At 72.7% G+C, this 115,343-nt stretch carries 54 protein-coding genes and 2 pseudogenes (1 of these 56 cut by a window edge); 28 read left to right on the top strand and 28 right to left on the bottom strand.

Annotated features, from left to right (window positions below):
- Positions 1–24: 24 nt before the first annotated feature.
- The 6 genes from OG286_RS06470 to OG286_RS06445 all read right to left on the bottom strand — a co-directional run bounded on the left by OG286_RS06470 (position 25) and on the right by OG286_RS06445 (position 8,169).
- A complete protein-coding gene (locus tag OG286_RS06470) occupies positions 25–2,235 on the bottom strand; it encodes an MMPL family transporter (protein WP_405362750.1) in 2,211 nt (736 codons plus the stop codon).
- A 112-nt stretch (positions 2,236–2,347) separates the two neighbouring features.
- Positions 2,348–2,926: a sigma-70 family RNA polymerase sigma factor gene (locus OG286_RS06465; RefSeq protein ID WP_396322410.1), complete on the bottom strand. Its 579-nt coding sequence runs from the start codon at positions 2,924–2,926 to the stop codon at positions 2,348–2,350.
- An 807-nt stretch (positions 2,927–3,733) separates the two neighbouring features.
- Complete coding sequence (locus OG286_RS06460) at positions 3,734–5,023, bottom strand: MFS transporter (RefSeq protein WP_405364867.1); 1,290 nt, start codon at positions 5,021–5,023, stop codon at positions 3,734–3,736.
- Entirely contained in the window at positions 5,020–5,625 is a 606-nt protein-coding gene (locus tag OG286_RS06455) for an ArsR/SmtB family transcription factor (RefSeq protein WP_405362754.1), read from the bottom strand. Before OG286_RS06455 ends, OG286_RS06460 begins: the two co-directional genes overlap by 4 nt.
- 177 nt (positions 5,626–5,802) lie before the next feature.
- On the bottom strand, positions 5,803–7,314 hold the full coding sequence (locus OG286_RS06450; protein WP_405362756.1) for a serine hydrolase domain-containing protein: 1,512 nt from the start codon (positions 7,312–7,314) through the stop codon (positions 5,803–5,805).
- Between the two features lie 57 nt (positions 7,315–7,371).
- Entirely contained in the window at positions 7,372–8,169 is a 798-nt protein-coding gene (locus tag OG286_RS06445) for a hypothetical protein (protein WP_405362758.1), read from the bottom strand.
- A 116-nt stretch (positions 8,170–8,285) separates the two neighbouring features.
- On the opposite strand from OG286_RS06445, the gene OG286_RS06440 reads away from it, so the two are divergent.
- Positions 8,286–8,969 carry a TetR/AcrR family transcriptional regulator gene (locus OG286_RS06440; RefSeq protein ID WP_405364865.1) on the top strand — a complete coding sequence of 228 codons (684 nt, stop codon included), beginning with the start codon at positions 8,286–8,288 and terminating at the stop codon, positions 8,967–8,969.
- On the opposite strand, the gene OG286_RS06435 is transcribed toward OG286_RS06440, so the two are convergent.
- Together OG286_RS06435 and OG286_RS06430 are read right to left on the bottom strand one after the other, a co-directional pair.
- Positions 8,966–9,349 (bottom strand): MerR family transcriptional regulator, encoded by a 384-nt coding sequence (locus OG286_RS06435; RefSeq protein WP_396322405.1) that lies wholly within the window; start codon positions 9,347–9,349, stop codon positions 8,966–8,968. The two genes, OG286_RS06440 and OG286_RS06435, sit on opposite strands and share 4 nt — an antisense overlap.
- 24 nt (positions 9,350–9,373) lie before the next feature.
- The gene (locus tag OG286_RS06430; RefSeq protein WP_396322404.1) at positions 9,374–10,393 is read right to left on the bottom strand and encodes an MDR family NADP-dependent oxidoreductase; all 1,020 of its coding nucleotides are present in this window, start codon (positions 10,391–10,393) and stop codon (positions 9,374–9,376) included.
- 246 nt (positions 10,394–10,639) lie between these two features.
- On the opposite strand from OG286_RS06430, the gene OG286_RS06425 reads away from it, so the two are divergent.
- Positions 10,640–11,383, top strand: coding sequence for a PIG-L deacetylase family protein (locus OG286_RS06425; RefSeq protein ID WP_396322403.1), 744 nt, complete (start codon positions 10,640–10,642; stop codon positions 11,381–11,383).
- On the opposite strand, the gene OG286_RS06420 is transcribed toward OG286_RS06425, so the two are convergent.
- From OG286_RS06420 to OG286_RS06400, 5 genes are all read right to left on the bottom strand, one after another.
- Entirely contained in the window at positions 11,380–12,081 is a 702-nt protein-coding gene (locus tag OG286_RS06420) for a DedA family protein (protein ID WP_396322402.1), read from the bottom strand. The genes OG286_RS06425 and OG286_RS06420 overlap by 4 nt on opposite strands.
- Before the next feature lie 49 nt (positions 12,082–12,130).
- A complete protein-coding gene (locus OG286_RS06415) occupies positions 12,131–12,325 on the bottom strand; it encodes a DUF1918 domain-containing protein (protein ID WP_360625484.1) in 195 nt (64 codons plus the stop codon).
- Between the two features lie 169 nt (positions 12,326–12,494).
- Positions 12,495–13,184 (bottom strand): TetR/AcrR family transcriptional regulator, encoded by a 690-nt coding sequence (locus OG286_RS06410; protein ID WP_396322401.1) that lies wholly within the window; start codon positions 13,182–13,184, stop codon positions 12,495–12,497.
- Positions 13,185–13,300: 116 nt separating this feature from the next.
- Positions 13,301–13,507 (bottom strand): acyl-CoA carboxylase subunit epsilon, encoded by a 207-nt coding sequence (locus OG286_RS06405; protein ID WP_396322400.1) that lies wholly within the window; start codon positions 13,505–13,507, stop codon positions 13,301–13,303.
- A gap of 74 nt (positions 13,508–13,581) precedes the next feature.
- Positions 13,582–15,183, bottom strand: coding sequence for an acyl-CoA carboxylase subunit beta (locus OG286_RS06400; RefSeq protein ID WP_405360214.1), 1,602 nt, complete (start codon positions 15,181–15,183; stop codon positions 13,582–13,584).
- An 859-nt stretch (positions 15,184–16,042) separates the two neighbouring features.
- Here OG286_RS06400 and OG286_RS06395 point away from each other — a divergent pair.
- From OG286_RS06395 to OG286_RS06325, 15 genes are all read left to right on the top strand, one after another.
- Positions 16,043–40,555 carry an SDR family NAD(P)-dependent oxidoreductase gene (locus OG286_RS06395; protein ID WP_405364863.1) on the top strand — a complete coding sequence of 8,171 codons (24,513 nt, stop codon included), beginning with the start codon at positions 16,043–16,045 and terminating at the stop codon, positions 40,553–40,555.
- A gap of 2 nt (positions 40,556–40,557) precedes the next feature.
- On the top strand, positions 40,558–54,450 hold the full coding sequence (locus OG286_RS06390; RefSeq protein ID WP_405364861.1) for an SDR family NAD(P)-dependent oxidoreductase: 13,893 nt from the start codon (positions 40,558–40,560) through the stop codon (positions 54,448–54,450).
- Positions 54,447–62,939 carry an SDR family NAD(P)-dependent oxidoreductase gene (locus tag OG286_RS06385; RefSeq protein ID WP_405364859.1) on the top strand — a complete coding sequence of 2,831 codons (8,493 nt, stop codon included), beginning with the start codon at positions 54,447–54,449 and terminating at the stop codon, positions 62,937–62,939. The genes OG286_RS06390 and OG286_RS06385 overlap by 4 nt, the downstream gene beginning before the upstream one ends.
- Positions 62,932–72,432: an SDR family NAD(P)-dependent oxidoreductase gene (locus OG286_RS06380; protein WP_405364857.1), complete on the top strand. Its 9,501-nt coding sequence runs from the start codon at positions 62,932–62,934 to the stop codon at positions 72,430–72,432. The genes OG286_RS06385 and OG286_RS06380 overlap by 8 nt, the downstream gene beginning before the upstream one ends.
- A 1-nt stretch (position 72,433) precedes the next feature.
- A complete protein-coding gene (locus OG286_RS06375; protein ID WP_405364855.1) occupies positions 72,434–81,865 on the top strand; it encodes an SDR family NAD(P)-dependent oxidoreductase in 9,432 nt (3,143 codons plus the stop codon).
- A gap of 101 nt (positions 81,866–81,966) precedes the next feature.
- On the top strand, positions 81,967–83,322 hold the full coding sequence (locus OG286_RS06370) for a PfaD family polyunsaturated fatty acid/polyketide biosynthesis protein (protein WP_405362773.1): 1,356 nt from the start codon (positions 81,967–81,969) through the stop codon (positions 83,320–83,322).
- Positions 83,323–83,686: 364 nt separating this feature from the next.
- Positions 83,687–84,787, top strand: coding sequence for an ACP S-malonyltransferase (gene fabD, locus OG286_RS06365; protein ID WP_405362775.1), 1,101 nt, complete (start codon positions 83,687–83,689; stop codon positions 84,785–84,787).
- Between the two features lie 54 nt (positions 84,788–84,841).
- A complete protein-coding gene (locus OG286_RS06360) occupies positions 84,842–86,101 on the top strand; it encodes a hydroxymethylglutaryl-CoA synthase family protein (RefSeq protein ID WP_396323112.1) in 1,260 nt (419 codons plus the stop codon).
- Positions 86,089–86,871 (top strand): enoyl-CoA hydratase/isomerase, encoded by a 783-nt coding sequence (locus OG286_RS06355; protein WP_396323111.1) that lies wholly within the window; start codon positions 86,089–86,091, stop codon positions 86,869–86,871. The genes OG286_RS06360 and OG286_RS06355 overlap by 13 nt, the downstream gene beginning before the upstream one ends.
- Positions 86,872–86,874: 3 nt before the next feature.
- A complete protein-coding gene (locus OG286_RS06350) occupies positions 86,875–87,618 on the top strand; it encodes a polyketide synthase (protein ID WP_396323110.1) in 744 nt (247 codons plus the stop codon).
- 14 nt (positions 87,619–87,632) lie between these two features.
- On the top strand, positions 87,633–87,878 hold the full coding sequence (locus OG286_RS06345; protein ID WP_396323109.1) for an acyl carrier protein: 246 nt from the start codon (positions 87,633–87,635) through the stop codon (positions 87,876–87,878).
- Positions 87,859–89,115, top strand: coding sequence for a beta-ketoacyl synthase N-terminal-like domain-containing protein (locus tag OG286_RS06340; RefSeq protein WP_396323108.1), 1,257 nt, complete (start codon positions 87,859–87,861; stop codon positions 89,113–89,115). Before OG286_RS06345 ends, OG286_RS06340 begins: the two co-directional genes overlap by 20 nt.
- A 64-nt stretch (positions 89,116–89,179) precedes the next feature.
- A complete protein-coding gene (locus tag OG286_RS06335; protein ID WP_396323107.1) occupies positions 89,180–90,145 on the top strand; it encodes an acyltransferase domain-containing protein in 966 nt (321 codons plus the stop codon).
- A gap of 49 nt (positions 90,146–90,194) precedes the next feature.
- On the top strand, positions 90,195–91,103 hold the full coding sequence (locus OG286_RS06330) for an SDR family NAD(P)-dependent oxidoreductase (protein ID WP_396323106.1): 909 nt from the start codon (positions 90,195–90,197) through the stop codon (positions 91,101–91,103).
- Between the two features lie 96 nt (positions 91,104–91,199).
- Complete coding sequence (locus OG286_RS06325; protein ID WP_396323105.1) at positions 91,200–92,468, top strand: acyltransferase family protein; 1,269 nt, start codon at positions 91,200–91,202, stop codon at positions 92,466–92,468.
- A 117-nt stretch (positions 92,469–92,585) separates the two neighbouring features.
- Here the strand turns inward: OG286_RS06325 and OG286_RS06320 are convergent, their stop codons facing one another.
- The 6 genes from OG286_RS06320 to OG286_RS06295 all read right to left on the bottom strand — a co-directional run bounded on the left by OG286_RS06320 (position 92,586) and on the right by OG286_RS06295 (position 96,315).
- Positions 92,586–93,260, bottom strand: a complete 675-nt coding sequence (locus OG286_RS06320; protein WP_405362781.1) for a 4'-phosphopantetheinyl transferase — start codon at positions 93,258–93,260, stop codon at positions 92,586–92,588.
- 461 nt (positions 93,261–93,721) lie between these two features.
- A complete protein-coding gene (locus tag OG286_RS06315; protein WP_396323103.1) occupies positions 93,722–94,309 on the bottom strand; it encodes a class I SAM-dependent methyltransferase in 588 nt (195 codons plus the stop codon).
- Between the two features lie 35 nt (positions 94,310–94,344).
- Positions 94,345–94,590: a hypothetical protein gene (locus tag OG286_RS06310; protein ID WP_396323102.1), complete on the bottom strand. Its 246-nt coding sequence runs from the start codon at positions 94,588–94,590 to the stop codon at positions 94,345–94,347.
- A gap of 1 nt (position 94,591) precedes the next feature.
- Complete coding sequence (locus OG286_RS06305; protein WP_396323101.1) at positions 94,592–95,077, bottom strand: NUDIX domain-containing protein; 486 nt, start codon at positions 95,075–95,077, stop codon at positions 94,592–94,594.
- Between the two features lie 33 nt (positions 95,078–95,110).
- Entirely contained in the window at positions 95,111–95,998 is an 888-nt protein-coding gene (locus OG286_RS06300; protein ID WP_405362784.1) for a phosphotransferase family protein, read from the bottom strand.
- Positions 95,995–96,315 (bottom strand): NUDIX domain-containing protein, encoded by a 321-nt coding sequence (locus OG286_RS06295; RefSeq protein ID WP_405364853.1) that lies wholly within the window; start codon positions 96,313–96,315, stop codon positions 95,995–95,997. Before OG286_RS06295 ends, OG286_RS06300 begins: the two co-directional genes overlap by 4 nt.
- A gap of 63 nt (positions 96,316–96,378) precedes the next feature.
- On the opposite strand from OG286_RS06295, the gene OG286_RS06290 reads away from it, so the two are divergent.
- From OG286_RS06290 to OG286_RS06270, 5 genes are all read left to right on the top strand, one after another.
- Positions 96,379–97,986, top strand: a complete 1,608-nt coding sequence (locus OG286_RS06290; protein ID WP_405364851.1) for a site-specific integrase — start codon at positions 96,379–96,381, stop codon at positions 97,984–97,986.
- 158 nt (positions 97,987–98,144) lie between these two features.
- Entirely contained in the window at positions 98,145–99,845 is a 1,701-nt protein-coding gene (locus tag OG286_RS06285; RefSeq protein WP_405364849.1) for a hypothetical protein, read from the top strand.
- Complete coding sequence (locus tag OG286_RS06280; RefSeq protein WP_405364847.1) at positions 99,842–101,980, top strand: integrase; 2,139 nt, start codon at positions 99,842–99,844, stop codon at positions 101,978–101,980. The genes OG286_RS06285 and OG286_RS06280 overlap by 4 nt, the downstream gene beginning before the upstream one ends.
- Positions 101,980–102,420: a hypothetical protein gene (locus tag OG286_RS06275; RefSeq protein ID WP_405364845.1), complete on the top strand. Its 441-nt coding sequence runs from the start codon at positions 101,980–101,982 to the stop codon at positions 102,418–102,420. The genes OG286_RS06280 and OG286_RS06275 overlap by 1 nt, the downstream gene beginning before the upstream one ends.
- Before the next feature lie 401 nt (positions 102,421–102,821).
- On the top strand, positions 102,822–103,739 hold the full coding sequence (locus OG286_RS06270) for a serine/threonine-protein kinase (RefSeq protein ID WP_405364843.1): 918 nt from the start codon (positions 102,822–102,824) through the stop codon (positions 103,737–103,739).
- 176 nt (positions 103,740–103,915) lie between these two features.
- Here the strand turns inward: OG286_RS06270 and OG286_RS06265 are convergent, their stop codons facing one another.
- The 3 genes and pseudogenes from OG286_RS06265 to OG286_RS06255 form a co-directional block, all read right to left on the bottom strand.
- The gene (locus OG286_RS06265) at positions 103,916–105,013 is read right to left on the bottom strand and encodes a serine/threonine-protein kinase (RefSeq protein ID WP_405364841.1); all 1,098 of its coding nucleotides are present in this window, start codon (positions 105,011–105,013) and stop codon (positions 103,916–103,918) included.
- A 456-nt stretch (positions 105,014–105,469) separates the two neighbouring features.
- A pseudogene (locus OG286_RS06260) lies at positions 105,470–105,862 on the bottom strand (peptidylprolyl isomerase); the annotation flags it as partial.
- A gap of 222 nt (positions 105,863–106,084) precedes the next feature.
- On the bottom strand, positions 106,085–107,401 hold the full coding sequence (locus OG286_RS06255; RefSeq protein ID WP_405364839.1) for a helix-turn-helix transcriptional regulator: 1,317 nt from the start codon (positions 107,399–107,401) through the stop codon (positions 106,085–106,087).
- Between the two features lie 156 nt (positions 107,402–107,557).
- Between OG286_RS06255 and OG286_RS06250 the strand changes: the two genes are divergently transcribed.
- From OG286_RS06250 to OG286_RS06235, 4 genes are read left to right on the top strand one after another with little or no spacing between them, the layout of a single operon-like run.
- Positions 107,558–108,550: a Gfo/Idh/MocA family protein gene (locus OG286_RS06250; RefSeq protein WP_405364837.1), complete on the top strand. Its 993-nt coding sequence runs from the start codon at positions 107,558–107,560 to the stop codon at positions 108,548–108,550.
- Positions 108,547–109,800: a DegT/DnrJ/EryC1/StrS family aminotransferase gene (locus OG286_RS06245; protein WP_405364835.1), complete on the top strand. Its 1,254-nt coding sequence runs from the start codon at positions 108,547–108,549 to the stop codon at positions 109,798–109,800. The genes OG286_RS06250 and OG286_RS06245 overlap by 4 nt, the downstream gene beginning before the upstream one ends.
- Entirely contained in the window at positions 109,797–110,237 is a 441-nt protein-coding gene (locus OG286_RS06240) for an NUDIX domain-containing protein (protein WP_405364833.1), read from the top strand. The genes OG286_RS06245 and OG286_RS06240 overlap by 4 nt, the downstream gene beginning before the upstream one ends.
- A 56-nt stretch (positions 110,238–110,293) precedes the next feature.
- Positions 110,294–110,707, top strand: a complete 414-nt coding sequence (locus OG286_RS06235) for an NUDIX hydrolase (protein WP_405364831.1) — start codon at positions 110,294–110,296, stop codon at positions 110,705–110,707.
- Positions 110,708–110,739: 32 nt separating this feature from the next.
- Here the strand turns inward: OG286_RS06235 and OG286_RS06230 are convergent, their stop codons facing one another.
- From OG286_RS06230 to OG286_RS06215, 4 genes are all read right to left on the bottom strand, one after another.
- Positions 110,740–111,534 carry a hypothetical protein gene (locus tag OG286_RS06230; RefSeq protein WP_405364829.1) on the bottom strand — a complete coding sequence of 265 codons (795 nt, stop codon included), beginning with the start codon at positions 111,532–111,534 and terminating at the stop codon, positions 110,740–110,742.
- A gap of 91 nt (positions 111,535–111,625) precedes the next feature.
- The gene (locus OG286_RS06225) at positions 111,626–111,799 is read right to left on the bottom strand and encodes a hypothetical protein (protein ID WP_405364827.1); all 174 of its coding nucleotides are present in this window, start codon (positions 111,797–111,799) and stop codon (positions 111,626–111,628) included.
- Complete coding sequence (locus OG286_RS06220; protein WP_396323098.1) at positions 111,796–113,172, bottom strand: NUDIX domain-containing protein; 1,377 nt, start codon at positions 113,170–113,172, stop codon at positions 111,796–111,798. The genes OG286_RS06225 and OG286_RS06220 overlap by 4 nt, the downstream gene beginning before the upstream one ends.
- 170 nt (positions 113,173–113,342) lie before the next feature.
- Positions 113,343–113,999, bottom strand: a complete 657-nt coding sequence (locus tag OG286_RS06215) for a hypothetical protein (protein ID WP_396323097.1) — start codon at positions 113,997–113,999, stop codon at positions 113,343–113,345.
- Between the two features lie 44 nt (positions 114,000–114,043).
- On the opposite strand from OG286_RS06215, the gene OG286_RS06210 reads away from it, so the two are divergent.
- A complete protein-coding gene (locus OG286_RS06210) occupies positions 114,044–114,175 on the top strand; it encodes a hypothetical protein (protein WP_405362787.1) in 132 nt (43 codons plus the stop codon).
- A gap of 361 nt (positions 114,176–114,536) precedes the next feature.
- Here OG286_RS06210 and OG286_RS06205 read toward each other — a convergent pair whose 3' ends face one another.
- The gene (locus tag OG286_RS06205; RefSeq protein WP_405363939.1) at positions 114,537–114,890 is read right to left on the bottom strand and encodes a hypothetical protein; all 354 of its coding nucleotides are present in this window, start codon (positions 114,888–114,890) and stop codon (positions 114,537–114,539) included.
- Between the two features lie 13 nt (positions 114,891–114,903).
- A pseudogene (locus OG286_RS06200) lies at positions 114,904–115,071 on the bottom strand (lantibiotic dehydratase); the annotation flags it as partial.
- A 127-nt stretch (positions 115,072–115,198) separates the two neighbouring features.
- On the opposite strand from OG286_RS06200, the gene OG286_RS06195 reads away from it, so the two are divergent.
- A protein-coding gene (locus tag OG286_RS06195; protein WP_396323124.1) for a hypothetical protein crosses the window boundary here: on the top strand, positions 115,199–115,343 show its 5' portion. The gene runs 119 nt beyond the window's last position; only the first 145 of its 264 coding nucleotides appear in the window; its start codon is at positions 115,199–115,201; the stop codon falls past the right edge of the window.

The raw sequence follows: 115,343 nt of genomic DNA, 5'->3' as shown, positions 1-115,343 counted from the left end.
TCTCGGCTGCGGTCCTGATCCGCGTCAGTCGTGGGAGAACCGGAGGGTCGGCAGGATCCTGCCGAGCCAGGCCGGGGTCCACCATGCGGCACGGCCGGTCAGCCGGAGCAGGACGGGCAGCAGGACCAGCCGGACGAAGGCGGCGTCGAGCAGGACGGCCAGGCCCAGGACGATGCCCATCTCCTTCGGGGGCAGTGGGCCGGAGAGGGCGAAGGTGAAGAACACGGCGACCATGACGGCGGCGGCCGCGAAGACGACCCGGCCGGAGTGGGTCAGCGAGGCGACCATGGCCGTGCGGGGGTCGCCGCTGCGCTCGTAGTGTTCCTTGGCCGAGGCGAGGAGGAAGACGGTGTAGTCCATCGCGATCGCGAAGATCATGGCGAAGAAGAAGACCGGTGCCCACCCGTCGAGGAAGCCCTGCGGGGCGAAACCGATCAGTCCGGCCCCGTGCCCGTCCTGGAAGACGAGACGGGCGGCGCCGAAGGCGGCCGTGGTGGCGAGCAGGTTGGTGACGGTGCCGATCAGTGCGACCAGTGGCGCTTGCAGGGCGAGCAGGAGCAGGACGAATCCGAGCGCCAGGATGACTCCGACGACCAGGGGGGTCTTGGCGTTCAGGACGTCCTGCAGGTCGAGGTTCTCGACCGCGGCGCCGCCGACCAGCGTCTGCTGGGGCAGGTGCCCGCGCAGTTCGGCGACGGTCGTCCTCAGGGTGGGGTCCGCGGGGTCGACGGCCGGGACGGCCCGGATGAGCGCGAGGTCGGAACGGTCGGCCGCGTTCGTCGCCGGCATCATGCCCGCGATCCCCGGGGTGCTCCTGAGGACCGCGGTGACGGTCTCGGCCTGGGACAGGGGCGTCACGATCTGAAGGGCGCCGGGAGCGCCGGCACCGAACGCCTCCTGAACGGCGACGTAACCCGTCCGCGCAGAGGAGTCCGCGGGGATGACGGTGACGGACGGCATGGCGGTCCGGAGCCCGATCACGGGCACGGCGAGTGCCAGCAGGGCGACGAGAGCCGGGACGCCGTACCGCAGCGGGTGTGCCCACAGACGTTCGGCCCAGCCGGCGAAGCGAGGTGAGCCGGCCGGGTCCGCGGGACGGGTGAAAGGCAGGGGCGCCGCGTTGACCCGGAGGCCGAGGCTTCCGAGGACCGCCGGCAACAGCGTCAGGGTCGCCGCCAGGACGAACGCGACCGCGATCATGATGCCCAGCGCCATGGACCGGAACGCGGGTGACGGGACGAGCAGGACCGCGGACAGGCTGACCAGGACGGTGGCGCCGGACAGCGCGACGGCCTTGCCGGCGGTGTCCATGGTCTCGCCGACGGCGTGCCGGGCGGCGCCGTGCCGGGCGAGCGCCCCACGGAACCGCACGACGATGAACAGGGCGTAGTCGATACCCAGGGCGAGGGCGAACATCATCGCGAAGTTCATCGCCCAGATGGACGTCGGTGTCAGGTGGTTGAGCAGCACCAGCGCGCCCGCTGAGGCCGCCAGTCCGGCCATGGTCAGCAGCAGTGGGAGCCCGGCGGCGACCAGCGAGCCGAAGGCCAGTACCAGGATGGCGAGGGTCACCGGCCACGACAGCATCTCCGAGCGCATCATCGCGTCGTGGTTGGCGGCGTTGAAGTCGCTCCACAGGACGGAGGCGCCCGTGGCGCTCACCCGGACGCCACCTCCGGACAGTGCCCCGAGCGGACCCTTGAGGTCGTCCGCCGCACGGACCATGGCGTTGGTGTCGGCCTTCGCGCCGGCCAGCACGACCGCGGTGCGCCCGTCGGGGCTGATCGTGGCGCCGGGTTGGGGTGGCACCACCGCGCTGATGCGCGGGTCGGCCCTCAGCAGTGCCATCGCCCGATCGACGACCTGCTGAACGGCGGGATCGGCCACCGGACGGTCTGCGGCGACGACGACCTGGAGAGCCGAGGAGGTGTTGCCGTCGAAGTGCCGCTCGGCGAGCTCACGAACGCGAACCGACTCCGAACCGTTGGCCTGCCAGCCCGCGCCGGCCAGCGCGGACGTCACCTGCGGGGCGAAGGCGCCGAGCCCGGCGACCACGACGAGCCAGAGCGCGGCGACCAGCCGCAGGCGGCCGGCAGCCCAGAGACCGAGACGGCCCAGGAGGCCCAGCGGTCCGCTCCGTTCGGGGTGAAGGCGCTCACGCCCGCCCTTCGTTGGGCGAGGAGGGTGGTGCACCGGGCCGCGGTGCTGCGCGTGCGGGTGGTCGGTCGTCGTCATGCGGGGCCTCCGTGGGGGCAGCCGAAAGCGGGTGTGGGCAGGCGTGGTTCTCGTCGCGGCGGCGCGCGTTCCCGATGTCCGTCGGCGAGCCGTGCGCATTGCGTCGGGTCGGCTATGCGACCGGCTGGTGCTCTCGCAGGGTCGTCCGTAGCGAGCGGAGCGCGTAGTGGCAGCGGGACTTGACGGTGCCGGGAGGCACGCCGAGGATCTCGGCGGCGGCGTTGATGGAGCGGTTCTCGAAGTAGACGTGCGTGACCACGGCGCGGTGCTGATCGCTCAGGGACGCCAGCGCCGAGCGGACCGACCAGGTCGTCAGGAGCAGGTCGATCTCGTTCGCGGCCGCGCTCTCGTCGACGAGCGTGTCGAAGTCGTCGAAGCCGACCTCGACGGGCCGGTACCGGCGCGAGCGCAGGTGATCGATGAGCAGGTTCCGGGCCACCCGGTAGAGCCATGGCAGCGCGCTCTGGTGATCGGCCGACAGCACCTCGGGATGGTGCAACGCGCGGAGGAAGGTCTCCTGCGTGAGGTCCTCGGCCAGCTGCGGATCCCCGAAGGTGCGCTTGGCGAGGTAGGAGAGGACCGCGGTGCGGTGCATGGCGCTCAGTCGGCGAAACGCGACCTCGGGCATCCGGGCCCGGACGGCCGGGGAGCCGTTCACCCGCGTGGGTCTGCTGTGGGTGAGCGTTCTCATGAAGGTCCTCGCGCGTCGATCAGGGAGCTGTGCCGGTCGTGCCGACGATCGAGGTTTGCATGGTGGAGAAGAGGGGAACATCCGCCGGCCAGGCGCGATTGGGCAGCCAGTCGGCCGGCAGGTGGGGGCACGTCCGGGGCGGCCCGGCTCGACATCGGCTACACCGGCAGCACCCGGCGACTCCCCCGGACAAGCCGTCTGACCTGTGCTTCTGTGCCGACTGGCGGATATCTGGAGTATCCGCGCACTCAGGCCGGGTCGGGCGCGGCGCCGGACTCCGGGCCTGCGGATGGATCACGCGCGGGCCGAAGCGGTGGGGGAGGGGGCCGAGGCAGGCCGAGGCCGGGACGTGTCAGGCAGGTCGCGCGGACGAGGTAAGGGGGGACAGCCAGAGCACGGCGGCGCTGAGCGGGACGGCTGCGGCGGCCAGCCACATGGCGGGAAGGACGCCCAGGACGGAGGCGGCCGCGCCGCCGGCGAGGGCGCCGAGGGGGGATGGTTCCGTAGGTCGGGAAGGAGCCGTTGGCGCTGATCCGGCCGAGTACATGGGTGGGGGCGCGGCGCTGCTGGAAGGTGGCGCGGGTGACATTGCCGGCGACCATGCCGGCCGAGACGGCGAATCCGCCGCCGACGTAGCAGGTGACTCCTGTACCCGGGGTGGTCAGCGGGATGAGCGGGGCCGGCATCGGTATCCGGAACAGGAAGACCATCATGGCGCGCGCGGTCTCGATCGCGGCTCCCGGCCGGTGGCGAACAGCCGCTCGGCGCCGAGGGGGTCGGCGAGCCGGCGAGGCGCCGGTGCGCAGGTCAGGCCGGGGTCGAGGTGCTGCGGGCGGAGGTGCCGGCGGTGCTGCGCGTGCGGGCGGCGGGGAAGTCCCGGGTGCGGCCGACGGGGGAGAACAGCAGGATCAGGGCGGCAAGCGGGACACCGGCGGTGGCGATCCACATCGCGGGGCGCAGGCCGAGCGTCGTGCCGAGGACACCGGCGAGCACCGCGCCGAGCGGGATGGTGCCGTAGTTGAGGACGGCGGCGCTGGCGGAGAGGCGGCCGAGCAGCTCGGGCGGGCAGTAACTCTGCTGGAAGCCCGACTTGAGCACGTTGCCCGCCACCACTCCGGCGGAGACGCTGAACCCGCCCGTGACGTAGAGCAGCACGCCCACCCCGTCGGTGGTGAGCGGGATCAGCAGGGCGAGGCCGGGCAGGCCCAGCTCGAAGAGGAGCATCGCGCGGGCGGTGCCGATCCGGGCGGCGACCCGGCGGGCGGCGAACGCCCCGGCGATGCCGCCGCTGGCCCCGGCCGCGATCAGCCCGCCGACCGTTCCGGAGGCGAGCCCGACCTCGCGGATCAGGAAGGCGACCTGGATCGACTGGTACCCCATCAGCGCCAGGTTGGAGGCGGCGCCGAACAGCGTCAGCGTGCGCAGCCAGCGGTCACCGGCGACCAGGCGCAGGCCTTCGCCGACCTCGCGTCGCAGCGCCCGTTCCTTGCGGGGGGCGGGGGTCTCGCGGTGGCGGATCCGGCTCAGGCAGACGAGCGAGACCAGGAAGGTGGCGGCGTTGGCGAACATGCCGTTCACCGCGCCCGCGAACTGGGCGATCAGGCCGCCGGAGCCGAGCCCGGCGAGCTGGGCGGCGGACGCGCTGCCGTGCAGCTTGGCGTTGCCCTCGGGCTGGTCGGCGGGGTCGAGCAGGCCGGGTAGGTAGGCGGTGTAGGCGGTCTGGAACAAGACGGCGGCCGTGCCCGTCAGCAGGGAGACGGCCAGCAGCAGGCCGATGCTCAGGTGGCCGAGCCGGTCGGCGAGCGGGACGGCGGCGAACAGCAGCAGTGAGGCCGCGGCGGTGGCCAGCATGATCGGCCGGCGCGGTAAGCGGTCCACCCAGACGCCGGCGGGCAGGCCGATCACCAGCCAGGGCGCCCAGGCGGCGGCGTTCAGCAGGCCGATCTCGAAGGTCGAGGCGTGCAGGTCGGAGACGGCGATCAGCGGCAGCGCCACGCCGGTGACGGAGGCGCCGAACTTCCCCGCGGTCTCGCCGCTCCAGAGCAGGCGGAAGTCCCGGTGGCGGCGGAGCAGCCCGCCGCGCGCGGCGGGGCTCACTCGGCACCCCCGGCGCGGCGCGGGAAGGACTGGAGCTGCACCACGATCGGCAGCGCGTCCGGGTCGGGTTCTGCGTCCGGCCCGGGGGTGTGGCGGGCGATGACGGCCTCGAACTCCTCGTTCAGTGCCTTGAGTTGGCTGGGCGTCAGGCGCAAGTGGCTCCAGTCCGAGACGGTGCCGACGTCCCGCCACTCGTCCTCCCACTCCTGGTCGATGTAGGCGGTGACCCGGTTGAAGGAGTTCTGCACCACCTGGTGCACGTAGAGCGTGAGCGCGCCGTGGCTGGCGGGGTCGTCGCGGAAGTCCGTGGTGTCGAGCCGGTTGGCCACGGGCACCCGGCGCCACCAGCGTTCGCGCTTGGTGCCGCGGCCGGTGTCCTCCTCGATGAAGCCGTGGTCGGCGAGGTGGCGCAGGTGCCAGCTGACGGTGCCGGTGTTCTCGCCGAGCCGCTCGGCGAGCCGGGTCGCGGTGGACGGGCCGTCCAGGTTGAGCAGTTCGAAGATCTGCATCCGCAACGGGTGGGCCAGGCCGCGCAGGCTCGTGGCGTCGAGCCGGCGCTGCGGCGTAGCGGGCGGGATCGGCTGTTCCGGGTGCTCGGTCATGGGGTCATCGTAGGTTGCAGAGGATTCTCTGCATAGAGGTCTCTGCAGAGAATCCTCTGCAATGTGGGCGGGCGGTGCTCTGAGATCATTCCGGCGGCCACGGCGGCCGGCCGTCCCGGGGCGCGGCCCGGAGGTGCGGTGGATCGGCTCCGGCCGCGCCTCCGGACGGCAGGCGCCTCAGGCGGACTTGGCCGTCGCCCGGACGCCGAAGTGGACGTACCGGCTGCCGTCGGCGAGGGCGTAGAACACCACGGGGATCCACGCGTCCTTCTCGTTGCGGCGGCCGGCGAACACCGTCTTCGCCGGCGTGTGCGAGACCGGCGTCAGGTGCCAGACCAGCGGGTCGAAGGTGCCCGCCAGGCCGTCCGCGCCCTCGTACCTCAGCCGCAGCGTGCCCGGGCCGCCGTCGCCGGCGGCGATGGTCATGAGGAAGCCCTCGCGCTTGTAGCCGCCGAGGAACGGCTCCGTGTCCACGGCCGGGGGTTCGGCGGCCGGCGCGAACCCGGGCATGGTGACCCCGGCGAGTTCGGCGCAGAGCTCACGGCAGAGCGCCTCGAAGACCTTGGGCGCGGCGCCGCCGCCGTTGGTCAGCAGGGCGATGGCGAGGCCCTTCTCCGGGATGGCGCGCAGGTAGGCGAGCTGGCCGAACGTGGAGCCGTCGTGGCCGAAGCCGCGCGCGCCGTCCCACTCGAACAGGCCCCAGCCCAGGCCCCAGTGGGCGCCGAGGAACCACTGGTCGGGCATCTCGACCTCGCGGGTCAGCATCGCGTCGACCACGGCGGCCGGCAGCACCCGGGTGCCGTCCGGTGCGGCACCACCGTCCACGAAGACCCGGGCGAACCGGGCCACGTCGGCGGCGGTCGCGCTGATTCCGCCGTACGGACCGGCGGAGCGCGGCAGCATGTTCCAGAGCGGGGTGGGGACGGGGGGCTCGCCCGGCTCGCCCATGTGCCCCATGGCGGCGCGGAAGCGCAGCACCTCCTCGGGCAGGGTCATGGTGTGCTCCAGCCCGAGCGGGGCGAGGAGAAGCTCCTTGAGCGCCTCGTCCCACGTCCGGCCGGTGACCACCTCGACGATCCGGCCGAGGACGTTGTAGGCGGTGCTGGAGTACGACATGGTGACGCCGGGCGGGTTGGTCAGGCCGACGGTCCGCGCGCTCTCGACGTAGCGGGCCAGGCAGTCGTCGCCCCGGCCGGTGTCGTTGACGTGGTCGCCCTCGATGCCGCTGGTGTGGTTGAGCAGCTGGCGCGGCGTGATCGTCCGGCCGGCCACGGCGTCGGCGACCGCGAAGTCCGGCAGGACGTCCGCGACCGGCGCGTCGAGGTCCAGCTTCCCGGCGTCGGCGAGCAGGACCACCATGGCGGCGGTGTAGCCCTTGCTGACGGAGCCGATCTGGAACACGGAGTCCGGGGTCACCGCGACGCCGGTGCCGGTGTGCAGGATGCCGGCGGCCACCTCGTGGATCTCGCCGTCGGCGAGCACGGCCAGGGCGGCGCCGGGGATGTGGTGGGCGGCGAGGAGCTCGCCGAGCCGGGCCTGCCAGCGGGCGGTGTCGAACGCCGGGGCGCCGTCGCATGCACCCAGCGCCCGGTTGACCGTACGGGCCACGTCGCGGTCGGTCTGTTCCAGGATCCTGGCCACCTCCTGGTCGACCAGTTTCGACACTTCCCGGCGCAGGTTCTCCGGCATGCTCTCTCCCTCGTGGTCATGGTGGAACGGCGGGGCGGGGCGGGCGGCGCCTTCCGGCTAGCCGGCGCTGCTGGTCCGCCGTCCGACAAGCCCGGTCAGCGAGGCGACCGTCGTGCGCGGCGGCTGCACGAGGTCGCGGTCCGGTCGGAGGACGGTGCGGAACGCGGCCCAGACGAGTGCGCCGAGGGCGAAGCCGTAGGCGGAGACCAGCCCGTGCCCGTTCTCCTGGGCGAACCACATGGCCAGGCCGAGCACCGGCACGCCGAGCGCGAGCAGCCGGGTCTTGCGGACGGCCTTGCCGCGGCCGGCGCCCTCGTCGTCGGAGCCCTTCCCGGCATCCCGGCCGGAGGTCTCGTCGGCGCCGCCGCGCAGCAGCAGGGCAGCGGCCAGCGTCGCGCCCAGGAAGTACGTGGCGCCGGAGCTGCCGGCGAAGTTGCGGGGGTCGGTGCTGTGGGAGGTCTGGCCCCACAGCTTGTCGATCTGCTCCGGCAGCAGGATGCCCGCGGCGAACAGGCCGAGCGTCAGCGGCGCACCCCAGAACCAGTCGGCGAAGGCCGCGACGGCCGCGAGCGTGGCAATGTTCCAGGCGGCCCCGCCGAAGCCGCCGTTCTGCATGAAGACCGAGGTGACCACGCGCCACCAGCCGGACTTCGCCGGGTCCGCGTCGAGTGCGCCCATCGCCCCCGACCAGCAGAGCTGGAGCGCCACCCCGGCGAGCGCGATCCCGGTCAGGCCGACGGCCGCCCAGGGGATCCGCCGCCGGCTCAGTGTGCTCTGGCCGACCAGGGCCAGACCGCCGTTGAACATCAGCACCATCAGTGCCGCCGTGGTCACGTTGAACAGCAGGACGTCCATCGTCACCACCCCCCTCCGAGCCGTGTGCGATTTTGCTGATCATGACATTAGCGCGACCCGGGAAATTTTCAAACATTGTTTGAAAGCCGGCCGGCGCAGCTCGCTAGACTGCGGCCGTGAAGCTGACTGCAGACCGGATCATCGACGCGGGGATGGCGGTGTTCGCCCAGACCGGCTACCACGGCTTCTCCGTGCGCCAGGTCGCGGACCGGCTCGACGTGCACGCCGGCAGCCTCTACTACCACGTGCCCAGCAAGGCCGCGCTGCTCCAGCTGATGGCCGACCGGGTGGTCCGGCAGGCGTACGAGGCCGGCACCGCCGCTCTGGCCGGACTGCCCGCGCAGGCGGGCTGGCCGGCGCGGGTCACGGCGCAGGCCGTCGCCCTGCGGCAGAGCATCCGGCAGCACCCCGGCGGGGCGATCATGCTCGCCGGCAGCCCGAAGACCCTCAGCTCCGGCGCGCTCTCGCTGATGGAACGGCTGCTCGCCACCCTCGCCGAGGCCGGTGTGCCCCCGGAGCACTGCGGCACCGCCGCCGACACCGTGCTCAGTCACGTCACCGGCTACGTGCTCCAGGAGCAGAGCGAGCCACCCGCCGTGCCGGTCACCGCCGAGGACGTCGCCGCGCTCCACCGGAGCTTCCCCCGGACGGTGGCCGCCGCGGCCGCGCACGGGCCGGACGAGAAGTTCACCCGCGGCCTGGACCTGCTCTGCGCCGGCATCGGGACGCTGATCCGGCCGCCGTCCGGGGGAGCGCCGACCGAAGGAGCGCCGTCCGGAGGACCGGACGGGAGGAGCTAGGCGGCGCCCCCGGTGGCGGCGTGCCGGGCCAGGCTGTCGCGCAGGGAGGTCAGCCGGGCGATCTCGGCGTCCAGCGTGGCCAGGCGGTGCTCGACCACCGGGGCGAAGGTCTCCGGCCCGGCATCGCCGGTGGAGGCGCAGCTGCGCGGCGGGTCCTCGGTGAGCAGGTCGAGCCGGTGGGCCCGGCTGCGGAGGTCCTCGACGGTCAAGCCGAGCGCGAGCAGCTCGCGGATCGCCCGCACCCGGGCCACCTCGGCCGGCCCGTACTCGCGCTGGCCGGTGGCCGTGCGGACCGGCGGCGGCAGCAGCCCGCGCTGCTCGTAGAAGCGCAGCGCCCGAGGCGTGGTTCCCGCCGCTGCCGCCGCGTCGCCGATCCGCATCCGCGCCCCCCGCTGCCGTTCCCGCTACACCTCGACGATCGTGGCTCCGAAGGTACGGCCTTCGATCAGCCGGGACAACGCCCCGGGGGCCCGGTCGAGGCCCGACACGGCCGTCCACGGGAAGGTGATCTCCCCGGCGCGCAGCCACGCGCCGAACCGCTGCCGCCACTCCGTCTCCAGATCGGGATGGTCCTGGCCGCGGAACCCGCGCACGGTGACGCCCTGGTTGAGCAGCCGGAAGGTGTCGACCACCGCCGGGGAGCTGCCGCCGCGCCGGCCCGGCGCCATCTGCCCGGCCAGCGCCCCGACCAGGGCGAACCGCGCACCCGGCCGGGCCGCGCCGACGGCGGCGGTCAGCTGCTCCCCGCCGACCGTGTCCAGCAGGACGTCGATGCCGCCCGGCGCGGCCTCGGCCAGCTGCTCGGCGATCGGCCCGGCGCCGCGCACCAGCACCGCGTCGAAGCCGAGCTCGGCCGTCAGCCGCTCCGCCTTGGCGGGCGAGCCGGTGGTGCCGATCACCCGCGAGGCGCCGAGCAGCCGGGCGACCTGCCCGGCGACCGTGCCGACCGCGCCCGCCGCGCCGGTGACCAGCACGACGTCACCCGCCCGTACCCGGGCCGAGCGGGTCAGCCCGCCGTACCCGGCCGAGGCGGGGGAGAGCAGCGCCACCGGGTCCGGCAGCGTGTCGTCCACCGGGGTGAACCCGGCGGCGTCGCCCACCGCGTGGTCCCGCCAGCCCTGCATGTGGGTGACCAGGTCGCCCGGGCGCAGGCGGCCGTCCGCCGGCGCGGCCAGCACCTCGCCGAGCGCGGGGCCGAACAGTGCCCCGCCGGGCAGGATCCGCGGCAGCGCGAGGTCCGCCAGCTCGCCGCCGATCAGGGTGCGCAGGCCGGGGAAGACCAGGAAGGCGCGGTTGCGGACCAGCACCCGGCCCGGGCCGGGCGCGGCGAGCGGGGCCTCGACGAGCGCGAAGTGCTCCGGGGCGGGCAGTCCGTCCGGGGCGGTGATGAGCCGGACCTCGCGGGCGGTCGTCGGCAGAGGCATGTGGAACTCCAGGAGGAACACGGGCAGCGGCCGTCCCGCTGCGGGCGCCGGGACGCTAACCCCTGACCCGCGGGTCAGGGGCAAGCGCGGGGGGAAGCGCTGCGGAACGGTGGCTGTGCGGAGGGTGTCTGACGGACCGTTCGGCGGACGAGGGGAGCGGTGATCTCCTAGAGTCACCACCGGTACGACCGAATGACCGCACCGATCACACCGACCGCACCGCGTGCACCACGGAGAGGCAGCACCATGAGCGAGCAGCAGGCCCCCGAGCCGTTCGAGCCCGTCACCGAGGACTGGCAGACCGCACTGGCCGTCGTCGCCCACCCCGACGACATGGAGTACGGCGGTGCCGCCGCCGTCGCCCGCTGGACGGCGCAGGGCAAGAAGGTGGTCTACCTGATGGTCACCAGCGGCGAGGCGGGCATCGACTCGCTGAGCCCCGAGGAGTGCGGACCGCTGCGCGAGGCCGAGCAGATCGCCTCCGCCGCCGTGGTCGGCGTCGACACCGTCGAGTTCCTCGGCCACCCCGACGGCGTGCTGGAGTACGGGCTGCCGTTGCGGCGCGACATCGCCCGCGCCGTCCGCCGGCACCGCCCGGACATCGTCATCACCAGCAACTTCCGCGAGACGTACGGCGGGACCTTCCTCAACCAGGCCGACCACATCGCCGTCGGCCGGGCCACCCTGGACGCGGTGCGCGACGCCGGCAACCGGTGGGTGTTCCGCGAGCTGACGGCCGAGGGCCACGAGCCGTGGAACGGTGTGCGCGAGATCTGGGCGGTCGCCTCGCCCGAGTCCCGGCACGCCGTGGACACCACCGACCACTTCGAGCAGGGCGTCGCCTCGCTGGCCGAGCACAAGGCGTACCTGGACGGGCTGGGCGGCGTGATGAGCGACCCGCGCGAGTTCCTGGAGGGCTTCGGCCGGGGCGCCGGCAGCCGCCTCGGGACGCGCTTCGCCGTCCCGTTCGAGGTGTTCCCGCTGGGCTAGGGCGGCGAGTCCTGGTCCTGCGAGTCCTCGTCCTGCGCGCCCTCGTCCGCCCGCTCGCGCCGTCCTTCGTCCGGTCTGCGGCGGCGGCGCAGCAGGTGGCGGACGGCGAGGGCGGCGCAGAGGGCGGCGAGGGCGATCAGAAGCCAGAGCTGGTAGCGGATCGCCGTCCGGTAAACCCCGCCGATGTTGGCGCCGGCGAGGTAGCCGAAGGCGGACCAGACGCCGACCCAGAGCGCCGCCCCGAGCACGTTGAACGGCTGGAACCGCCGCCAGCGCATCTCGGTGGTGCCGGCGATGATGCCGTTGGTCTGGCGCAGCCCGTCCACGAAGCGGGCGACGGTGACGACCTTGCCGCCGTGCCGGGCGAAGAAGCCGTCGGCGCGCTCCATCCGGGCCGGGGTGAGCAGCACGTAGCGGCCCCAGCGGTGGACGAAGGCGCGGCCGCCGGTGCTGCCGATCAGATAACCGAGGCTGTTGCCGACGACCGCGGCGGTGAAGGCGATCGTCACCACGGCGGCGATGTCGAGGTGCCCGGCGCCGGCGTAGACGGCGGCGAGCACCAGGATGGTCTGGCCGGGTGCGGGGATGCCGCAGTTGTCGAGCAGCACGAAGACCGCCACGGCCAGGTAGCCGTACTGGTCGAGCAGCGGTGCGAGCCCGGCGAGCGCGCCGGGCAGTGCGGGGGCGGGCGCGGACACGTGAGTCACCACCCCGCGCCGCGGGAGCGCGGGGTGGTGGCCGCCTGGGTCAGCGGAGCGCCTCGCGGCGTTCGATGTTGCAGTCGGGCCCCGGGTAGATCAGGCCCGTGTGGCCGTCCTCGAAGCGGACCATGTACGGCGGCTCGCCCTCGGCGCCGCGCACCTCGATGATCTCGCCCTTCTGGTCGACCATGCCCACCGACCTGCTGTGGATGTGGAGCTGGTCACCTACCGCTGCGTGCATGGTCTGCTCCTCGGGTAGCGGTGGCCGCGCGGGCGGCCGTTCTGCTTCCACTGTGCTGCGGCGGGGACGGCCTCGCAACGGCGTGACGGTGCCGGGGACGCCCGGGGGTGCCGTCGCGGCCGGGCTCGACGCTCGGCGAGGGCCTCGGCACGGGCCCCGGCGGGGGTCCTCAGTGGGGGCCTCGGTGGGGGCCCGGGGGTTCGGCCAGGTAGCAGCGGACCAGCCGCTTGGACTCGGCGATCAGGACCGGGTCGCCCTCCGGGTCGCCTCGGAAGGCGAGCTTGAGCACGGCGTCCGCCGCCTCCAGGGCCACCCGCAGGCGCAGCGTGAGCGCCGCCGGGTCGGCCGCGGAGAAGAGCCGGCCGCCGAGCGCCTGGAGGCGCAGGGCGACGGCCGTGTTGTTGTCCAGCTCGGCGTCGATCAGGTGCCGGTCGTCCCGGACCCCGGCGGGCACGGCGGCGCCGGCCAGCCCGAAGTCCACCTGGCCGAAGCCGGGCACGGCCCGCTTCATCGTCACGAACTCGTCCACGGCGAGGTCGGTGAACCCGGCCGGGCCGTCCGGGGCCTCGGTGCTCAGCCGCCGGTCCAGCCGCTGGAGGTAGCGGTCGAGGTTGCGGCCGGCCAGCGCGGCCAGCAGGTCCTCCTTGCCGGCGAAGAACTGGTACAGCGTGCCGATCGGCACCTGGGCGCGGTGCGCGACCTCCTTGGTGGTGAGCGCGGTGGCCCCGACCTCGTCGAGCAGCCCGGCACAGGCGTCCAGGATCCGGCCGTACCGCTCCTGGCTGCGCTGCTGCACCGGCCGCCGGCGGCCCGGGGCGCGCTCCCCGGCGGCGTGGTGACTCCTCGTGTCCGGGCTCATGGGGCCACTGTGCCGCATCCGGCGTTCCCGCGGCCAATCACGAGCATGATCACTTCTCATGTCCGCCCAGGGCGGGCCGCTCGCGGCCGCGAGCGGCCCGCCCCGGTGACCGTCCGTCAGGCGGCCTGCTGCCAGCTGACCGGCGAGAAGTAGGCCGGGCGGAGCTCCAGCCGGTGCCGGGTGGCGGTCGGCTCGCCCGGCGCGGCCGCGGCCTGCTGGGCGGCCGCGGCGCGGGCCCTCAGTACGGCGGTCAGGGCTGCGAGCTCCTCGTCGGAGAGCGAGCCGCGGACGACGCGGATGCAGGGGGCGGCGGAAACGGCCATGATCCGGTTTCTCCCGGGCGGATGCGTGGTGTGTGGTCGGTGGCACCGGAACTGAGGACTGAGGGACGGCGCTGCTACATCGGCGGGTTGCCGTGCTTGCGGCTGGGCAGATCGGCGTGCTTGGTGCGGAGCATGGCGAGCGAGGCGGCGAGGACCTGGCGGGTCTCGGCGGGGTCGATGACGTCGTCGACGAGGCCGCGTTCGGCCGCGTAGTACGGGTGCATCAGTTCGCTCTTGTATTCCTTGATCTTCTGGGCGCGCATGGCCTCGGGGTCCTCGGCGGCGTTGATGTCGCGTCGGAAGATCACGTTGGCGGCGCCTTCGGCGCCCATGACGGCGATCTCGTTGGTGGGCCAGGCGAAGGAGAGGTCGGCGCCGATGGAGCGGGAGTCCATGACGATGTAGGCGCCGCCGTAGGCCTTGCGCAGGATGAGCTGGATGCGGGGCACGGTGGCGTTGCAGTAGGCGTAGAGGAGCTTGGCGCCGTGGCGGATGATGCCGTCGTGTTCCTGGTCGACGCCGGGCAGGAAGCCGGGGACGTCGAGCATGGTGACCAGCGGGATGTTGAAGGCGTCGCACATCTGGACGAAGCGGGCGGCCTTCTCGCTGGCGTTGATGTCCAGGACGCCGGCCAGCGACTGGGGCTGGTTGGCGATGATGCCGGTGACGTGGCCGTCGATGCGGGCGAGGACGCAGAGCACGTTGGTGGCCCAGCGCTCGTGGACCTCCAGGTACTCGCCGTGGTCGACGATCTCCTCGATGACCTTGCGCATGTCGTAGGGGCGGTTGCCGTCGGCGGGCACCAGGTCGAGGAGGGAGTCGTTGCGGCGCTCGACGGGGTCGTCGTTGACGACGGTGGGCGGCATCTCGCGGTTGTTCTGGGGCAGCAGCGACAGGAGGTAGCGGACCTCCTCGATGCAGGACTGCTCGTCGTCGTAGGCGAAGTGGGAGACGCCGGAGACCCCGGAATGGACGTCGGCGCCGCCGAGCCCGTTCTGGGTGATCTTCTCGCCGGTGACGGCCTGGACGACGTCGGGGCCGGTGATGAACATCTGCGAGGTCTCGCGGACCATGAAGATGAAGTCGGTCAGCGCGGGGGAGTAGGCGGCGCCGCCGGCGCAGGGGCCGAGCATCACGGAGATCTGCGGGATGACGCCGGAGGCGCGGGTGTTGCGCTGGAAGATGCCGCCGTAGCCGGCGAGCGCGGTCACGCCCTCCTGGATGCGGGCGCCGGCGCCGTCGTTCAGCGACACCAGTGGCGCGCCCGCGGCGATGGCCATGTCCATGATCTTGTGGATCTTCTGTGCGTGGGCCTCGCCCAGCGCGCCGCCGAAGATCCGGAAGTCGTGCGCGTAGGTGAACACGGTGCGCCCGTGCACGGTGCCCCAGCCGACGATCACGCCGTCGGTGTGGGGCTTCTTCGCCTCCAGGCCGAAGCCGGTGGCGCGGTGCCGGCGCAGCGGCTCCACCTCGCGGAACGAGCCCTCGTCGAGCAGCAGGTCGATGCGCTCGCGGGCGGTCAGCTTGCCCTTGGCGTGCTGGGCCTCGGTGGCCTTCTCGCTGGGGCCGCGGCGGACCTGTTCGCGCAGTTCGTGCAGCTCGGCGACCCGCCCGTGGGCGTCGGCCGGGACCTCGGGGATCTCGTCGCCGACCGGCGCCTCATGCACAACCGTCATCTCGAACCACTCCAAGGGTGAGGGAACCGTCCGAGCCCGCAGGCGGCGATCCGCTCCGCTGGGCGAACACATCTTCGGTCATGCACACTACTGAACGCGGAGGCATCGTGGCGGATGGTTGATCAAGTTCGTGGCCGGGAGCGGGTGTTGCCCGAGTATCTGGCTGATACCGCATCACCTGCGCCCGAAATCAGCGGTCCGAATGGGTCCCGAACCGGTCGGTGCCGGGATTTTCGCGGGCCGGCCCACGGGTGATCGGGCGGCGGGGGGACCGCGTGGATCGGGCGCACGGAAGGGAAGTCGGCGGAGGGTCGAGGGCGGCCCCGCGGACTGATTCCGTCGCTCGCTGTCCACCCCTCGTCAGCACAGTTCACCAATCGTTTACTTGACGATCGGTTAGATCTTGCAGGATTCTGTTCCGCGAAGGGCATGTCCATGGGTGTCGACAAGAGGGGAGGTCCCTGCATGGCCGGAAGCGGTCACCTCAGGGCCTTGACTCGACGGACATCATGGAATACCCCCGCCCGTGCCGACCTGTCCCGGGCTGCCGGCGGACGGAATGCCACACATCTCGGGGGCATTCGGCAGGCGCAGGTCGAGGACTGCGCGAAAGAGGACCGCCGCGGTTGGGAGCGCATCAAAACACGAAGCGACACGCAATCCGGCTGATCGCCGTCCAAGGGCGAGTCGGGTTGTGTCGCGTCGAAAAGCCGTGGTCAGGCGAGGACCAGACACCGGTCGGTGGATGCCGGCAATGACGCCGGTCCGGTGTGCCTGTTGATGCCCGTCCGGAGTTCCGGCTCCGGCACGTGCAATTCGACGCTCGACGCCGAGGCACGCCCGCTGCCGTGGCACAGCCATGGGAGCAGTCCGTTACGGCCGGGGCACCGGGGATGTCAAGAGGGGTCTTCCCATGCAGAAGAACGACGTTGCTGTCATCGGCATAGCGTGCCGGTTTCCCGGGGCGGAGAACTACCGCCAGTTCTGGGACAACCTGAAACACGGTCGCTCGCACATCGGCGAAGTCCCTCAAAGCCGTTGGGACTGGAGGAAATACGCTTCTCCGGACGGCGATCCCGGCGCGGGTCGGGCGCGTACGGGCATCAGCAAATGGGGCGGCTTCCTCACCGGCGTGGACGCCTTCGACGCGGCGTTCTTCCATCTCTCCCCGCTGGAGGCGGAGAGCATGGACCCGCAACAGCGAATCATGCTGGAACTCGCCTGGTCGTGTATCGAGGACGCCGCCGTCCGGCCCGACGCACTCTCCGGAACCGATGTCGGGGTCTTCCTCGGTTCCTACAATCTGGACTACAAGGAACTCCAGGAGCGGGAGCTCCGCGAGGTGGCGGCGCACCACTCCACCGGAACCGCGGGTGCGGTCATCGCCAACCGCATCTCCCACTTCTTCGACCTCCGCGGGCCGAGCGTGGCCGTCGACACGGCGTCGTCCGCCTCCCTGCACGCGCTGCACCTGGCCGTCCGGTCGCTGAACCAGGGCGAGTGCGGCGTCGCGCTCGCCGGCGGGATCAACCTCGTGCTGACCCCGGGCCGGAACGTCTCCTTCTCCAAGACCGGCATGCTCTCCCCGACCGGCTCCTGCAAGACCTTCGACGAACGGGCCGACGGCTACGTGCGCGGGGAGGGCGCGGGGCTCGTCCTGCTCAAGCCCCTGGCCGACGCCGTCCGCGACGGCGACACCGTCCACGGCGTCATCAAGGGCAGCGCCGCCAACCACAGCGGCCGCACCCGCACCCTGACCTACCCCAACGACGAGGCGCAGGCGCAGGTCATCGCGGACGCGATCCGCCGGGCGGGGATCTCCCCGGACACCATCGGCTACGTCGAGGCGCACGGGACGGGGACGCCGACCGGCGACCCGGTCGAGATCCAGGGCCTGGTGAAGGGGTTCCGGGCGGCGCGCGGCGACGGTGCGCAGGAGGGCGCGGACGGGCAGGCGGGCGAGAAGGCGGAGGCGGGCCGGAAGGCGGAGCCGGAGTCCGGCTCGAACCACTGCGGCCTGGGCTCGGTGAAGCCGAACATCGGCCACCTGGAGGCCGCCGCGGGGGTCGCGGGGTTCATCAAGGCCCTGCTGGCGCTGGAGCACCGGCAGCTGCCGGGCCTGAACAACTTCCGGAGTCTGAACCCGCGTATCGAGCTGGAAGGCACGCCGTTCCACATCGTGGAATCCCTGCGCCCCTGGAAGCCGCTGCTCTCGGAGACCGGCGAGCCCCTTCCGCGCCGCTGCGGCGTGAGCTCCTTCGGCTTCGGCGGCACCAACGCGCACATCGTGCTGGAGGAGGCGCCGCCGCGCCCCGCCGCCGCCCGGCAGCCCCGCCCCGGCTACCTGATCTGCCTCTCGGCCCGGACCACGACGGCGCTGGAGCAGCGGATCCGCGACCTGTCCGACTGGCTCGACCAGGAGTGGCCCGGCACCGACCTGACGGACCTCAGCGCCACGCTGCTCCTCGGGCGCGAGCACCTCGACCGCCGGACGGCGCTGGTCGTACGCAGCGCCGACGAACTGCGGGTGAAGCTGAAGCGCCTGCTGGAGGCCGGCCGGGCCCGGAACTGCTTCCACGACCGGGGCTCCGCCGGGCAGCCGGCCCCGGCCGGGGGAGAGCGGTCCGCAGCACCCCGTCCGGACGTCCCGGACACGTTCCACCTCGGCGCGGACCTCCCCGCCGACGAGTACACGCAACAACTCCTGGCCCTGGCCGAGGCCTTCAGCGAGGGCGCCGACCGCTCCTGGGCGGAGCTCTTCCCGGCCGTCGGGGCGCGAAGGCTCCGCCTGCCGACGTACGCGTTCGACCGGCGGTGCTTCTGGATCACCCCGGACGCCGCCGACGCCGCCGACGCCGCCGACGGCGCTCCGGCGTCGGCCCCGGCCGGGCACGCAGAGGCCGGGCACGGGGAAACCGCACACGAAGAAGCCGGGCACCAGGAAGCCGGGAACAAAGAACCAGCATCGGATGCGGCCGGGAACGCGCGCCGCGGGGAGTGGGCAGGTTTGGGCGTCGAAGAGAGTGTCGAGGCGGATCTCCGCAGCATCGCGGGCCAGGTCCTGAAGCTCGCGGCCGACGAGATCCACCCGAAGGACCGGCTGACCGACCTCGGGTTCGACTCGGTCGGCAACACGCAGCTGGCCCTGCGGCTGAGCGGGCACTTCGGGATCGACGTCACGCCCGAGCTCTTCTACACCTACTTCACGCTGGAGATGGTCCGGGACCACCTCGTCCGGGACCACCGGGACGCGGTGCGGCGTACCTACGGGGTGGCCGGGGAAGCCGCCCCCGCCGCGGCCGAGCCGGCGGCGCCCCGGGCCGAAGCCGCCCCGGCCCCCGCGCCGACCGGTACGGCCGCCGCCGACGACGCCATCGCCGTCATCGGGATGAGCGGACGCTTCCCCCAGGCCCGGACCGTCGACGAGTTCTGGAACCTCCTCGCCGAGGGCCGGGAGGCGATCGGGCGGATACCCGCCGACCGGGTGGAGAGCTGGTGCGGCCCCCTCGACGTGACCGGCGTCAGGGCCGGATGGCTGCCCGGCGCGGCCGAGTTCGACCCGCTGTTCTTCGAGATCTCCCCCAAGGAGGCCGAGACCATGGACCCGCGGCAGCGCCTGCTGCTGCAGGAGTCCTGGCGGGCACTGGAGGACGCCGGGTACGGGGCGAAGCAGCTCCGCGACAACACCATGGGCATGTTCGTCGGCGCCGAACAGGGCGACTACCAGCGCCTGACCGGTGACGAGGAGACGCTCACCTCGGGCCACGACGGCATCCTGGCCGCCCGCCTCGGCTACTTCCTGAACTTCTCGGGCCCGGTGCTCAGCATCAACACCGCCTGCTCGGCGGGCCTGGCGGCCGTGCACCAGGCCTGCCTGAGCCTGCGCAGCGGCGAGTGCGACACCGCGGTCGCGGCCGGCGTCAACCTCCTGTCGACCTCCAGGTTCTTCGAGCACGCCACCCAGGCCGGCATGCTGTCGGAGGACGGCGTCTGCTACGCCTTCGACCGGCGCGCCAACGGCCTGGTGATGGCCGAGGCCGTCGCCGTCGTCGTGCTGAAGCCGCTGTCGAAGGCGGTCGCCGACGGCGACCGGATCCACGCCGTCATCCGGGCCAGCGGCGTCAACTACGACGGCCGCACCAACGGCATCACCGCGCCGAGCCAGCCGTCGCAGGCCGCCCTGCTGAGCACCGTCTACGACCGGTTCGGCATCGACCCGGCCGGCATCGACCACGTGGTCGCGCACGGCACCGGCACCCGGCTCGGCGACCCCATCGAGGTCAACGCACTCGCCGGCGTCTTCGGCCGCCACACCGACAAGAAGCAGTACTGCGCCCTGACCTCGGTCAAGACCAACGTCGGGCACACCCTGGCGGCCTCCGGCGTGGTCAGCCTGATCGGCCTGGTGCAGGCCCTGCGGCACGAGACGCTGCCCGCCAGCCTGCACTGCGAGCAGGAGAGCGACTACATCGACTGGGCCCACAGCCCGTTCTACGTCAACCGCGAGGCGCGGCCCTGGAAGGACGAGCCGGGCCGCAAGCGGATGGGCGCGGTCAGCTCCTTCGGCATCAGCGGCACCAACGCCCATGTCGTGGTGGAGAGTCACGGCGCCGAGCCGGTCCGTTCCGGCGCCGGTGACCGGCCGTCCCAGCTGCTCGTGCTCTCCGCGAAGACCGACGAGGCACTGCGGACCAGGGCCGCGGAGCTGCTGGCCTTCCTGCAGAACGACGGGGCCGGCGAGACCGGCCTCGACCGGATCAGCGCCACCCTGCTCGGCGGCCGGCACCACTTCGCGCACCGCTGCGCACTGGTCGCCGCCACCCGGGGGGAGGCCGAGCAGCTGCTCCAGCAGTTCCTCGACGGCAAGAAGGCCCCCCAGCTGTTCCGCGGGGTGGCCGGCCGGGACTTCCAGCCGCAGGTCGCCCTCACCGAGTACGGCAACGAGCTGGTGGCGCGCGCCGCCGGCGCGGCCGCGGACCGTGGCCGGTACCAGGACGCCGTCCGCGCCCTGGCCGACCTCTACACCCAGGGCTACGAGCTCGACTGGGAGCGGCTGTTCGGCGACCGGCCGCCGCTGCGCGCCTCGCTGCCCGGCTACCCCTTCGCACGCGAGACCTACTGGGCCGAGGCCGCGGCGGCCGGGTCGCGCCGCGCCCTGCCGGCGGCCGGCCCGGGGCCCCGCCCGCGCCTGCACCCGCTGCTGGACGGCAACGAATCCACGCTCCACGCACAGCGGTTCGGCAAGCAGCTGTCGAAGGACGAGTTCTTCCTGCGGGACCACGTCGTGGACGGCAAGATCCTGCTCCCGGGCGTCGCCCACATGGAGATGGCGTACACGGCGGCCCGGCTCTCCAGCGGCTCCGAGGCCGTGACGCTCCAGGACATCATCTGGGGTCACCCGATCGTCATGGAGGACGACTCCCGGACGGTCAACATCGAGCTCAGCCCGCTCAAGCAGGACTCGCTCGAGTACCTCATCTACAGCGAGAGCGACGGCAGGCGGACCGTCTTCTCCCAGGGCCGGGCCAACTACGCCGCGGAACAGCCCTCGCGGGTGCGGGGCAGCATCGACATCCCCGGCATCCTGGGGCGCTGCACCGGCCGCCAGGAGAACGCGGAGATCTTCGCGAGCTTCCGGGAGCTGGGCTTCGGCTACGGCGAGACCTTCCAGGCCATCGAGACGCTCCACTGCGGCGAGACCGAGGCCCTGGCCCGGATCGTGCTCGGGGACGGCCTGGCGGGCGAGTTCCCCGAGTTCACCATGCACCCCTCGCTCTTCGACGCCGCGCTCAACACCCTGCGGGGCATCGGCGAGCAGGACGGCGTGCTGAGAATCCCGTTCAGCCTCGAAGAGCTCGTCGTCTTCGCCCCCATCCCGAGCGTCTCCTACTGCCACGCCACGATCCACCGGATCGCCCGCGACGGCGCGGTCAGCGTCAACCTCGCGATCTGCGACGAGAACGGCGCCGAGTGCGTGCGGGCCACCGGGCTCGTCTTCAAGGAGTTCGCGGCCAGGAAGGACGAGGAACTGCACCTCTACGTCCCGCGCTGGACGGAGGGCACCGGCGAGAGCACCGGGCAGGAGCCGGACTCCGCCGGCGCGGAGCACGTACTGCTCGTCCTCGACGACGACGAGGCGCGCCCGGCGCGGCTCGCGGACACGCACCCCGGCCGCGTCCTCCGGGTGACGGCCGGGCCGGCCTTCGCGGAGCCGTCCCCGGGCGTCTTCACCGTCGACCGCCGCAGCGGCGCCGACTTCGACCGGCTGCTGCGCACCCTCGACGAGCGCGGGCAGCTGCCGCACGCGATCGCCGACCTCTGGGCGCTGACGCCCGGCCGGTCCGGGCTCACCCTCGGGCTGGAGAGCCTGCGCCACCTCTTCCGGGCCGTGCAGCAGGTCGGCATCGAGCACGAGATCCGGTACCTGGCCGTCCTGCCCGGCGAGCAGGGACCGGCCCGTGCGGCCGCGGAGGCGCTCTCCGGGTTCGCGCGCGCAATGACGCCCGTCAACCACCTCTTCCGGATGAACAGCCTCCAGCCCGACGCGACCGCAGGCGCCTTGGCCGTCGCCGACGGCGTGCTGCGGGAACTGCGCCTGGCGGAGGGCCCCACCGCGCGCGGCGGGCACGAGATCCGGCACGCCGACGGCACCCGCTCCGAGCGGGTCCTCCAGCCGTGGAACGGCGGTGGCCGGCCCGCGGCCTCGGCGCTGCCGCTGAAGGAGGGCGGCGTCTACCTGATCAGCGGCGGCGCCGGAGCGCTCGGGCTGCACCTCGCCGGCTACCTCGCCCAGCAGTGCCGGGCCAGGCTCGTCCTGCTCGGCCGCCGGCAGCCCGACGCCGAGCGGCGCGAGAAGCTCGCCGCCCTGGAGGCGGCCGGAGCCGAGGTCCTCTACCTCGCCTGCGACGTGGCCGACCGCGACGACGTCGGCCGGGCACTCGCCACGGCACGCGAGCGCTTCGGCACGCTGGACGGCGTCTTCCACAGCGCCGGACTCGTCGGCAGCGCCGGCGTCATGGAGGCCGGGCAGGCCGAGTTCGACGCCGTCCTGGCGCCGAAGCTGCACGGCACCGTCCACCTGGACGAGCTGACGCAGCAGGACCCGCTGGACTTCTTCGTCCTCTTCTCGTCCATCGCCGCCTACGTCGGCGACTTCGGGCAGGGCAGCTACGCCGCCGCCAACCGGTTCCTCGACGCCTACGCCCACCAGCGGGAGGCGCTGCGGGCCGAGGGCCTGCGCCACGGCCGGAGCATCTCGATCAACTGGCCGTACTGGGACGAGGGCGGGATGCTCGGCGACATCGAGCAGGACGGCACCGCCAAGACCCTGTACTACGACTACTCGGGCATGCGCGGCCTCAGGACGGCCGAGGGCATCCGGGCGCTGCTGACGATCCTCGTCTCCGGCGAGACCCAGGTCGTGGTGACCAAGGGCGAGCGGGCGAAGATCGAGAAGGTGCTGCGGGTGGCCGGCGCGGACCGCGTCAAGGCCGCCCGGAAGGCCCCGGTGCCGCGGGCCGCGGTGCCCGCCGCGACGGTCCGCCCGTCGGTCGGGGCACGCGTGACCGTCTCCGCCCCCGTGGCCGCGGAGCCGGTGGTGGTTGCGGGTGGTGGTTCGGAGGAGTTGCTGGGGCGGACGGTCGAGTATCTGAAGGACCGGTTGTCGCAGGTGTTCCGGATTCCGAAGGGGCGGATCGACGCTGCTGCGGAGTTGGGTGAGTACGGGATCGAGTCGATCCAGATCATGGAGTTGATGCGGCTTCTGGGGAAGGACTTCGAGTCGATCCCGGGGACGTTGTTCTTCGAGTACCGGACGATCGACGAGTTGGCGGGGTACTTCTCGGAGAACCAGGCGGAGCGGCTGCGCGAGCTGCTGGGCCTCGGGGAGTCCGCGGCCGCGGCGCCGTCCGCACCGGTGGTCTCCGCGCAGCCGGTGCCGGCCGTGCCGGAGCCGGTGGTGGTTGCGGGTGGTGGTTCGGAGGAGTTGCTGGGGCGGACGGTCGAGTATCTGAAGGACCGGTTGTCGCAGGTGTTCCGGATTCCGAAGGGGCGGATCGACGCTGCTGCGGAGTTGGGTGAGTACGGGATCGAGTCGATCCAGATCATGGAGTTGATGCGGCTTCTGGGGAAGGACTTCGAGTCGATCCCGGGGACGTTGTTCTTCGAGTACCGGACGATCGACGAGTTGGCGGGGTACTTCTCGGAGAACCAGGCGGAGCGGCTGCGCGAGCTGCTGGGCCTCGGGGAGTCCGCCGCCGCGGCGCCGGCCGCCCCCGCTCAGCCGCTCCGGACCCAGCCGGCTCCGGCCGTCTCCGTCACCCCGGCGGCCACCGCCGCGCCGGCCGTGCAGGAGCGCCCGCAGGCTGCCGGACGGTCGCGCGACGTGGCGATCATCGGCGTCAGCGGCCGCTACCCGAAGGCCTGGGACCTCGACGAGTTCTGGAAGGTCCTGGAGCGCGGCGAGGACTGCATCGAGGAGATCCCGCCGCACCGCTGGGACAAGGACGAGCACTACGCCGCCGAGAAGACGCCCGGCAAGAGCAGCAGCAAGTGGGGCGGGTTCATCGACGGCGCCGAGAACTTCGACGCCCTGTTCTTCAACATGTCGCCGAACCAGGCCGCGCTGACCGACCCGCAGAGCCGGCTGTTCCTCCAGTCCGCCTGGGAGGCGATGGAGGACGCCGGGTACACGCGCAAGACCCTGAGCCCCGGCAAGGCGCGCAAGGTCGGCGTCTACCTCGGCATGATGTGGAACGAGTACCAGCTGCTCAGCGGCCAGGAGGTGGTCCTCTCCGACCGCGCCGCGGCCTCCAACGCCGTCTCCTACTTCTTCAACCTGCACGGGCAGAGCCTGACCGTCGACACCGCCTGCTCGTCCTCGCTCTACGCGATCGCCATGGCCGTCGAGAGCATCCGCAACGGCACCGCCTCGCTGGCGTTCGCCGGCGGGGCCAACCTCTCGCTGCACCCCAACAAGTACGTGTCGCTCAGCCAGATGAACTTCTTCGCCAAGGACGGGCGCTGCCGCTCCTTCGGTGACGGCGGCACCGGCTACGTGCCCGGCGAGGGCGTGGGCTGCGTCCTGCTCAAGCCGCTCGACCAGGCCGTCGCCGACGGCGACCACATCCACGGCGTGATCCGCGGCGTCGCCACCGTCCACGGCGGCAAGACCAACGGGATGACGGTGCCCAACCCGCTGGCCCAGGCGGAGATGGTCACGGCTGCCCTGGCCGACGCCGGCCTCTCGGCGGAGGACATCAGCTACATCGAGGGCCACGGGACGGGCACCTCGCTCGGCGACCCGATCGAGATCACCGGTCTGACCCGGGCTTTCCGCAAGCACACCGCGAAGAAGCAGTACTGCCCGATCGGGTCGGTCAAGTCGAACATCGGCCACCTGGAGGGCGCGGCCGGCGTCGTCGCCGTCACCAAGGTGCTGCTGCAGATGCGGCACGGGATGCTCGCGCCGTCCCTGCACTCCGAGAAGCTGAACCCCTACATCGACTTCGCGAACACGCCGTTCTACGTCCAGCAGGAGCTGGAGCCGTGGACCCGCCCCACGCGGACGGTCGACGGCGTGACGCGCGAGCTGCCCAGGATCGCCGGCGTCTCCTCCTTCGGTGCCCACGGCGCCATCGCCCACGTGATCATCGAGGAGTACGTCCCCGCGGAGGAGCCGCGCACCGGGCGCACCGCGCAGCCGCAGATCATCGCGCTGTCCGCCAAGGACGGCGACCGCCTGCGGGAGAAGGCCCGGGCGCTCCTGACGTGGCTGTCGGAGCAGGGCCGCGACGCCGCTCTGCCGGACATCGCGTACACGCTCCAGGTCGGCCGGGAGGCCATGGAGGAGCGGCTCGCCCTGGTGGTCGACGGCCACGACGCGCTGCGCGAGAAGCTCCGGGCCTTCCTGGACGGCGGGCAGGACGTCGAGGACGTCTTCCACGCCGGCGTGCGGCAGCACAAGGACACCGTCGCCCTCCTGGAGGCCGACGAGGAGATGCAGGAGGTGGTGGCGCGGTGGCTGGAGCGGGGCCGGGGCGAGAAGCTGGCCGAGCTCTGGGTCAAGGGCCTGGCCCTCGACTGGGACGCCCTCGCCCGAGGCGCCGAGGTGCGCCGCATCCCGCTGCCGACGTACCCGTTCGCGCAGGAGCGGCACTGGCTGGACGCGCCCAGGCCGCTGTCGCTCGGCCGGGCACCGGCCGGGCCGGTCGCGGCTGAGCCGGCCGCCGTCGTGCCGGTTGCCCTCGCGCCGGCCGTCGCGGCGTCGACCGTCGCCGCCCCGGTCCCCGTGTCCGGGGAGCGGACCAGGCCGCTCGCCTTCGTGGAGGGCTGGGAGCCGCAGGCCCTGGACGGGGCGGCGGCGCGCAAGGTCGGCGGGATCGTCTTCCTCTGCACCGGCGCGGAGCGCCAGGCCGAGATCGCCCGGGCGGTGCGGGAGCTCGACCCCGCCCTGCCGGTCGCCTTCGTCGGCCTCGGCGACGCCTGCCGCAAGGTCTCGCCGGACTCCTACGACGTCCGGCGCGGTGAGCCCCAGGACTACCGGGAGGCGTTCCGCGACCTCGCGGCGAACCGGCCCGGCATCGACGCGGTCGTCGACCTCCGGGCGCTGGAGCCCGGTTCGGACCTCGAGGACTTCAGCGACGTCGTCCTGACCCTCCAGGCCGTGGCCGCGGCCAAGCACCCCGCGCGGCGCCTCGTGCTCGCGGGGGAGTACCGCGACGGCGTCGAGCGCGCCCTGCTGGAGGCGAACCTCGGCTTCGAGCGCTCGCTGGGCCTCGTGATGCCGCAGCTGTCCGTCGTGGCCGTGCTCCAGGACGCCGCCGACCCGCAGCGGCCCGCCACCGCGGCCGCGTGGACGGAGCGGCTGCTCGCCGAACTGCGCACGGAGAAGGCCGTCAGCGCGCTCTACCGCGCGGGCGGACGCTTCGTCAGCCGGGTCCGGCCCGTCGCCCTCGCCGAGCGCCCCGGCGCCCTGCGGCGCGGCGGCACCTACCTGGTCACGGGCGGGGCCGGCGGCCTCGGCATGATCGTGGCCCGCCACCTCGCCGAGAACTACGCGGCGAACCTCGTGCTGACCGGCCGTTCCGCACTGGACGCGGCGCGGCAGGAGAAGCTCGACGGCCTGACCGCGGCCGGGGCCCGGGCCGTGTACGTGCAGGCGGACGTGGCCGACGCGCAGGACATGAAGCGCGTCGTGGCGCAGGCCCGCGAGCGCTTCGGAGCGCTGAACGGGGTAGTCCACGCGGCCGGCGTCCAGGGCGAGGGCAGCGTCCTCCAGAAGGACCTGAGCGCCTTCGAGGGGATCCTGGAGCCCAAGATCCGCGGCACGCTGGCGCTGGACGAGGCGCTGGCGGGCGAGGACGTCGACTTCGTCTGCTACTTCTCCTCGACCTCGGCCGTCATCGGTGACTTCGGCACCTGCGACTACGCGGTCGGCAACCGCTTCCAGATGGCCTACGCCGCCCACCGCGACGCGCGGGTGAGGGCCGGGCAGCTCTCCGGCCGCACGGTGGTCGTCAACTGGCCGCTGTGGCGCGAGGGAGGGATGGGCTTCGACCAGGACACCACCACGATGCTGCTGCGGTCGAGCGGCCAGGACTTCCTGGAGACGCGGGACGGCATCGCGCTGTTCGAGCAGCTGCTGGCCCAGGACGCCTCCCAGCACATGATCCTGGTGGGCCGGCCGAGCCGGGTGGTCCGCTTCCTCGGCCTGACCCAGCCGCAGCCGCAGCCGGCCGCCGTCCCGGCCCGGCCGGCCGTCCCCGCCGCGCCGGCGGTGAGCCCCGAGGAGGGCCTGGACCGGGACCTCAGGGAGATCATCAGCGGGGCCGTCAACATCGCCCTCGACAAGATCTACGAGGACGACAACCTCTCCGACTACGGCTTCGACTCGGTCAGCCTGGCCGAGCTGGCGGCCCGGCTCGGCGCGCACTACGGCGTCGAGGTCTCGCCCTCGCTCTTCTACAGCCACTCCACGCTGCGCAAGCTCAGGGGCTGGTACGCGGCCGAGCACAAGGACGTCCTCGCCGCGTTCTACGGCGGCGGCGCGGACGACGCCGCGCCCGTCGTCGAGGTGGCCGAGCCCGACTGGTTCCGGGAGGCGCTGAACCAGGCCGCACCCGAGCCCGCCCCGGCCCGGCCCGCCGCCGGCGCCCCCGGCGGGGCGGCCGAGGCCATCGCCCCCGTCGAGGCCGCCACGGCCGGGCAGCGGACGGCCGGCACCCTGCCGGAGCCCGCCGCCCGGGCACCGTTCGGGCGGGGCGGGGACGACGACGCCATCGCCGTCATCGGCATGAGCGGCCGGTTCCCCGGCGCCGACGACGTCGACCGGCTCTGGTCCGTCCTCGCCGAGGGCCGCGACACCGTGACCCCGGTCGGCCGCGAGCGCCTCGCCCTCTGGGGCGAGCCCGAGGACAGCCCGTTCGGCGCCTTCCGGGTCGGCCAGCTGTCCGGGCCGGACGAGTTCGACCCTCTCTTCTTCGAGCTCTCCCCCAAGGAGGCGCAGAGCCTCGACCCGCGCCAGCGGCTGCTCCTCCAGGAGTCGTGGCGGGCGCTGGAGGACGCGGGCTGGAAGCCGGCGGCCACCCGCAGGGTCGGCATGTTCGTGGGCGTCGAGCAGGGCGACTACGGCGACCTCGCCCGCGGCAGCGGCAGCATCACCGCCAACCACGACGGTATCCTCGCCGCACGGCTCTCCTACTTCCTGGACCTCAACGGCCCGGTGATGGCCCTCAACACGGCCTGCTCCTCCGGGCTCGTGGCGGCTCACCAGGCATGTGCGAGCATCCGCAACGGCGAGTGCGAGACCGCCATCGCCGCCGGGGTCAGCCTGATCACGACCCCGCAGCTGCTGACCGGCACCCAGCAGGCCGGAATGCTCTCCGAGGACGGCGTCTGCCACGCCTTCGACAAGCGTGCCAACGGCATGGTGCTCAGCGAGGCCGTCGCCGTCGTCGTCCTGAAGAAGCTCTCCGCGGCCGTCGCCGACGGGGACCGGATCCACGCCGTCATCCGCGCCAGCGGAATCAACTACGACGGCCGGTCGAACGGCATCACCGCGCCCAACGGGGACGCCCAGACCGAACTGCTGCGCTCCACCTACCGGCAGTACGGGGTCGACCCGGCGGACATCGAGTACGTGGTCGCGCACGGGACGGGCACCCGGCTCGGGGACCCGGTCGAGATCAACGCGCTCAACGACGCCTTCAAGGGGTTCACCGACAAGCAGCAGTACTGCGCCCTGACCTCGGTCAAGTCGAACGTCGGGCACACGCTCGCGGCCTCCGGCCTCGTCAGCCTCATCGGGCTCGTCCAGGCCATGCGCCACGAGACGATCCCGGCGAGCCTGCACTGCGAGCAGGAGAGCGAGTACATCGCCTGGAAGGACAGCCCGTTCTTCGTCAACAAGGCGAACCGGGCCTGGCCCGAGCGCCCCGGGCGCAGGCGCCTCGCGGCCGTCAGCTCGTTCGGGATGAGCGGGACCAACGCGCACATGGTTGTGGAGAGTTATCCGGTGCAGAACGACGACGAGGCCGCGACGATGCCCGCCCACCTCCTGGCCCTGTCGGCCAAGTCCGAGGAGTCGCTGCGGCAGCGGGTCGCCGACCTGATCGGCTTCCTGGAGGACGCCACCCGCCCGCAGGGCCTGCGCGAGGTCGGCGCGACCCTGCTCGACGGCCGGCCGCACTTCCGGCACCGCTGCGCCGTGGTGGCCCGCGACGCCGCCGAGGCCGTGCGCCTGCTGCGGCAGTGGAGCCGGGACGGACAGGCGCCGGGCGTCTTCACCGCACGGGTGCCCAAGGGCTTCGCGCCGAAGGAGGAGGTGCGCGAGGCCGGCAACCGGCTGCTGGAGCAGGCGGCCCTGCTGCACCACGACGCCGCGCTCCACACCGACGCGCTGCGCGCCGCCGCCAAGGCCTACTGCCAGGGGAACGACCTCGAATGGCTGCGGCTGTTCGGCGGCCGCCGCCCGGCCCCGGTCTCGCTGCCGGGCTACCCCTTCGCCCGGAAGCAGCTGTGGCAGGACGTCGCGCCGCAGGCGCCGGGCGCGCCCGGCCACCCGCTGCTGCGCGCCGCCGAGCCCGGCCGGCCGGCCGGCACGACCCTCACCGGCCGGGAGTTCTTCCTGCGCGACCACGTGGTGGCCGGGGAGAAGGTCCTTCCCGGTGTGGCCCACCTGGAGCTGGCCCGGGCCGCCCACGCCGCCGACCGGGCGGACGGGGGCGGGCGGACCGGCGGCGTCTCGATCCGGGACGTCGTCTGGATGCGGCCGGTCACGGTCGGTGACACCCCGTCGGACGTGCGGGTCGAGCTCGAACCGGACGCCACGGGCATGCGCTACCGGATCCTCGCCCCGGTCACCGGCGCGCAGCCGGCCGTGCACAGCAAGGGCCGCATCGTCGTCGCCGACACCCCGCGCCCGGCCCCGCTGGACCTGGCCCGGCTGCGGGCCGAGTGCGGATCCTTCGAGATCGCCGCCGCCGAGGCCTACGCCTCGTACCGGCGCAGGGGGATCGCCTACGGGCCGGCCTTCCAGGGCCTGGTGCGGATCCTCGTCGGTGAGGGGCAGGCGCTCGCCGAGCTGGCGCTGCCGCAGGAGGCGGAGCACGGCCTCGACCGCCTCGTGCTGCACCCCAGCCTGCTCGACGCCGCGCTGCAGGCCTCGGTCGGACTGCTGGACGCCACCGACGGCGCCCACCTGCCGTACGCGCTGGAGGAGTTGGAGATCCTCGGGCCCTGCGCGCCGACCATGTGGGCCTGGCTGCGGCGCAGCGGCCGGGCGGCCGCGCAGGGCGTTGGGGCGCAGGGCCGGGCCGCGCAGGGCGGCGACAAGCTCGACATCGACCTGTGCGACGCGCAGGGCAACGTGAGCGTGCGGATCAGGGCGTTCAGCACCCGTCCCGTCAGGCGCGACACCCAGGCGGTGCCCGCCGAGGCCCCGGCCGCGGGGCGGCTGACGCTGCTCAAGCCGGGCTGGGAGCAGGCCGAGCCGCCGTTCCCGCCGGCCGCGCAGCGCGGCCCCGGCGGCCGGATCCTGCTCGTCGGCGACCAGCCGGACGCGCTGGGCTCGGTCCTCACCGGGCACGAGGGCGTCGAGGTCCTGCTGCTGCGGGCCGGCGACACCGTCGAGGGCCTGCGGGCCCGCCTGGCACGCGGCGGCGCCGCCTACGACCAGGTGGTCTGGGTGGCCGGCGGCGGCACGCCGGTGGGGCCGGAGAGCGACGCCCTGGTCGAGCGGCAGGAGGAGGGCGCGTACGCCGGCTTCCGGCTCGCCAAGGCGCTGCTGGCGCTCGGTTACGAGAAGCGGGCCCTGGAGTGGACCGCCGTGACCGTCCGCAGTCAGTTCGTCGACGACGCCGACGAGGTCGACCCGACCCACGCCGGCGTCCACGGCCTGCTGGGCTCGCTGGCGAAGGAGAACCCGCGGTGGCGGGTGCGCCTCGCCGACGTCGAGGAGCTGCGCGAGTCCGTCCTGCGCGAGGCGCTCGACCTCCCGGCCGAACCGGTGGCCGCCACCTGGGCGCACCGCGGCGGGCAGTGGTACCGCCAGGCCCTGGTGCCCGTGCCGGCCGACGAGGCGGCCCGGGAGGACGCCACGGCGTACAAGCACGGCGGCGTCTACGTGGTCATCGGCGGCGCCGGCGGCCTCGGGGCGGCCTGGACCGAGCACGTGGTGCGCGACTACCGGGCGCAGGTGGTCTGGATCGGCCGCCGCCCCGAGGACGAGGCGATCCGGGCCCGGATCGCCGAGCTGGGCCGGCTCGGCCCCGCGCCCTGGTACCTCCAGGCCGACGCCACCGACCGGGACTCCCTCGCGGCCGCCGTCGCCCGGGTCAAGGCGCGCTTCCCGCAGATCAACGGCGTGGTCCACTCCGCCATCGCCCTGCTCGACCAGAGCGTGGCGCGGATGACCGAGGACCGGTTCCGGGCCGCCGTGCAGGCCAAGGTGGACGTCAGCGTCCGGATGGCCCAGGTGTTCGCCGGAGAGCCGCTGGACTTCGTGCTGTTCTTCTCCTCGCTCAACTCCTTCCAGCGCTCCGCCGGGCAGAGCAACTACGTCTGCGGCTGCGTCTTCAAGGACGCCTTCGCCCGGCTCCTCCAGCAGACCTGGCCCGCCACCGTGAAGGTGATGAACTGGGGCTACTGGGGCAGCGTCGGCGTCGTCGCCGCCGACGCCTACCAGCGGCGGATGGAGCTCGACGGCATCGGCTCCATCGAGCCGGCCGAGGGCATGGCGGCCCTGGACGTGCTGCTCTCGGGCCCGTTCGACCAGCTCGCCGTCGAGAAGACCACGACCCCGAAGCGGGGCGGGCACCGTGCGGCCGGTGCCGCCGGCGCGGTGCGGACCGCGGACGAGCGCCGGCTGCAGCGCGTCCTCGCCGACTCCGGCAGCGCCCGGGGCTTCGACGACGAGCTGCTCTGCGAGCTCCTCTTCACGCAGCTGCGGGCCCTGGGGCTGAAGGCGGCGGGCGGCAGCGTCGCCGAGCTCCGGTCCGCCCTGAAGCCGGGCGGCGGCTACGACCGCTGGCTCGACGAGAGCCTGCGCATCCTGGCCGGCCACGGCTACCTGGCGTACGACGGGCACGGCGCCGGGCACTACACGCCGACCGCCAAGGCACCGGCCGACGGTGACGCCGTGTGGCGGCGCTGGGAGGCGCTGTGCCGGGAGAGCAACGGCGCCAGCGCCTACGTCAACCTGCTGGACCCGGCGCTGCGCGCGTTCCCGGAGGTCCTCACCGGCCGCCGGCCCGCGACCGACGTCATCTTCCCCGCCTCGTCCATGGCGCTGGTCGAGGGCGTCTACCGGCACTGCGACAGCGCCGACGCCCTGAACGAGATCATGGCGGACGAGGTGGCGGCCCGGGTCGCGGCCCTGCTCGACCGGGACCCGGCCCGCAAGGTGCGGATCTTCGAGATCGGCTCCGGCACCGGCGGCACCAGCGAGAAGGTGCTGCGCCGGCTCGCCCCGTACCGCGACGGCGTCGCCGAGTACCGCTACACCGACCTCTCCCGGTACTTCCTGCTCAAGGGGCAGAAGGAGTTCGGCGCCGAGCACCCGTACGTGCGGTTCGACCTGTTCGACGTGGAGCGCGAGCCCGCGGCGCAGGGCGTGACCGAGGGCGGTTACGACATCGTCCTCGCCACCAACGTCCTGCACGCCACCCGCGACGTGCGGGCGGCCGTCCGGCACGTCAGGGCGCTGCTGGGCGCCGACGGCGAGCTCGTGCTCAACGAGATGGCCGCGCGCACGCTGTTCCTGCACCTGACCTTCGGTCTGCTCGACGGCTGGTGGCTCTACCAGGACGCCGAGCTGCGGATCGAGGGCTGCCCCGGCCTGGCGCCCGCGACCTGGCGGACGGTGCTGGAGGAGGAGGGGTTCGGCCCCGTCGCCTTCCCGGCCGCCGCGGTGCACGACGCCGGGCACCAGATCGTCGTGGCCCGGGCCGGTGCCGTCGCGGCCGCGCAGGCCGGGGCCGCCTTCGTGGCCGGGTCTGACGACCTGGCCGTGGCCGCCGCGGTGACCGCCGCCGTGCCGGTCGCGGTGACCGCCGCCGTGCCGGGCGAGGTGCGGGCGCAGGTGCAGCGCACGATCGTCGACCGGATCCAGACCTCCCTCGGGCTGGCCGCGAGCGAGATCCACGAGGAGGACGCGTTCGCCGACTACGGCGTGGACTCCATCCTCGGGGTGCAGCTGATCCAGGACCTCAACGAGGTGCTGGGCGGCGTGCTGGTGACCACCGACCTCTTCGACCACGGCTCGGTGCGCCGGCTGGCGGCTTACGTCGCCGACGCCTTCCCGGAGCAGGCACGGGCGCTGGTGGCCCCGGCCGTCGCCACGGCCGAAGCTCCGGCGGTGGTTCCGGCCGTGATCCCGGCCGTTCCGGCCGGGGCCCGGGAGGCCGGTGCCTTCGACGCCGCGGCTGCCGAGGCACGCGTCCGGGAGGTGATCGTCACGCAGATCGAGCACTCCCTCGGCCTGGACCGCCGGGAGATCTCCGAGGAGGACGCGTTCGCCGACTACGGCGTCGACTCCATCCTCGGGGTCGGGCTGACGCAGGATCTGAACACCGCCCTCGGCATCACGCTGGCGGCCACCGACCTGTTCGACCACAGCTCGGTGCGGGCGCTGGCGCGCTACGTGGTGGAGTATCACCGCGACGAGCCGGCCGCCGCCTTCGTCGGGGAGCCCGCGCCGGTCGCCGCGACCGTCGCCGCCGTCGTGCCCGCCGCCGTCGCCCCGGCTCCGGTCGTCGCCACCGCCGTCCTTCCCGCGCCGGTGCCCTCGGCCACAGTCGCCCCCGTCACCGCCGCCCCCGCGCCGGAAGCCCCCGTGGCCGGCGCCCCCGCCGCTGCGGCGGACCCGTCCACCGAGCCGATCGCGATCATCGGCCTGAGCGGCAGGTTCGGTACCGCCAAGGACGTCCACCAGCTCTGGCAGCACCTCGCCGAGGGCCGCAGTCTGGTCGGCGAGATCGACCGCTGGGACCTCTCGACCTGCGTGTCCCCCGGCGCCGGCCACCCCCGGTACGCCTCGCTCATGGACGACATCGACCTCTTCGACCCGATGTTCTTCCAGATATCCGGCCTCGAGGCCACCTACATGGACCCGCAGCAGCGCCTCACGCTGGAGGAGTCCTGGAAGGCGCTGGAGGACGCCGGCTACGCCGGTGAGGCGGTCCGCGGCCGGGCCTGCGGGGTCTACATCGGCACCCAGGTCAGCGACTACCTGACCGCGCCCGCCGAGGACGCCCCGGCCCAGGCCATGTGGGGCAACGCCGAGGCGATCATCCCGGCGCGGATCTCCTACTACCTCGACCTCCAGGGCCCCGCCATCGCCGTCGACACGGCGTGCTCCGGCTCGCTGGTCGCCATCCACCTCGCGTGCCAGGCGCTGCGCGCCGGTGAGGTGGAGCTGGCGCTGGCCGGCGGGGTCTCGGTGCAGTGCGCACCCGACTACTACCTGGCGGCCCACAAGGCCGGCATGCTCTCCGACACCGGGCAGTGCCACACCTTCGACGAGCGGGCGGACGGCTTCGTCCCGGGCGAGGGCGTCGGCATGGTCGTCCTCAAGCGCCTGCGGGACGCCCTCGCCGACGGCGACCACATCCACGGGGTGGTGCGCGCCTCCGGCCTGAACCAGGACGGTACCTCCAACGGGATCACCGCGCCCAGCGCCAGGTCGCAGGAGCGGCTGGAGCGTACGGTCTACGACACCTTCGGGATCGACCCGGCCGGCATCCAGCTGGTCGAGGCCCACGGCACCGGCACCAAGCTCGGCGACCCGATCGAGTTCCAGGCGCTGAGCCGGGCGTTCCGCCACTACACCGAGAAGCAGGAGTACTGCGCGATCGGCTCGGTGAAGACCAACATCGGGCACGCGGCACCGGCCAGCGGCGTCGCCGGCCTCGCCAAGATCCTGCTCGCCATGCACCACCGCGAGCTGCCGCGCTCCCTCCACTTCGAGCAGGGCAACGCCCACATCGCCTTCCGGGGCAGCCCGTTCTACGTGAACACCGTCCACCGCGACTGGACGGCCGAGCCGGGCCGCCCGCGGCTGGCCGCGCTCAGCTCGTTCGGCTTCAGCGGCACCAACGCGCACCTGGTGATCGAGGAGGCCCCCGAGCGGCCGCGCACCGCGTCGGCCGCCGCGGGCCAGCTGGTGGTGCTCTCCGCGCTCTCGCGTGACCAACTGCGCACCCAGGCAGCGCAGTTGCTGGACCACCTGGACGGCAACCCGGGCGTCGGGCTGGGTGACATCGCCCTGACCCTGCTCCTGGGCCGGCGGCACTGCCCGGTCCGCCTGGCCTGCGTCGCCAGGGACACCGCCGACCTGGTGGCGCGGCTGCGCGAGTGGCTCGCGGACGGCCGCGAGGAGCACGTGCGCGTCGCCGACCTCGCGGACCACGCGCCGCGCCCGCAGACCTCCCTGGAGCAGTTCGGCAACAGCTGCATCCGCCAGTGCGCCGAGGGCGCGGCCGGGACGGCCCGGACGGAGCAGCTGGAGGCCGTGCGCGACCTGTACCTCCAGGGCTACGAGCTGGAGTACGCGCGGCTCTTCGCCACCGGCGCGCACCTGCGCGTCCCGCTGCCGACCTACCCCTTCCTGCGGCAGCGCTACTGGCTGCCCGAGGAGGCCCGGGCGCAGCGTCCGGCCCTGCCCGCCGCCCCTGTTGTCGCCGCCCCCGCAGCGGCCCTGCCCGCCGCCCGCACGGCCGGCCCGGAGGACGCCGACCACCTGTCGCTGGCGCCGCTCTGGGTCCGCGAGCCCGCCCCCGAGGCGGCCGCCGGCCCGGGCACCGTCCCGGCCCTGGACGGCAACGTCGTGGTCGTCGGGGGAGATGCCGCGGAGCACGCCGCCATCGCCGCCCTCTGTGCCACGCCGCACTTCCTCACCACCGGCGACACGCAGAGCATCGAGGCGCTCACCGCGGCGCTGCGGCGCGTCGGCACCGTCCGGCACCTCGTCTGGATCTCGCCGGCCGACGACAGCGCCGAGGCCACCGCGCTGCTGCGGCGCACCGATGCCGGCGTGGTGACGTTCTTCCGCCTGACCAAGGCCCTGTTCGCACTGGGCTACGGCAGCGAGGAGCTGAGCTGGACGGTGGTGACCCGGCAGACGCAGTCCGTGCTGCAGGGCGAGACGGTCCACCCCGCCGACGCGGCCGTGCTCGGCCTGGCCGGCGTGATGGCCAGGGAGCTGCCCGACTGGGGTGTGAAGTCCTTCGACCTCGGCGCGACCGAGCCGGCCCCCATGGCCGCCCTGCTCGGCGCTCCCGCGCGGACGGTGCGGGCGCTGCGGGGCGGGCAGTGGTTCCGCCGCAGCCTGGCCCGGGTGGAGCTCCCCGCGCCGGCCCGGACACCGTACAAGGAGGGCGGCGTCTACGTCGTTCTCGGCGGGGCCGGCGGGATCGGCGAACTCTGGAGCGAGGACGTCATCCGGCGCTTCGGCGCCCAGGTGGTCTGGATCGGCCGCCGGGAGAAGGACGACGCCATCCAGCAGAAGATCGACCGGCTGGCGGCCCTGGGCCGCGCGCCCTGGTACGTCCCGGCGGACGCGGCCGACGCGGAGTCGCTGCGGGCCGCGTACGCGAAGGTCAGGGAACGGTTCGGCACCGTCCACGGAGTGGTCCAGTCGGTCTTCGGCCTGGTGGACCAGAGCCTGCCCAACACCAGCGAGGAGCAGTTCCGCCGGGGCCTGAGCGCCAAGGTCGACGCCAGCGTGCGGATGGCGGAGGTGTTCGACGCCGAGGGCCTCGACTTCCTGCTGTACTTCTCCTCGATCGCGTCGATCAACCAGACCATGGGCTACTGCAGTTACGTGGCCGGCAACGCCTTCGAGGACGCCCTCGCCGACCGCCTGTCGGCCAGGCGCGGCTACGCCGTCAAGGTCGTCAACTGGGGCTACTGGGGCGCCGTCGGGAGCGGGCTCGACGTCCCCCAGCACGTCCGGGAGCGGATCTACCAGCAGGAGGGCCTGGGCGACATCGACCCGGAGCTCGCCATGGACGCGGTCGAGCGGCTGCTGGCCGCCCCGCTCGGCCAGCTGGTCTACGTCAACACCCGCAAGCCGGAGCGGTTCGAGGCCTACGCGGACCACGAGTCCGTCCGGGTGCTGAGCCCGGTGGCCGCCCAGGCCGGCCCGATCACTCCCGAACTCCCCTCGCGCCAGGGCGCGTTGCGGACGGTGGAGACGCAGGCGAAGGACAAGCTCCGGGAACTGGACGCGCTGCTGGCCAAGCTGCTCTGGTGCGAGCTGCACGGCCGTGGCTGGTTCGCCGGCGGAGCCTTCGACGCGGCCGCCCTCCAGCGGGCCAACGGGATCACCGGCAAGTACGACCGCTGGCTCCAGGAGACCCTCGAACTCTTCGTGCGGCAGGGCTGGCTCGTGGAGACCGGTGCCGGCTACCGCGCCGGCGCCGTGAGCCCGCTCGACCCGGCCGCCACCGCGGCCGAGTGGGAGCGCAACAAGCGGGCGTGGCTCGCCGACCCGGAGCTGCGCGCCTCGGTGGACCTGGTGGACAAGACCCTCCGGGCGCTGACCGCCATCCTCACCGGGGAGACCTCCGCGGTCGACGTCATCTTCCCCGGATCCTCCCTGGACCTCGTCGAGGGCATCTACAAGCGGAACATGATCGCCGACTACTTCAACGACGTCGTCGGCGACTGCACCGTCGCCCTGGTCGAGCGCCGGCTGGCGGAGGACCCGGGCGCGAAGTTCCGCATCCTGGAGGTCGGCGCCGGCACCGGCGGCACCACCGCCACGATCATGCGCCGGCTGCGCCCGTACGCGGAGCACATCGGGGAGTACTGCTACACCGACCTCTCCCGGGCCTTCCTCATCCACGGCAGGCAGCAGTGGGGAGCGGAGAACCCGTTCCTGCGCTGCGAGCTCTACGACGCCGCCCGCCCGGTGGCGGAGCAGGGGTTCGAGGAGGGCGGGTACGACCTCGTCATCGCGACCAACGTGCTCCACGCGACCAAGGACATCCGTGTGTCGCTGCGCAACAGCAAGGCCCTGCTGCGGCCCGGCGGCGCCGTCGTCGTGAACGAGATCGACGGCTACACCGTGTTCGGCATGCTGACCTTCGCGCTCCTGGACGGCTGGTGGCTGTACGACGACCCGGAGCTGCGGGACGCCGGAGGCCCGGGGCTGGAGCCCCGGATGTGGCAGTCCGTCCTGGAGTGGGAGGGCTTCGCGGCCGTCGAGTTCCCGGCGCGGGACGCGCACCCGCTCGGCCAGCAGGTCGTCGTCGCCTTCAGCGACGGCGTGATCCGCCAGGCCGACGGCGGCCGGCCGCCGGTGGTGGCACCCGCCGACGTGGCACCCGCCGTGGCGCAGCCTGCGCCCCAGCCGGTTGCGTCCCGGCCCGTCGCGGCGCAGCCCGCGCAGGCCGACCCGGCGGCGTTCAAGGGCGCGATGCGGACCTACCTCACGGAGCTGGTCGCGCGCACCCTGCTCATCCCGGCGGAGTCCATCGACGCCCGGGAGGCGCTGTCCGCCTACGGCATCGACTCCATCCTCATCCTCCAGCTCCTCAACAACCTCAAGAAGGACCTGGGGGAGGTCAGCAGCACGCTCTTCTTCGAGTACCGCACGATCGAGGCGCTCACCGAGCACTTCGCCGGCCGTCAGGACGAGGCCCTGGAGCGGGCGGTCGGCCTCGCGCCCGCCCCCATGCCGGCGGCCCCGGCCGTGGCGACCGTCGAACCTGCGCAGGAGGCCCCGGCCGCCCCGGTGGTGCAGGCGGTCCGGACGGCACCGGTGGTGGCGGCCGAGCCGTCGCGCCCCGTACCCGCCGCCACGCCCGCCCGCACCGGTGACATCGCCATCGTCGGGATGAGCGCGCGGTTCCCGCAGGCCGAGACGCTGGACGCGTACTGGGAGAACCTGCGGTCCGGCCGGAACTCCGTCACCGAGATCCCCGCCGACCGGTGGCCCCTCGACGGGTTCTACGAGCCCGACAAGGAGAGGGCCGCCGCGGAGGGCAAGAGCTACAGCAAGTGGGGCGGCTTCCTCGACGGATTCGCCGACTTCGACCCGCTGTTCTTCGAGATGACGCCCAACGAGGCCCTGGAGATCGACCCGCAGGAGCGGCTCTTCCTCCAGGAGACCTGGAAGGCCTTCGAGGACGCGGGCTACACGCGGGCACGCATCGAGGAGGAGTTCGACGGCCGGGTCGGTGTCTTCGTGGGCATCACGCGCGCCGGGCACAACCTCTACGGGCCCGAGCGGTGGCGCCGCGGCGACACGGCCTACCCGTACACCTCCTTCGGGTCGGCGGCCAACCGCGTCTCGTTCAAGCTGAACCTGAACGGCCCGAGCATGCCCGTGGACACCCTCTGCTCGTCCTCGCTGACGGCACTTCACGAGGCGTGCGAGCACCTGCTCCGCGGCGACTGCGAGCTGGCCGTGACCGGCGGCGTGAACCTCTACCTGCACCCGTCCAGCTACCTCAACCTGTGCAACCTCCAGATGCTCTCGGACGAGGAGAAGTGCCGCAGCTTCGGGCTCGGCGGCAACGGCTTCGTCCCCGGCGAGGGCGTCGGCGCGATCGTGCTCAAGCGGCTGGAGGACGCCGAGCGGGACGGTGACCACATCCACGCCGTCATCCGCGGCACCGGCATCAACCACGGCGGGACGACCAACGGCTACACCGTGCCGAACCCGGTGGCGCAGGGCAAGGTCGTGCGCCAGGCGCTCGACCGGGCCGGCGTCGACGCGCGCACCATCAGCTACGTCGAGGCCCACGGCACCGGGACTGCGCTCGGCGACCCGATCGAGATCAACGGCCTGACCAGGGCGTTCTCCGGCGACACCCGGGACGTCCGGTACTGCGCGATCGGCTCGGCCAAGAGCAACATCGGCCACGCCGAGGCCGCGGCGGGCATCGCGGGCGTGCTCAAGGTCGTGCTCCAGCTGCAGCACGGCGAGCTGGCCCCCAGCCTGCACGCCGAGGAGCTGAACCCGCACATCGACTTCGATTCCACGCCCTTCGTGGTCCAGCGGGACCAGGCGGAGTGGAAGCGCCCGGTCCTCACCGTGGACGGCGTCACCGCCGAGGTGCCGCGCCGCGCCGGTGTCTCCTCCTTCGGGGCGGGTGGCGCCAACGCCCATGTGGTGATCGAGGAGTACGTCCCGAAGGCGCCGGCCGCCGCGGGCGCTCCGGCCGACGGGCCCGCCGTCGTCGTCCTCTCCGCCAAGGACGAGGACCGGCTGCGGGAGCAGGCCGCCGCCCTGCTGCGCTGGCTGCCGACCGGGGAGCGGCGCGGGGTGTCCGTCACCGACGTCGCCCACACGCTGCAACGCGGCCGCGAGGCCATGCCCGAGCGGCTGGGGACGGTCGTCGGCTCGCTCGGCGAGCTGCGGGAGCGGCTCCAGGGCTTCCTCGACCACCCGGAGCGGACCGAGGGGCTGCACCGCGGCCGGGTGAAGCGCCACGACCGCGCGCTCTCCGCGCTCACCGCCGACGAGGACATGGGCGCGATCCTCGAAGTCTGGATCGCCAAGGGGAAGTTCGCGAAGGTGCTCGACCTCTGGGTGAACGGCTTCGAGCTCGACTGGCGCAGCCTCCACCCGGGGCGCACGGCCCGGGTCGTCCCGCTTCCCACCTACCCCTTCGCCCGCGAGCGGTACTGGATCGGGGAGAAGCCGATCGACGGTGCCGGGACGGGCGATCCCGGGACGGACGCCGCCGGGACGGGCGGTCCCGAGGGTGCGACCGGCGCGGCCGAGGCCGGCCTGCCTGGGGCGCTGCTCGACGACGTCCTCGACAGCTACCTGAATGACTCCCTCGGCATGGAAGCCGCCGCAGAGCACATCCGCCGGTCGTTCGACGACGCCGGCCGCACCACGGACAACGGGGGTCGCTGACCATGGACAGGCAACTCGAGCAACTGCTGCTGGATCTCAAGGCCGAGCGCGTCTCCAAGGAGTACGTCAAGGAGTTCCTGAGGCGCCGCCAGGAGGAGGCCGGCCAGGAGCAGGCGGTCCGGGACCAGGCGGTCCGGGACCAGGCCGGTCCGGAGCTGGTCCGGTTCCACCCGGTCTGGCAGCCGGCGGACGGCACCCCGGCGACCGGGCGCGAGCCCGGCCACCTCGTGCTGCTCGCCGGCCCGCGCGACCTGGCAACGGCCCTGGAGGAGTCGGACACCACCGCTGTGGTGCGCCTCCTGGAGAGCCCCGCCACCGGCGTCGCGGAGCGTTACACCGACCTCGCGGGCCAGGTGCTCGACGCCCTCCGCCGGCTCCTCGCCCTCCCGTCGCTGCCCCGGACGCTGGTGCAGCTCGTCTGTCCGTGGAACGGCGAGGACGCCCTCGGCGCCGGCCTGCTGGGCCTGCTGAAGAGCGCGGCCCTGGAGAACCCCCGGCTCGTGCCCCAGCTCGTCCTGGTCGACGCCGCCGCGCCGGCCGCCGCCACCGCCGCGCAGCTCCTCGCCGTCCGGGACCGCCCGGACGAGCGCGCCGTGCGGCTGCACGACGGCGGCCGCTCCGTCCTGGCCTGGCAGGAGCTGCCGGCCCCGGAGCAGCCCGCGCTGCCCTGGAAGGAGGGCGGCACCTACGTCATCACCGGCGGCCTCGGCGGCCTCGGGCTGATCTTCGCCCGGGACGTTCTGCGTTCCGTCCGCAGTGCCACCGTCCACCTCACCGGCCGCTCCCCGCTCGACGCGGGCCGGCGGCAGCTGCTGGAGTCGCTGCGGCGCCCGCGGGCACAGGTGCACTACACCCCGCTCGACGCCGCCGACGCCGCGGGCGTGGAGGCGTTCCTGGCCGGGGTGCGGCAGGAGCACGGCGCGATCAACGGCATCATCCACAGTGCCGGCGTCCTGCGGGACGGCTTCGTCCTCCGCAAGAGCGAGGACGACCTGCGCGCCGTTCTCGCCCCGAAGGTGGCCGGGACGGTCAACCTCGACGCGGCCAGCCAGGGCGACGCGCTGGACTTCTTCGCCCTGTTCTCCTCCGCGGCCGCCGTCACCGGCAATGTCGGCCAGGCCGACTACGCGGCCGCCAACGCCTTCCTGGACGCCTTCGCCGGGCACCGCGCCGGGCTGGTCGCCGAGGGCCTGCGGTCGGGCCGCAGCGTCTCGCTCAACTGGCCGCTGTGGGCCGAGGGCGGCATGGCGCCGGACGCGGAGACGGAGCGCGCCCTGCTGGAGCAGGTCGGCATGCATCCGCTGCGGACCGAGTCCGGCGTGCTGGTCCTGCACGAGAGCCTCTCCCTGACGCACCACCAGGTGTTGGCGGTCGAGGGGGACGGGGCGCGCATCCGCGGGGCCCTGCTGGGGCAGCCGACGGCCTCGCCGGCGGCCGGCCCCGCCCCGGCCGCCGCCGAATCCGCAGGCGTGCCCACGGCCGCACCGGCGGCCGTCGCGGCCGTCGCGGCCGTCGCGGTCGTCGACGAGGGGGCGCTGCGCGACAAGGTCGTGCAGCGGCTCCGGCAGGTGCTCGGCGGCGTGATCGGCCTCCCGGCGGCGAAGATCGACGCCGAGGCCCCGCTGGAGAGCTACGGGATCGACTCCATCGTCGTCACCCGGCTCAACCGGAAGTTCGCCGAGACCTTCGCGGGGCTCCCGAAGACGGTCCTCTACGAGTTCAACTCGCTGGACGCCCTGGTGGATTACTTCCTCCGCGAGCACCGGGGGACGTGCCTCGCCTGGACCGGGCTCGCCGCACCGGCGGCCGCCGCAAAGCCGGCCGCGGCCGCAGAGCCCGCCGCCGCCGCAAAGCCCGCCGCGGCCCCGGTCGCGGCCCCGTCCGCCGCCGTTGAGCCCGTCGCTGTCGCGCAGCCCGCCCCCGCGCCCGAGGCCCCGTCCGCCCCCGCGCCCGAGGCCCCGTCCGCCGCCGACGCCATCGCGATCGTCGGCATGAGCGGCCGCTTCCCGCAGGCGGCGAACCTGGACGAGTACTGGCAGAACCTCGCCGCCGGGCGGGACTGCGTCACGGAGATCCCCGCCGACCGCTGGGGGCTGGAGGGCTTCTACCACCCCGACCGCGACGAGGCGGTCGCGCTGGGCCGCAGCTACAGCAAGTGGGGCGGCTTCCTCGACGGCTTCGCCGACTTCGACCCGCTCTTCTTCGGCATCTCGCCGCAGGAGGCCATGAACACGGACCCGCAGGAGCGCCTGTTCCTCCAGGAGTCCTGGAACGCGCTGGAGGACGCCGGCTACACCCGCCGTCGCCTGGCCGACGCGCATCGCGGGCGGGTCGGCGTCTTCGCCGGCGTCTCCAAGACCGGGTTCGACCTCTACGGGCCCGCGCTCCGGGAGCAGAACGAGAACCTCCACCCGCTGACCTCGTTCGCCTCCGTCGCCAACCGCGTCTCCTACCTGCTCGACCTCCGGGGCCCGAGCCTGCCCGTCGACACCATGTGCTCGTCCTCGCTGAGCGCCGTCCACGAGGCGATGGAGCACCTGCGGCGCGGCGAGTGCGACCTGGCGCTCGCGGGCGGGGTCAACCTCTACCTGCACCCGTCGAACTACACCCTGATGTCCGGCAAGCGGATGCTGTCGCACGACGGGAAGTGCCGCAGCTTCGGCGCCGGCGGCAACGGCTTCGTGCCCGGCGAGGGCGCGGCCGTGGTGCTGCTCAAGCGCCTGGCGGACGCCGAGCGGGACGGCGACGTCATCCACGCCGTGCTGCGCGGCAGCAGCATCAACCACGGCGGCCGGACCAACGGCTACACCGTGCCCAACCCGGGCGCGCAGGCCGAGGTGGTGCGCGAGGCGCTGGACCGCGCCGGGGTCTCGGCCGGCGACGTCAGCTACGTGGAGGCGCACGGCACCGGGACGGAGCTCGGCGACCCGATCGAACTCGACGGGCTCACCCGGGCGTTCGCGAAGGACACCGACGCCCGGCAGTACTGCGCCGTCGGCTCGGCCAAGACCAACATCGGCCACCTGGAGGCCGCGGCCGGCATCGCCGGGCTGCTGAAGATCGTCCTGCAGATGCGGCACGGCCGGCTCGCCCCCAGCCTGCACGCGCAGGAGCCCAACCCCAACATCGACTTCACCCGGACGCCCTTCCGGCTCCAGCAGGAGCCCGCCGACTGGCAGCGCCCCGCCGGCGCCGACGGCACGGCGGAGCGGGCCCGGATCGCCGGCGTCTCCTCCTTCGGCGCGGGCGGATCGAACGCGCACGTCGTCGTGGAGGAGTACCGCCGCGCCGGCACCGCCGGCGCCACCGCGGACGCGAGCACCCCGCGGCTGATCGTGCTCTCAGCCAGGGACGGCGAGCGGCTGCGGGAGCGGGCGCAGGCCCTGCTGGACTGGATCGCCCGCCAGGGCGAGGCCGGCCCGGACCTCGACGCCGTCGCCCACACCCTGCAGTCCGGCCGCGAGGCGATGGAGACGCGGCTCGCGCTGCCCGTCACCTCGGCCGCCGAACTCACCGCCAAGCTCACCGCGTTCGTCGCGGGCGACGACACCGTCGAGGACCTCCACCTGGGCAACGTCAGGGACCACCGGGACACCCTGGCCGGCTTCGCCACCGACACCGACATGGCGTCGACCGTCGACGCGTGGATCGAGAAGGGCAAGTTCGACAAGCTGCTCGACCTCTGGGTCAAGGGCCTGGCCGTCGACTGGAGCCGCCTCCACCGCGGGCGGCGCCCCCGGATGCTCCCGCTGCCGGGCTACCCCTTCGCCCGCGAGCGCTACTGGGTGGGCGACCTCACGACCGGCCGGGCCACTGCCGCCCCCGGCGCCGTCCGGCTCCACCCGCTCGTCCACGCCAACACCTCCAGCCTGGACGCCCAGCGCTTCGGCTCGGTGTTCTCGGGCGAGGAGTTCTTCCTGACCGACCACGTCGTCCGCGGCCGCAAGGTCCTGCCCGGCGCCGCGTACCTGGAGATGGCGCGGGCGGCCGTGGAGGCCTCGCTCGACGCCCGCCCGCAGGGCGTGACGCTGCGCAACGTGGTGTGGGCCCGTCCCGTCACGGTGGACGGGCAGCCCGTGCACGTGCGGACCACACTGGCGGTCGAGGAGGGCGGGGAGGTCGCCTTCGAGATCGCGAGCCTGCCGGACGGCGCCGCCGCCGGGGCCGAGCCCGTCGTGCACAGCCAGGGCGTGGCCGTCCCCGTCGCGACCGCGCCGGCCGCTCCGGTGGACGTGGCCGCGGTGCTGGCCGCCTGCTCCACCGCGCGGCTGGACGCCGAGGAGTGCTACCGGACGTACCGGGCCATGGGCCTCGACTACGGGCCGGCGCACCGCGGCGTCGAGAGCATCGCGATCGGCGACGGCCAGGCGCTGGCGCGCCTGGTGCTGCCCGCCGTGGCGCGGGAGGCGCTCGACGCGTTCGTGCTGCACCCGGGCCTGCTGGACTCCGCCTTCCAGGCCTCCGTCGGCCTGTTCGGCCGGGCCGACGGCACGGTGCTCCACCTCCCCTTCGCCCTGGACGAGTTGGAGGTCTTCGGGCCGCTCGCCCCGGAGCTGTGGGCGTGGGTGCGGTACAGCGCGGACGACCGGCCGGCCCTCGGGGTCCGCAAGCTGGACATCGACCTCCTGGACGACGCCGGCGCCGTCCGCTGCCGGCTGCGGGGGTTCACCTCCCGGGCCTACGACGCGGACGCGGCCCGGGACGCCGCCCCGGCACCGGTGGAGCGCACCGGGCCCGAGCGGGCGCGGGACACCGAGCCGCCGCAGCCCGCCACCACGCAGGCGGAGCGGGCCGGACGCTACCTGGTCGGCCTGCTGGCCTCCCAGCTGCGCCTGCCGGCCGACCGGATCGATGTGAACGATGCCCTGGAGCACTACGGCATCGACTCCATCATGACGATGAACCTGACCAACAAGCTGGAGCAGGTCTTCGGTTCGCTGCCCAAGACCCTGTTCTTCGAGTACCAGAGCATCCGGGCGCTGACCGAGTACTTCCTCGACGCCCACGGGGAGCGGCTGGCCGCGCTCCTGGGCACGGACGACCCGGAGCCCGCCACCACCACCCCCGCCGCGATCCCCGCCACCGCCGGTGCGGCCGTCGCTGCGGCCGTCACCCCGGCCCGCACCGCCGCCCCGCGCCGCGGGCGGAGCGCACGGCGCGGGGCCGCCCGCCGTACCGAAGCGGCCTCCGGGGGCCCGGAGATCGCCGTCATCGGGCTGGCCGGGCGCTACCCGCAGGCCCGCAACGTCCGGGAGTTCTGGCGCAACCTGGCCGAGGGCCGGGACTGCATCACCGAGATCCCGGCCGACCGCTGGGACCACAGCGCCTACTTCGACCCGGACGGCAACGTGCCGGGCCGCACCTACACCAAGTGGGGCGGCTTCCTGGACCGGGCGGACCACTTCGACCCGCTGTTCTTCAACATCTCGCCGCGCGAGGCCGCGTTCATGGACCCCCAGGAGCGGCTGTTCCTGGAGTGCGTGCACGAGACGCTGGAGGACGCCGGCCACACCCGCGAGACGCTGAGCCGCTACGGCGACCGCGGGCTCGCCGGGAACGTCGGTGTCTTCGTCGGCGTGATGTACGAGGAGTACCAGCTCTACGGCGCCCAGGAACAGGCGAAGGGACGCAACGTCACGCTGTCAGGCAGCGCCTCGTCCATCGCCAACCGGATCTCCTACGTCTTCGACCTGCACGGCCCGAGCCTGGCCGTCGACACCATGTGCTCGTCCTCGCTGACCGCCCTGCACCTGGCCTGCCAGAGCCTGCAGACCGGCGGCTGCGAGCTCGCCGTCGCCGGCGGCGTCAACCTGTCGCTCCACCCGAACAAGTACCTGATGCTCGGGAACGGCAAGTACGCGTCCAGCAAGGGGCTCTGCGAGAGCTTCGGCGAGGGCGGCGACGGCTACGTGCCCGGGGAGGGCGTCGGCGCGGTGCTGCTGAAGCCGCTGGACCGGGCGATCGCGGACGGCGACACCATCCACGGCGTCATCCGGGGGACGGCCCTCAACCACGGCGGCCGCACCAACGGGTACTCCGTCCCCAACCCCCGAGCGCAGCACAACGTGATCGGCCACGCGCTGCGCGAGGCGGGCATCGACGCGCGCTCGGTGAGCTACGTCGAGGCGCACGGCACCGGGACGTCGCTCGGCGACCCGATCGAGGTGGCGGGCCTGACGAAGGCGTTCCGGGAGTACTCGGACGACCGGCAGTTCTGCGCGATCGGCTCGGTGAAGAGCAACATCGGGCACGCCGAGAGCGCGGCCGGCATCTCGGCGCTGACCAAGGTGCTGCTGCAGCTGAAGCACGGCAAGCTGGCGCCCTCGCTCCACTCCGAGGTGCTCAACCCGCACATCGACTTCGCGAACAGCCCGTTCTACGTGCAGCGCGAGCTGTCGCCGTGGCAGCGCCCGGTCGCCGCCGACGGCACCGAGACGCCGCGGATCGCCGGCATCTCGTCCTTCGGCGCGGGCGGCTCCAACGCGCACGTCATCGTCGAGGAGTACGTCCCGGCGCGGGCCGCCGAGGCCGCCGCGCCCACCGCCGGCCGGCCCGCCGCCGTGGTGCTCTCCGCGCGGACGGCGGACGGCCTGCGGGCCCAGGCGGAGCAGCTGCTGCGCTGGACGACCGAGGAGGAGGGCGCCGGTGTCGCGCTCGCCGACCTCGCCCACACCCTCCAGGCCGGCCGGGAGGCGTACGAGGAGCGGCTCGGCCTCGTCGCGGGCACGACCGGCGAACTCGCCGCCAAGCTGGGGGCGTTCCTCGCCGGCGAGGCGGGCGTCGCCGAGCTCCACCGGGGGCGGGTCGAGCGCCGGCAGGGCGCACTCGCCGTCTTCGCCGCCGACGAGGACCTGGCCCGGGCGCTGGACGCCTCGATCGCCGAGCGCGAGTACGGCAGGCTGCTGGAGCTCTGGGTCACCGGCCTGGTGGTCGACTGGGCGAAGCTCCAGGACGGCACCGCCCGACGGGTGCCGATGCCGACCTACCCCTTCCAGGGCGAGCGCTACTGGCTCTCCCCGGGGCCCGGCGCCGACCAGCAGCCGGCCACCGGCGCCGGGCGGCTCCACCCCCTGCTCCACGCCAACACCTCCAGCCTGCACGAGCAGCGCTTCACCTCGGTCTTCACGGGCGAGGAGTTCTTCCTGAAGGACCACCAGGTCCACGGCGAGCGCGTGCTCTCCGGCGCGGCCTGCCTGGAGCTGGCGCGGGCCGCCGTGGCGGCCTCGCTGGACGAGCCGCACGGCTCCCTGCGGATCCGCAACGTCGTCTGGTCGCGGCCCGTCACGGTGGAGGGACGGGCCCGGACCGTCCAGGTCCGCCTGCTGCCGAAAGGCCGGGACGAGATCGGCTTCGAGATCTACAGCACCGGCGACGAGGACGCTCCGGCGGCGCAGCCGGTGATCCACAGCGAGGGCCTCGTCCGGGTGGCCCCGGAGGCCGCCCCGGCCGCCGCCACCGTCCTCGACCTGCCGCAGCTGCAGGCCGCCTGCCGGGGCGCCGAGTCGGGCGCGGACGAGGCCTACGAGGCGTTCCGCGCCCGGGGCATCGCCTACGGCCCCGGCCACCGCGGGCTGGACCGTCTCTGGACCGGCGATGGCCAGGTGCTCGCCCGGCTCGTCCTGCCCGCCGCGGTGCGGGGGACGCTGGACAGCTACGGCCTGCACCCGGCCCTGGTGGACTCCGCCCTCCAGGCCTGCGCGGGCCTGCTGCCCCCGGCCGGCGAGGGCGGGCCGCTCCTGCTGCCCTTCGCGGTGGACGAGGTGGAGACCGGCGGCCCGTGCACCCCCACGATGTGGGCCTGGGTGCGCGAGGGCGGCGGCCGGGCGGGCGAGGCCGTCCGCCGGCTCGACATCGACCTCTGCGACGACGAGGGGCGGGTGTGCGTCCGGCTCAAGGGCGTCTCCCTGCGCGCCTACACGGCGCAGGCCACCGGTGAGCCGCCCGCCGCCGGCGGGCAGCCGGCCGTCGGCGAGCTGCTGGCCGCGCCGTGCTGGGTCCCCGCGGAGCGCGCGGAGCGTTCCGGGCCGGCCGAGGCCGGCCTGGTGCTGGTTGCCGGGCTGCCCGAGGTCGCGGCGGCGCTGGAGTCGCAGGGCACGGCCCGGGTCGTGCGCCTGGAGTCCGCGGCGCCGGGCATCGACGCCCGCTACACCGAGGACGCGCTGACCGTCCTCGCCGCCGTCAAGGAGGTGCTGGGCGAGCGCGGGCAGCGGAGCGTCCCCGTCCAGCTGGTCGCCTCGGCGGCCCACGAGCCGTCCCTGTGGGCGGGGCTGGCCGCCGTGCTCAGGTCGGCCCGGCTGGAGAACCCGAAGGTGCTCGGCCAGCTCGTCCTGGTCGACCCGCAGGACGGCCCGGAGCAGGCGGCGGCCCACGTCGCCGCCGACCGCGCCGCGCTGTCCGACACCGCCGTCCGCCACCACGGCGGCACGCGCGAGGTGCTGCGGTGGCGCGAGGAGGAGGACGGCCCCGCGGCCGAGCCGGCCTGGAAGGACGGCGGCGTCTACCTGGTCACGGGTGGCGCCGGCGGGCTGGGCGCCGTCTTCGCCCGGGACATCGCCGCCCGGGTGCGCGAGCCCCGGATCGTCCTCGCCGGCCGGGCGCCGCGCGACGGGCAGAAGGACGCGCTCCTCGCGGAGCTGACGCGGCTCGGCGCCCACGCGGCCTACGAGCGGGCCGACGTCGCCGTGCGGGACGACGCCGAGGCGCTCGTCCGCAGGCTCCGTGAGGCGCACGGCCGGATCGACGGCATCCTGCACAGCGCGGGGTTCATCAAGGACGCGTTCATCCTGCGCAAGGACGCGGACGACTTCGCCCGCGTCCTGGCACCGAAGGTCGCCGGGCTGGTCAACCTGGACGAGGCCACCCGCGAGGACGGACTCGACTTCCTGGTCGCGTTCTCCTCCGTCGCCGGGGCCCTCGGCAACGTCGGCCAGTGCGACTACGCGGCCGCCAACGCCTTCATGGACGCCTACGCGCACCACCGCAACGCCCTCGTGGCGGCGGGGGAGCGGCAGGGGCGGACGGTGTCGCTCGGCTGGCCCCTGTGGGCCGACGGCGGCATGCACGTCGACGCGGGCACCGAGCAGTCGCTGCGCGAGCGGTTCGGCCTCGTCCCGCTGCGGACGGAGACCGGCGTCCGCGCCCTCCACCGGGCGCTGGCCTCGCCGCACAGCCAGGTGCTGGTGCTGGAGGGCGACCGGCCCCGGCTGCGGGAGACCCTGCTCGCCGACCTCCTCGCCGACCGGGCCACCGCCGCCCCGGCCCCGGTCGTGGCCCCGGGCCCGGTCGCGAGCCGTCCGGCGGCACCGGAGGCCGCCGCGGGCGGGACCGACCCGGACGAGGGCACCGCCCGGAAGGCCACGGCGTACTTCAGGAAGCTCCTGGCCTCGGTCATCGACCTGCCCGCCGCCAAGATCGACGCGGAGGCGCCGCTGGAGGACTACGGCGTCGACTCCGTGATGACGATGGACATGACGCGGACCCTGGAGACGGTCTTCGGCTCGCTGCCGAAGACGCTGTTCTTCGAGCACCGGACCATCGCGGCGCTCACACGGCACTTCCTGGAGACCGAGCCGGACCGGATGCGCGAGCTGCTGCCCACCACGGGCACCCGCCCGCAGCCCTCCCCGGCCGCCCCGGAGCGAACGGCGTCCGCGCCCGGGCGCACCTGGCGCACCCTGGCCCCGGCCCGGGCCGGGGCCGCCCCGGCCGGGGACGCCGCCGCCGGCAGCGGCGACGTCGCGATCATCGGCCTGGCCGGGCGCTACCCGCAGGCCGCCGACGTCCGGGAGTTCTGGCAGAACCTCGCCGCCGGCAGGGACTGCGTCACCGAGGTGCCGGCCGACCGCTGGGACGTCGGCGCCGTGTTCGACCCCGCCCCGGGCACCCCCGGCAGGACATACAGCAAGTGGGGCGGATTCCTCGACGGCGCCTACGACTTCGACCCGATGTTCTTCAACGTCTCCCCCCGCGAGGCGGAGATCATGGACCCGCAGGAGCGGCTCTTCCTCCAGTGCGTCCACGACACCCTGGAGGACGCCGGCTACACCCGGGCGTCGGCGAAGGGCCGGACGGGCAACGTGCTCGACGGCCGGGTGGGCGTCTTCGTCGGCGTCATGTACGAGGAGTACCAGCTCCTCGGCGCCCAGGCGCAGCTCGGCGGCACGCCGCTGGCGGTGGCCGGCAACCCCGCGTCCATCGCGAACCGGGTGTCGTACTACTTCGACCTCCGGGGCCCGAGCATGAGCGTCGACTCGATGTGCTCGTCGTCGCTGTCGGCCGTCCACCTGGCCTGCCAGAGCCTGAAGTGGGGCGACTGCGAGGTGGCGGTCGCCGGCGGGGTGAACCTCTCGCTGCACCCGAACAAGTACCTGCTGCTCAGCCAGGGCAGGTTCGCGTCGACCAACGGCCGCTGCGAGAGCTTCGGAGCGGGCGGCGACGGCTACGTGCCGGGCGAGGGTGTGGGCGCCGTCCTGCTCAAGCCGCTGGCGAAGGCCGTCGCGGACGGCGACCGGATCTACGGCGTCATCAAGGGCACGGCCGTCAACCACGGCGGCAAGACCAACGGCTACTCGGTACCGAACCCGCAGGCCCAGTCGGACGTCGTCGGCCGGGCCCTGGCGACGGCGGGCGTGGACGCGCGCGCCGTCGGCTACGTCGAGGCGCACGGCACGGGGACGGCCCTGGGCGACCCGATCGAGATCGCCGGGCTGGCGAAGGCGTTCGGCGAGCACACCGACGACCGGCAGTTCTGCGCGATCGGCTCGGTGAAGAGCAACATCGGGCACGCGGAGAGCGCGGCCGGCATCGCCGGGATCACCAAGGTCCTGCTCCAGCTCCAGCACGGCAAGCTCGCCCCCTCGCTGCACGCGACGACGCTCAACCCGCACATCGACTTCGCGCAGACGCCGTTCGTCGTGCAGCGGGAGCTGGCCGACTGGCCGAGCCCCGGGCCGGCCGACGGCACGGGCACCGCGGCCCCGCGGGTCGCCGGCGTCTCGTCCTTCGGCGCCGGGGGCTCCAACGCCCACATCGTCATCGCCGAGTACCTGCCCGAGACGGCTGAACCGGCCCCGGCCGGCGACGAGCAGCCCGCCGTCGTCCCGCTCTCGGCGCGGACGCCGGAGCAGCTGCGGGCGCAGGCCCGCAACCTGCTGGACTGGCTGGAGCGCCCGGAGCACACGGGGCTCGCCCTCGCGGACGTCGCCCACACCCTGCAGGTGGGCCGCGAGGCGATGGAGGAGCGCCTCGGCGTCCTCGCCACGTCGGTGCCCGACCTGGCGGCGAAGCTGCGGGACTTCCTCGACGACGGCGCCGGCGGCGAGGAGGTCGTCCGGAGCACCGCCACCCGCGACGGCGGCGTGCTCTCGCTGTTCGACCCCGACACCGACCTCGACGCGATGATCGCGGCCTGGGCCGCCAAGGGGAAGTACGAGAAGCTGCTCGAACTGTGGGCCAACGGCGTGCCGCTGGACTGGCGGCTGCTGCACGGCGCCGGCACCCCCCGGCGGATCGCGCTGCCGACCTACCCGTTCGCCCGCGAGCGCTGCTTCCCGTTCGACGGCGCGCCCGTCGTGGCGCGGGCCCCGCACGCCCCGGGCCGGCTGCACCCGCTGGTGCAGGCCAACACCTCGGACTTCGCGGAGCAGCGGTTCAGTTCGGTCTTCACCGGCCAGGAGTACTTCCTGCGCGACCACGTCGTGCAGGGCTCCCGGACGATGCCCGGCACGGCGTTCCTGGAGATGGCGGTCGCCGCCGCCTGCCTCACCTGCCGTACGGCCGTCGGGCCGTCCGCGCCGGTGGCGCTGCGCAACATCGTGCTGGCGCAGCCGCTGCGGGTCGGCGACCGGCCGCAGGAACTGCACGTCGGCCTCCACCCCGAGGCCGACGGCGACATCCGGTTCCGGGCCTACAGCTCCCCGGAGGGGGCGGAGCCCGTCGTGCACAGCGAGGGGGCCCTCTACTTCGTGGAGGGCGTCGAGGAGACCGTGCTCGACCTGGAGGCCCTGCGGGAGGCCTGCGACCTCCCCGGGCTCTCCGCCGAGGAGTGCTACGAGCTCTACCGGGCGGCCGGGATCGCCTACGGGCCGGCGCACCGGGGCGTCCGGCACATCCGGACCGGGCCGGAGCAGGCGCTGGCCGAGCTGGCGCTGCCGGACGTCCTCCGGGGCACCGAGGGCGACTTCACCCTGCACCCGAGCCTGCTCGACGCGGCGCTCCAGGCCTGTGTCGGCGTCCTCGGTCGGCCGGGCGCCGAGGGGGCGGCGGCGGACGGCTCCGGCCTCGCCGTGCCGTTCGCCGTGGACGACGTCCTCGTCCTCGACGTCTGCACGGACGCGATGTGGGCGTGGGTGCGTCCGAGCGCGGACCAGGGCGGCGACGCGGCCACCCGCAAGCTCGACGTGGACTTGGCCGACCAGCACGGATGCGTCCGTGTACGCATCGGCGGGCTGTCGTTCCGCACGCTGGATCTGACAAAAAATCATGATCCGATTTCCATCCCGGAGTCGACTGGTGATCATGTAACGTCTCCTCAAGTGACGTTGCCTCATATTCCGGTCGATCCCGCGAGGATCCCCGGCGCAGCGGCACTCTCCTACCCGTCGTGGCAGGCGAGGCCCGCGCAGGACGGGCCCTCCACCGTGGACGGCGCGCGGCGGACGGTGCTCCTGGCCGGGCTGCCCGAGGCGGCGCAGCTGCTCCGCGGCAGCGACGACAGCGAGGTCGTCGTCCTGACCCCCGAGGGCGGGACCCTCGACGGCCGGTACGCCGGCTACGCGGTGCAGCTCCTGGAGCGGCTGAAGTCCGAGGTGCGCGGTACGGCCGGCAAGGCCCACCTCCAGCTGGCGTTCGCCGGCGGCCCGGACGCACTCCCGTTCGCCGGCCTCGCCGCGATGCTCCGTACGGCCGGGCTGGAGAACCCGAACGTCACCGGCCAGCTGCTTCTCCTCGACCCGGCCGACACCCCGGCGACGGCCGTCGGACGGATCCTGGAGAACCGCGCCCACCCGGAGGACGCCCTCGTGCGCTACCGCGACGGCCGGCGCGAGGTGCAGGTCTGGGCCGAGGACGCCACGGCGTCCGCCACTCCGCTCCCCTGGAAGGAGAACGGGGTGTACCTGGTCACCGGCGGCATGGGGGCGCTCGGCCTCGTGTTCGCCCGGGAGATCGCCGCGCAGACCGGGAACGCCACCCTGGTCCTGAGCGGGCGCTCCCCGTCCGACCGGGACAAGCGCCGCACGCTCGACGAGCTGGTGGCCCTCGGCGCCCGCGCCGCGTACTACGAGCAGGCCGACACGGCGAGCCGCGCCGACGCCGACGCGCTGGTCGCGCGGACGCTGGAGCGGTGCGGTCGGATCGACGGCGTGATCCACGGCGCCGGCGTGACGCACGACGGCTTCATCCTGCGCAAGCAGGCGGAGGAGTTCCGCGACGTCCTGGCACCCAAGGTGTCGGGCGTGGTGAACCTCGACGCCGCGACCCGCTCCCTCCCGCTCGACTTCTTCGTGACCTTCTCGTCCGTCTCCGGTGCCACCGGGAACGTCGGCCAGGTCGACTACGCGGCGGCCAACGCCTTCCTCGACGCCTACGCCTGGTACCGGCAGGAGCTCGTCGCCCGCGGCGAGCGCGCCGGGCACAGCCAGTCCGTCAACTGGCCGCTCTGGGCCGACGGCGGCATGCACGTCACGGCGGAGACGGAGGCCCTGCTGCGCTCGCGCCACGGCGTCGTCCCGCTGGGGACGGCCGAAGGGGTCACGGCGTTCCACCGCATCCTCAACTCCCCGCACAGCCAGGTGATGGTCACCGCCGCCGACCCGTCCGGACCACCTGGAACACCTGCCTCGCCTGCCTCGCACCAGACCCTCCCTGTCACCTCTGCCGTCGGGACGAATCCGTGACGCACAACGACAACGACGAGCTCGAAGCGAAGGCGACCGCGTACCTCAAGGGCCTGCTCTCCCAGGCCACCAAGGTGCCGGTCGGCCGGGTCGACGCCCACCGGGCGTTCGAGAGCTTCGGCATCGACTCGGTCATGGCGATGACCATGACGGCAGAGCTCGAAGCCGTCCTCGGGTCGCTGCCGAAGACCCTCTTCTTCGAGTTCCGTGACCTCCACGGGCTGGCTCGGCATCTCCTCGCCACCCACCGGCCGGCGCTGCTGCGCCTCCTCGGCGGCGCCGAGGAGGAGACGCCCGCCCCGGCCGGCCGGCCGCGCAAGGCGGTGCCGGGCGGTACCGCGCAGGCCAAGGGGGTGCCGGGCGGTGCCGTGCCGCGCAAGCCCCTGACGTCGAGCCGGTGGGCGACGCGGTTCGAGGCGCCCGCGCCGGCCCGCCGACCCGAGCCGGCCCGCGCGCCCGAGCCGGCGCCTCCGGCCGGGCCGGACGCGTCGCGGGGGCTCGACATCGCGATCATCGGCCTCTCCGGGCGCTACCCGCAGGCCCGCACGCTGGACGAGTTCTGGGCCAACCTGGCCGCCGGCCGCGACAGCGTCACCGAGATCCCGGCGGACCGCTGGGACCACCGGGCCTACTTCGACCCGGACAAGGACGCGCCCGGCAAGACGTACAGCAAGTGGGGCGGATTCGTCGACGGCGTCGCCGAGTTCGACCCACTGTTCTTCCACATCTCGCCCTCCGAGGCCGAGTTGATGGACCCTCAGGAACGGCTCTTCCTGCAGTGCGCCTACGAGACCGTCGAGGACGCCGGCTACACGCCGGCCGGCCTGAACGCGCCCTCGGAGAACGGTGCGGTGCCCAACATCGGCGTCTACGTCGGCGTGATGTACGAGGAGTACCAGCTCTACGGCGCCCAGGAGCAGGCCCTCGGGCGCCCGGTGGCGCTCTCCGGCAACCCCTCGGCCGTCGCCAACCGGGTCTCCTACTACTTCGACTTCCGCGGCCCGAGCATGAGCGTCGACACGATGTGCTCCTCCTCGCTCAGCGCCATCCAGCTCGCCTGCCAGAGCATCCGGTCCGGTGTGTGCGAGGTGGCGCTCGCCGGCGGCGTCAACCTGTCGGTGCACCCCAACAAGTACCTGATGCTCGGCCAGGGCAAGTTCGTCTCCAGCAAGGGCCGGTGCGAGAGCTTCGGCAAGGGCGGCGACGGCTACGTGCCGGGCGAGGGCGTGGGCGCCGTCCTGCTCAAGCCGCTGGCCAGGGCCGTCGCGGACGGCGACCGCATCCACGGCGTCATCCGCGGCATCGCCGTCAACCACGGCGGGCGGACCAACGGCTACGCCGTCCCCAGCCCGCTGGCGCAGGCCCGCTCGATCACCGACGCCTGGCAGCAGGCCGGGGTCGACCCGCGCGCGGTCAGCTACATCGAGGCGCACGGCACCGGCACCGCGCTCGGGGACCCGATCGAGATCTCCGGGCTCACCAAGGCGTTCCGGCAGCACACCCAGGACGACCGGTTCTGCGCGATCGGCTCGGTCAAGAGCAACATCGGGCACGGCGAGAGCGCGGCGGGCATCTCCGGCCTGACCAAGGTCCTGCTGCAGATGCGGCACGGCAAGCTCGCCCCCTCGCTGCACTCCGCCGAGCTCAACCCGCACATCGACTTCGACGGCACGCCCTTCACCGTCCAGCAGACCCTGGCCGACTGGCAGCGGCCCGTCCTGACGGTCGACGGCGCCGAGCGGGAGCTGCCCCGGATCGCCGGCATCTCCTCCTTCGGCGCCGGCGGGTCCAACGCCCACCTGGTCGTCGAGGAGTACCGGGCGGAGCCCGCGGCCGCGGCAGAGACCGGTTCCGGAGCGCCCGTCCTGGTCGTGCTCTCCGCCCGCAGCGCCGACCGCCTGGCCGAGAAGGCGCGCCGACTCGCCGACTGGATCGAGGCGAAGGGCCTCTCCGACGCCGACCTGCCCTCGCTCGCCCGGACGCTGCAGGTGGGGCGCGAGGCCATGCGGGAGCGGCTCGGCGTCGTGGTGGACTCCCTGCCGGGCCTGGTCGCGCGGCTCACGGCCTTCGCCGCCGGCGAGGAGGCCGAGGGCCTCGTCCGCGGCCGGGCGAGCGGGGACTCCGAGGCCCTCGCGCGGCTCGCCGCCGACGAGCGGTTGGACGACGCGCTCGCCGGCCGGGACCTCGCCACGCTGCTGGACCTGTGGGTCAGGGGCGTCACCGTCGACTGGACCGGGCTGGACGACGGCGAGGCTCCGGCGCGCATCGCCCTGCCCGCCTACCCGTTCAGCCGGGACCGCTACTGGATCGACACCTCGCGCACCGCCGCGGCGGTGGCCGGCACCCCCGTGGAGCAGGCCCCGCCCGCGCTGGTGTTCACGGAGTCCTGGGAGCCCGAGGCACTGCCCGCCGGCCCGGCCGCGGCGCCGCGCACCCTGGTCTGCCTCTGCGCGGACCGCGACGTCCAGGAGGAGCTCGCGCGCGCCGCCCGCAGCCTGGACCCCGCCACCACGCTGGTGTTCGTGACCAGGGGCGAGGCCTTCCGGAAGACCTCCGACCACTCCTACGAGGTCGACGCCCGGGAGGCGGGCGACTGCGTCCGCGCCTTCGAGGAGATCGGGGCGCAGTACGGCCCGGTCGACGCCCTGCTCAACCTGTGGGCGCCGGCGGACGGCGCCGGCCCGGCCGCCTACCCCGCCACCGTCCACCTCCTCCGGGCCGTGGCCGCAGCCGGGCTGACGGTCCGGCGGATCCTTCAGGCCGGGGAGTTCCGTGACGGGACGGAGGAGGCGTACCTGGAGTCCTGGCTCGGCTTCGAGCGCTCCCTCGGCCGGGTGCTTTCGGGCGTCGGGTTCACCGCCGTCCTGGAGGACGCCCGGGACGGCGACGGCCGGACGGCGCCCGGGGACTGGTTCGCCCGTCTCCTGGACGAACTGACCGCCGCCGAGCCGGCGAGCGCCCTGTACCGCGGCGGCGTCCGCCACGTCAGCAAGGTCCGGCCGAGCACCCCCGGCGCCGGGAAGGACCTCCTCAAGCAGCGCGGCACCTACCTCGTCACCGGCGGCCTGGGCGGCCTGGGCCTGCTCTTCGCCGAGCACCTCGCCCGGACCCGCTCCGCCCGCCTGGTGCTGACCGGCCGCTCGCCCCTCGACGCCCGCCGGGAGCAGCTGATCGCCCGGATCGAGGCGCTCGGCGGCGAAGTCCTGTACGGCCGGGCCGACGTCGCCGACCGGGAGGCCGTGCGCGCGGTCGTGACCGCGGCCCACGAGCGCTTCGGGGCGATCGACGGCGTCATCCACGCCGCCGGCGTCGCCGGGCAGGGCAGCCTGCTCACCAGCGACGCCCGGGAGTTCCGGGACCGGCTCGCCTCCAAGGTGGACGGCACCCTCGTCCTGGACGAGGTCCTCGCCGGTGAACCCCTCGACTTCGTCTGCTACTTCTCGTCCACCTCGGCCGTCCTCGGTGACTTCGGCAGCTGCGACTACGCCGTCGGCAACCGCTTCCAGACGGCCTACGCCCGGCACCGCGACCAACTGGTGCGGCAGGGGTCGCTCTCCGGCGCGACCGTCGCCGTCAACTGGCCGCTGTGGCGCGACGGCGGCATGGGGTTCGCCGACGCGCAGGGCGCCGAGCTGTACCTCGCCTCCAGCGGGCTGCGCCTGCTCGACCGGGAGGAGGGCATCGCGCTCTTCGAACGGCTGCTGGGGCAGGGCTCGACCCAACAGCTCGTCCTGGCCGGGGAACCGGACCGCGTCCGGCGGCTGCTCGGCGTGGACCGGGCGCCCGCCGGCCGAGAACGGCCCGCCACACCCGCTGTACCCGCGGCACCGGCCGCACCTGCCACCACCACCGCGCACACCGCGCTTGTCCCGGGATCGGAGCACGTGGACCTCGACGCCCTTGTCCTGTCGGACCTGGAAACGATGATCGGTGAGACGCTCCGGGTACCCCGCGAGCAGATCCACGCCGACGAGAACCTCTCGCACCTCGGATTCGACTCCGTCAACCTGGCGAAGCTCGCCGAGGCCATGAGCCGGCACTTCGGCTTCGAGGTGCTGCCCTCGGTCTTCTTCTCCCACCCCACCCCTCAGCGGCTGGTGGCGCACCTGGTGGCGGAGCAGCAGGAGGCCCTGCGGGCCCGCTACACGGCGCGGCCCGAGCGCCCGGCCGCCGCGGCCCCCGAGGTCACGGCGGCCCCCGAGGCCGAGCGCGCGGCCCGGCCCGCGCCGGCCCGGCGGCGCAGCGAGCAGGACGGCCCGGAGGCGATCGCCGTCATCGGCATGAGCGGCCGCTTCCCCGCCGCCCGGTCGGTGGACGAGCTCTGGAGCATCCTGGAGCGGGGCCGGGACGTGCTGTCGCCCGTCCCCGAGGACCGCCGCGCCGACTGGAGCGACCCGCAGGCCCAGGACCCGGAGCGGACCAGGGTCGGATTCGTCCCCGGCATCGCCGAGTTCGACCCCGCGTTCTTCGAGATCTCGCCGCGCGAGGCGCAGAGCATGGACCCGCGCCAGCGGCTGCTGCTCCAGGAGGCCTGGCGGGCCCTGGAGGACGCCGGCTACGGCGAGCGCCGGCTCCGTGACGAGCAGATCGGCATGTTCGTCGGCGCCGAGCAGGGCGACTACCTGCACCTGACCCAGGGCGAGGGCAGCATCACGGCCCAGCACGAGGCGATCATGGCCTCGCGCCTGGCCTACCTGCTCGACTTCTCCGGGCCCGTGCTCGCCATCAACACCGCCTGCTCCTCGGGCCTGGCCGCCGCCCACCAGGCGTGCGCGAGCCTGCGCAGCGGCGAGTGCGACGCCGCGGTGGTGGCCGGGGTCAACCTGGCGACCACCTCCAGGGTGTTCGCCGAGACGAGCAAGGCCGGCATGCTCTCCGAGAGCGGCGTCTGCCACGCGTTCGACACGCGGGCCGACGGCATGGTGCTCGGCGAGGCCGTCGCGGTCGTCGTCCTGAAGCGCCTGTCGCAGGCCGAGGCCGACGGCGACAACGTCCTCGCCGTCATCCGCGGCAGCGGCATGAACTACGACGGCCGCACCAACGGCATCACCGCGCCGAACGGCGCCGCCCAGGCCAACCTCTACCGCAGCGTCTACCGCCGGCACGGGATCGACGCCGGGCGCATCGAGCACATCGTCGCCCACGGCACCGGCACCAGGCTCGGCGACCCGGTGGAGGTCAACGCGCTCAACGAGGTCTTCAAGGAGCGCACCGGCCGGGCCGGGTACTGCGCGCTGACCTCGACCAAGACCAACGTCGGCCACACCCTGGCCGCCTCCGGCGTGGTCAGCCTGATCGCCCTCGTCCAGTCGCTGCGCCACGGCGTCATCCCCGCCAGCCTGCACTGCGAGCAGGACAGCGACTACATCGCCTGGAAGGAAAGCCCCTTCTACGTCAACAAGGCGGCCAGGGCCTGGCCGGCCGGCGCGGAGGGCACCCGGCTCGGCGCGGTGAGCTCGTTCGGCATGAGCGGGACCAACGTCCACATGGTCGTGGAGAGTCACCGGGCCGCCGTGCGCCCCGCGCCGACCGCGGAGGCCCCGGCCCGGCTGCTCGTCCTGTCCGCCAAGACCCCCGACTCGCTGGACGAGCGGATCCGGGAGCTGCGGGAGGCCCTGCGGGCGGGTGACTTCGACGCCACCCGCCTCGGCGACGCCGCGTACACCCTGCTGGAGGGCAGGCAGCACTTCGCCCACCGCTGCGCGCTCGTCGTCGGCGACGCCGGCGAGGCCCTCGCCGCGCTGGACGCGGCGGCGGGCGGCGAGGGACTGCCGACGGTCCGCCGCGGCGAGGTGCCGCGCGACCGCAAGGACCGCTCGCTGCTCGACATCCAGGCGCAGGCACTGCTCACCGAGCTCGCGGCGGCCGGCATTCCGGCGGCCAGGCACCGCGACGTGCTCGCCGCCCTCGGCGCCCTCTACTGCCAGGGCGCCACGCCGGACTGGCAGAAGCTCTTCGCGGGCGAGCGGCCGCACCTGACGGCGCTGCCCGGCTACCCGTTCTCGCGCAAGCGGTACTGGGCCACGCAGCAGCGTCCCGTGGCGGCGGAGCCGGTGGCCCCGGTGGCTGCGGTGGCGTTGACTCCCGTGGCGCCGGCTCCCGCCGCACCTGTTGCTCCCGCCGCCCCCGCTGCGCCTGTGAAGGCGGGCACCGCCGGACGGGCGAAGATCGTGCTGCAGAGCCCGGGTGTGAAGGCGTCCGCGCCCACCTCGCCCGTCGCCAAGCCGCGCAACGTCCGGCTGGGCGAGCTGGGCCGCCCGGCCGAGCGGCCCGCGCCGGTCGCGAGCCCGGTGGTGGCGGGCCCGGCGGCTGTGAGCCCGGTTGCCGCGGGCTCCGCCGTTGCGGTGCAGCCCCCGGCCGCGCCGGTGCGGTCCACGAGCGTCCTGCGGCAGGAGCTGCGGGCCGGCCTCGCGGAGGCGCTGTACCTGCCGGAGAGCGACATCGACCTCAACCGCAACTTCATCGAGCTGGGCCTGGACTCCATCGTCGGGGTCGAGTGGATCAAGACTCTCAACAAGAAGTACGGCACCGCGCTGACGGCCGCGCGGCTCTACGACTACCCGACGGTGCGGGAGTTCGCGGACTTCCTGAACGGTGAGATGGCGGCCTCCGCACCGGCACCGGCACCGGCGCCGGTGCCGGTAGTCGAGCCCGCGCCCGCGCCCGTGGCGGAGCCCGCCCCCGTCGTGGCCGGGCCCGCGCCCGTGGCCGCAGCGCAGCCCGCGCCCGTCGTGGCCCGGCTGGTGCGCCCGAAGTCCGTCCTCATCGACGAGTTGAGGAGCAGCCTCGCCGAGGCCCTGTTCCTGGAGTCGGGAGAGATCGACGCCGGCCGCAACTTCGTGGAGCTCGGCATGGACTCCATCATCGGCGTCGAGTGGGTGAAGACGATCAACCGGATGTACGGCACGTCGCTGACGGCGACGCGGCTGTACGACTACGCGACGCTGCGCGAGCTGGCCGGCCACCTGGAGACGCAGATCCCGGCCCCGGCCGAGCCCGCCGCCGTCCAGCCGGCCCCGGCGCCCGCTCCGGTCGCGCCCGCTGCGCCCGCCGCTTCGGCGGAGCCCGCGCCGGCCGCCCCCGCCGCCCCGGTCACCCCCGTCGCCCCCGCACCCGCCGTGTCGACGCCCGCCGTCTCGACGCCCGCCCCCGCCCCGGCCCCGGCCGCGCGCGAGGCCGCACCGCCCGCCGTCCGAACCGGCAACCGGGCCGCCGTCATCGGCATGTCCGGGCGCTACCCCGGGGCGGAGAACCTCCGCCAGTACTGGGACAACCTCAGCAACGGCCGCAACTCCGTCCGCGAGGTGCCGCCGTCCCGCTGGGACGTCGCGCAGTACTACGACCCGCGCCCCGGCCAGAAGGGCAGGACCACCTGCAAGTGGCTGGGCTACCTGGAGGACGCGGACTGCTTCGACCCGCTGTTCTTCAACATCTCGCCGCTGGAGGCGGAGGGGCTGGACCCGCAGCAGCGGCTGTTCCTCCAGGAGGCCTACCGGGCGTTCGAGGACGCCGGTTACGACCCGCAGTCCCTCAGCCGCAAGAAGTGCGGCGTCTTCCTGGGCATCAGCGGCAACGAGTACAGCTTCCTGGTGTTCCGCAACGGCGCGGAGACCAACGCCGCGACGAGCAGCAGCAACGCCATCGCCGCCTCGCGCATCGCCTACTTCCTCAACCTCAAGGGCCCGGCGATCGCGATCGACACCGCCTGCTCGTCCTCGCTGGTGGCGCTGCACCTCGCCCAGCAGGCGCTGGCGAGCCACGAGATCGACATCGCACTGGTCGGCGGCGTCTCGCTCTACCTGCTGCCGGACACCTACGTCGGGATGTCCGAGGCGGGCATGCTCTCGCCGCACGGGCAGTGCCGGTCCTTCGACAACGGCGCCGACGGCTTCGTGCCGGGCGAGGGCGTCGGCGCCCTGGTGCTGAAGCGCCTGGGCGACGCCGAGGCCGACCACGACCACGTCTACGGCGTCGTCGCGGCCTCGGGCACCAACCAGGACGGCAAGACCAACGGCATCACCGCGCCCAGCGCCAACAGCCAGATGGAGCTGGTCCGTTCGGTCTACGACCGACACGGCATCGACGCGGCGTCCATCGGCTACGTCGAGATGCACGGCACGGGCACCAAGCTCGGCGACCCGATCGAGCTCGACGCGCTGGGCACCGTCTACCGCGAGCGGGGCGTGCCCACCGGCTCCTGCGCGATCGGCTCGGTGAAGAGCAACATCGGGCACACCTCGGCGGCCGCCGGGGTCGCGGGGGTGCACAAGGCGCTGCTGAGCATGCGTCACGGCCTGCTCGTGCCGTCGCTGAACTTCGAGACGCCCAACGAGCACTTCGACTTCGCCCATTCCCCTTTCCGTGTCAACACCCGCCTCGAACCCTGGGAGCCCCAGGCCGGCCGGGCGCCGAGGCGTGCTGCCGTGAGCTCGTTCGGATTCAGCGGAACGAACGCCCACGTCGTGCTGGAGGAGTATCGCAATGCGTGACAGCAGTGTGCGGACCGCTTCGGCGGCCGTCGTCGTCACCCTGTCGGCCAAGACCGAGGCGCAGTTGGACAGCGCGGCGGAGAACCTGCTCGCCTTCCTCGCGGACGAACCCGGGCTCGACCTGACCGACCTGGCCTTCTCGCTCCAGGTGGGCCGGGAGGCGATGGACCACCGGCTGGCCTTCGTGGCCGACTCCACCACCGCGGTCGCGCGGGGCCTGCGGACCCACCTGGGGCGGGGCGGCGACACCGCCCTCTTCCGGGGCCGGGCCCCCGAGCAGCTGACCTGGGACGAGGAGGACGAGGACCGCAAGGCGCTCGTCCGCTCCTGGATCGCGGCCGGGGACCGCGCCGCCGTCGCGCAGGCCTGGGCCGGCGGCTGCGCCGTCGACTGGCCGCTGCTGTACGCGCCCGACCGGCCGTTCCGGATCCCGCTGCCCACCTACCCCTTCGCCAAGGAGCGGTACTGGGTCGAGGCGCAGCCGGGCGCGCAGGCCGGCCCCGCGGCGGCCGCTCCGGCGGCGCCGCACCCGCTGGTGCACCGTGACACCTCCCAGTTCGGGCGGCAGCGCTACACCTCGACGTTCACCGGCGAGGAGGCGTTCCTCGGCGACCACCGGATCCGCGGCGAGCGGATCCTGCCCGGCGTCGCCCACCTGGAGATGGCGCTGGCGGCCGCGGCCGGCGGGCGGACGCCGTCGGCGGGTACGGCCCTCACCGACGTGGTCTGGGCCCGCCCGTTCCGGGTGGGCGGGAGCCCGCGCGAGCTCCACGTCGCGCTGCGGCCCGACGAGGCGCAGGGCGTCCGGTTCGAGGTCTTCGCCGCGGACGAGGACGCGGACGGGCCGGCCACGGCCCAGGTCCTGCACAGCACCGGCACGGTCGTGCCCGGCGGCGGCACGCCCGGCCGGGTCGACCTGGCACGGCTGCGGGCCGAGTGCGGCGCGCGCAGGCTCGACGCCGACCAGGTCTACACGGCGTTCGCGGCGGCCGGGATCGAGTACGGCCCGTCGTTCCGCGGCATCGACCACCTGCTGGTCGGCGCGGACCAGGTGCTGGCCCGCCTCGTGCTCCCCGCCGCCGCGCAGCCGGGCTGGGACGCCACCCGGCTGCACCCGGGCCTGACGGATGCGGCGCTCCAGGCCTGCCTGGGGATGCCGGCCGCCGACCCGGACGCCCCGCAGCAGACCCTGCTGCCGTTCGCCGTCGACCGGGTCGAGGTGTTCGGTGCCCTCACGCCCGGTCTCTGGGTCTGGATCCGCCCGAGCGCGGCGGGCCCGCAGGAGACCTCCGTCCGCCGCTTCGACCTCGACCTGTGCGACGACGCGGGAGAGGTCCGGGTGCGCCTGACCGGCTTCGCCGTCCGGGCTGTGCCGTCCGAGCCCGCGGCGGGCAGCGTCCTGGCCTCCCCGCAGTGGCGCGAGCGGGCGCTGCCCGCGCCGGCGACCGTGGGGGCGCGCCGCACCCTGGTCTTCGCCGAGGCGGGCGCCCTCGCGGACGCGATCGCCGCGGACAGCGGCTGCGAGGTGGAGGTGCTCACCTCCCCGGCGGCCGGCCTCGGCGGCCGCTACACCGACTACGCGCTCCAGGTGTTCGAGCGGACGAAGGCGGTCCTGACCGACAACACGCGGTCCGAGCTGCTCGTCCAGGTCCTGCTGGCGGACGGGCCACAGGCACCGGCCCTCTCCGGGCTGGGCGCACTGCTGCGGACGGCCCGCCTGGAGAACCCGCGGATCACCGGTCAGGTCGTCCTCGTGGACGCCGCCACGGGAGCGGAGGCCCTGCGCGCGCTGCTCGCGGCCGAGCGCCGCACCCCGGCCGGCACCGGCGACGGCACCGCCGAGGACCACGCCGCCGGCACGGCCGTCCGGTACCGCGACGGCCGGCGCGAGGTGCTGACCTGGGCCGAGGAGCCCGCGGCGGCCCGCCCCGGCCCGCCCTGGCGGGCCGGCGGCGTCTACCTGGTCACCGGCGGCCTCGGCGGCCTCGGGCGGATCTTCGCCGAGGAGATCGCCGGCCAGGTCAAGGACGCCACGCTCGTCCTCGCCGGCCGCTCGCCGGAGAGCGCGCGGACACGGCGGATCGTGGAGCGGCTGCGGGCTTCGGGGGCGGACGTCTCCTACGCCCGGCTCGACGTCGCCGACCGGGACGCCGTCGTGGCCCTGGCGGACCGGATCGTGCGCACCGCCGGGCACCTCCACGGCGTCATCCACAGCGCCGGCGTGATCGAGGACAACTTCATCCTGAAGAAGCCCGTCCGCGAGTTCCGCGCCGTCCTGGCGCCGAAGGTCGCCGGCCTGGTGAACCTGGACGAGGCCACCAAGGACGCGGACCTCGACTTCTTCGTCGCGTTCTCCTCCGGCGCCGCCGTCACCGGCAACGCCGGCCAGGCCGACTACGCGGCGGCCAACGCCTTCATGGACGGCTTCGCCGAGTACCGGCAGAGCCTGGTCGCGGCCGGACTGCGGCGCGGCCGCACGCTCTCCGTCGACTGGCCGCTCTGGGCGGACGGCGGCATGCGCCCGGACGCCGCCACGGAGGCGGTGCTCCGCGACCGCTTCGGGATCTCCCTGCTGGAGCGCGCGGCCGGGATCGAGGCCCTCTCCCGCAGCCTCCAGACGAACCACCACCAAGTGCTCGTCGCCGCAGGCGACGTGGCCCGGATCAGGCAGGCGCTGACGATGCAGCAGGCCGGTGAGGACACAGGACCAGTGAGCACCGACATCCCCGTCGCGGAACCGGAGCGGCAGGACGACGGCCTGGAGGACAGGGCCGTCGGGTACGTCACCTCGCTGCTGGCGGGCGCGCTCAAGGTGCCCGCGCACCGCATCGAGGCCGACCTGCCGCTTGAGCGGTACGGCATCGACTCGGTGATGGCGATGAACCTGACCGCCAAGCTGGAGGAGGTCTTCGGCCGGCTGCCGAAGACGCTCTTCTTCGAGTACCGCGACATCAAGCAGCTCACCGGCTACCTCGTCGACGCGCACCGGGAGCGGCTGGCGGAGCTGCTGGGTGTGCCGGCCGCGGCTCCCGCGCCCGCTGCGGTGCCCGCTGCGGTGCCCGCCCCCGTGTCCGTGCCCGCCGCCGCGGTCGGGGCCCCGGCGGCTCCGGCGCCCGCCGTCGCGTCCGAGCCCCGTGCGGCGGTCGCACCGCGCAGCGCCGACATCGCCGTCATCGGCCTCGGCGGCCGCTACCCGCAGGCCCGCGACCTCCGCGAGTTCTGGCGCAACCTGGCCGAGGGCCGGGACAGCATCACCGAGGTGCCCGCGGACCGCTGGGACCACCGCGCCCACTCCGCCGAGGACACGGCCGAGCCGGGTACGACCTCGCACAGGTGGGGCGGGTTCCTGGACGACGTCGACCGGTTCGACCCGCTGTTCTTCACCATGTCGCCCCGCGAGGCCGAGTTCACCGACCCGCAGGAGCGCCTGTTCCTGGAGTGCGTCTACGAGACGCTGGAGGACGCCGGGTACACGCGGCAGGACCTCCTCCGGCACCGCTCGAACGGCGTCGAGGGCAACGTCGGCGTCTTCGTCGGTGCGATGTACGACGAGTACCAGCTGTACGGCGCGACCGAGCAGGCGATGGCCGAGGGCCGGGTGATCCCGGGCAACGCGGCGAACATCGCCAACCGGGTCTCGTACTTCTGCAACTGGCAGGGCCCGAGCATCACGCTCAAGACCATGTGCTCCTCCTCCCTGACGGCGCTCCATCTCGCCTGCCAGAGCCTGCAGCTCGGCGACTGCGAGGTCGCCGTCGCCGGCGGCGTCAACCTGTCGCTCCACCCGAACAAGTACCGGCTGCTCGGGCAGACCGGCTTCGCGTCGAGCAAGGGCCGGTGCGAGAGCTTCGGCGAGGGCGGCGACGGCTATGTGCCCGGCGAGGGCGTCGGCGCCGTCCTGCTGAAGCCGCTGGACCGCGCGATCGCCGACGGCGACCGGATCCACGGCGTCATCAAGGCCACCGCGGTCAACCACGGCGGCCGGACCAACGGCTACACGGTGCCCAACCCGACCGCCCAGAGCGGTGTGATCGCGCACGCCCTGGACAAGGCGGGCGTCGACGCGCGGACCGTCAGCTACGTCGAGGCGCACGGCACCGGGACGTCGCTCGGCGACCCGATCGAGATCGCCGGCCTCACCAAGGCGTTCTCCCGCCACACCGACGACCGGCAGTTCTGCGCGATCGGTTCGGTGAAGAGCAACATCGGGCACGCCGAGAGCGCGGCCGGCATCTCGGCGCTGACCAAGGTGCTGCTGCAGCTGAAGCACGGCAAGCTGGCGCCCTCGCTCCACTCCGAGGTGCTCAACCCGCACATCGACTTCGAGGGGACGCCCTTCCGCGTCCAGCGGGAACTCGCGGACTGGGAGCGGCCGGTGATCGACACCGCCGACGGCCCCCGCGAGTACCCGCGCATCGCCGGTGTCTCCTCCTTCGGCGCGGGCGGCTCCAACGCGCACGTCGTCGTCGAGGAGTACGTCCCGGCCGCCCGCCCGGCGGAGACCGACCCGGCCGGGCAGCCGCTGGCGTCCGTCGTCGTGCTCACCGCGCGCACCGCCGAACAGCTGCGGGAGCAGGCGCAGCGGCTCCTCGACTGGGCGCAGGAGGAGCGGATCGGCGACGCCGACGTGCCCGGGATCGCCTTCACGCTCCAGACCGGGCGCGAGCACCTGGACGAGCGGCTGGCCTTCCTGGCCGGCTCCGCCGAGGAACTGCTCGCCCGGCTGCGGGACCACCTGGACGGCAAGGACGCCGTCGGTGAGGTGTACCGGGGCCGCGTGAAGCGCGCGAAGGACGCCGTGTTCTTCCTCGCCGAGGACGAGGACATGGCGCACACCATCGAGGCCTGGGTGCGGAAGCGGAAGTTCGGCAAGCTGCTCGAACTCTGGGTCAACGGGCTGGGCCTGGACTGGCGGAGCTTCTACCCGGCGCCGCTGCCGGGCCGGGTCTCGCTGCCGACCTACCCGTTCGCCCGCAAGCGGTTCTGGGCCCCGGCGTCCGCGCCGGCCGCCCCGGCCGTGACCGCGCCCGCCGTCTCCGCTGCCGCGCCCGCCGCCGTGGTCCCGGCCGCCGGCGCAGTGGCCGGGCCCGTCGCGCTGAAGCCTGTCGCGCCGGTGCGGCCCGCCGTCACCGCCACCGCGCCCCTCCCGTCGGGCGGCTCCCGCACTGTCGCGAAGCCGCGGGGGATCGGCCTCGCCCCGCTCGGCGGCGAGCCGGCCACTGCGTCCGCCCCGGCGCCCGTGCGGCGTCCCGCCCCGGCGGTGACCCTTGCGCCCGTGGGCGCGGCCGCCGCCGCCCCGGCGCCCGCGCCGGCCACCGCCCCGGCCCCGGCTCCGCTTGAGGCGCCCGCCCCGGTGGCCGCGGCGTTCGCCGGCCCGGACGAGGAGACCCTCGTCGACGAGCTGGCGGCAAGCCTCGCCCAGGCCCTGTACATGGCGGAGGAGGACGTCGACACCGACACCAACTTCACCGACCTCGGGCTGGACTCCATCGTCGGGGTCGAGTGGATCAAGGCGATCAACAAGCAGTACGGGCTCGACCTGGCCGCGACCAGGCTCTACGACACGCCCACCGTCCGCCAGTTGGCGGCCTACCTGCACAACGTGCTGCGCACCGCGGCGCCCGCCCCGGCGGCGCCCCCGGCCGCGCCGGTTGCCGCCGTCGCGCCCGTGGCCGTCGCGCCCGTCGTGCCGGCGGAGCAGCCGCAGCCGGCGCTCTCTGAGGAGGACGTCCAGGCGGACCTGCTGAGCAGCCTGGCCGCCGCCCTGTACGTGTCGGAGGACGAGCTCGACCTCGACCGGAGCTTCACCGACTTCGGCCTCGACTCCATCATCGGCGTGGAGTGGATCAAGGCGATCAACAAGCAGTACGGGCTGGACCTGCCCGCCACCAGGCTCTACGACCACCCGACCGTCCAGGAGCTGACGGCCTGCATCCTCCGGGAGCTGGGGAAGGGAGGCGCCCCTCAGGGGCGTCCCTTTCGCGGGCTGACTGCCCCCGCCCCCGTCGCCGCACCGGCCCCCGTGGCCGCACCCGCCGTCCTGCCGACCCCCACGCCGAAGCCCGTGCCCGCCGCCGAGCCCGTGCCCGCCGCCGAGCCCGTGGCGGCTCCTGTGGTGGTGCAGCAGGCCGCTTCCGCGCCCGCCCCCGCCCCCGCCCGGGCCGAGGCGCGCGCCGCCGACCCGCGCCGCGGTGACGCGATCGCGATCGTCGGCATGGCCGGCCGCTACCCGCGCTCCGAGAACCTGGCGGAGTACTGGGACAACCTGGCCAACGGGCGCGACTGCGTCCGGGAGATCCCCAAGTCCCGCTGGGACGTGGACGAGTACTACGACCCGCGCCCGAGCCAGAAGGGCAAGGTCTACTGCCGGTCGATGGGTGTCCTCGACGACATCGAGGTCTTCGACCCGCTGTTCTTCAACATCCCGCCGGCCGAGGCCGAGGCGATGGACCCGCAGCAGCGGATCTTCCTCCAGGAGGCGTACCACGCCTTCGAGGACGCGGGGTACGACCCGCGGGCGCTGAGCGGGGAGAAGTGCGGCGTCTACCTGGGGATCATGAGCAACGAGTACAGCATGCTCATGCAGAAGCAGGGTGCGGACGCGAGTTCGGCCACCAGCAACAGCAACGCCATCACGGCCGGCCGGATCGCCTACTTCCTCAACCTCAAGGGCCCGGCCATCGCCCTGGACACGGCCTGCTCCTCCTCGCTCGTCGCGACCCACCTGGCCTCCCAGGCGCTCAAGAGCGGCGAGATCGACATGGCCCTGGTCGGCGGCGTCACCCTCTACCTGAGCCCCGAGGCGTACATCAGCATGTGCGGCGCGGGGATGCTCTCGCCGGACGGCCGCTGCAAGACCTTCGACAACGGCGCCGACGGCTTCGTGCCGGGCGAGGGCGTGGGCGCGCTCGTGCTGAAGCGGCTCGACGACGCGGTGCGCGACCGCGACCACGTCCACGGCGTCATCCTCGGCTCGGGCATCAACCAGGACGGGAAGACCAACGGCATCACCGCGCCGAGCGTGGTGAGCCAGATGGAGCTGGAGCGCGACGTCTACGGGCGCCACGGCATCGACCCGGCCGGCATCGGCTACGTCGAGATGCACGGCACCGGCACCAAGCTGGGCGACCCGATCGAGCTGGAGGCGCTGGCCACCGTCTACCGCGAGCAGACCGACAAGGTCGGGTACTGCGCCATCGGCTCGGTGAAGAGCAACCTCGGGCACACCTCCGCGGCCGCGGGCATCGCCTCGATCCAGAAGGCCGTGCTCTGCATGCAGCAGAAGCACCTCGTGCCGACGCTGAACTTCGAGCGCCACAACGAGCACTTCGACTTCGAGCGCTCGCCGTTCTACGTCAACACCGGGCTGACGCCGTGGAAGACGGAGGCCGGCACGGCGCGGCGTGCGGCCGTGAGCTCGTTCGGCTTCAGCGGCACCAACGCCCACCTGGTCCTGGAGGAGTACGAGGAGGCCGCCGGGGACACGGCGCCGGAGCCGCTGCACGCCCCCCGCCTCTTCGTCCTGTCGGCGAGGAGCGAGGAGCAGCTCAGGACGGCCGCCACCCGCCTCGGCGACCACGTCCGGTCGCACCCGTCGCTGGACCCGAAGGACCTCGCGTACTCGCTCCAGCTGGGCCGCGAGGCCATGACGCAGCGTCTGGCGCTGGTCGCCGCCACCCCCGGGGAGCTGGCGGAGAAGCTGAGCCGGTTCGCCGAGGGCGGCCGGGCCGGCGGTGTCCACACCGGTCAGGCCAAGAAGGTCCGGGGGAGGGGCGCCGTGCACGTCCCCCCGCCCGCCCCGGGCGGCACCCCGTCCGCGGCGGAGTGCGAGCGGCTGGCCGAGCTCTGGGTGACCGGGACGGCCGTCGACTGGGCACAGCTGTACGCGGACGGGCGACCCCGCCGCGTCCCGCTGCCCACGTACCCGTTCGCCCGTGGGAGCTACTGGTTCACGCCCGCCGAGGACGGCACCGACGCTCCCGCCGCAGCCGTTCCCGCGCCCGCAGTGGCCGTGCCGGCCGCACCCGTGCCGGCCGCACCCGTGCCGGCCGCGCCCGCGCCCGCGGCCGTGGCACCCGCCCGGGCCCCGTCGGCCGGGGCACCCGCCTCCGCCCCGGCGGCCGCGGCGAACATCCTGCTGAAGCCTGTCTGGGACGTCGTCCCGAAGCCCGCCCTGCAGACGCCCGCCGCGCCGGACGGCCGCGTCCTCGTGGCCGGCGGCACGGAGGAGCACTGGGAGCGGATCCGCACCGTCCACCCGACCGCCGAGCGCCTGCCCGTCGGCCCCGCGGACACCGTGGAGACGATCGCCGCCCGGCTCGACGAGGCCGGCGGCCCGCTCGCCCACCTGGTCTGGCTGGCTCCCCAGCAGACGCCGCCGGGCGTCACCGACGACGCGCTGGTCGACGCGCAGGAGGGCGGCCTCTACGCCTGCTTCCGCACGCTGAAGGCGCTGCTGAGCCTCGGCTACGGCCGCCGCACGCTCGACCTGACCGTCGTCACCGAGCAGAGCCTGCCGGTGCGGCGCAGCGACACCGTGGACCCGACCCATGCCGGCCTGCACGGCCTGCTGGGCTCGGCGGCCAAGGAGTACCCGGGCTGGAACGTGCGCCTGGCCGACCTCGACAAGGGGTACGACTGGCCGCTCGCCGAGCTGTTCGCGCTGCCCTGCGAGGAGCGCGGCAGCGTCTGGGCGTACCGCCGCAGGCGCTGGTACCAGCAGGCGCTCCTCCCGATCCGGGAGAGCGTCGCGGCCGACACCTCCGCGCCGGGCGCCCACCCGGTGTACCGGCAGGGCGGCACGTACGTGGTGATCGGCGGCGCGGGCGGCATCGGCGAGGCGTGGACCGAGCACATGATCCGCACCTACGGGGCGCAGGTCGTCTGGATCGGCCGCCGGGCCGAGGACGCGGCGATCCGCGAGAAGCTGGAGCGCCTGGGCCGGCTGGGCCCGGAGCCCCGGTACGTACAGGCCGACGCCGCCGACCGGGAGTCACTGCAGGGCGCGTACGAGCGCATCAAGCAGAGCCACCCGGCCGTCCACGGCGTGATCCACTCGGCGATCGTCCTGCTCGACCAGAGCCTGGAGCGGATGGACGAGGGGCGTTTCCGCGCCGCCGTCACCGCCAAGGTCGACGTCAGCGTGCGCCTCGTCCAGGTCTTCCGGACCGAGCCTCTGGACTTCGTCCTCTTCTTCTCCTCGATGAACTCGTTCCTCAAGGCGCCCGGGCAGTGCAACTACGTGGCCGGCTCCGTGTTCAAGGACGCCTACGCCCACCGGCTCGGCTCCGCTCTCTCCGCCCCGGTGAAGACCATGAACTGGGGCTACTGGGGCAGCGTCGGCATCGTCGCCTCGCAGGAGTACCAGGAGCGGATGAGCAGGGCCGGCGCGGCCTCGATCGAGCCCGCCGACGGCATGGCGGCCCTCGACGTCCTTCTTTCCGGCACGTTCGACCAGCTCGGCCTGGTCAAGGCTCAGGGGGGTAACTCGTAACATGCAGCACATCATCCGGCGCGAAGCCATCACCACGGCCCGCAGGGGCACACGGGTTCCCCTGGCCCGCCTCTGCCGGGAGATCGCGGACGGCACGGCGGCCCCGGCCGTCGACGGCACCGACCGCGACGCGGGCGCCCTGGTCGACGACGACCTGCTGAGCCGCCTGCTGCTCAGCCAGCTGCAGAGCGTGGGCCTGTTCTCGGACGCCGCACCCCGTCTGCCGCTCGGCGACGAGCTGCGGCGCTGGCTGGACGAGTCCGTCCGCCAACTGCTGGACCGCGGCTACCTGCACGGCGACGACCCGTACCCCCGCCCGGTGCACGCGGTGAGCAGCCGCGACATCTGGGCGGAGTGGGAGGAGCGCAGCGCGCAGTGGTCGCGCAACGCCGACCTGCGCGCGCAGGTCCTGCTCCTGGACGCCATGCTGCGCGCCCTGCCGCGGATCCTGACCGGGGAGGTGCTCGCCACCGACGTCATGTTCCCCAACTCCTCGATGGAGCTGGTCGAGGGGATCTACAAGAACAACCCCGTCACCGACACCTTCAACGGCGTCATGGCCGACGCGGTGGCCGGCATCGTGCGCGAGGTCCTGCGCAGCGACCCGTCGGCGCGGATCCGCCTCCTGGAGATCGGCGCGGGCACCGGCGGCGGGAGCGTGAAGGTCTTCGAGAAGCTCGAACCCTTCGCCGCCCACGTCGAGACGTACTGCTACACCGACCTGTCCAAGTCCTTCCTGATGTACGCGGAGAAGGAGTACGGCCCCAGGTACCCGTACCTCGACTACCGGATCTTCAACGTCGAGGAGCCGCTCGCCGGCCAGGACGTGGAGCCGGGCTCGTACGACATCGTGCTCGCCACCAACGTGCTGCACGCCACCAAGGACATCCGCCGGACGCTGCGCAACGCCAAGGGGGCGCTGAAGGAGAACGGCGTCCTGCTCGCCAACGAGCTCTCCGCGCACTCGCTCTTCACGCACCTGACGTTCGGTCTGCTCGAAGGCTGGTGGCTGTACGAGGACACCGAGCTGCGCATCCCCGGCTGCCCGGGCCTGACCCCCGAGTCCTGGGAGGAGGTGCTCGACGAGGAGGGCTTCGGCGCGGTCTCGTTCCCCGCGCAGCGGCTGCACGAGCTGGGCCACCAGGTGATCGCGGCCGACAGCGACGGGCTGATCCGGCAGGAGCTCGCGGGCGCCCCCGCCGCCGAGGGCGCCGCCCCCGCGCAGGCCGTCGGCGCGCAGGAGACGCCGGCCCGGCCCGAGGCCCAGGGGCACCGCCCCGCGCGGGCCGGGGCGCGGACGCCGTCGGTCACCGACGAGATGCTGGAACAGCACGTCAAGGACGTCATCTTCGAGCAGCTGAAGCTCTCCCTGAAGGTCGACCGGACGCAGATCGCCGCCGACGACGCCTTCATGGACTACGGCATCGACTCGATCATCGGCGTGCAGCTGATCCAGGAGATCAACCGGAAGATCGGCATCGACCTGGCCACCACCGACCTGTTCGACCACGGTTCGGTGAACCGGCTGGCCCGGTACATCGCCGGTGCCCACCGGGCGGAGGCCACCGCCTCGCTGCCCGCCGAGCTGCGGGCCCCGGCCGCCGGGCCCGCGCCGCTCCCGGCGGCGCAGACGGCGGCCCCGCACCAGGCCGCCGCGCCGCAGGCCCAGCAGGCCCCGGCGCGGGCACCGCACGAGCCGGCCGGCGTGCTGCGCAAGGAGCCGATCGCCATCGTCGGCATGAGCGGCCGGTTCGGCGGCTCGCCCGGCGTCGAGCAGCTCTGGGACCACCTGGCGCAGGGGCACGACCTGATCGAGAAGATCTCGCGCTGGGACATGTCGGGCTACCACACCGAGGGCGCGCAGCGCTGCGACCACGGCAGCTTCATCGACGACATCGACCGCTTCGACCCGACGTTCTTCAACATCTCGGGCATCGAGGCGACCTACATGGACCCCCAGCAGCGGGTGTTCCTGGAGGAGTCCTGGAAGGCGCTGGAGGACGCCGGGTACGCCGGCTCCGGCACCCAGGGCCGCAAGGTCGGCGTGTACGTCGGCTGCCAGGAGAGCGGCTACGCGCAGCTGTTCGGCGGCGAGGCGCCGCCGCAGTCCATGTGGGGCAACGCGCTGTCGGCGATGCCGGCGCGCATCTCCTACCACCTCGACCTCCAGGGCCCGGCGATCTCCGTTGACACGGCCTGCTCCAGCTCGCTGGTGGCGATCCACCTCGCCTGCCAGGGCCTGTGGGGCGGTGAGACCGAGATGGCCATCGCCGGCGGCGTCGCCATCCAGACCACGCCCAAGTTCTGGGTGATCGCCGGTCAGGCCGGCATGCTCTCGCCGAGCGGCCGCTGCCACACCTTCGACGACCGGGCCGACGGCTTCGTCCCCGGCGAGGGCGCGGGCGTCGTCGTCCTCAAGCGGCTCGCCGACGCGCTCGCCGACGGGGACCACATCCACGGCGTGATCAGCGGCTCCGGCGTCAACCAGGACGGCGCGTCGAACGGGATCACCGCGCCGAGCGCCAAGTCCCAGGAACGGCTGGAGACTTCCGTCTACGACGCGTTCGGGATCAACCCCGAGCACATCCAGCTGATGGAGGCCCACGGCACCGGCACCAAGCTCGGCGACCCGATCGAGTACCACGCGCTCAAGCGGGCCTTCCGCCGCTACACCCAGCAGCGGGACTACTGCGCGCTGGGCTCGATCAAGTCCAACCTCGGACACACCATCACCGCCGCCGGCGTCGCCGGCGTCATCAAGGTGCTGCTCTCGCTCCGGCACCGGCGCATCCCGCCCTCGATCAACTTCGAGCGGGGCAACGCGCACATCGACTTCACCGACAGCCCGTTCTACGTGAACACCGAGGACCGCCCCTGGGAGGCCGGGGGAGACGGCACCCGCCGCGCCGCCGTCAGCTCCTTCGGCGTCAGCGGGACCAACGCCCACCTGGTGATCGAGGAGGCCCCGTACCGGGCCCACCGCACCGGCGGGCCGTCCGCCCACCTCGTCACCCTCTCCGCCGGCACCGCCGAGCAGCTGGCGGAGCAGGCCGAACGGCTCCTCGCACACTGCGAGCAGCAGCCCGGCCTCGACCCGGGCGACATCGGCTTCACCCTGCTCGTCGGCCGCAAGCACCTGCCGCACCGGCTGGCCTGCGTCGTGCGCGACCAGGCCGAGCTGGTGGAGAGCCTGCGCCAGTGGACCGCCCAGGGGCAGAGCCCGCGCGTCTGCGTCGGCGAGGTCCCCGCGCAGGGCCACCAGGAGCGCGCCGCGCTGCGCAACTTCGGCAACGAGTGCATCCGGCAGGCCGCGGCGGGCACCGACCCCGGCTCGCTCGCCGAGCTGCTCGCCACCGTCGCGGACCTCTACGTCCAGGGCTACGGTCTGGACTACGCCGCGCTCTTCTCCGACTGGCAGTACACCCGCGTCCCGCTGCCGACCTACCCGTTCGCCCGTGAGCGGTACTGGGTGCCGCAGGCGCCGGAGCAGCGCCCGGCGCTCCCGGCCGGCCGGCACGGCGGTACCCGGGCCGGCACGCACCCGCTGCTGCACTCCGAAGCCTCGGACTTCCGCTCCCGGCGCTACCGGTCGGAGTTCACCGGCGAGGAGTTCTTCCTCCGGGACCACGTGGTGAAGGGCCGGAAGGTCCTCCCCGGCGTGGCCTGCCTGGAGATGGCCCGGGCCGCCGCCGCCCTCACCCTCGGCGGGCCGGCCCAGGACGGCCCCGGCCTGGCCCTGCGCAACGTCGTCTGGGCGCGCCCGGTGACCGCCGGCGCGGAGCCCGTCACCCTCACCACCTCACTGGTGCCCAGGGGCCACGACGAGGCCGAGTACGAGATCTCCGGCACCTCCGGCGACACCCCCGGCGCCGCCCCGGTGGTGCACAGCCAGGGGCAGGTGGTCCTCAAGGACGTCGCCCCGGCCGTGCTCGACCTCCCGGGCATCCGGGCGGCCTGCGGCCGGACCGAGGTCGCCGCCGACCGGCTCTACCCGGCGTACGAGGCCATCGGCTTCAGCTACGGCGACGCGCACCGCGGCATCGAGCGGCTGCACATCGGCCGTGACCAGGTCCTGGTGCAGCTCACGCTGCCCGCCTCGGTGCGCGCCACCCGGGACGACTACGTGCTGCACCCCGCCCTCCTCGACGCGACACTCCAGGCCTCGCTCGGCATGGGGCTGGCGGCCGGCGACGCGGACACCCTCGACGTGTCCGGCATGAAGCCCTCGCTGCCGTTCGCCCTGGACGAGCTGGAGGTCCTCGGCTCCTGCACCGACGCCATGTGGGCCTGGATCCGCTACAGCGCGGGCGTCGAGCGGGGCGGCAAGGTCTTCAAGCTCGACATCGACCTCTGCGACGAGCAGGGCGGGGTGCGCGCCCGGATCAGGGGCATGTCCTACCGCGTCCTGGACGGCGAGGTCGGCGCGGCCGCCGAGACGCCCGCGGCAGGGACCGCCGAGGTGTCGTCGGTCGCCTTCCTGCCCGCCTGGCGGGAGCCCGCGCCGGGCGCTGCGGTCATCGAGCCGCGGCAGCACGTCGTGCTGCTGCCCGACCTGCCCGCCCTCGCCGACGCGCTGGCCGGGCAGGATCCGGCGGTGCGGGTGCTGCCGCTGACCTCCACCGCGACGGGGATCGCCGAGCGGTTCACCGAGTACACCGAGCAGGCCCTCGCCCACGTCCGGGACCTCCTGGACGACCGGGCGCAGGAGCGGGTGCTGGTGCAGCTGGTCGTCCCCGACCGGGAGGGCCTGGCGACCGTTCAGGGCCTGCTCGGCCTCCTGAAGTCGGCCCAGGCCGAGGACCCGCGGCTGCTGGCCCAAGCCGTCCTCGTCGACCCGGCGGAGCCCGCCGGGCAGCTGGTCGCCCGGGTCGCCGCCGGGCGGCGCCACCCCGGCGAGTCCTGCCTGCGCTTCCGCGGCGGCCGCACCGAGGCGCTGACCTGGGCCGAGGGCGACAACCGCCCCGAGACCCGGGTGCCCTGGCGGACCGGCGGGGTCTACCTCGTCACCGGCGGGCTCGGCGGCGTCGCCACCCTGTTCGCCCGGGACATGGCCGCGGTGCGCGACATCACCCTCGTGCTGGCCGGCCGGTCGCCGCTGCGCCCCGCGCAGGAGGCCGTCCTGGACGGGTGGCGCGCGCAGGGGGCGGACGTCCGCTACGAGCGGGTGGACGTCGCCCGGGCGGACGAGGTGCGGGAGCTGGTCGACGGGATCCTGCGGGACCACGGCGCCCTGCACGGCATCATCCACAGCGCCGGCGTCCTGCGGGACGGCCTCCTGCGGCGCAAGACCGCCGGGGAGTGCCGCGAGGTCCTCGCGCCGAAGGTCGCGGGCCTGGTCAACCTGGACGAGGCCAGCAAGGACGTCCCGCTGGACTTCCTGGCCGTCTGTGCCGGTGCGGCCGGGGTGTTCGGCAACGCCGGGCAGGCCGACTACGCCGCCGCCAACGCCTTCCAGGACGCCTACACGCACCACCGCCAGGAGCTGGTGGCCCGCGGGCAGCGCTCCGGTGCCTCCGTCTCCGTCGACTGGCCCCTCTGGGCCGAGGGCGGGATGCGGGTGGACGGCGCCACCGAGACGGTGATGCGCGAGCGGCTGGGCATGGTGCCCATGCCGACCGCCACGGGGCTCGCGGCGCTGTACGCCGCGCTCGACGCGCCGCGGACCCAGGTCCTGGTGATCGCCGGGGACGCCGCGAAGATCCGGGAGACCGTGCTGCACCGGGCCCCGCAGCCCGAGCCGGCCGCCGTACAGCCGGCCGCCGGCCGGTCGGCCGTCCGGCCGGTCGGGGACCGGCCCGCCGCGGGCGCCGCGGGTGCCGGCCGGAAGGCCGTGCGCGCCGAGCTGGTCACGTACCTCAGGAACACGCTCGCCGAGGTGATCCGGGTACCGGCGCACCGGATCGACCCGGGCGCTCCCTTCGAGCGGTTCGGCATCGACTCGGTGCTGGCGCTCGCCGTCACCAACCGGCTGGAGACCGACTTCGGTTCGCTGTCGAAGACGCTCTTCTTCGAGCACCAGAGCATCGACGCACTCAGCGGCTACTTCCTCGACGCCCACGCGGGTGCGCTGGAGACGGTGCTGGGCCTCCCCGCCTCGTCACCGGAGCCCGCCGGCGCGCCCGTGCTGCCCGCGGCGCCCGCCGCGCCCGTGCTGCCCGCCGCGCCCGTGGCGGCCCCGGTACCCGTGGCGGCCGTCGCACCTCAGCGGCGGTCCGAGCCGGCCGGGCCGCAGGAGGACGCCGTCGCGGTCGTCGGCCTCGCCGGCCGCTACCCCGGCGCCAACGACCTCGACGAGCTGTGGGAGAACCTGCTCGCGGGCCGTGACTGCGTCACCGAGGTCCCCGAGGACCGCTGGGACCACAGCCTCTACTACGACCCGGAGCCGAACCGGCCCGGCCGGACCCCCACCAGGTGGGGCGGGTTCATCGACGGCGTCGCGGACTTCGACTCGCTGTTCTTCAACGTCTCGCCCCGCGAGGCGGCGATCACGGACCCGCAGACGCGCCTGTTCCTGGAGTGCGTCTGGAACCTCCTGGAGGGCTCCGGCTACACCCGGGACCGCCTGCGCACCGCGCACGGCAGCCGGGTCGGGGTCTACGTCGGCGCGATGTACCAGCAGTACCAGCTGCTCTCCTCCGACATCGTCCACGAGTCCATCACCTCGGTGATGTCCTACAGCGCCATCGCCAACCGGGTGTCGCACTTCTTCGACCTCCAGGGGCCGAGCCTCGCCGTCGACACGACGTGCTCCTCCTCGCTGGTCGCCATCCACATGGCCTGCGAGGAACTGCGCCGGGGCAACTGCGAGATGATGATCGCCGGTGGCGTCAACCTCACCCTGCACCCGAAGAAGCTCCTCGGGCTGAGCCTGACCGGCCTCACCGGCAGCGACCCGGGCAGCCGGGCCTTCCTCGACGGGGACGGCTTCCTGCCCGCCGAGGGTGTCGGCGCCGTCCTGCTGAAGCCGCTCTCCCGGGCCGTCGCGGACGGGGACGAGATCCTCGCCGTCATCCGGTCCAGCGCCACCAACCACAAGGGCCGCACCAACGGCCCGATGGTGCCCAGCCCCGACCGGCAGGCGGAGCTGATCGAGGAGAACCTGGAGCGGGCCGGCGTCCACCCGCGCACGGTCGGCTACGTCGAGGCGTCGGCGAACGGCTCCCAGCTGGGCGACGCCATCGAGTTCGCGGCGCTGCGCAAGGTGTTCGGCAAGCACACGCGGGACGAGGGGTTCTGCGCCCTGGGCACGGTCAAGTCCACCTTCGGCAACGCCGAGGCGGCCTCCGGCATCGCCCAGCTCAGCAAGGTCGCCCTCCAGCTCAAGCACCGCCGGCTCGTCCCGTTCGTCGGCCAGGGCGGGCTCGACGGCCAGGACGGGCAGAACAGCCAGGACGGGCAGGACAGCCAGGACGGCCAGCGCAGGCTCAACCCCGGGGTGGTGCTGGACGGGACGGCGTTCTACCTCCCGCGGGAGGCGCAGCCCTGGCACCGGCCGGTGGTGGACATCGACGGCCGGGAACGCGAGTACCCGAGGCGCGCGACCATCAGCGCCGTCGGCGCCGGCGGCTCCAACGCCCACCTGGTCGTCGAGGAGTACATCCCCGTCCGGCACGCCGCCGAGGAGTACGCGGACGACGGCGCACCGCAGGTCGTGGTCCTCTCCGCGCGCAACGAGGACCGCCTCAGGGCCGTGGCCGGGCGCCTGCTGGACTTCGTGACCGCACAGCCGGAGCTCTCCCTCGCGGACCTCGCCCACACGCTGCAGAGCGGGCGCGAGGCCATGGACGCCCGTCTGGCCCTGGTGGCGGGCAGCACCGGCGAGCTCCTCGCAGGCCTCGGCCACTACCTGGACGGCACCGCCGGGCAGGCCCCGGTGCCGCTCTTCACGGGCGACGCCCGGCGCGACGACTCGGACCTCGGCGCCCTGCTGAGCGGGCGGGTCGGGGACGCGGTTGTCCGCGAGCTGCTCGCGGAGAACCGGCCCGAGAACGTGGCCCTGTTCTGGGCCCGGGGCGGGAGCGTGCCCTGGGACGCCGTCCCGCGCGAGGGCCGGGCGCCGCGGATGCTGCGGACGCTGCCGACCTATCCGTTCGACCGGAAGCGGCACTGGCTGCCCGAGGTGACCGAGGGTCAGCCGCAGGCTCCCGTGGCGCCGCCGGCCCTGCCCGTGAGCAGCGAGGCCGCCCCGGCGCACACCGGCGCCGCGGAGCGGATCGCGGCCCTCGTCGCCGACCTGCTGGGCGTGCCGGTGGACGCGCTCGACCTCGACGCCCCGCTCGAGGACCTCGGGTTCAGCTCGATCCTGGCCATGCAGCTGGTGAAGGGCTTCCAGACGGAGGTCGACCCCGCGGCCGATCTCCAGGCCCTCGCCGACTGCCGGTCCACCCGGGACCTCGTGCGCCGCTTCGGCTCCGCCGCACCGTCCGGTGCCACGGCCGCCACGACCGCCGTCCCCGCGGCGTCGGCGCGCTTCCCGGAGGTGATCCGCCTCAACGCCGGCGCCGAGGGCCGGCCGGTCTTCTGGTTCCACGGCGGGCTCGGCGGTCTTGAGGTCTACGGCGCGATCGCCGACAGCTTCGGGCGGCCCTTCTACGGGATCCAGGCACGCGGCTGGATGTCCGACGCCGCTCCGCTCAACGGCATCACGGCGATGGCGGCCCACTACGCGCACATCATCCGCACCGTCCAGCCCGAGGGGCCCTACGATCTGGGCGGCTACTCGCTCGGCGGTCTGCTGGCGTACGAGGTCACCCGTCAACTGCAGGAGCAGGGCGAGACGGTGGAGAGCGTCGTGATGGTCGACGCGATGTACGGTGACCGGGTCAAGGAGATGACCATGTCGCGCAGGGACATGGTGCTCCAGCAGGTCAACGCCCTGCTGTTCGCGGCCGTCAGGCCGGCGCCGGAGCGCTTCGCGGAGGCGTTCATCGCCGCCGCCGAGGTGGACTGGAGCCGGGGCGACGACGAGCTGCTGGACCGGCTGATCGCCGTCGCGCAGGAGCGCGGCCTGGGCGGCTCCGCGCAGGCGCTGCGCGCACGCGTGGAGCAGAACGTGCGCGTCCAGGAGGCCTACGGGGTCCTGGAGTACGACGTGCGGCCGCTCGCCCGGCCGGAGTCCGTCACCTGCTTCTACTTCCGCAACAAGAGCGGCCTCTTCTACGGGGAGCTCGAAGCCGTCTTCTCCACCCAGGAGGACGGCACGGCGCTGGACCAGGTGAACTACTGGGAGGAGTGGCAGAAGCAGCTGCCGAACTTCCACCAGACCGACGTGGACTCCTCGAACCACTTCGTGATCCTCAGCGACCCGAAGTCGCTGGCGCCCATCCGCTCCTTCTGCGAGCTGTTCTACTCCGGCAGCCGGGAGGAGAAGCGGATCGCGGCCGCGAAGACCTGGGTCGGCCGGCGCAGGCGGGGGTCGCGCAGCAAGAAGTGACCGGGGCGCGGTGCCCGTAGGAACGGTAGGAACAGTGGGCGGGGCGGCCGCCTCCCGGAAGCGGGGGGCGGCCGGCTCCCGGCCGTCGAGCAGGGGGCTGCATGGACAGGGTGGCACGGAGGCTCGGGAGCGAGCCCTTCCGCAGGGACTTCGGAGTCGACTACGCGTATCTGTCGGGATCGATGTACCGGGGAATCGCCTCGAAGGAGCTGGTGGTCGCCATGGGGCGCAGCGGCTTCATGGGCTTCCTCGGTGCGGCGGGCCTGAGCCACGACCGGGTGCGGGGCGACATCGCCCACATCCGCCGGGAGCTGGCGCCGGACCGGCCGTTCGGCGTCAACCTGCTCTGCAACCTTCAGGACCCGGCGCGGGAGACGGCCAACGTCGAGCTGCTGATCGGCGAGGGCGTCCGCTTCGTCGAGGCCTCGGCCTTCGTCAAGGTGACGCCGGCCCTGGTCCGGTACCACCTGAGCGGGCTGCGCCGGGCGCCCGACGGCACCGTCGTGCGCGGCAACCGGATCCTGGCGAAGGTCTCCCGGCCGGAGGTGGCCCGGGAGTTCATGCGGCCCGCGCCCGCGGAGATCGTCGCGGGGCTGCTGGCCGAGGGCCGGGTCACGCCCGAGCAGGCGGAGCTGGCCCGGGGCATCCCGGTGGCCCAGGACCTCTGCATCGAGGCGGATTCGGGTGGCCACACCGACCGCGGCGTGCCCACCGTGCTGCTGCCGTCGATGCAGGGCCTCCGCCGCGACCTGACGCGGGAGTTCGGCTATGCCGAGGCGATCCGCCTCGGGTCCGCGGGCGGGATCGGCACCCCGCAGGCGGTGGCCGCGGCCTTCACCATGGGCGCGGACTTCGTGATGACCGGTTCGATCAACCAGTGCACGGTGGAGGCCGGGATCACCGACGCGGTGAAGGACCGGTTGCAGGGAATCGACGTCCAGGACACCGACTACTGTCCGGCCGGTGACATGTTCGAGATCGGCGCGCTGGTCCAGGTGCTGAAGAAGGGCGTGCTCTTTCCGGCCCGGGCCAACAAGCTCTTCGCGCTCTACCGGACGTACGACTCCTGGGACGCGATCCCGGAGGGCACCCGGCGGCAGATCCAGGACACGTACTTCAAACGGAGCGTGGACGAGGTCTGGCGGGAGACCAGGGAGCATCTGGAGCGGACGGGCCGGGTGGCGGAGATCGGGCGGGCCGAGCGCACCCCGAAGCGGAAGATGGCGCTGATCTTCCGCTGGTACTACGGCTACACCAGCCGGCTGTCCTTCTCGGACCCGGAGCGCGACCCGGCGAACGTCCAGGTGCACACCGGCCCGGCGCTCGGCTCCTTCAACCAGTGGGCGAAGGGGACGCCGCAGGAGAGCTGGCGCAACCGGCACGTGGACCGGATGGCGGCCGGGCTCATGCGGGAGGCCGCCGAGATTCTGACGCAGCGTCTGAACGCCCTGGCCTGAGGGCCGGGGTGGTGGACCGTCGGCCCCCGCGCGACGGTCGATGGGGATCGTCACACTGGTCACCCCGTGCGGCCAGGCACTATGATCTGATTATCCGTCACGGTCGGTGACCAAGGGGGGGCACAAAGGCTGATGTCGCGTCATCCGGCGACCGGTGGTACACGGTCGAGCGGGGCGGGACGAGGTGCCGGCCGGCGAGAAGCACGGGGAGCCGCGGGCATTTTCCGGGACGGGCCGGTAAGGGGGCAGCGCGCTCGGCGCCCCGGCGCACCACATTCATCGCAGCACGAGCAGTCGAGCGGTCGAGCGGTCGAGCGGTCGAGCAAGCATCGCCAACACACCGAAAGACGAGAAAGGGTTCTCCATGCGGACGTACGTCTTCCCCGGGCAGGGATCGCAGCGGAAGGGAATGGGCGGCGCGCTGTTCGACGAGTTCGAGGACCTCACCCGGGCCGCCGACTCGATCCTGGGCTACTCGGTCAAGGCCCTCTGCCTGGAGGACCCCGAAGGCCTGCTCAAGCAGACCGAGTACACCCAGCCCGCGCTCTACGTGGTCAACGCCCTCTCCTACTACCGCAAGCTCCGGGAGACCGGCCTGGTCCCGGACTTCGTGGCCGGTCACAGCCTCGGCGAGTTCAACGCGCTGCTGGCCGCCGAGTGCTTCGACTTCGAGACCGGCCTGCGGCTGGTGAAGAAGCGCGGCGAGCTGATGGCCCAGGCCACGGGAGGCGGCATGGCGGCAGTCCTGAACGCCTCCGAGAAGGAGATCAGAACCGTCCTGGAGCAGAACGGCCTCACCTCCGTCGACCTGGCGAACTACAACACGCCGTCGCAGATCGTGATTTCCGGCCTGGTCGAGGACATCAGGGCCGCGCAGCCGCACTTCCAGACGGGCAATCACCTCTTTGTCACGCTGAACACCAGCGGTGCCTTCCACTCCCGCTACATGGAGCCGGCCCGGGCCGAGTTCGCGGAATTCCTCGCCGGCATCCCCTTCTCCGAGCTCCGGATTCCGGTCATCTCGAACGTGACCGGTAGGCCGTACGAGAACGACCTCGTCAAGGAGAACCTGGCGAAGCAGATCGTCAGCTCGGTGCGGTGGACCGACACCGTGGAACACCTCCTCGGTTACGAGGGAATGGAGTTCGAGGAGATCGGGCACGGCGACGTCCTCACCAAGCTGGTGAAGAAGATCCGCCGCGAGATCCCGAACCCGGCCCGGCACGCGGCGCCCGCCGCCAAGCCGCTGCCGGCGGCGGCGAGGCCGCGCCCGACGGCGGCGGACCTGGTCCGGCAGTGGAACGAGGCGCACCCGGTCGGGACCCTCGTGAAGTCCACCGCCGGCGACTACGGAGACCTCCGGACCGCGACCGAGGCGACCGTCCTCTTCGGTCACCGGCCGGCCGTCTACATGAACGGCTACCGGGGCTACTTCGATCTCACCGAAATCGAGCCTGTCCACTAGGTCCTGCGCAGCGAACCGGCCCGAGCAGTCCAGCAAGCCCCAGGGAGAGAAAAGATGACGACCGTCGGAATCGAAGCGATGAACGTCTTCGCCGGCACCTGCCAGGTCAACGTGGAGAAGCTGGCGATCCACCGCGGACTCGACACCGCGAGGTTCGACAACCTCCTCATGAAGGAGAAGACCGTCGCGCTGCCGTACGAGGACCCGGTGACGTTCGGTGTCAACGCGGCGAAGCCCATCATCGACGCGATGTCCCCCGAGGAGCGGGACCGCATCGAACTCGTCATCACCGCGACCGAGTCGGCCTTCGACTTCGGCAAGTCCATGAGCACGTACTTCCACAGCCTGCTCGGACTCAACCGCAACTGTCGTCTCTTCGAGATCAAGAACGCCTGCTACTCGGGCGTGGCGGCCCTGCAGATGGCGGCCAACTTCATCCTCGCGCAGACCTCCCCGGGCGCGAAGGCCCTGGTCATCGCCACCGACATCACGCGCTTCATGGTGGCCGAGGGCGGCGACGCGCTGTCCGAGGACTGGTCCTTCGCCGAGCCGAGCGGCGGCGCCGGCGCCGTGGCGATGCTCATCAGCGACATCCCGAACGTCTTCCAGATCGACGTCGGCGCCAGCGGCTACTACGGCCACGAGGTGATGGACACCTGCCGTCCGCTCGCCGACAGCGAGGCGGGCAACGCGGAGCTTTCGCTCCTCTCCTACCTTGACTGCTGCGAGAACGCCTTCCTGGAGTACCAGCGGCGCGTCGGCGACGTCGACTTCGTGAACAGCTTCGGCTACCTGGCCTTCCACACCCCGTTCGGCGGGATGATCAAGGGCGCGCACCGCAACCTGATGCGCAAGTTCGTCAAGGCGCGCCCGGCGGCGATCGAGGAGGACTTCCGGCGCCGGATGCACCCGGGCCTGACGTACTGCCAGCGCGTCGGCAACGTCATGGGCGCGACCACGATGCTTTCGCTCGCCAGCACCATCGACAACGCGGACCTCTCCAGCCCCCAGCGCGTCGGCGTCTTCTCCTACGGCTCCGGCTGCTGCTCGGAGTTCTTCAGCGGCGTGGTCCGCCAGGAGAGCCAGGACCACGTGCGGCGCTTCGACATCGAGAAGCACCTGGACAAGCGCTACGAGCTGAGCATGCCCGAGTACGACATGCTGCTCCGGACCAACCACGCCGTGAAGTTCGGCACCCGCAACGTCGTGCTCGACACCGGCATCGTGCCCGAGGCCCGGAAGACGCTCGGCAAGGAACTCCTCTTCCTCAAGCGGATCAACGAGTTCCACCGGGAGTACGAGTGGCTCTCCTGAACACCGCGGAGTTCGAGACCGTCAAGGTCAGGTTCCAGGACGAGATCTGCTTCCTCCAGCTCCACCGGCCCGACGCCGACAACGCGATCAACCGCCGGCTGGTCGAGGAGTGCACCGCCGTGGTGCGCCACTGCGAGGAGCACGCCAAGATCCTCGTCCTGGAAGGCCTGCCCGAGGTGTTCTGCTGGGGTGCCGACTTCCGGGAGCTGGGCTCCCAGGAGAGCGGCGGCCACGAGAAGTCGCACGCCGAGGCCCTCTACGACCTCTGGCTCGCGCTGGCCCTCGGCTCGTTCGTCTCCATCGCGCACGTCCGCGGCAAGGTCAACGCCGGAGGCCTGGGCTTCGTGGCCGCCTGCGACATCGTCGTGTGCGAGGAACGGTCGGTGTTCAGCCTCTCGGAGCTGCTCTTCGGCCTCATGCCGGCGTGCGTCCTGCCGTTCCTGATCAGGAAGGTCGGCCCGGCCAGGGCCAACTACATCACGCTGACCACCCAGCCGTTCACCGCCCGGCAGGCGGTGGAATGGCAGCTGGTGGACGCCGGCGAGGAGAACAGCGGCAACCTGCTGCGCAAGCACATCCTGCGCTTGCGGTACCTGCCCAAGACCGGCATCACCCGCTACAAGAAGTACCTGCGCAACCTCGACGACATCCTGCTCCCCTCCCGGGAGAAGGCCGTCGAGGCCAACCGGGAGGTGTTCTCCGACCAGGAGAACCTGCAGAAGATCGCGCGCTACGTGAACACAGGGAAGTTTCCCTGGGAAGGGGAGTAGGGCATGCCGGGCGCAGCCGTCGACTACACCCAGCTCGGACCCTCCGTGGTCCGGATCACCATGCAGGACAAGGAGCACAAGAACACCTTCTCCGACGAGCTCATCATCGGCCTGAGCGACGCCTTCGGGAGGGTCAAGGCCGACGAGCGGTGCAAGGCGGTCATCCTCACCGGCTACGGCACCTACTTCGCCAGCGGCGGCCGGAAGGAGAGCCTGCTGCAGATCCAGGACCGGCAGATCAGCTTCACCGACTCCGACATCTACGGCCTGGCGCTGGACTGCCCCGTTCCCGTCATCTCCGCGATGCAGGGCCACGGCATCGGCGGCGGCTTCGCGATGGGGCTCTTCTCCGACTTCGTGATCCTCAGTCAGGAGAGCATCTACACCACCAACTTCATGCGGTACGGCTTCACGCCGGGCATGGGGGCGACGCTGATCCTCCCCAAGAAGCTCGGCTTCAGCCTCGGCGAGGAGATGCTCCTCTCCGCGAAGACCTACTACGGCCGCGACCTCAAGGAGCGGGGGATTCCCTTCCCCGTCCTCCCGCGTGCCGAAGTGCTTCCCTACGCCGTCGAGTTGGCCGAGACCCTGGCCGAGAAGCCGAGGCTCTCGCTGATCACGCTCAAGGACCACCTGGTGGCCGAGCTGCGCGCGGAGCTTCCGCGCTACATCGAGCGCGAGGTGGCCATGCACGACAAGACCTTCCACCAGCCCGAGGTCCGCGACCTCATCACCTCCCAGTACTAGGAGAGCCGACAACCATGTCGAACCAGGACGTCTTCAACCTGATCGTCGAGCACACCCGCGAGGTCATCCCGGAGCTGGAGGAGCACACCTTCGACCCGGCGGACTCGCTGAAGGACCTCGGCGCCAACTCCATCGACCGGGCCGAGATCATCATGATGACGCTGGAGTCGCTGGAGGTCAGCATCCCGCTGTCCGAGCTGGCGAACGCGAAGAACATCGGTGACCTGGCGGGGCTCATCCATGGCAAGTCGAACTCCTGACACCCGCGATATCGTCGTCACCGGCCTCGGCGTCACCAGTGCGGTGGGGCAGGGCAAGGACGACTTTGTCGCCGCACTCCTCGGCGGCCGCCACGCCTTCGGCACGATGCGGCGTCCCGGCCGGCAGGTGCCGCCTGCCCCGGCCGGCCGGGACGGTGCCGAACAGGCCTTCCTGGGCGCCGAGATCGCCACGCTGACCACGCCCGCGGCCATCCCGGCGCGGGTGCTGCGAACGGCCTCGCTCTCCTCGCAGGTGGCCCTGGCCACCCTCGACGAGGCGTGGCACGAGGCCGGACTGGACGACGCCGACCCGCGCCGCATCGGCCTGGTGATCGGCGGGTCCAACGTCCAGCAGCGGGAGCTGACGCAGCTGCACGCCCGCCACGCGGACCGCCCCGAGTTCCTGCGTCCCACGTACGGCATGGCCTTCATGGACACCGACCTGTGCGGGTTCTGCACCGAGGCCTTCCCGATCCGGGGCTTCGCCCAGACGCTGGGCGGGGCCTCGGCCAGCGGGCTGCTCGCCGTGCTCCAGGCGGTGCGGGCGGTGCAGTCGGGGCAGGTGGACGTCTGCATCGCCATGGGCGCGCTGATGGACCTCTCGTACTGGGAGTGCCTGGCGTTCCGGGCCATGGGCGCGATGGGGTCGAGCCGCTGGGCCGACGACCCGGCCGCCGCCTGCCGCCCGTTCGACCGGGGCCGGGACGGCTTCGTCTTCGGCGAGGCCTGCGGCGCGGTCGTGGTCGAGCGGGAGGGTGCCCGCCGGCACCCCGCGCCGTACGCGCGGTTCCTCGGCGGCGCCACCGCGATGGACGGCAACCGCAACCCCAACCCCTCGTTCGACGGCGAAGTCGGCGTCGTCCGGGCGGCGTTGGCGGAGGCCGGCCTCCCGGCGTCCGCGGTCGACTACGTCAACCCGCACGGCACCGGATCGCCCACCGGGGACGACACCGAGCTGCGGGCGCTGCGCGAGTGCGGCCTAACCGGGGCACGGATCAACGCCACCAAGTCGATCACCGGGCACGGGCTGAGCGCGGCCGGCGCCGTGGAGGTCGTCGCCACGCTCCTGCAGATGCGCGAGCAGAAGCTGCACCCCACCCGCAACCTGGCCGACCCGGTGGACCCGTCGTTCCACTGGGTGCGCGAGCAGGCGGAACCCTGGTCGTTCGAGACGGCCGTCAGCCTCAGCATGGGCTTCGGCGGGATCAGTTCGGCGATCTGCCTGCGGAAATGCTGACCGCGGCGGCGCCCCGGAACGCCGCAGTCCCGCCCACGACCGACACCCCTTGGAAGCACAGGCGATGACCAAACCCACTGTGTTCATGTACTCGGGCCAGGGCTCCCAGTACTTCCACATGACCCGCGAACTGTACGAGCAGCACCCGCGCTACCGGCTCTGGCTGGACCACTGCGACGAGATCGCCTCGCCGATCCTCGGCAAGTCGCTGCTGGACACCGTCTTCGACCCCGGCCGCCGGAAGAGCGACCCCTTCGACTCGCTCGCGGACTCCAACGCCGCGCTGCTCTGCGTCGAGTACAGCCTGACGCGGGTCGTGCAGGAGCTCGGGTACCGGGCGGACTTCCTGCTCGGCTACAGCCTGGGGGAGATCACCGCGGCCGTGGTCGCGGAGGTCTTCCCGCTGGAGCTCGGCATCTCCTTCGCGGTGGACTTCGCGCACCTGCTCGCGGAGCGGACGCCGCGCGCCGGCATGCTGGCGATCGTCGGCCCGCCGGAACTCCTGGACACCCACGCCGCCCTGTTCGCCGGCTGCTGGGTGACGGGCCGCAACTTCGACGGCAACTTCGTGGTCAGCGGGCACGCCGCGCAGATCGACGGACTCCAGGCCGCCCTCAAGCGCGAGGGCGTGCTCTGCGAGCGGCTGCCCGTGAACTGGGGCGTGCACACGGAGCTCATCGACCCCGTCGAGGCGGAGGTCCGCGGCCTCCTCGGCGGCCTGGACTTCGCGCCGCCGCAGATCCCGATCGTGTCCTCCACGGCCGCCGGGCCGGTCGACGCCGTGACGGCCGACGGGATCTGGGCCGCCATGAGAAATCCGGTGGAATTCGCGCGGACCATCGGGAAAATGACCGCCGAGACCGATGCGACCTTCATCGACCTCGGACCCAGCGCCACGCTCGCGACCTTTGTGAAGTACCTCCTTCCGCCGGGCAGCGGCTCTGCGCAGACCAGCACCATCAACCGTTTCGGAAACAACCTGAAATCGATGAGCGATTTTCAGGAGCAGACGGCCTCGACAAGAGGCTGACGGCCTCGGACCGAGGCCGATCATCGGAGTCCTGGAGGAAAACCCGGTCATGGCAGCGCAGAGCAGCGCAATCAGAATCTACAAGGACGCCACCGCGATCATCACGGGCGGCGCGTCGGGAATCGGCCGCGCACTGGCGGAGGACCTCGCCGCCCGCGGCTGCGAGGTGGTCCTGGCCGACCTCCAGTTGGAGCAGGCCGAGGAGACGGCCGCCCGGATCAGGGCCGCCGGCGGGAAGGCCACCGCGGCCCGGCTGGACGTGACCGACCACGCAGAGTTCGCCCGGCTGGTCAAGGACACGGTCGCGCGGACCGGGCGCCTGGACTACCTGTTCAACAACGCCGGCATCAGCCACGGCATGGGCGCGGGTGCCCGGCACTACCGGATCGAGGACTGGCGCCGCGTCATCGACGTCAACCTCGGCGGCACCGTCAACGGCGTCCAGGCCGCGTACAACGTGATGATCGACCAGGGCTTCGGCCACATCGTGAACACCGCCTCCATGGCGGGCCTGGTCCCGAGCCCCGGCACCACGTCCTACGTGACCACCAAGCACGCCGTCGTCGGCCTCTCGCACAACCTGCGCGCGGAGGCCGCGCAGCTCGGCGTGCGGGTCAGCGTGCTCTGCCCGGGCGTCATCCGGACCCCGTTCATCGAGGGCGGCGCGTACGGCCGCGAGGTCGAGGGCGTGACCGGCGAGCAGACCAAGGAGATGTGGGAGGAGAAGAAGCCCATCTCCCCCGAGGAGTTCGCCAAGAAGGCGCTCGACGCGGTCGCCAAGAACCAGGGCGTCATCATCGTCCCCGGATTCTGGAAGCTGTTCTGGTGGCTCTTCCGCATTTCCCCGTCGTTCTGCCTCAACATCGCGACGAAGAACTTCAAGGACCTCGGACGGAGCACCGCCTCCGGCGGCCCGCGCCGTGCGGAGAGCGCCGCATCGGCCGCACCGGAAAAGTAACGCCGGGTTCTCTTCGGCACGTACCACCTTTCCACTGTCCGACGCGACCGATTCTTCCGCGAGGAAATCATGAAACAACAGAGTAGTAGCCCGTCGGTGGCCATTCCTGCGCAGGCTGCGGCTCCCCCGAAAGCGCCCTCCGAGCGGTACCACGGCCTGGACGCGCTCCGCGGCTTCGCGCTGCTGCTCGGTGTGCTGCTGCACGCGACGCTCGCCTTCATCCCCGGGTTCACCTACACCGGCTGGCCGATCGTCGACAACTCCCCGAGTTCGCCGCTCGCCTTCGCCTACTTCGTCATCCACCTCTTCCGGATGCCGGTCTTCTTCCTGCTGGCCGGCTTCTTCGGCCGGATGCAGTACCGGCGGCTGAAGGCGCGCGGGTTCTTCAAGGAACGCAGCAAGCGCATCCTGCTGCCGCTGCTCTTCGGCACCCTGCTGGTGCTACCGATGAACGTGATCCTGATCGCCGTGGTGCTCGGGATCAAGGACCCGGTGACCAGCCTCGTCCCGGCCCGGGCGATCGTGCCCATCCCGCTGGCGCACCTCTGGTTCCTCTGGGTGCTGTACTGGCTCTACGTGGCGGTGCTCGTCGGGCACAAGCTGCTCGGCCTGTTCCGCAAGGGCGGGGCGTCCTCCCCGGAGGCCGGCGCCGTGGAGCGGGCAGTCGGCTGGGTCTGCGCCCGCGGCCTCGAACCGGTCGTGCTGGCGCTGCCCGTCGCGGTCTGCCTCTACTACTTCGACCAGTGGCACCTGTGGGAGGGCCTGCCCACGCCCAACACCGACCTGGTGCCGCAGCTGCCGACCATCGTCGGCTACGCGGTCGCGTTCTCGTTCGGCTGGTACCTGCAGAAGAACCCCGGGACCCTCCAGGGCTGGCGCCGCCGCTGGGTCGCGTACGTCGCCGCCGCGGCCGTCGTGACCGTCGCCACGGCCGCCCTCGGCGGCTTCGACCCGCAGTCCTCGCTGGTCACCGTCGACGGCCACCTCGAACTGGAGCCGCTCACCGGTACGACCAAGCTGCTCTGCGCGCTGGGCTACGGGCTGGCGGGCTGGCTCTGGACGCTCGGTCTCGTCGGTGCCGCACTGCACTTCTTCGCGGACTTCAGCCCGGTCCGGCGCTACATCGCGGACGCCTCGTACTGGATCTACATCATCCACATGCCGCTGGTGATGGCCCTCCAGGTCGTGGTGCGGAACTGGCCGGTGCACTGGGCGCTCAAGTACCCGCTCATCCTGGCCGTCGCGCTGCCGATCCTCTTCCTGAGCTACCACTACCTGGTCCGCTCGACCTGGATCGGGAAGATGCTCAACGGCCGGCGCTACCCGCGGACCCTGCCCGCCGACCCGGCCCGGGCCCAGGGCTGATCCTCCTGGCCGGTCTCCGGCCGATCCTCCTGGCCGATCCTCCGGTCGACTTTCCGGGCCGCTGCCGACGGGCAGCGGCCCGGAGCCGTCTCCGCGCCGAGTCACCGCCCGGAGCCGTCACTGCCCGGTGGGTCGCTCCAGTGCGATCGCGGTGACGACGAGACCGCCGCGGCAGAGCCACCGGCCGCTGAACCCCTCCAGGTGCCTGCCCCCGGCGCTCACCCCCGGGACGAGCAGTCGCGCCGAGAACGTACCCGCCTCCGGATCGAAGCCCAACTCCGCCTCCGAGAAGTCGAGTTCGCGCGCCGCCAGCGGATACCAGGTCTTGAACACCGCCTCCTTGGCGCTGAACAGCAGCCGGTCCCAGCAGACGTCCGGCGCTGCGGCCGCCAGTTCGCGCAGCCGGGCGCGTTCCGCGGGCAGGGAGACGAACTCCAACAGGTCGTCCGGCAGCGGCTCGTTGGGCTCGGCATCGATGCCCAGCCCCAGATAGTCCGAGGAGCGGCCCACGGCGGCGGCCCGGTACCCGGCACAGTGGGTCATGCTGCCGACGACGCCCGCCGGCCACTGCGGAGCCCCCCGCCGACCCGCCACCAGCGGCGCCGCCGGCACCCCCACCCCGTTCAGCGCCCGCCGCGCGCACATCCGGACGGTGGCGTACTCCCGCCGCCGCTTCGGCACGGCGAGCGCGACGGCGGCGGCCTCCTGCGGGTACAGCGCGGCGAGGGCCGCCTCGTGGTCGGTGAACGCGTGCGCCGTACCGGCGGGCGGGGGTATCAGTTCCTCGATCACGACGCTTCCGCGGTCTCCTCGTTGTCACGGCCGGACCCGTCCCGGAGTCTTCCGCCCGCCGTCGAGCGGCGTCAACCCCCGGCTCTCCCGCCGGCACGGCAGGTCGCTGCCCGCCCGCTCGCGGCGGCGTCCTGGTGCGGGGCCGGGCGCTGTCGTACGGTCGGTCGGCGTGACGCTCGACCAAAGCGAACGTGAACCGGATCTTCCGCCGAATGGCCCAGCCCCGGAAGCCTGGTGGCCCGGATGCGGGAGGGCGGGCTGAGCGCCGCGGAGTCCGAGACCATGTTCTTCCTGTTCGCGGTAGTCAAGCGGACACCCGAAGATGTCTATAACTCGAAGGACTGATAAGGGAGTTGGCTCGAACTGGTCTCGTGGTCGGCAGTTGTGGCTACCCTTCCCGGCTGGGACCGCGTCCACATGTTCTTCCGGCGCTGGCGGAACAATGGCTTGGTCGCCGAGTTCTACGACCGTCTGCCGATGCGGGTCCGGCCGGAAGCCCGAACTGACTGGTGGGCGTCACTCCGGCGGCGGTCGGTCGTCTGCTGGTGGGATGGCGGAAGGGGGCGGCCCCGTTCGGGGCCGCCCCAGCAGACCGATCGACTCCCAGCCGGCGCGCCGGCGCTCGCGACCGGGGTAGTGACGAGCAGTCGGCCGCCGGGGACGAGGAGGCGGCGGGCGCAGGCGACGGTCGGCACGAGGTCGACGAATGGGAGGAACAGCCGACAGGTGATCAGGTCGAACTCGCCTGCCGGGAGCAGGCCCAGGCCCCCGCGGTCAGCGTCGAGGAGCCGGAAGTCGAGCCCGTCGCGCTCTCCCTGCCGGTCCTGGGCGGTGGCGACGGCGACCTCGGAGAAGTCGACCCCCGTGACCTGGAAGCCCAGATCGTGGAGGGCGGCGGAGTATTCGCCGGTGCCGCAGCCCACGTCGAGCGCCCGGCGGCCGTTGCCGGGGCCGAGATGCTCGGCGAGCAGGTCGACCTCCGGCTCGGCGACGGGACGAAATCCTTTCCCCTGCTTGTAGTGGTCGTTCCAGTGGTCTGCGGCGGACACTGCCGCTCCTCTCGGTCGGGGCGCCGGCGGACGGGTCAGTCGGCGTGGTGCAGGCCGGGCGGGTGCTGCGGACCGGGAGCCAGGCGCTCCAGCAGCCGGTCCACACTGCCGTCGGGCCGGTAGAGCGTGCGGTAGGCGTACGGGTGCCGTCCGCCGGGGAGCGTTGCGACGCCTTCGTCCGTTACGGTGCGGCCCTGGGTGATGGCGAGCAGCCGCAAGTCGATGTCCGCGGGCAGAGCCGCCTGCTTGCCGGTGGGCAGGCGGCGGTGGCGGCCGGCCATCTCATGCCTCGACCAGGGCGCGCAGGTCCTCCGAGGCGTCCCAGCCGTAGGTGGAGAACCCCCGCCCGTCGCCGGCGAGGTAGGCGGTGAGGGCGGCGTGCGAGGTAGGGAACATCGGGGTGGGCAGCGCGTCGGCGTCCACCCAGAGGACGGCGAGGTGCTTGTCGGGCTCGGTGTTCGTCAGCTCGCCCTGCCAGGACGTCGCGGCGAAGACCGAGAGCAGGAACGGGCCCTTGCCGTCCCACCCGGCCTTGACCTGGATGGTGTGGACCAGCCGCAGGTCCTCGGGGGCGACGGCCAGGCCCGACTCTTCGTGCAGCTCGCGGGCGGCGGCCTCGTCCAGACGCTCGCCTTCCTCGGCCTTGCCGCCGGGGACGGTCCAGGCGGGCACAGTGGACCAGGAATCGTTGGCGTAGTGGACGCAGGCGACCTTGCTCGCCTTCTCGTCGTGGACGATGACGCACACGGCCTGACGCAGGGACTGCACGGAGACTCCAACCGGTAGTGAGGAAAAGGGTGTTCACGCAACGGGGTTCGGGTGGCGTAGCAGGTCGAGGACGGTGCGGGCGTAGCCGAGGACCTCCTCGTCCCGGCGGTGGCCCATGGCCCAGCGCAGCGCGGCGGGGCAGTCGATCGCGGCCCACGCTCGGCACGCCGCCCGCTCCTGCGGCGTGAGTTCGCGCCCGTATCCGGTGGTGAATGCGGCTCGCAGGTCGGGGCGACGGGGGGTGAGCTGGCACGTGAGGCGCATCAGGTCGCGGCGCGCGGGTGCTTCGACGTGGCTGCGCTCGAAGTCGATTACCCCGAGCAGCAGCCGGTCGTCCTCGCGGCGCACGATCCAGTTCCGAGGGCCGAAGTCGCCGTGGCAGTAGGCGAGCGCCGTGCGCGGGGGTTCGTGGCGGGTCGCCTCGGCCAAGACGGTGATGTCCTCCTCCGGGAGGCGCGCCTCCCGGGCGCGGGCCAGCGCGCGTTCGCGCTCCTGGTCCCAGGGCAGGTACTCGCCGACGGGAGCGCCGGCCGTCGGCTGCGCGTGGATGACTGCGGCGAGGTGCCCGGCCTGCCGGTACACCTCCCGCTCCTCGGCGGCGGTGAGGTCGGTGCTGATGACCGGGGTGCCGGGCAGCGCGGAGGTGACGACGAGCAGCGACCGGGTGTCCTCGGAAAGCAGGGCCGGTGCCCGGCCGCTGCCGAGCCCTGGTGCGAGGATCCGGTAGGCGGTGGTTTCGCGCTGGTGCATGAGCGCGTTCTTGTGGCGCTTGGCGAACAGCCTGCGCCCGTCGTCGGCGGCGACCTCCCAGACGACCGGGTGGCCGGCGCGGGCGAGGGACCGCACGCCCACCAGCTCGTACCGGCCAGTCGTCGCGCGCAGCAGCCGGTCGACATCGGCCGGCATGTCGGGGGCGCTCACGGGGTCCACCCGACGGTGGACAGGGCGCTGCCGCGGGTGATCTCGGCGAGCGCGTGGGCGGTGTAGGGGACGGTGTCGTCCGGCAGCGAGTCGAGCGGCCACCAGTGCAGTTCCTCGCACTTGTGCGGCTCCGCGTTGCGGAGCCGGCCGTGGTAGCGGGTCGGGCGGAAGAACAGCTGGAGGCGGCTGCGGCCGTCTTCGGCGTCGAGGTGATGCAGGGTGTGGACGAGCGCGAGGTCGTCCTCGGCGATGGTGATGCCGAGTTCCTCCTCCGCCTCGCGCGTCATGGAGCGGGTGACCGGCTCGCCGCGCTCCATGTGCCCGGCCGTTCTCTGGGCATCCGAGTGCTGTAGAAATAACTCTCTGAGCATGGGGGAATTATGGATGGTCTGGAGCGCTGGTCCGTCGACTTCTACGAGATGGTGGGAGCCGTTCCGCTTGACGCTGAGGAGGAGTTCGCCTGGTTCGGCGACCTCCACGAGCGAGCTGCCCGCAACGGCGCCCGGCACGGCACACCGATCTTGATCGCCCCCACGGGCTATCCGGACCCGCGAGTGAACCTCTTCTTCCGCACGGGCTCGATGGCCGGCGCGCCGGTGAACACCATGCGCCGGTACGCGTACTCGCTCGCGGTCTGGCTGACCTTCCTTCACGTCTTCGGCCGCACCTGGGACGAGGCGACGGCGGGCGACATCGAAGCGTTCAAGGACTGGCGCATTACGGACGTCCGCAACGAGGAGCGGGTGAGGGGTACGAGCTTCGACACCGACCGGGCGGCGCTGAACTGCTTCTACACGTGGGCCAAGCCGCGCTACGGCACGGACAATCCGGTGCTGTCGCTGCCGAGTCAGTCCGAGCGCTTGAGTCGGCCGTCCGGCGTGCTCAACGAGGACGGAGTTCCACTGGCCAGGAACGGGCGGGATCCGATTCGGCCGGCAGCGACGCGGCGGCGGCAGGTGAAGTGGCTCCTGCGGATCGGGTTCGAGCAGTGGCGGAACATCGGCCTGCGCGGCTACGGCTTCGACGGCCTGCGGCGGGGCGGCTGGCGCGGGTACAACGAGGACCGGGACACGGCCTTCGTCGACGGGCTTTACGGGACCGGCCTGCGGGTCCAGGAGTGGGCGAGCATCTTGGATGTCGAGTTGCCGCTGTCCGAGGAGGGGCGCTTCCCGCGGGCCTGGCTGGCGGCGGCGTGCATCAAAGGGGCGAAGGAGGGGCGGTACTACCGGATCCCGCGCCGGGTGATGGGCTCGGTGGCCTCCTACATGGACGAGTGGGAGGGATCCCGGGCGGAGGTGATCCGCCGAGCCCAGCGCGCCGGGCGGTACGACCGCCTCACCAGGGTGTGGATCGTGACGGGCTACAGCCCGCGTACACGGGAGCTCCACCTCGAGGGCCGGTCCGGATCATCGGTGCCGACGGCGCTCGATGTCATCGGCCCGGACCAGCGCAGACTGCTGTTCCGCCGAACGCCCAACGGCCTTGAGCCGCTTGCTCTCTGGCTCTCCCATGACGGACTGCCGAAGAAGGTCGGCGGCTGGGAAGATACCTTCCGCGACGCCAACGAGCGAATCGCCGACCTGTGGGTGGACCTGGCCGCCGAGACGCTGACACCCGAGCAGCGCGAGCGGCGCCGGGCGGAGTGCCCGCTGTGGGCACGAGCCCATATGCTCCGCCACTCTTTCGCCCTTCGCTGGTTCCTGGTGCTGTCGTTGGTCTGGCAACCGCAGGTCCAAGGCTTCAGTGACGAGCAACTCATGGACCTGCGTGACCAGTTCGGTGATGTTTGGTATGCATTGTCTATTTTGATGGGACATGCGCATCCGGATACCACTCGCGACTACTACCTGGAGCCGTTCACCGGACTGCAGGTCGACTACCTGATGGCGTTGTTGGATGAGGACGAGCAGGCAGGGGTGGATGCCTTGGTCCGCGCGGCTGCCGCGGACAGCGGCCTGGTGATGCGCGGCGTGAAGGGGGCACGGTGAGCCGGGGTGGGCGCCGGGCGTCCCTCCCAGAGCCGTCTTGGCGGCCGCCGCAGCGTGGAATCCTGCCCGAGGGCGGCGGGACGCTGGTCCGCTTCCTGGAGGAGTCCGGCCGCCGGTCCAGAACATATGACTTCTCGAAGTTCAAGGTCACGCCCGCCATGCAGCAGTGGCTGGCCCGGTCCTTCAGCCGGAGAGTCGGTACGGCCCGGACGTCGAGCAAACGCTTCGGGACCGCCGAGGGGCACTTCTATACCGCCAGTGGCTTCGCCGACGTGCTTGCAGGTTGCGATCCGCAGCCCACGTCGCCTGAGCAACTGACGGGGCGACACATCCAGGCGTTCGTCGATCACTGCGAAGGGCGGCATGGCCAGTCCAACTCTGTGAAGCGCCTGCGCACGCTGCTGCGAGAGGACCCAGAGCTGCCTGACGCCGCCCGGCAGGCGCTGCTGAACGTGCGCGTCAAGGGGCCTGAGATCGAGCGGCCCGGCGCGTATCCGGACACGGACTGGCAGGCGATCACGACGGCCGCCCGCCGCGATGTCCGGCTTGCTCGGGAGAGGATCGAGTCGGGGCGCCGGCTGCTGGCCCGGTGGCGCGCCGGCGATCCAGCCCTGAGTCTGCACCAGGCGGAGGTTGGCTCGCTTCTCGACACTTTCGACCGCACCGGAGATCTGCCGCGCATACCTTCTGGCGGCCACACGGCGGCGGTAGTGCGTGCAGGCGGCTTTCGTGTCCTGGCCGCTCGCCTGTGTCTGACGCGGTCGGAGGCGACGGCGTTCTGCCTGCTGCTGACCGGGTTGACCCAGGAGAACTTCGGCACGGTGGCGGCCTGGCCTGCCGCGCATTTCCGTCCCGGCGGGGCGCGTGAGGACGACGGAATCGTGCTGATCGAGGAAGTCAAGCCGCGTCGCGGTCCCGAGCGGGAGCACATGATCGCCGCTCTTGAGGACCTGCCCGCCGATCTCGCGGACCTGTTCGCCGCGAGCGCCGAGGAACATCGGCTGATGCTCTCACCGCTGCGGCTCTACCAACTGCTGTTGTCGCTGAGCGAGTTGCCGCGCCGACACGGCCGGTCGTCGGCGGCGTTCGCCTCGCTGTACCTCGGCAGCGGCAAGACCGGATCGTTCTGGGGCTCGGGGACGGACGCCAGCGATGTCCGGGCGTGGGCACGGTCGCACGGCTTTCCCGCGGCCAGGAACGTCGTGCTTGGCGGCCCGCCGGCCGTGGACGTGAAGAGGATCCGGCAGACGGCGCTGGAGCGTCGGCGCCATCCTGTCGCGCACTCGCGGCGCACCCTCAACGACCTCTACCTCAAGGGCAGCCGCACCGTGCAGGCCGACAGTCGGCGGGTCGTCGGCGCCGCCCTGCGGCAGGAGGTAGCCAAGGCCCGGGCCGTGCAGGCCGTCCCGGTCTTCACCTCGGACTTCGTCGCCCAGGCCCAGCAGGACCTGGCCGGGGCCGCCGCCCAGGTGGGGCTCGAGCCGCAGTCATTGAAGGAGCTCATCGGCGCCCAGCGTGACACCGCGACCGTGGGCTGCGTCGACCATCTCGCCAGCCCTGTCGCGGAGGCCGGCCGGCCATGCCCGGCCTCGTTTTTGGACTGCCTGAGCTGCGGGAACGCCCGAGCGCTTCCGCATCAGCTCCCGATCCAGCTGGCAGTGCGCGACGGCATCCTCCAGCGCCGACCGAACCTCGACCCGGCCCTGTGGCGAGCTCGCTTCCGCGATCCTCTGCAGCAGTTGGAGGAGATCATCGAGCACTACACCGACGCCGAGCTCGGCAAAGCCCGCGCGGATCTCACGGACGACCACCAGCACCTGGTCGACGATCTCCTCGACGGCCGATTGGACCTGCGATGACGACAGCCGCGCTCCTGCCGCTGGAGCAGCATGAGAGTCCGTGGCCGGCCGCGGACACGGTCGTCCTGCGCAACCGGCCTCTTCGCGTGGGAACCGACCCGGCCATGCTCTCCCGCTTCGGCGATCCGGTCTGGCACATCAAACCCGCGCACCCCGACGCGCACCTCAACATCGCCGCTCTCATCTGGGCCCGTTACCCGAACACCTTCCAACTCCCCTTCAAGACCTTCTTCCTGGCCGCACTCGACCACCCCTACCCCGGGGATCCAGCTGTGCAGCGCGGGGGTGAGCGCGCCGGCGTCGCCACCTTCCGCTACTGGTTCATGGACCTGGAGATCTTCGCGAAGTGGCTCGACGACCACGGGATCACACGCCTGTGCGATGTCACTGCGCAGGACCTGGACGCCTATCGCGCGCATGTCCTCGGCCTCTCACGCAAAGAAGGCCGGAAGATCGACATGCTTGCCGCGGTCCGCACGTTGTGGCTCTACGGCCCCCACCTGCCCGAGGAAGGACGCCTGTCCACCGGCTACCCGTGGCCGGGAGCCTCCGACGACGATCCGAAGCGTCCAGCCGAAGGCCGCGAGAACAAGACGCCCCGGATTGCCCCGGAGACCATGACAGCGCTGCTGGCCTGGGCTTTGCACGTCGTGGAGTCAGTGGGTCCGGACGTCCGCGACGCCTGGGTGACCCATCAGCAGATCAACGCAGGCGTTCACCCCTCCCAAGCCGAGTACCGCGGGCCGACCTTCGACCGTGTGCTGCAGTACATCGAGCGGTGCCGCCGCACCGGCGAGTCGCTTCCGGGCCTCCGGCAGAAGGACGGCACGGTGACGGTCAACTGCAATGCCATCAAGCGCATGATCCGCACGCCCGAACTTAAGGTTCGCGTGGGCATCACCCCGAGCCAGAAGCGGATGCTGAGCGACTCGGGGCTGCCGATCGCGCAGGACACCTATGTCGGGCAGATCGCCGGAATGATCGACGGTCGGCCCTGGCGCGAGACGCCCATCACCCTCACGGAGCTGCGGACGCTGGTCCGCATGGTCGCCGCCGCCTGCTTCGTGGTGATCTGCTACCTCAGCGGCGCTCGCCCAGGCGAGGTGCTCAACCTGCGGCCCGGCTGCCGGGAAGTCGATGAAGAGACCGGAGAGCTGCTGATGGTCGGCCGCCGGGGGAAGGGCTTCGATCGCGCCTCACTGCTGCCCGAGGAGGTGACGGAAGACCAGCGTCCATGGGTGGTCGTCGCCCCGGTCCACGCCGCAATCGCCCTGCTGGAGAGCCTCGGCGACTACCCGTTTCTCTTTCCCGCCAGCTTCACGAACGCACACGCCGCACGCCCGAACGAGTTCAACGCCCGCCAGGGCTGGTCGATCAACAACGACCTGGAGGACTTGCTGGCCTGGGTGAACGCGACCTTCCGCCGCCCCGGTGAAGCCCTGCCGATCCCACCGGACCCGACCAAACACCTCCATGCCAGCCGGTTCCGGCGCACGCTGGCGTACTTCATCGTCCGCCGGCCACGCGGACTTGTGGCAGCCGCCCTGCAGTACGCCCATGTCCACACGAAAGTGACCTTGAGCTACGCGGGGCGCTCTGACACGACGTGGATGGACGACATCCACATCGAGACCCTGGAGTTGGTGCTGGAGCAGAACGAGCAGGACGCGCGCCTGCTCAATGAGGGCGAGCACGTGTCCGGGCCCTCGGCCGACGAGTACCGCCACCGGGTTCGGGCTCGTGCCCGCTTCGCCGGGCGCGTGGTCACCGCCGGAAAGAGCGTGGAGCGGCTCCTGGACCAGGCGAACCCGAACATCCACCACGGCGAGGGCATGACCTGCGTATGGCGACGCGAGACCGCGGCCTGCCGCCAGGCCCGGCTCGAGGCGGGCCTGCCCGCAGAGGACGGCCCCGACGAGTCGGAATGCCGCTCGGCGTGCACCAACCTGGCCTACACCGACCGGAGCATCGTCGAGCAGCGACTGCGACTCAAGCGGTGGGAGGTCACGGCCGCGGACCGGCTGGCACCGCGCCCTCTGCGCGACCGTGCCGCAGCCCTTGCCGCCGGCAGCCGCGCCATCATCGACGCGCACGGGCATACGACCGATTCCAACAACCAGACACGGGAGCACTGATGGGACGCCGTCCACGCGATCAGGACGCCGATCGGGCCGCCATCCGCGCGGCGGTCGACCGTCTCCTGGCCGGCACACCCCTGCGCTCATCGTCCGGAAAGCTCACGGCTTCCGAGCTGATCACCGAGAGCGGTCTTCGGCGCGACATCGTCTATGGCCACACCGACCTCGTCCAGGACTTCCAAGCCCGAGCCAAGGCCCAGGACTCCACACCGACCGCGATGCAGGAACTCGCCGACGCCAACCGCGCGCTCAAGGCAGAGGCATCGGAGCTGAGGGCCGACCTGGCCGAGGAGCGGTCGAGGTCCAAGGTGATGCGCCGGATCATCGCCGAACTGTCGCTCGAACTGGAGCAGGCCAAGGCGGAACTCGGCACCGCCGCCGGCGTGGCCCGGCTACCCGTGAGGACCGGGCCGTCGGGGACGGTGAGGCGGGATTAAATGTCTGCGATCAAGGCATAGAGCGCCTTATGGTCATGAACCTCCCAAGGGGGAGAAAGAGGGCAGGTTTGCAGATTTCCGAAGGACGGTGGCGACGAACCCGCCCGTCAACGAAGCTGGTGCTCCCTCCGACGGGCGGGTTGAGGCTTCAGCTTGACGTCTAAGGCCGGTCAAGATCCAAGTGAGCGAGGTGCGTCAGGCACCGGCGCAGACGCAAACGAATCAGTCCAACATCAGCAAGCCCAATCCATCAGCCTAACCCGGATGGGTGCGGTTCGCTTCGCGTGAAGGCTCCAGCTCGGTCGCCCGTCACAAATAACCCAACTTCCTTGCCACTAGCTAGGCTTAGGCTCACCTCAAGGCGGTAATCATTCCGAAGCTAGATCTCGTGGAGGTGCAGCGTGGGACGGGTCATAGCAGGCCGCTACGAGATTCAAGGGTGGCTCGGCAGCGGTGGCATGGGCGAAGTCCGGTCGGCACGCGACAGCGTGATCGGTCGCCAGGTCGCCATCAAGATGTTGCAGCCCCACCTGGGCGAGCATGCCGCCGAACTGCTCTTCCGCGAGGCGCGTACCGCAGGATCACTCAGCCACCCCGGTATCGTCACCATCCATGACTTGGGCCAGGACGCTGACGGTTCACTCTTCCTCGTGATGGAGCTGGTCAGCGGTCGAAGCCTGAACCAGGTACTGCACGACGACGGGGTGCCCGCTGTCACACGAACCGTGAGGTGGGGGGTGCAGATCGCTGACGCCCTCTCAGCGGCCCATCAGGCCGGCCTGGTGCACCGAGACCTCAAACCGGCCAATGTCATGCTCGCCGACACCGGGAGGGTGAAGGTCTTGGACTTCGGCATCGCCCGACGCCTTGAGACCATCAGTCCAACCAGCACCAGCATCATGGGCACACTCGCCTACATGCCGCCTGAACGCTTCAAGACCGGACGCCAGGATGCCCGCGGCGACCTGTACTCGCTCGGCTGCCTGTTGTACGAGCTCCTCACTGGCAACACCCCTTTCGGGGGCCTGCCCAATACAGCTCTGATGTTCGCCCACGTCAACCGCGTTCCCGAGGCGCTGCGCGCCCGACAGCCCAACATTCCCGTCTCGCTGGACACCCTCGTCGCCCAGCTACTCGCCAAGAAGCCCGAGCAGCGGCCGAAGTCCGCCAAGGAGGTCAGCTCCCGCCTCCGGGCGGCGATCGCGGCCCCGGGGCGCTCGGGCCCGCCGTTGACTCAGCGGCCTCCAGCGGAGCGCCCGAAGCCCAGTGCCATGAGAAAAATGGCGGTGTATCTGGGCCTGATCGAGGACAGCGATTGATTGGGGGCAGCGAGGCCGTACTGGGGATTGTTCAAGGACACGCCGCCCCGCGAGCATCCTGAGTACACGCAACTGCGCTCCCTGAACGTAGCAGCCTGCGCTCTGGCCCTGACACTGGGGCCAATCTGCTACCACCGCTGCTGGCCGGGCCTGGCAGGCCCTGCGGTGACCGGTGATCACAACCCCAGGGTGCGCCAGCCCTGGGTGATCTGGTCCTGAACGGCGCCCGGGGCGGGGTGGGCGGTCAGCAGTTCCAGCAGGGCCGCGCCGTCGACAGGGCGGCCCGCCGGGTTGATGGTGAGCGCACGCACCACGACGGCGGCCAGCGCGGGGTCCAAGGCCTGGACGGCCGCGAGTGCAGTGGGCTCCGGGCCAGTGTCGACGATCCGCCGGATCACCGCGCCGGTGCTGGTCGCCGCGAACGGGCTGGCACCGTGTGCGGCGCAGACCACGCAGCAGGCCCAGGCCCAGACGTCGGCGGCCGTGCCGACCCGCTCGTCGCCGAACTGCTCGGGCGCCATGTAGGTCAGGGTGCCCGGCCCGCCGCCGGCCATGGTGAGCCTGGTGCCGTCCACCAGTGCGGCGATGCCGAAGTCGAGCAGGCGCGGCCCAGCGGTGGTCAGCATGATGTTGGCCGGCTTGAGGTCCCGGTGGATCAGGCCGAGCCGGTGCACTCCGGACAGAGCCGCCGCCAGCGCGAGCGCCAAGGCCCGCAGCGCCTCGGGAGAGCGGATCAGGCCCTGCTCCCGCAGATGAGCGTCCAGGGGCTGGCCGTCCAGCAGCTCCATCACGAGGTACGGCCGTCCGCCGTCCACCCCGCCGTCGAGCACCCGGGCGGTGTAGGCACCGGAGACCATGCCCAGCACCTCTGTCTCGCGCTCGAAGCGGCGCAACAGCTCGGCGTTGTCCAGCAGTTCGAGGTTGATGGTCTTCAGCGCCACCTGCGTCGCCGCACCCTCCCGCCGGGCCAGGTACACCGTGCCCATCCCGCCGGAGCCGATCCGGCCGAGCAGGTGGTACCCGCCGATCGTCCGCGGCTCGCCCTGATGCATCGGCTGGTTGGCGACTGTCGCGACCGGAGCGACCGGAGCGACGGCCGCACCGTGGTAGGCCTGCTCCGCCGGGGACTGCGGGTGCACCGCGGGCGGGTAGACGTGCGCAACGGCGGCGTTGAGCCTTTGTAGCCGTCGCCTGGTTCCCACGGAGACCGCCCAGGCCACAATGACAGCGAGAAGGATCAGGCCGATCGGGACCAGCCGGGAGACCAGCGACATGCGGCCACCCTAGGGCGTGTCTGAAGGTTCCCGCCAGGCGCGCGACGCTCCCCCAGCCTTCGGCTGGGAGGCGCCCCCCACCGCATGGACTCTCTCCCAACACTCGGCCGGGACGTGCGGGCGGCTTTTGGTGACCCGGCAGTGCGGCGGGCCGCGGCGGAACAGGCAGCGGCCGGCCGCACGGTCGACGACGTCCGATCTCGGAGTCCACGGGCCATACGGCGAGCGGCTGGTCCGGCTTCGGCAGTGCCTCGATCGACCGCCGCGATGGGGGCCCTGCAGCCGCCAACGACACCGTCCGGGTGCGCTGGCCCGAGTGGCGCAGGCAGTGCAGGTCCAGCAAGCGTCCGGCGTTCTCACCCGCACCCCGCGCTGGACGACTGGCTACCGCACTGGACCGGCCGCCCCCTTCTCGGGGCCAGCCGGTCCGGTGCCGTCGACGGGTTCAACGTGGTGTCAGGGCTTCTCGATGACGATCTCGGAGATCACGACGTCATGCTGCGGGCGGTCCATGTTTCCGGTCGGGGTCCTGGCGATCCAGTCGACGACCTTCTGGCTCGCGGCGTCGGCGACCTCGCCGAAGATGGTGTGCTTGCCGTTCAGCCACGTCGTCGGGGCGACGGTGATGAAGAACTGCGACGCGTTGGTACCCCGGCCCTTTTGATTGCCGGCGTTGGCCATGGCCAGCAGGTAGGGCTTGGTGAACCGCAGGTCGGGGTGGATCTCGTCGTCGAACTGGTACCCCGGGCCGCCGGTGCCGGTGCCGGTGCCGGTGCCGGTGCCGGTCGGGTCACCGCCCTGGATCATGAAGCCGCTGATCACCCGATGGAAGACCACGCCGTTGTACAGCGGGCCCTGGCCGGCTCGGCGGACACCACCACGACGCCACCCCCAAGACGTGCGCTCCTGCGAGCACATCCAGCACTTCTCGCTGATAGCGGCGCGAAGACCGGCGCCGCGACCCGCATGGAGCCGGGCTTCGCAGACTGGCGCTTGGCAGCGTCCTGACGACGGCGGCTCGGATCATCCTCTCCGGGCCGCTGATCACCGCGACTCTGATCTGAGTGCCCGTCACGCAGCCCGGACGCGCTCGATGAGATCGGCGACGCCGTCAACCTGGCGGTATGGCTTGAACGCCGGCGCGAGTTCGCGGACCAGGGTGACGCACCGCTCGGCGCCGATGCGGGTGGCCAGATCGAGGGATTCGGTGGTGACAGCGAGAGCCTGCTCGACGTCGTTGGATTGCAGGAAGCCCTTGGCCTGGTAGGTCAGGAAGATGCCACGCGTCTTGTCCCGGGCCTTGGGCAGGAGGGCCAAGCCCTCGGCCATCCTGACGTGCGCCTCGTCGGCCCGGCCGAGATCGAGCAGGCACTGGCCTGAGTCGACCGCGAGGTCTGCGGGGCTCATCCACGCGCACCAGCCTGGCGCGGGGTCGCTAGCCCGCGTCGACAGTGCAGTCTCGGCGTCGGACAGGTCGCGGTAGCACGCGGAGCGTTCGCCGAGCGCGGCGTAGGCCCTGGCCCGCCGGAGGAACAGCAGCGACCGGGCCGTGGGGTGCTTGGTACCGGACAGTGCGTGGCCGAGCTGGTCCACCGAGATGTTCGGCTGGCCGATCCAGTTCGACTGGTAGGCGAAGTCGGAGAGCACACCGGCGCCGAAGTCGCGGTCACCTGCGGCGTTGGCGGCTTGCAAGGCCCCTGCCCAGAGCTTTCCCGCGGCGAAGTGCTTGCCCTGGTCGAAGCGATACCAGCCGCAGGTGGTGGCCAGTGACGCGGCCAGGAGGTGCAGCCGCTTGGCGACGGGCTCGGCGTGGCCGCCGCCCTCGATCAGGTCCGTGACGGTGGCGAGATGAGCGTCCATCAGCTTGATCGTGTGCTGGCGCTGTTCGGTGGGCAGCGTCGTCAGCTTCGCGCTGGTTTCCTCCAGCCAGTCCACGAGCCCGGGGTCCACGGCCGTCCTGCCGTCGAGGGCAGAAGTCAGGCGATCGGGCTCAATCGTGGCCCACTGGGCGGCGAGGCCGGCCAGCGAGACGGCGCTGAAGGTCATGAAGCTGCGGCGGTCCATGGCGGCTCTCTGTGCATCTCGAAGTGCTTGGACGGTGTACGCCGATCCCAGTGGCAGCGGAACCTCGCGGCCGGGCAGCCAATCGGGCCACCCGAACAGCTCCATGTCGGCGATCGGAACGTCGAAGGCTTCCGCGATCAGGATCTGGGAGTCCAGGTTCGGCTGCTTGCGCCAGTTCTCCCACCGGCTGACGGCCGTCTTGTCCGCGCCGGAGCGGAGCCCGTGCTTGCGGGCGGCCCGGTCGAGGAACACGACGAGGTCGCTCTGTGACCACCCGCGCAGTTCACGGGCGTAGGCGAGGGGGTGCCGGATCGGGTCGTCCACGGGGCCAATTCCATCATCGACAGTGACAGGCAGCCTACTGCGCGCGAGCGCGGGACAACCCCGGGACTACAGACAATGCCTGTCCAGGAAAGCGGAGTTGGCGCTGTACTCGACACGCATCGACAAGTTCCCTCACGAAGCGGAAGGAGTCAGCCCATGAAACGACGCGCGGCGGTCATCGGCCTCGGACACCAGGCACTCGAAGACCACCTTCCCGGCCTGCTCGCCTCCAACCGGGCCGAGTTGGTCGCGGTCTGCGACAACGACCCGGATGCCCTGCGGGCCCAGCAGGACAAGCACCACGTCCCGGGCTTCACCCGGGCCGCCGACCTGCTGGACAACGTGGCGCCGGACTTCGTCATCGTCGCGGTCCCGCACCACGCCGGTCGGGCCGTGATCGAGGAGTGCGCCGTTCGAGGCGTGCACGTCCTCAAGGAGAAGCCGTTCGCCACCTCCCTGCCGGAGGCGCGTGAGCTCGCCGCGATCTGCCAGCAGGCCCAGGTGGAGCTGATGGTCACGCTCCAACGGCGCTTCAACCCGCTCCACGCGTCCGTGGTCCAGCTCCTGGACCAGATCGGCACCCCGTTCCTCATCGACGGCCAGTACACCTTCCACACCGACGACCCGGGCGCAGGCTGGCGCGGAGACGTCAGTCAGGCCGGCGGCGGCTGCATCATCGATATGGGCTACCACATCGTTGACTTGCTGCTGTGGTACTTCGGGATGCCCAACCGGATCATGGCTGACTTCTCGACCGCCGCGCTGCCGGGCGGCGGGTATGACGCCGAGGACACCGCCGTCATCCAGCTCGGCTACGACAACGACCTGTACGGCACTGTGCTCCTGTCCCGCTGGATGGCTCCGAAGACCGAGAGACTGCACGTGGTCGGCACCCTCGGGTCGGTCCTGCTGACGAAGGGCCAGGTCCAGCGCCTCGATGTGCACGGCAAGGTCGTCGATGAGCTGTCGCGCCCGCAAGCCCCGTCCAGCGCGGCCACCGCCCAGATCGACTACTTCTGCCGAGTCCTGGACGGCGAACGCCCCAACACCGCCGGCCCCGAACAACACCTGGGCCACATGGCCTTCATCGCGTCCTGCTACGAGTCCAAGGCCGTCGGCCGCTACATCGACCCCAAGGAGATGCTGTGACGAACAACCTCGCCCTGCTGGGCGGCGAGCCCGCGGTGACCGCCGGCGGCACGCACTTCGAGTGGCCGCCGATGGACGACACCACCGAGAGCAAGGTCATCGCCCAGCTCCGCTCGGCCATCTCCATCCCCGGCCGCTCGGGCGTCGTCGCCGACCTGGAGGACGCCCTCCAGGACTACTTCGGGGTCCGGCACGCGGTCACCTTCAGCTCCGGCACCGCGGCCCTGCACGCCACCTACGACGCCGCCAGGATCAAGGCCGGGGACGAGGTGATCGTCCCCGCCTGGACGTTCCACGCCACAGCCTCGCCGCTGTTCCATCTGCGGGCGGTGCCGGTCCTGGTCGAGACCGGCCCGGACGGCAACATCGACCCCACCGCGATCGAGGACGCGATCACTCCACGCACCCGCGCCCTCATGGTCACCCACCTGTGGGGCAGGCCGGCCGCGATGCTCGCCATCCAGGCCATCGCCAAGACCCACAACCTCCTCCTTCTGGAGGACGGCTCCCACGCCCACGGCGCCTCCCACGGCGGCAAGAAGGTCGGCACCTTCGGCCTGGCCGGCGCGTTCTCGCTCAACGGCCCCAAGCCGCTGTCCGGCGGCGAGGGCGGGTTCGTCCTCACGGACGACGACGACACGTACTACCGGCTCCTGACGTTCGGCCACTACAACAAGCGAGCCAAGTCCGAGATCCCGACTAAGCACCCGCTCGCGAAGTACGCGGTCACCGGGTCCGGTCTCAAGCTCCGGATCCACCCGCTGGCCGCCGTCATCGCACTCGATCAGCTCGGCCACCTCGACGGCTACCTCGCCGGACGGGCGGAGATCGCCCGCTACCTGACCGAGGAGTTCGCCCGGATCCCCGGGCTGGAGGTCATCCCGATGCCCGAAGGAGTGATCCCGTCCTGGTACGGCTTGACGCTCACCTACCGCCCCCAGGAGCTCGGTGGCCTCAGCGTCGAGCGGTTCCACCAGGCCTTGGTCGCCGAGGGCGCCGTCGAGTTCGACCGGCCGGGCTCCACCTGCCCCATGAACCAGCTACCGCTGTACCAGAGCCCGGCCATGCTGTTCCCCGGCCACCCGCACGCCCACCGCCGCTACCAGGCAGGGGACTTCCCGGTCGCCGAGCACACCCACGCGCACACGATCAAGCTCCCGGTCTGGCATCGTGAACAGGATCGTCCGCTGGCCGAGCAGTACATCCGCGCGGCCATCAAGGTGAGCGACCACCACAAGGAGCTGCTATGAACTCTCCCTTCGACGACCCCACGTTCGAGGACACGATCCGCGCCGCCGCCGAGACGGACGGCGTAGAACGGTTCGTCGTGGCCGCCGTGATCGCCGACGGCGACCGCATGCTGTTCCTGCGGCGCCCGGCCGGCGAGTTCATGGCCGGCCTGTGGGAGCTGCCGTCGGGCAAGGTCGAGAAGGGCGAGGGCATCGAGCAGGCCCTGCTGCGGGAGGTCGACGAGGAGACCGGCCTGCGGATCGACGCGGTCGAGAAGTACCTCGGGCACTTCGACTACACCTCCGGCAGCGGCGCCCTCACCCGGCAGCTGACCTTCGAGGTCACCGTCACCCGGCCCGGCCCGGTCACCCTCACCGAGCACGACGCGCACGAGTGGGCCGGACCCGACGAGATCCCCGCCGTCAGCGACGCCGTACGGGAACTCGTCACCCGCTGATCGTGCACCGTGAGCTCATTGACCAGGCCCGCGGAGACGGATACAACGCCTTCTGCGTGGGTGCACTCATCGTCCGCCACGGCCGGCTCCTGATGCTCCGACGTACGGCGTCGGACTCCTGGGCCGGCCGTTGGGAACCGCCCGGCGGCGGCGTCGAGACCGGCGAATCCCTCGCCGAAGCTCTCGCACGTGAGGTCCAGGAGGAGGCCGGGCTGGCCATCGCCAGCGCGCTGTACATCGGCCACCTGGACTACCCAGCCCGTGAGAACCCCCTGCTGCCCGCCAGCAGGGGGTTCTTCTTCGCCGCCGAGGAACCGCCCGGTCACTGGCCGGTCCGGATCAACCAGACAGAACACGATCGCTTCGCCTGGTCCACGGCTGACCGTGTCCGGTCGACACGGCCTGACCTCCGCGCTCTCGTTATCCGGCGGCTGGCGCTTACGGCCCGGAGCGCTCTCGAACCCTGGTGAACGCCCGGATGCGGCTGGGCGGACCGACACACCTACCAGCCCGGAATCGGAACGGACCTCAGAAGGCCGGTCACGTCGTGGACGCCAGCCGGCAACGATCTCCCCTCACCCCACCAGGAGTGGATCTCCTTCCAGTCGAGCTTGGCCGAGGAGACACCGTGGTCCAGAGCGCGCAGGCACTCGTTCGTGACGATCACCGCCGTCCAGACGAAGTTATGCGCTCTCAGGTCGCGGCACTCCTCGTCGATCCGGGCGAACATCACCAGCACGTACAGGTCATTCGCGGGCACCGGACCGTCGCGCACCAGCTCGAAGGGCACCGCATTCAACGGGCCGTGGCTCGGCGCATCAGGTGCGAAGCGGGCCTTGACCTGCAGGCGGGCCAACCCCGCGTACTGGTTCTGAGGCGGCCCGTCGGATCCGATGCCGTACGCCCCGCCTGAAGCCACATCCCATGCCCACCGCTCGCCCTGGCGCTGGCGCGCGAAGTCCGCCAACGTCGGCACCCGCTCCACCAAGGACCGCCAGGGCACCACGAGGTCGACAGCCAGTGAGTTCCTACGACCGTTCCCGGTCACCGGCATGGAGCCAAGCGCCGGCCCGAACTCGCCTGAGCGATCGATCCCAGTGCGGACGCCGCGCGCCCTGTCGTAGGCCGCCCGCACCGAGGCACTCGGCCAAAACGCTGCAGCGGCAAGAGACTCCGCGAGGCCGCCGATCGGGTCGCTGCGGTTGGTCGCCAAGCCCGCCTCTAGGAAGCGGTCCCGAGCCGACCAGAAGCCGAGCAGCACGTCGCCCAACACGGGCGCATCGCTCGAAGTGTCCACGTTCAAGACTGATCTCAACCCTTCTCGAAGGTAGAGCCGGATACGCTGTGGAACGCATAGCCGACAACTTCAATCACGACACACGGCTTGCCTAGTGAACGGCCGGCAGGTGCCACAGGCCGTTCGCATAGGCGGTGTTGCGGCGCCGGCCGAGCAGTACGCGGTCGGCGTTGGTCAGGACGAGGTGGACGCCGACGACCAGGGTCAGCGGGTCGCTCCCGGAGGCCGGGGTTGCGGCGAGGCGGCTGTCGTCGCGGGGGTTCACGCGGTCCTCCTGGCAGGTCGGGTTGCCGCGGTGGCGAGGAGCGGCAGGTAGTGCTGCATGTAGGGCGGGACCTTGAACAGCGGCATTTCGTCGAGGGGGACCATGCGGACGGCCAGGCCCTCGTCGCCGAGTCGCAGGTCGCTCTCGGGGCCGTTCCAGACGGCGTGCAGGACGCGGGTGAGCGGGAGGCCGAAGTCGTGGGGCGGGTCGGGGAGGGTCCGCAGGTCGGAGACGGTGATCCCGGCCTCCTCGGCGACCTCGCGCGCAGCAGCCTCCCCGGCCGTCTCCCGGCCCTCGCGCCAGCCGCCGATCGGAGTCCAGTAGCCGGGCCAGGGCATGCCCGGCCGGTCCTCGCGTAGGTGCATCAGCAGGCGACCCGCCGGGTCGGTGACGAAGACCAGGACGCCCTCGAAGTCGTCTTCGGTCCGGGCGGGGCGCTCCAGGTAGAGCGGGACACCGGAGCGGTGGGCGCGCAGCACCTGCCGGAGCCGCTGGTAGCGGTCCGGCTCCATGAGCGCGCGCCAGTCGTGGGCGGTCTCGAACCGCCACTCGGTGTGCTCGGCCGGATCGAGGCGGATTCGCGCCTGCTGTTCGGGGGTGAGGACGCCGCCGTCGAAGACATAGCCGCAGACCGGCACCGGGTACTCGGTGCCCGCCTGCTCGTGGATGACGGCGACCAGGCGGCGCCGGGCGATGACCTCGGGGTTCTCCGCGGCGAGATTGAGGCCCAGCTCCTCCTCGGCCTCGATCAGCGCGGTGGCGAACGGTGTCCGGCCGTGCTCGACGTTGCCGCCGGGGAAGTTCCACACGTCCGGGTTGATGGTCGAGCGCATGCCGAGGATGCGGCCCTGCGGGTCGGTGACCAGGAAGCTGCCGTAGGACGTGGGCCGGGCGACGGTGGTGATGTAGCCGCCGACCGGCCGCCAGCCGGGGATGGCCAGACGTCGGACGAGCCACTCGACGACGTCCCGCTGCCCGTCGCCGGTCGAAGGCAGAGCGTCCGCACTCGCCCACTGGTGGCCGTCGTGGTCCCGGGAGAGGGCGATCGGGGTGCCGTCCGGCACGATGGTGGTGAAGACGAACTGTCGCACGCGTCTGCCGCACTGGTTGGTGAAGTCGAGGTGCCGGGCGTACTCCAGCGGCAGGCCGGTGAGCCCGGTCTCCTCGGCGAGTTCGCGGGCCGCACCGGCGTCCACGGGCTCGTCGCCCTCCCGGCCGCCGCCCGGGTACTTCCAGAGACCCGGCAGCACGTCGTGCGGGGAACGGCGGATCATCAGGATCCGTCCCGAGGCGTCGCGGACCACGACGCCGACGCCGATCCGCTCGATGCCTTCGCGGGCGGCCAGGCCCGTGAGTGTCTCGAAGTCGATCACTGGAGGGGCTCCTCGGTGTCGCGGGCGGGCAGGGTCACCCGGCCGTGAGGCCGGGCGCGGGTACTGAGAGCCGGGATGGTCGGGCCTTCCACAGGGGTACCTCCGGGCGCTGGTGGTGTTCGGGCACGCCGAACCGGCTGTCGACAGCGGAGTTCGCCGCAAGTGCGCTGTCAGGACGTCGAGTTGGACGGTTCGGAGTGTGGGGTGGCGACTGATGATGGTGCTGTTCGATTGCGTCGCTCAAGCGGATTTCCCCCGGGCGATCCCGGGTCGAACGGGGCTATTTCGACCACCCTTCGGGCGTGGTCGAGGGCCTCCTCCAGTCGGCACCGGAGGGTCTCTGGCAGGGTGCCGGAGTCCAGTGCGCAGGCGGCGAGCGCCCGTTCGAGCGGGCTGATCCGGTCTGGTTCGAGGCGGGTGCGGACGCCCTCGTGGGCGAGGAGGTCGCGAAGTGCGTAGCCGTCGCCGGATTCACTCGTTCGGCTGGTCAGCTGCCGCAGCAGGTTTTTCGCGGAGGGGGTGTCCGGATCGGTGGCGTCGAGGGCGGTCAGTGTGAGGCGGGTGGTGAAGGCGGCGAGGCCCTCCTCTGCGTCGAGCGCGAGGCAGTGGTCGATCGCCTGGTCGGCGGCGTCGTGGTCGCCGGGGCGGCACAGCGCGCTGAGCACGGCGGTCACGGCGTCCTCCCAGGCGTCGCCCGGCTCGGTGTCCTCCAGCAGGGCGAGGGCGCCCGCCAGGTCGCCGGTGGTGGCGTCGGCGAGGACGGCGACCTGACGGCCGTCGAGGATGCGCCGGCCGATGCCGCGGTGCCTCGATGTGTCGCAGGGCATCCTTCCAGCGGCCGGCGGCGGTGAGGGCGCGGGTGCCGTCGGCGATGACGACCCGCCACAGCCACGCCCGCACTTCCGCGCGCTGCTGGTCGGTCTCGGTGAGCTCGGCCGGGACGGTGATGCCGTCGAGGAGGGTGGCGGTGGCGGTGGCGGTGGCGGTGGTGACGGCGCGGTAGAGGTCGAGGAGCAGTTGATGGCCGCGTTGGTGGTGGCCGGCGCGGATGTGGAGGCGGGCGAGGTTGACGATCGGCTCGAGTCCGCGGATGGCGCTCATCGCGGGCAGCGGGCCCCGGGGCAGGTAGAGGTCGGCGTGGCGGTGACACAGGTCGCGGGCGTAGTCGGGCAGGGCGAGATCGGAGGCGAGGAGGGCTGCCTGGTTGAAGACGGTGGATGCCCGGCCCGGGTCTGCTCTCTGGGAGGCCGTGTTGGCCAGCTCGCGGAGCCGGCCGACACGGGCGTTCAGGGGCAGGCACGCGGGCCGGATCCTGGCGACCACCGGGAAGCGCCGGGCGATGGGTCCGGTCGGGTGCACGGCGGCTACTCCCAGGTGATGGTGATCGGGTGGCTCGGGCGCTCCAGGACGAAGCGGCCGGCCGCCGGGTCGGCGGCGCCGGGGGTGTCGGGGAGGGCGATGCGCAGGTTCCGGGTGCGGAAGTCGGTGTTCCAGGTGCAGATCTGCTCGGAGACGAGGTCAGCGAGCGCGGCGCCGTCGGGGCCGTGGCCGATGACGCCGGTCTCGTAGGTCTTGCGGCCGTCGGCGGTGGGCTTGCCGGGGCGCAGGGTGAGGTGGGCGAGGGAGCCGCCCTGGACGGTGGCCATGGCGCCCCAGTCGAACATCGGGGTGACGATGCCGCGCTCGCGGGCGGAGCGGCCTGTCGGCGGGCCGGGCACCCGGGTAGCCGTCGGGCCAGCCGATCCCGCTGTCCGCCACCACGTCGAGCAGCGGCACCAGCGCGCCCCTGCCGTACCGCTCGTAGAAGCGCTGATGGTAGGCCCGCCACGCCGCTGTTCCCTTGGGCGCCGGACTGAGCCTGGTCAGGAGGAGGGCGGCGCGGGCGGCCTCGTCAGCCACCGCCTGCGGGAGGACGATGTCGGTGCCGGCGGTGCGCCGGTTGTCCAGGATCTCGGCGACGCCCGGCAGTTCGGCGGCACCAGCGCCCTCCACGGTGGTGTGCAGGTGAGTGACGGAGTCGGGGTCGGTGGCCGGCGTGTGCAGGCTGGTGATCAGCGCGCGGTGGGCGACCAGCTCGGTCAGGGCCGTCTGCCTGATCAAGGAACGTAGCCTCGCGGAAGCCTGCCGGCTGGCCGGCCGTACCTACCTTCAGGTGCCGGAGGCCCACCGTA

Origin of the sequence: Kitasatospora sp. NBC_00039 (assembly GCF_045160625.1) — a bacterium.
Taxonomy (GTDB): domain Bacteria; phylum Actinomycetota; class Actinomycetes; order Streptomycetales; family Streptomycetaceae; genus Kitasatospora.
Note: the sequence above shows the minus strand (reverse complement) of the source record. Positions and strands in the feature narration are given on the sequence as shown.

Bases quoted from the DNA above. Each gene is read 5' to 3' on its own strand.
- OG286_RS06470 (WP_405362750.1), bottom strand. From the start codon at position 2,235: ATGACGACGACCGACCACCCGCACGCGCAGCACCGCGGCCCGGTGCAC.
- OG286_RS06465 (WP_396322410.1), bottom strand. From the start codon at position 2,926: ATGAGAACGCTCACCCACAGCAGACCCACGCGGGTGAACGGCTCCCCG.
- OG286_RS06455 (WP_405362754.1), bottom strand. From the start codon at position 5,625: ATGACCGAGCACCCGGAACAGCCGATCCCGCCCGCTACGCCGCAGCGC.
- OG286_RS06450 (WP_405362756.1), bottom strand. From the start codon at position 7,314: ATGCCGGAGAACCTGCGCCGGGAAGTGTCGAAACTGGTCGACCAGGAG.
- OG286_RS06445 (WP_405362758.1), bottom strand. From the start codon at position 8,169: ATGGACGTCCTGCTGTTCAACGTGACCACGGCGGCACTGATGGTGCTG.
- OG286_RS06435 (WP_396322405.1), bottom strand. From the start codon at position 9,349: ATGCGGATCGGCGACGCGGCGGCAGCGGCGGGAACCACGCCTCGGGCG.
- OG286_RS06430 (WP_396322404.1), bottom strand. From the start codon at position 10,393: ATGCCTCTGCCGACGACCGCCCGCGAGGTCCGGCTCATCACCGCCCCG.
- OG286_RS06425 (WP_396322403.1), top strand. From the start codon at position 10,640: ATGAGCGAGCAGCAGGCCCCCGAGCCGTTCGAGCCCGTCACCGAGGAC.
- OG286_RS06415 (WP_360625484.1), bottom strand. From the start codon at position 12,325: ATGCACGCAGCGGTAGGTGACCAGCTCCACATCCACAGCAGGTCGGTG.
- OG286_RS06410 (WP_396322401.1), bottom strand. From the start codon at position 13,184: ATGAGCCCGGACACGAGGAGTCACCACGCCGCCGGGGAGCGCGCCCCG.
- OG286_RS06405 (WP_396322400.1), bottom strand. From the start codon at position 13,507: ATGGCCGTTTCCGCCGCCCCCTGCATCCGCGTCGTCCGCGGCTCGCTC.
- OG286_RS06400 (WP_405360214.1), bottom strand. From the start codon at position 15,183: ATGACGGTTGTGCATGAGGCGCCGGTCGGCGACGAGATCCCCGAGGTC.
- OG286_RS06395 (WP_405364863.1), top strand. From the start codon at position 16,043: ATGGGAGCAGTCCGTTACGGCCGGGGCACCGGGGATGTCAAGAGGGGT.
- OG286_RS06390 (WP_405364861.1), top strand. From the start codon at position 40,558: ATGGACAGGCAACTCGAGCAACTGCTGCTGGATCTCAAGGCCGAGCGC.
- OG286_RS06380 (WP_405364857.1), top strand. From the start codon at position 62,932: ATGCGTGACAGCAGTGTGCGGACCGCTTCGGCGGCCGTCGTCGTCACC.
- OG286_RS06375 (WP_405364855.1), top strand. From the start codon at position 72,434: ATGCAGCACATCATCCGGCGCGAAGCCATCACCACGGCCCGCAGGGGC.
- OG286_RS06370 (WP_405362773.1), top strand. From the start codon at position 81,967: ATGGACAGGGTGGCACGGAGGCTCGGGAGCGAGCCCTTCCGCAGGGAC.
- fabD (WP_405362775.1), top strand. From the start codon at position 83,687: ATGCGGACGTACGTCTTCCCCGGGCAGGGATCGCAGCGGAAGGGAATG.
- OG286_RS06360 (WP_396323112.1), top strand. From the start codon at position 84,842: ATGACGACCGTCGGAATCGAAGCGATGAACGTCTTCGCCGGCACCTGC.
- OG286_RS06350 (WP_396323110.1), top strand. From the start codon at position 86,875: ATGCCGGGCGCAGCCGTCGACTACACCCAGCTCGGACCCTCCGTGGTC.
- OG286_RS06345 (WP_396323109.1), top strand. From the start codon at position 87,633: ATGTCGAACCAGGACGTCTTCAACCTGATCGTCGAGCACACCCGCGAG.
- OG286_RS06340 (WP_396323108.1), top strand. From the start codon at position 87,859: ATGGCAAGTCGAACTCCTGACACCCGCGATATCGTCGTCACCGGCCTC.
- OG286_RS06335 (WP_396323107.1), top strand. From the start codon at position 89,180: ATGACCAAACCCACTGTGTTCATGTACTCGGGCCAGGGCTCCCAGTAC.
- OG286_RS06330 (WP_396323106.1), top strand. From the start codon at position 90,195: ATGGCAGCGCAGAGCAGCGCAATCAGAATCTACAAGGACGCCACCGCG.
- OG286_RS06310 (WP_396323102.1), bottom strand. From the start codon at position 94,590: ATGGCCGGCCGCCACCGCCGCCTGCCCACCGGCAAGCAGGCGGCTCTG.
- OG286_RS06295 (WP_405364853.1), bottom strand. From the start codon at position 96,315: ATGGAGCGCGGCGAGCCGGTCACCCGCTCCATGACGCGCGAGGCGGAG.
- OG286_RS06290 (WP_405364851.1), top strand. From the start codon at position 96,379: ATGGATGGTCTGGAGCGCTGGTCCGTCGACTTCTACGAGATGGTGGGA.
- OG286_RS06285 (WP_405364849.1), top strand. From the start codon at position 98,145: ATGCAGCAGTGGCTGGCCCGGTCCTTCAGCCGGAGAGTCGGTACGGCC.
- OG286_RS06280 (WP_405364847.1), top strand. From the start codon at position 99,842: ATGACGACAGCCGCGCTCCTGCCGCTGGAGCAGCATGAGAGTCCGTGG.
- OG286_RS06275 (WP_405364845.1), top strand. From the start codon at position 101,980: ATGGGACGCCGTCCACGCGATCAGGACGCCGATCGGGCCGCCATCCGC.
- OG286_RS06265 (WP_405364841.1), bottom strand. From the start codon at position 105,013: ATGTCGCTGGTCTCCCGGCTGGTCCCGATCGGCCTGATCCTTCTCGCT.
- OG286_RS06250 (WP_405364837.1), top strand. From the start codon at position 107,558: ATGAAACGACGCGCGGCGGTCATCGGCCTCGGACACCAGGCACTCGAA.
- OG286_RS06240 (WP_405364833.1), top strand. From the start codon at position 109,797: ATGAACTCTCCCTTCGACGACCCCACGTTCGAGGACACGATCCGCGCC.
- OG286_RS06215 (WP_396323097.1), bottom strand. From the start codon at position 113,999: ATGCCCTGCGACACATCGAGGCACCGCGGCATCGGCCGGCGCATCCTC.
- OG286_RS06210 (WP_405362787.1), top strand. From the start codon at position 114,044: ATGACGACCCGCCACAGCCACGCCCGCACTTCCGCGCGCTGCTGGTCG.